Raw genomic sequence first — 114,725 nt, forward strand, 5'->3', positions numbered from 1 at the left:
TGGCACAAGGCCGGTATACGTAACACGCGTCCTGACGACTGACCTTGCGTCATGTCGACGGTTGCACGATGTTGAATCGGACGGCACTGAACCCTATCGTTGAACGAGACGGTTTCTTTCGTGAGCAGGAGGGCAGTCGCATGAGTGTGAAGATGGGCACTGCAATGGATGGCGCCCCCCAGGGGCGTGCCTCACTCCCCTTCGGGAATATCGAGTGCCTTGCGCTCGCGCCGTTCCTCGTTGCCGCGCCGCGCGCGCTGCCGCTGGCGCGAAAGCACAGTGATGATCTGGCCGGTGGTGGCGTCGGCGGGAATTTCGTTGCGGATCACGTTCGCCACCATCGGCAGCCCCTTGCGCTGGCGGCGCAGCGCCTGCGCGATCGCCTGGCGGCACGCTGGCCCGTGGCAATCCCATTCGTCGCGCAATTTTCCGCAGTACCGGCAGGTGTCCATGTGGTCCAGTTTACCCAAAATCCATCGACGGTTTCAGGGCGCGATCATGGTATGCCGCGCTTGCGCCAGCCCGGCGGTATGATCGGCAGCGGACGGGGTTAGGCACCGCAGTTGGACATTTCATCGCGGGAGCGGCAGATGGCGGCGATCGGCGTAGTCCTCTTCGACATGGAAGGCGTGCTGTCCCACTACGATCGCGACGCGCGCGTGGCGAGCCTCGCGGCCGCCACTGGCGCGCCGCCTGCAACCGTGCGCCACGCGATCTGGGGCTCGGGCCTCGAAGCGCGCGCCGACGCCGGTGAGATCGACCCCGACGCGTATCTGCAAGCGCTCGGCGCCATGCTCGGCTGCGAGGTGGCCCGCGACGTGTGGCTCGCTTCGCGGCGCGCCTCGATCACGCCGAACGAGGCGGCGCTCGCACTGGCGCAGCGCGTGGCCGCGCGATGCCGCATCGCTGTGCTGACCAACAACTGTTCGCTCGTCACGCATCACCTCGATTATCTGAATCCGCCGGTCGCGCAGCTTTTCGGCTCGCAAATCTATTCGTCGGCAACGTTCGGCGCGGTCAAGCCGGCTGCGCAGACCTATCTTGGCTGCGTGGCGCAGATCGGCGCCCAGCCACAGGAAACGCTTTTCATCGACGACAGCGAAGTGAACGTGACGGGCGCGCTCGACGCGGGTCTGCAGGCGTGTCACTTCGTCGAAACCGATTCGCTCGCGCGTGACCTCACGCGGCTCGGGCTGATCGACGTTTGATGGCCAATCTACGGGAGCATGCCATGAAGATACGACGTCACTGGAACCTGGTTGCGACGCTGTGGCTGTGTGCGTTCGCGCCGCTTGCTTCGGCGCAAGTCCTGGGCGCGCCCGCGGCGCCAGGACCTGCGCCTGGCGCGCCGGTCGTGTACGTGACGGATTTCGAACTCGACGCGGCCAACGTCAAACAGGATTCGAACCCTGTGGAGAATGCGCGCGAGCACGTGGGCGGGCTATTGCCACGACCGCTGCTGCGTCACCGCGACCCGCAGCAGCGGGCCGATCAGGACGTGGCAAAAATGGCCAATGCACTGGTGAACGACCTGCGCGCGAAGGGTCTCGACGCGCGCCGCCTGCCCAGTGGCGCGCCGCTGCCCGCGCAGGGCTGGCTCGTGCGGGGCGTATTCCTGAGCGTGGACGAAGGCAACAGCTTGCGGCGCGCGGTGGTGGGCTTCGGCTCGGGCGCAAGCCAGATCGAACTGGCGGTAGCGGTGGACAACCTCGCCACCCAGGCGCCGCAGCCGCTTTATCAGGTGATCGACAGCGAGTCGAGCCACGCGAAGCCGGGCGCCGGCGCGGCCATTGCGCTCAATCCGTATGTGGCGGCGGCCAAATTCGTGCTGGCGCGCGCCGATGACCGCAAGAACGTGGACCGGGCGGCGGCCGAAGTGGCCGACTCGGTCGCCGCACGCGTGAAAGCGGCGCCGCAATGACGCCGCTCGCGCACGACTTGCCTCAGCCGCGCGGCGGAATGTTGAGCCCGCGCTCGACTGCTGGCCGCGCGATGAACGCCGCGAGCACGCGTGCGACGTTTTTAAAATCGGCGTAACCCACGAGGTCGCCCGCCTCGTAGAAGCCAACAAGGTTGCGCACCCAACCAAATGTGGCAATGTCGGCGATGGTGTACTCGTCGCCCATGATCCACTTGCGGCCCTCGAGGCGCTGGTCGAGCACGGCGAGCAGGCGCCGCGATTCGGCGACGTAGCGGTCGCGCGGACGCTTGTCCTCGTATTCCTTGCCCGCGAATTTGTGGAAGAAGCCCACCTGGCCGAACATCGGGCCAATGCCGCCCATCTGGAACATGACCCACTGGATCGTTTCGTAGCGCGCCGCGCCTTCGCGGGCGAGGAAACGGCCGCACTTGTCGGCGAGATAAATGAGGATCGCGCCCGACTCGAAGAGCGCGAGCGGCTCGCCGCCCGGCCCGTTCGGATCGAGGATCGCGGGAATCTTGTTATTGGGGCTCAGCGAGAGGAATTCCGGCGACATCTGGTCGTTCGCGTCGAAGCGCACGAGATGCGGCTCGTAGGGCAGGCCGCTTTCCTCCAGCATGATCGAGACCTTGACGCCATTGGGCGTGGGCAGCGAATAGAGCTGAATGCGCTCGGGATGAAGCGCTGGCCACTTGCGCGTGATGGGAAATGCGGAAAGGTCGTTCATGCGAGGTCCTTGCAGTCCTGAAAGCCCATCGGCGCCGGGGCGCGAGCCGTGTTAGACGCGCCAGGGGCCGATGGAGGGAGTGGAGTCAGGCCGCCAAGTGTAGTGGAAACGGCGCGTGCCGTCTTTTCGCCGCAAGGCGCGGATTACACGCTGCCTTCACGCTCGACCACAAGAATGCGCGCCTCGCCGCGCGGGTGCGCGACATGCTCGCAGCCCACGCCCGCGAAGAACACGTCGCCGGCCTCGAGCACCGCGACGTGCTCCGCGCCGCCTTCGCGGTAATGCATGTCGACCACGCCGTCGAGCACGGCGAACACCTCCTCGCCGTCGTTGACGTGCCATTTGTACGGCTGGTCGGTCCAGTGCAGGCGCACAGTGGTGCCGCTCATGTTGGCGATGTCGAGCGCCCCCCAGGGGCGGCTGGCGGTGAAGGTTTTCGAACGGATGACTTTCATGGCTGGACGGGGATGGGCGCGATCATGCGGCGCCGCGAAGCGGCGCTCAAGGATTCGCAGGCAGGGATTGCGCAAGGCTCAACAGATTGATCGGCGCGACGCGAATCAAGCCGCCGCGCGGGCTGTCGATATCGGCGATGAGCGTGAGCGACAGCGTCACCGTAATGGGCAGCACGAGCAGCAACACGCGCCGGCCGACCTGGCCGGACGCGCCGTAACCCTGCATCAGGTTGCTGAAGATGGCGATCACGATCATCAGCGCCCAGGCGGCGACGGGAATGCGATTGACCCACGCGGCCTGCGTATAGCCCTGTGAGTTGATGACGTCGTTCATGCCGCTGACCACGAGCGCCATCACCGGATTCGGCTGCGCCTTCGCGGCATCGCGCACGATCGCCCAGAGTTGCGTCTGGAGCTCGCCGGTGTTGCGGTTGACCTGATCGAGTGCGGCAGCGTCGTGCACGACATAGAACTGGATGCGCGCCTGAAGGTAGCGCGCGAGCAGCGCCTTGGTCTGGGCAGCCGCCTCGCCGCCAAGCAGCTCGGCGCGCAGGTACTCCGTGCCGATCGCATTGGCTTCGTCTTCCTCCAGGTTCTTGCGCTGGTCGTAGCGGCTCACGGCCATCGAGAGCGTGAAGCCGATCAGCAGCGCGAGCAGCGTGAGTGTCGCGCCCTGCACGATCTTGTAGTTCTCGCGCGCTTCCTCGGCGAGCGGGAAGCATCGGTGCAGCACTTTTGAGCCGAGCCCGGCGGCGAGCGGCAGGACCAGGATCAGCACGATGAAGAGCAGCGCAGGGCGCTGGAGGATGAGCGGCGTCATGAAGTCTCCGCGAGAGCGTGAGAGGGACGAAGGCGCTGCAATGCAAATCGGCGTCGGCCGCGCGAGGCGGGACGACGCCGATTCTACGACAGATCCGCGCGCCGGCGCGGGCCGCTGTCAGCGCTTCAGCGCGCCGCGCCTTGCGGCCACAGCGTGCGGCCCCAGAACGTCAGCGAGCGGTCCCACGCGAGCTGCGCCCAGACCGGGTCGTACTGGGTGATGGCGATGCGGGTCGGGCCCACGGCGGTCTCGTTCGCGAACGCGTGGTGGGCGAGATAGCGATGGAATTCGACGTCGACGTTGGCGTTCTTGAGCTTCGTTTCGAGCTCCGCCACGGTTTCGATGTTGAACGCCTGGTCCTGGGTCGCGAAGTGGCCGAGGATAGGCGCGGTGATCTTGCTCGCATCGATGTAGTCGAGCGGCGGGAAGCCATACCACACCACGGCGGCCGAAAGCCCCGGGACCATGGTGGCCGCGAGCAGCGTGAGCGCGCCTCCCATGCAGTAGCCCGTCACGCCCACGCGGTCCGTGAGCGTTTTCAGGTAAGTGACCGCGCCGTACACGTCCTGCGAGGCCGCGTCCGCGAAGTCGAGGCCCGTCATCAGATGGTGGGCTTCTTCCTGCTCGACCGTGCTCTTGCCGCGATAGAGGTCCGGCACGAGCGCGAGGTAACCCGCCTGCGCGAGCCGGTCGGCCACGCCGCGGATCTGGTCGTTCAAACCCCACCACTCCTGGATTACGACGATGGCGGGCGCGCCTTCGGCTTTCTCCGGCTTGGCGAGATAACCCTGGAGCGACTGGCCGTCAGGGCGGGTAAAGGAAATCATGGAACCGGCGGACTGTTTCATTTGGGGCAACCTTTGGTGAGTCGGTTGAACGAAAGACGCAAGCATAGCGCTTGCGTACGGGATTGGTGTGTATGCACCCGCGGGCTCATTCGCCGATCAGATGCAGCACGATGTCGCGCGTGTGCGCCGCGCGCCGATGCTCGAACACATAGATGCCCTGCCACGTGCCCAGCACGGGATTGCCGTGCTCGACCGGAATCGAGGGCTGCGTGTGCGTGAGCGCCGTGCGCAAGTGCGCGGGCATGTCGTCGGGGCCTTCGGTGTCGTGCTCGTAACGCGCTGGATCTTCGGGTGCGAGCTGCTCGAAAAAGCGTTCGAGATCGCGGCGCACCGAGGGATCGGCGTTTTCCTGGATCACGAGCGAGGCCGACGTGTGGCGGCAAAAGAGGGTGAGCAAGCCGGTGGCGATGCGCTGTTCGCGCACGAACGCGCGCACTTCATGGCTGATTTCGACGAGCCCGCGCGTACGCGTGTTCACCGGCAGATGATGGATGGCCTGGCGCATGATGGTGTTCTCCTTGCGGGCCTCGGCGCGTGGCTCACGGGCCGCCGCGGCAATGTCAACTCTCAAGCATAGCGCAGGCGCGCCTCGCGCGCAGACCGCGTCCGCGGCCGGCGCGCGATGCTGGTACGATGTCGGCCTTGCCGGGCGCTGCCTCGGCCGACCGCACACGAAGGAGAAAACCGCTTGAACCTCACCCGCTACGCGAAAGCCCGCCACGCCACCAAGGCGTTCGATCCCGCCCGCAAGATTCCCGCCGCTGTCATCGCGGAACTCAAGGAGCTGATCCGCTTCAGCCCCTCGTCGGTGAACTCGCAGCCGTGGCACTTCGTGCTGGCGGAAAGCGACGCTGCGCGCGCGCGTATCGCCCGCGGCATGGAAGGTTTCGCATACAACGAACCGAAGGTCACGCGCGCCTCGCACGTCGTGGTGCTGTGCGTGCGCACCGACATGGACGAAGCCCACCTCGCCGAAGTGCTCGCGCAGGAAGAGGCGGACGGCCGCTTCGCCAATGCCGAAGCGAAGGCCGGTCAGGAAAAGACGCGCTCGTTCTACGTGAACCTGCATCGCGAGCGCAACGACCTGCCCGCGTGGATGGAGAAGCAGGCGTATCTCGCGCTCGGCACGCTGCTGATCGGCGCATCGACGCTCGAGATCGACGCCTGCCCGATGGAAGGCTTCGACGCGAAGGCGCTCGACGAAGAGCTGGGACTGCGCGAGCAGGGCCTCACCGCGCTCGTGGTGATCGGTCTCGGCTACCGCAGCGCCGACGACTTCAACGCGAAGCTGCCGAAGTCGCGTTTGTCTGCGGCTTCGGTATTTACCGATCTGGGTTGATTCGCGAACGATTTCGCCGCGCGCGCAACAGGCGCGGCGATTGACGCGGGAGCCGCATCAGGAGCATTCGTCCATGCAGGGTATCAAACGCCGCATCGTCTACGTCGCGTTGTTCGAAGGCATCGCGATCCTGATTACCGGCTCCAGTTTCGCCTCGCTCTCGGGCAGCGGCATGAATCGCGCGGGCGCAGCGGCGGTGTTTTCGTCGCTGATCGCAGTCGGCTGGAACTTCGTCTTCAACGTGCTGTTCGAGCGCTGGGAAGCGCGCCAGACGAAACGCGGCCGCAGTGTCGCGCGCCGCATTGCGCATGCGGTCGGCTTCGAGGGCGGGCTCATCGTGTTTCTCGTGCCGATGATCGCGCTCACGCTGCAAGTCTCGCTGATCGAGGCGTTCGCGATGGATATCGGGCTCTCGGTGTTCTTCCTCGTCTACAACTACGTCTACAACCTGATCTTCGACGCCGTGTTCGGGCTGCCGGCCTCCGCCATGCCTGTGACAGCCGCTTCGGACACGGAACCGCGCACGTAGCGCGGGCTCTTTCGCGCAGGGGTGAGATCACGGACTGAGATCAGGGGCTCTGAACGGCGCCCTGCGTACGGTTCGCCTCCACGTTTGCTGGACCACTCGCGCTCGCAGCCGGCGCTGCAGCGCCGGAGGCCGGCGTCGCCGCGCGCGCCGGATGCTGCGCATCGTGCAACTCGCCGGACCAGCCGCCGCCCAGATCGCCGATCAGCGATGCCGTATCGAGCAGCCGCTGCTGCTGCACGTTGAGCGCGCTCTGCTGATTGGTCACCTGGGTGGCGAGCGCCGTGGCGACCGTCGTGTAGTCCACGGTTCCCGCCTCGTATTCGTTTTGCGTGATCTGCGCGCCGTGTATGGCGTCGCGTACGGCGGCGTCGAGCACTTCGGCCTGCTGCGCAAGGATGCGCAGGCCCGAGAGATCGTTTTCCACCCCCTGGAACGCCGTCAGCACCGTGCCGCGATAGTTCGCCACCGCCGCGTCATAGCTCGCGCGCGCCGCCGCCACCTGGCCGCTGCGCTGGCCGCCGTCGAAGATCGTCTGGGTCGCGCTCGCGCCAAGCGACCACACGTAGTTGCTTATGTGCAGCAGGCCCGAAAGCGGCGACTGCGTGAAGCCGTCGAGCGCGGTGAGCGAGATCGACGGATAGTACGCGGCCACCGCCACGCCGATCGCCGCGTTGGCCGACGCCATCTGGCGCTCGGCGGTCGCAATGTCGGGCCGGCGCTGCAGCAGCGTGGAGGGCACGCCGGCCGGAATGGCGGGTAGCGCGGGAAGCTGCGTGCTGTGCGGTATATCGACCTCTTCGGGGTTGCGGCCCACTAGCACCGCAATGGCGTGCTCGTATTGCGCGCGCGCCACGCCCAGCGCGATCAGGCTTGCGCGAGCGGATTCGAGTTGCGTGCGCGCGGACACGAGGTCGGACGGCGGGACGGTGCCCGCCTGGTCCTGGTTGGCCACCACACGCAGGAAGTCCGTGTATGCCTGCACGGTATGCGTGAGCAGGTCGATATCGGCGTCGGTGATACGCAGATTGATTACGGCGTTCGCCAGCGCAATTTGTTCGGACAGCGTAGCGTTGGCCAGCGTGGCTTCGCTCGCCTGCGCCGTGGCCGACTGTTCCTCGATCTGGCGCCGCACCTGGCCCCAGAGGTCGATGTCCCAGCTCGCGTTGGCTTCGAGCGTGCCGCCGTTGACGATGCGCGCGCCGCTCGGCGTGGAGGTGATGCTGCTCACGCTGCTGAGCGTGCCCGTGGAGGAGCGCTCGCGCGCAAGCGAGCCGGTAATGCCGATGGTCGGAAAGAGGCTCGCACGCGCCACGCGCACTTCGGCAAGCGCTTCCTGGTAGTTCGCGTAGCTTTGCCGCACGGTCTGGTTCGATACCACGACGAGCGGCTCCAGCTCATCGAGCAGCGGGTCCTGGAAGGCGGTCCACCAGTCGCCCTTGGGGCCCTGCGCGGCTTCGGGCTCGGCCTGGGTCCAGCCGGGCAGCGCTTTCCAGGTGGCGGGCACGGCAACCTCGGGCCGGTGGTAGTCCGGCCCGACCATGCAGCCCGCGAGCAGCAGCGCGGCGCTGAGAGGCGCGAGCGGCAGTGCGCGCGTGGCCGCGCAACGGGCGGCGGAGGTCAGCATTCGCATGAGCGATGGATTCGATGGGGCAAGGCAAGTCTTCATCATGATGCGCTCTCATCGGCCTGGCGATTCCACGGCAGGCGCGCGGCCCAGCGCGCAAGGCGTGCGCGCAGGCGGTCGAGGAACAGGTAAATCACCGGCGTGGTGTACAGGGTAAAGACCTGGCTCAGGATCAGGCCGCCCATGACCGTCACGCCGAGCGGCTGGCGCAGCGAAGCACCCTGGCCGATGCCGATCGCGAGCGGCGCCGCGCCGAGCACGGCGGCGAAGGTCGTCATCATGATCGGGCGCAGCCGCACCACGGCGGCTTCGTGAATCGCTTTGCGCGCTTCCATGCCTTCGTTGCGCTGCAACTGGATGGCGACGTCGACCATCATGATGCCGTTTTTCTTCACGATGCCAATGAGCAGGATGATGCCGATCATCGCGATCACCGAGAACGGCGTGCCGAAGATCAGCATGGCGAGGATCGCGCCAATACCGGCCGAAGGCAGCGTGGAGAGGATCGTGAGCGGGTGGATGGTGTTTTCGTACAGCACGCCCAGCACGATATACACCACGGCGAGCGCGGCCAGAATGAGCAGCGGCACGACGCCCATGGACTGCGCGTAGGCCTGCGCCGCGCCCGCGAACGCGCCGTGAATGGAGGCGGGCATGCCGATATTGCGCTCGGCCTGCTCGATGATGTTGCTGGCCTCGGAAAGCGAGCCGCCCTGGGGCAGGTTGAACGAGATCGTGCCCGCCACTTCGGTGCCCTGGTGATTGACCTGCGTGGCCGTATGGCGCGTTTTCCAGTCCATGAGCGCCATGAGCGGCACCATGGTTTCGGCGGCCGTGCTGTCCGCGCTGCCGCTCGAGCTGCCGCCCTTGCTGTTGGCAATCGCGTTGTTCTGCTGGTTGGCCACCGCATTGGCGTTGCGCTCGTTGGTGTTGCTGCTCGTCGAACTGGTCGTGGTCACGGCCGTGAAAGGCGTGACGCCCGAGATGACGCTCGAAGGCATCTGCGTTTGCGCAGCGCCGCTCGCGTTGCCCGCCGCCGTGCTCAGCCAGATGTCCTGGAACGACTGCGGAAACTGCCAGTATTGCGGCGCTACTTCCATCACGACGAAGTACTGGTTGATCGCGTTGTAGATGGTCGAAACGGTGCGCTGGCCGAAGGCGTCGTAGAGCACGTTGTCCACCTGGTTCGGATCGAACCCGTAGCGCTTGGCGGTCGAGCGCTGCACTGTCATGTAGGCCTCCAGACCATTTTGCTGCAGGTCCGAGTTCACATCCGTCATCTGGGCGCGGTGCTTGTTCAGCTCGTCCACGAGACGCGGCACCCAGGTGAAGAGGGCGTCGGCGTCGTCGCTCGTCAGCGTGTACTGATACTCGGCCGCGGACTGCCGCCCGCCGATCTGCAGGTCCTGCTGCGCCTGCATGAAAAGGCGTGCACCGGAAACGGCATTGAGCTTGGGGCGCAGACGGTTCACGACCTCGGTGGCCGTCAGGCGCCGCTCGGCAATCGGCTTCAGTTCGACGAACACGGTGGCCGTATTGAGCGCGCGCCCACCCGTGAAGCCCGCCACCGACTGCACGGCGGGGTCGGCCTTCACGATGGCCTGCAGCTGCGCGAGCTTCTTCTCCATCGCCGTGAACGAAATGCTCTGGTCCGCGATGATCTGCCCGATCAGAATGCCGGTGTCCTGCTCGGGGAAGAACGTGCCGGAAAGCAGCCGCGCGAGAAACACGTTGCCGACCAGCAGCGCGAACAAGACGAAGATCGTGAGCCGCGCGTGATTGAGTGCCACGTCGAGCGTGCGCGAGTAGAACTGCTTGAAACGCTCGAACTGCGCGTCGATCCACACGGCCGCCCGCGAGGGCTTGTGGTGCAGCGCTTCGCGCTTGAGCACGTAGGCGCACATGGTGGGCGTGACGGTGAGCGAGATCACGAGCGAGATGAGGATCGCGATGGAGAGTGTCATCGCGAACTCGTGAAAGAGCAGGCCCACGATGCCGGGCATCAGCAGAATGGGCAGGAACACGGCGATGAGCGAAAGGCTCATGGAGAGCACCGTGAAGCCCACTTCGCCCGCGCCTTTGAGCGCCGCTTCCTTCGGCTCCATGCCGGCCTCGACGTGGCGCACGATGTTCTCCAGCACCACCACGGCGTCGTCCACCACGAAGCCGGTGCCGATGGTGAGCGCCATGAGCGAGAGGTTGTCGATGCTGTAGCCGAGCAGATACATGGGCCCGAACGTACCCACGATGGAAAGCGGCAGCGCCACCGCCGGAATGAGCGTGGCGCGCGGCGAAAGCAGGAACACGAACACCACGCCGATCACGAGCAGCACGGCGATGAAGAGCGTGCGCTCGGTGTCGGCCACGGAGGCGCGCACCGACTCGGAGCGGTCGACCGCCACGTTCACCTTGATGGTGGCGGGCAGCGCGGCTTCGATGGAGGGCAGGCGCGCGCGAATCTGCTGTACCGTCTTCACGACGTTGCTGCCGGGCATCGGGTAGACGATCACGAGCACGGCCGACTTGCCGTTGTAGAGGCCCGCGTTGCGGATGTTTTCGTTGGAGTCGATGACCGAAGCCACGTCGCGCAGGAACACGGGCGCGCCGTTGCGATAGGCGATCACGACGTCGCGAAACGGCGCGGCGTTGCTGATCTGGTCGTTCGAGAGCACCGTGTAGCGCTGGTTGCCCTGGTCGATATGGCCTTTCGCGCTGTTGGCGTTGGCCGCGCCAATGGACGCGCGCACGTCTTCGAGCCCGATGCCGTAGCTGTTGAGCTTGCTGGGCTCCAGCTCCACGCGCACGGAGGGCAGCGCGCCGCCGCCCAGCGTGATCTGGCCCACGCCGTCCACCTGCGAGAGCTGCTGCATGATGACCGAATCGGCGGAGTCGTAGAGCTGCGCCTTGGTGAGCGTGTCCGACGTGAGCGCGAGCACCATGATCGGCGCGCTCGCGGGGTTGTACTGGCGGTAGGTCGGGTTGCTGCGCAAGGTGGTGGGCAGGTCCGCGCGCGCGGCCTGGATGGCGGCCTCCACGTCGCGCGCCGCGCCGTTGATGTCGCGGTTCAGGCCGAACACGACCACGATCAGCGACGAACCCGTGTTGCTGATCGACGTGAGCTGGCTCACGTCGGCGATGGTGCCGAGGCGCCGCTCCAGCGGCTCGGCAACGGTCGACGCCATGATGTCCGGGCTCGCGCCGGCCATGTTGGCCTGCACGACGATCACCGGATAGGCGATGTTGGGCAGCGGCGCGACCGGCAGCCGGAAAAAGGCGAGCATCCCCGAAATGAGGATCGCGATCGCGAGTAGCGACGTCGCGACCGGCCGCCGGATGAAGAGCGCCGAGAGGTTCACGGCGTGCCCTCGGGCGCGGGTGGCGCGCCGTTGCCGGAGCCGCCTTCTGCGTCACTGTCTGCGTCGGTTTCCGGTTTGCGCTTGCGCCCGAATCGCTCGGCGAGCCGGTCGAAGTACAGATAGATCACGGGCGTCGTAAAGAGCGTGAGCAACTGCGAGAGCGTGAGCCCGCCGATGATCGCAAGGCCCAGCGGACGGCGCAGCTCCGAGCCCGTGCCGCTGCCGAGCAGCATGGGCAGCGCGCCGAGCATGGCCGCGAGCGTGGTCATGAGAATGGGCCGGAAACGCAGCAGCGACGCTTCGAAAATCGCCTCGCGCGCCGGCTTGCCGTGCACGCGCTCCGCTTCGAGCGCGAAGTCCACCATCATGATGGCGTTTTTCTTGACGATGCCGATCAGGAGCACGATGCCGATAATGCCAATCACGTCCAGGTCCTTGCCCGCGATCATCAGCGCGAGCAGCGCGCCGATGCCGGCCGAGGGCAGCGTGGAGAGGATCGTGACCGGGTGCACATAGCTCTCGTAGAGCACGCCCAGCACGATATAGACAGCCACGAGCGCCGCGATCAGCAGATACACCTCGCTGGAAAGCGAATCCTCGAACGCCTGCGCCGCGCCCTGGAACGACGAGGTGATCGAGGGCGGCAGATTCACGGCGGCCTCGGCCTTGCGCACGTCGCGCACGGCGGCGGAGAGCGAGGCGCCATCGGCGAGATTGAACGAGATCGTGACCGACGGGAACTGCGCGAGGTGGCTGATCATGAGCGGCGAGCGCGTGATGCTGATCTTCGCAATGCCCTTGAGCGGCACCTGACCCTCGCTGCTCGTCTGGCTCGGCAGATACAGGTCGCCAAGCGATTCGACCGTGGGCAGCGACTCGGGCTTCGCGACCAGAATCACGCGGTACTGGTCCGACTGCTGGAAGATGGTCGAAACGATGCGCTGGCCCAGTGCGTCGTAAAGCGCATTGTCGATGGTCGCCGCCGTGATGCCGTAGCGCGCCGCGAGCTGGCGGTTCACCTGGACGTTCACGGAAAGGCCGTCCGTGTTGAGGTCGCTCGTCACGTCGCGAATCGACGTGATCTGCTTCATGCGCGCGATGAGCGCGGGCACGTACTGGTCGAACGCCTCCTGGTTCGGTCCGCGCAGCACGAAGTTGTACTGGTTGCGCGACACCGTCGTGTCGAGCGTGAGGTCCTGCTCGGGCTGCACGTAAAGGCGCACGCCCGGCACGTTCGCGACCGACTGCTGGATGCGCCGCCCGATCTCGTCGGCAGTTTCGGAGCGGTCGTCGTGCGGCTTCAGGTTGATAAGGAAGCGCCCGTTGTTGAGCGTGTTGTTGATGCCGTCGATGCCCACGTACGAGGTGAGCGAAACCACATCGGGGTCCTTGAGAATTTCCTCGGCGAGCGCGGACTGGCGCTGCACCATCGCCTGGTAGGAGATGGAGTTGTCGGCCACGCTGATGCCCTGCAGCACGCCCACGTCCTGCACCGGAAAAAGGCCCTTGGGGATGACCACATAGAGCAGGCCGGTGAGCGCGACGGTCACCGCGAAAACAACGAGCGTGAGCACCTGGTGGTCGAGCACCCAGCGCAGGCCGCGTTCGTAGGCGTTCAGCGTCTTGTTGAAGAGCCCTTCGCTGATGCGCTCGAAGCGGCTAGGGTGCCGTTCGGCCTGGGCGCGCAAAATGCGCGCGCACATCATCGGCACGACGGTGAGCGAAACCACGGCCGAAAGCACGATGGTCACCGCGAGCGTCACGGCGAACTCGCTGAACAGACGCCCGATCACGCCGCCCATGAAGAGCAGCGGAATCAGCACGGCAATGAGCGAAATGGTCAGCGAAAGAATCGTGAAGCCAATCTGGCCTGCGCCTTTTAACGCCGCCTGCAGCGGTTTGTCGCCTTCTTCCAGGTAGCGCACGATGTTCTCGATCATCACGATCGAGTCGTCCACCACGAAGCCCGTGGCGATGATGAGCGCCATGAGCGAGAGGTTGTCGATCGAGTAGCCTAGCTCGTACATGAGCGCGAGCGTGCCGATCAGCGAGACCGGCACCGAGATGCTCGGAATGATGGTGGCGGGCAGGTTGCGCAGGAACACGAAGATCACGGCCACCACGAGCGCCACGGCGAGCACGAGTTCGAAGGCCGCGTCGCTCACCGAAGCGCGGATCACGCCCACGCTGTTCGACACCACTGTGACCTGCATGCCCGCGGGCAGCGACGCTTCGAGCTGCGGCAACTGCCGCATGATCTGGTTGACGGTCGCGATCACGTTCGCGCCCGGCTGACGCTGCACGTTCAGCACGATGGCGGGTGCCTTGTTGTACCAGGCGCCGCGCTCCACGTCTTGCGCCGCCGTGGACACGCGCGCCACGTCGCGCATGAACACGGGCGAGCCGTTCTGATAGGCGACGACCGTGTCTTCGTAGTCCTTCGGGTCCGAGATCTGGTCGTTCGAATTGATCGTGTAGTTGAGCTCGGGGCCGTCGAAGTTGCCCTTCGGGTTGCTCACGTTGACGTTGGCGAGCAGCGTGCGCAGGTCGTCGAGATTCAGGCCGTAGGCGGCGAGCTTTTGGGGGTCGGCCTCCACGCGCACGGCGGGCACGTTGCCGCCCGCGGTGGTGACGAGGCCCACGCCCGGCACTTCGGAAATTTTCGTGGCAAGACGGTTGTTGGCCGCGTCCTGCAACTGCGTGAGCGACATCGACTTCGACGTGATCGCGAGCGTGAGGATGGGCTGGTCGGCCGGGTTGACCTTGGCGTAGGTCGGCGGCGCGGGCAGACCGCTCGGCAGGAAGCTGTTCGCCGCATTGATGGCCTGCTGCACGTTCTGCTCGGCAACGTCCAGGCTCAGCGAGAGGTCGAATTGCAGCGTGATGACCGAGGCCCCCTCGGAGCTGTACGAGATCATTTGCTGCAGGCCGGGGATCTCACCGAGCTGCACTTCGAGCGGCGCCGTGACGGTGGTCGCCATCACGTTCGGGCTCGCGCCCGGATAGAACGTCTGCACCTGGATGGTGGGGTAGTCCACCGCGGGCAGCGAGGAAACCGGCAGGAACTTCATCGCGACGAGGCCGATCAGCACCATCGCGATCATCAGGAGCGAAGTCGCGACCGGCCGCAGGATGAAGAGACGCGAAATATTCATCAGCGCTGGGTCCGGGGCTTAACCAGCTTGCGAGGCTGCGGCGCTCGCGTCGGAGGCGTTCGGCGCCGTGGCGCCGGGGGCGCTCGACGCTACGGGTGCGCTGCCGTGATGCGGCGCGCTCGCGCCGCTCGCCGCACCTGCGGCGCCGGCGTGCGTGGCGGGCCTCGGTCCTGCCGGCTGGATCTTCGCGCCGTCGTTGAGGCGGTCGAGGCCGTCGGTCACGACGTGCTGCCCCTGCTGCAGGCCCGATGAGATCACGGTATAGCGGCCGTCGCTCGGCCCGAGCGTGACCTTGTGGACCGACACGGTGTTGTCGGCGTTCACGAGGTACACATAGTCGCCGGGCGCGCCGGTCTGCACGGCGGGCGTGGGCACGAGCACGGCGTTCTGCAGCGTGTCGACAAGCAGCCTCACATTGACGAACTCGTTCGGAAAGAGCGCCTCGTCGTCGTTGGGTACGCTTGCGCGCAGCGTAACCGTGCCGGTGGCCGTGGCCATCTGGTTGCTGAGCGCGAAGAGCGTGCCGGTGGCGATTTTCCGCGTGTTGTCGCTGCTGTACACGCTGATCGGCAGCTTCGCGCCGGCGTTGACGCGCTCGAGCACGCTGCCAAGCGAGGTTTGCGGAATCGCGAACTGGACGGTGGTGGGCTTCATCGTCGTGATGACGGCAATGCCCGTGGAACTGGACGAGGTCACGTAGTTGCCCGGATCGACGAGCCGCAGGCCCACGCGCCCCGACACCGGCGCGGTGATGCGGCAATAGATCAGATCGAGTTCGAACAGTCTGACGTTCGCCTGATCGGCCTTGACCGCGGCCTCGTACTGCATGACGAGGAACCGCTGGTCGCTGTACGTCTGTTCAGCGATCGAGCGTTTCTCGTTCAACTGCGTGTAGCGCACGAGGTCGGCGCGCGCCTGGGCGAGCAGGGCCTGGTCCTTGGCGAGCTGCGCGATGGCTTGTTCCTTGCTGATCTCGTACTGGCGCGGGTCGATCTGCGCGAGGAACTGCCCCTTCACGACATCCTGGCCTTCCTTGTAGCCCACCTCGGTGAGGTAGCCGCTGATTTGCGGCAGAACCGTGACCGTGGCGACAGGCGTGACGGTGCCGAGCGCGTTGAGCGTCACGGGCATGGGCCCGAGCGTGGCGGCGGCCACGGTCACGACCTGCGGCGCGGCACCGTGCTCCGTCTTCTTGTTGCGCATGATGTGCACGACCACGAGCACGATCAGCAAGATCACGACAATCGCGAGAATGAGCGGGCCGAGCCGGCGGCGCTTCGGCGCCTGCGGCGGGGGGGCGGGCGGCGGGGGTGGCTGGGGCGCGGGGTGCGTCTGCGGGACGTCGCTCATGCCTGCCTCCATGAGGTCGGACCACCGCGCGAGGCGGTGTGGAGAAGCCGTATCGGCGCGTTCAACGGCTTGTCTGCCGCGAATTGCTGCCGGTGACTGTCGAGTTGCTGCATACGCATTCTCATGATTGTTATGCCGTCGAAGCCAGGCCCTGCCATGCAGCGAAGGCCAAGACTCGCAGTCTAACCAACTCGTGCGCCAATTTCGAAACGTTAGTTATTTGTAAGGTTTTCAGGCGGTTACAGCGCGCGCGTCGGGTGATCGGGGAGCACCGGTCGCGGTGTGCAATGCAACGCAGAAATGCTTGTTTGCGTGTGCGCCCATGACTGTCTAGATTGGAAGGGGTCAACGCCTTGCAAGGAGTCCGCAATGTCGAAGTTGTCGATGCCGGCGTGGTTTGCGCGGCGCGGCCGTGCGAACAGCCCGCCTGCGCCAAACGGCGGCGAGCCTGAACCGCGCGATGCCTCGCGCGAAACCGAGCACCTCGAACGCATCGCCACGTATGCACGGGCCGGTTACTTCAATATGGGCTATACGCCCGACATGTTTCCGCTAGTGGGCGATCTGCCGCCGCATTGATCTGCGGTATGCGCCCGCGTGCGCGTCAGTCACTGCGCTGCGCTTTCCTCTGCGAAGCCCGCCGTGCCGCCCAGTGTGCCGGCGGGCCGGAACTCGCTGGGCGGCACACCCAGTTCGCGGCGGAACATGTCGCTGAAGCTGCTGGGCAGATAGCCCAGCATGCGCGCCACGGCGCTCACAGGCTCGCCTTCCGCGAGGCGCGATACCGCGAGTGCGAGCTGCACCTGGCGGCGCCACTCCGCAAACCCCATGCCTAGCTCGCGCGTGAAGAGCCGCGAGAGCGTGCGCACGCTTGCGCCCACCCAAGCCGCATGTTGCTCGAAGCCGATATCGGCCGACGGGTTGTCGATTACTGCGCGGCACAGGGTGGCGAGGCGGCGGTCGGATGCGTCGGGCAGCGGAATGCGCAGCGTGGAGCGCGGCGCGTGGGCAAGCTCGATCGACGCGAGGCGATAGGCCGCGTCGAGCCAGGCGTCGTCTTCGCGCGCGCGTTCCGCGAGGCTCGTGATGAGTTCGCGCAGCAGGCCGTTGACCTCGAACACTTCGCAGCGCTCGCTCAGGTGCCGGCTGTCGCACTCGTGCAGATAGAGATTGCGCATCTCGACGGCGCTCAGCATATGAATGGCGTGCTGCGTGCCAGGCGGCAGCCACACGGCGCGCTGCGGCGGCACTACGAGCGCTTCGCGCTCCAGCTCAACCCACATCACGCCGGAGACGGCGTAGAGCACCTGCGCCCAGGTATGCGTGTGCGGCTCGATCTGCAGCCCGCGCGGGTAGTGGCGCGCGAGCGAACGGCCGCGCCCGGGCTCGTCGTCGAGTTCGGGCGGCGCGGCTTGGGGCATGGGAGTCTCCGGGTGACAGGGGAGGCGTGCTTGCCTCGTATGGCGGTCGTCACGCTAGCATGGCTCGACGTGGCGTGGAAGCAGGGCCGTGGCGCGGGCGTGATCCTCGCTTGGTCGTCATTGTCACGCTTTTGCGCACTGCGACACGCACCGGTAATATGAGACGAATTTCCGGACCGCGCGCCAGCGCCCTGTATTGCCTGCCCATGAACGCATCCGATCCCGCACTGCAAGAAGAAGACCCGCTCGGCTTCTACACCCGCGGCGCCGGCCGCGCGCGCGAATGGTGGCGCGTTTCGCCTTCCGCACGTGCGCATATGTACCGCATCGAGCACGGCCAGGGCGATGACGACAAGGTCGATATCGACACCGAAATCGACCTCGACAATCTCGAAGCGAAGCTGCTCAAGTGGCGTCGCGAGGGCTTCGTTTCCGATGCGCAGCGCGCCGATGAAGCGCGAGCCGCACAAGCGGGCAGCACGTTTTCGGCAGCCTTGCGGCAAGCCGTCGAAGCGGCGTGTGAGTCGAGAGCCGCTCAAACCCGTGCACAAGTTGAAGCGCCCACCGTACGCATCGGCACCGTTGATCTGCCGCGCGGCGAGCCGAACGCATTGGTGCCGCGCGTGAACGCGGCTTATCTTTTCACCGAACGCGGCGACGACATCGTTCAGGACATCGTAGAAAATCGCCGTGTCATGCTGATCGGCCATACGGGCTCGGGCAAGACGAGCTTCATCGAGCAGGTGGCCGCACGCGCGAATTATGGCGTGCTGCGCGCGAACATGAACGGCCAGACCACGATTGGCGACTTCGTGGGCTTCTGGACCGTGAAGGGCGGCGAGACGATCTGGGTGGACGGCGTGCTGCCCGTAGCGATGCGCGAGGGCTACTGGCTCATCATCGACGAACTCGACTTTGCCGAGCCGTCCATTCTTGCGGTGCTCACCGCCGTGCTGGAACCGAACGGCCGCCTGCTGCTCAAGGAGCGCGGCAACGAGATTGTCGAGCCGCGTCCGTCGTTTCGCCTCTTCGCCACCGCGAACGCCGCAGGCGCGATGAGCGCGTACCGCCATTTGTACCAGGGTGCGAACCTGCTCAACGAGGCGTTTCTCGACCGTTGGCGCGTGTACCTGTTCGACTATCTCTCGCTTGAAGAGGAAACCGAAGTATTGCTGCGCACGCTGCCGGTGCTCACGCGGCCGCTCGCGCAGACACTCGCTGCCGTCGCCGCCGACTGCCGCGCGGCGTTCGCCCGCGAGGATCTCGCGAGCGCGTTTTCCACGCGGCGCCTGATCGACTGGGCCGAACTCATGCTGCGCACGGGCGACGTCGAGCGCGCGGCGGGGCCGGCAATCTACGCGAAGGTGAGCGCCGACGATGCAGCGCTCATACGCAGCATCATTCGTCATCACGTGATCTTCGACGCGTGAGTGCGGAGGCGTTTGTGTCCAGCTTGCGGGACGAAACGGAAGGCTTGACGGCGGGCGCCGATCCCGAGGGCGCGCTCGGGCGTCTTGCGCGCGTGCTGACCGGCGACACGCGCGTGAGCGTGACGTTCGGCGCGGGCGAGCCGCGCGTGGAAGGCGAACGCTTCGTGCTGCCCGCGCGCCTCGTGAGCGAAGGCGCGAATGAAGCCGCAAATGAAGCGGCACTGCTCGGCGCGCTCGACTTGCTGGCGGCGCGCCATCGCTACAGCCAGGCGGCGCGTCTCGACACGCCGCAAGCCGGCGTGACGGGGCGTATTGCGCAGGCGATCGAGGACCGTCGCGTGCTCGCGCAGCTCGCGCGAACGTTCCCTGGCGCCCGACGCTACGCGCAAAGCTGGCGCGCGCAGCGCAGCGACGACATCGCGCGGCGCTGGCCAAAACTGGCATGGCGCGAGCGCCTGGCTTGGGCGATCGAGCGCACGCTGTGGGGCGAAGCGCCGGGCGTGCTGGAGCGCGACGCCGCAGCGCTCGCCGCCGCGCTGCGCGCGATCGACGCTCCGCTCGACGCGGCTCGCGCGAGCCAGTCGACGCAGGCGAGCCTGCGTGCAGCCGCGGCGATCGTGGCGGGTGTGCGTTCGCTCGCATCGCGCGGCGCGAACAACATGATGCAGACGGCGGGGCCGGCCGAAGGCCTCGACGATGAAGCGGCCGGGCTCGCGCAGGCGATGGATGAATTCGGTGCGCCAGACGAAGTCGAACCGCCGGGCGGCGCGGCGCAGCCAGAGGACGCCCGCGAGCGTGACGGCGGCGCTTCGGCGCGCGCGAGCACGGAGTCCGATTCCGCTGCCGGCGCATCGCTTTCCGAGGCGGACGCGCCGCACGCCGCCGCCGGCAATCGCGGCCCCGCGCACATGCGCCCACGCCTGTCGATCCCGTTGACCACCGAATTCGACGTCGTCACCGACCTCACGGGCCGCGGCGACGCCACCGCCTGGCGCAAGCTGCGCGCCTTGGCGCGCGCGGAAACCGGCGCGCTCAAGGCCCAGCTAGAGCGCGTGCTCAAGGCCGACGAACTCACGCACTGGAAGCGCGAGCAGGAGCGCGGCGAGATCGACCGCGCCGCGCTCGCGCGTCTCGCTGCCTCGCGCGGCTACCGCACGCCGTTTCGCGTGGCGCGCCACGCAAGCGGCCGCGACACGGTGGTCACGCTGCTGCTCGACCTGAGCGGCTCGATGGCGGGCGGCAAGATCGAACTGGCGCGCCTGTGCGCGGCGGCACTCGCCGATGCGCTCACGCAACTCGCTTTCGATTCGGAAGTGCTCGGCTACAGCTCGATCGAAGCGCCGGCAATGCGCGCGCGCTATGAGCGTGAACGCGCGGCCGGCGCCAATCTGCGGGTCTATAACCGCTTCGTCGAGCGGCTGGATCTGCGTGTGTTCAAGCGCTTCGATTCACGCGACTTGAGCGGGCTCGCGGCCATCGAGTGCGGCCACGAGAACCCCGACGGCGAAGCGCTCGCCTGGGCGGCGGCGCGGCTCGCGCAGCGCAGGGCGCGCAGGCGGCTGCTTTTCGTGCTCTCGGACGGCTATCCTTCAACGAGTGACGGCGACCCGGCGGTGTTGCGCACCGACCTGCTCGCGCGCGTGCAGGCGGTGACGGAGCAGGGCATCGAGCTGGTCGGCATCGGCATACTGGACGACGCCGTTGAGGCGTTTTATCCGAACGCCGTGGTCGTGCGCAAGCTGCACGAACTGCCGGCCACCGCGTTCGCGACGCTAAGCCGCCTGCTGGCGGGGCGGCCGCACTGAAACCGTGCAGGCGCGGGCGGCGGCGCTTTCCTTGCCGGACCGGGCGCATTGCGCTAATTTGAACAGGCAGGCGTTGCGCCTGCCTGCCCACCCATCCACTGACGAACACTGACAGGTCATGCCAGGCCGCGATTACCGACCCGTGGATTACGACCGCCTCTACTACCGGCTCGATCTGGAGCCTGGGGCGAGCGAGGCGGACATCAAGCATCACTATCGCCATCTCGCGCAGATCCTGCATCCCGACAAATGGCGGCACCCCACGGCCGCTTCGATGCGCTGGGCCGACGACCAGTTCAAGCGCGTCAAGGAGGCGCGCGAGTTGCTTGAGGCCTACTGGTCCGTGCATCACGCGCCGCCGGTGAGCCGCGCCGCGCTGAGCGTCGCGCAGGCTGAAGAGTTGCACGCGCAGATGCAGGCACTGCTGGCACAGCGCGAACGCGTGCGTGCCGAGCTGGACGGGCTGCGCGCCGAGCGCACGCGAACCCTCGACGAGATCCAGCGCATGCGCACCGAACGCGACTCGCTGCACGGCGAACTCACGGCAATGCGCGACGAAGCGGATGCTGGGCAGCCAGGCGAGCCTCAGGGTGCAGCCGAGCCTCAAGCCGTTGACGTGCAGGCGCGTTCAGGTGTGCGCGATTTCCTGTTTGCGAAACTCGACGACCCTTCGCGAGGCTGGCTGCTGACGCTCGCCGCGAGCGTGTTCGCGTGCATTGTGATCTTCGTGGTCGCGCATTGGATCGTGGGCTTGCTGCTCGCGCCCATCGCGCGCTTCGAGCTTGGCCGCTGGCTTGCCCATGTTCTGCGTTGGGCGCTCGTGGCGGGCGGCGTGGTGCTCACGTTCGGCTGGGGCTGGTCGCAGCGCACGCTGTACCGCGCGGGGCGTGCCGGGTGCGAGCACCCCGTGGCGCTGCCCGGCGACGAAACGCGCCGCCGCGTGAGCGCGGCGTTGCGTCACGAGGCGCACTACGGCGCCGAGTGGAGCATCGAATCGTACGACGCCGCGCCCGACGATACGCAATTCGCGCTGCGTGCGGTCATGCGTTTCTCGCCTGGCTCGCAAACCGGCACGCGCCGCCAGGTGGTGGCGTTCCGGTGCCGGGCGCACACGACTGGCGCCGCGCAAACGGCGCTCGCGTATGACTTCTCCGTGGCGGCTCCTACGTGGTGGCTCGTGCCGGCCGCACGCGTGGTGCGCGACCTGCGCAAGCGGCTCGACGCCGATCTCGGCGCGCCGCGCTGAAGCGGCGCGCGCCGGCCGCTTTCAATCGACGACGAAAAGCTTCGCGCCCGTGCGCGTGTACGACTGGTGCGCCTCGGCGTTGTCCCCCACTTGATAGCTCATGCCGGGCGTGAGGACGAACTTGCGCCCGTCGTCGAGCGTCGTTTCGAGTTCGCCTTCGAGGCAGAACAGAATGTGCCCCTTCTTGCACCAGTGATCCGCGAGGTAGCCGGGCGAGTATTCGACCATGCGCACGCGGATCGGGTTGGCTTCGTCGCCGAAAAAGCGCGTGCGCCAGCTGGCCATGCCCGTTTCCCCTTTGTGTTGCGTGGGCTCGACGCTGGACCAGTCGGTGGTGCCAAAGCGAAATGCGTCCATTTTCATGTGGTTTTCTCCTTGCGCGTGTCGTCTGATTGTAGCGGAGCAGGCTCACGTTTCGTCGTCGTCCGCCGCGCGCTCCCGTTCGTCAACGCGCTTCATGTTGTCGAGCAGCTTCAGCAGATAGTGCAGCGTGTGCGTCATGTCGTCGGACGAAAAATTGTCCAGCACGGCTTCGTAGTACGCCTCGATTTTCGGCGTGGCCTGCGCAACCCATAGCTTGCGTCCCGGCTCGGTCATGCAGACGAGGCGCGAGCGGCGATCGCGCGCATCCGCCTGGGTCGTCACATGACCGTCGCGTTCCATCCGGCTGATCAGGCCCGAGAGATTCTGGCGGCTCACCATCAAGTATCGCGCGAGGTCGCCCACGCTCATGCCGGGTTGAGCCTCCTTGCGCGAAAGCGCGCCGAGCACAGCCCATTGCTGCGTGGTCAAGCCCTCGGCCTCCACGGCGCGCGTACCGGTTTTATGCAACATGTTTGCGCATTGATAGAGCCGGAAGAATAGCCGGTTGGCAAGATCGAAGCGGCTCGAATTCTGAATTTTTGATGTTTTTGGCAAGGGTTTCTCCTGGTGCTTCCGCGCTTGTCTTCGATCTGGGTGTTACCTAGTATACGTCAACATATTGACGTAATTCGATGCGGGGCTCAAAGAGGGCTGGCTTCGAAGGCGTCTATGGTACTGCTCAACCGAATGGAGGATCGCGGTGCGAAAACTCGAAGGCAAGACGGTCGTGGTGACGGGTGGCGGGGGCGGCATCGGCGGGGCGACCTGCCGGCGCTTTGCCGCCGAGGGCGCGCGTGTGGCGGTGCTGGATCTGTCGTTCGAAGCGGCGCTGAAGGTAGCGGAGGAGATTCGCGAAAAAGGCGGCGAGGCGCTGGCGCTGCGTTGCGACATCACGAATCGCGAGGAAGTGGATGCGGAGCTCCAGCAAGTGCAAGCGCAGCTCGGCCCCGTGGATGTGCTCGTGAACAACGCGGGCTGGGACGTGTTCCGCCCGTTCACGAAGACCGAACCCGTGCAGTGGGAAAAGCTCATCTCCATCAATCTCACGGGTGCGCTGCACATGCATCACGCGGTGCTGCCCGCCATGGTCGAGCGCAAGCGCGGGCGCATTATCAACATCGCCTCGGACGCCGCGCGTGTCGGTTCGTCGGGCGAAGCAGTCTATGCGGCATGCAAGGGCGGTCTCGTGGCGTTTTCGAAGACCATCGCGCGTGAGCATGCGCGCCACGGCATCACCGTGAACGTGGTGTGCCCCGGTCCGACCGACACCGCGCTCTTCGCCGAATACAAGGAAGGCGCGGGCAACCCCGACAAGCTGCTCGAAGCGTTCCAGCGTTCCATTCCGCTCGGCCGCATTGGCCAGCCTGAGGATTTGCCCGGCGCGATCGTGTTCTTTGCGAGCGACGACGCGAACTACATCACGGGACAGGTGCTGAGCGTATCGGGCGGTCTGACCATGGCGGGCTGATGCCGGCGAACGCTCTCTCTATCGACTACGAATCAGCAAAGACATCGATCATGAACTACGAAGACATTCTTTACGAAGTGCGCAACGGCGCGGCATGGATCACCATCAACCGGCCCGAGAAGATGAACGCGTTTCGCGGCCGCACCTGCGACGAACTGATTCACGCGATCAACAAGGCGGGCTACGACCGAGAGATCGGTGCGATCGTCCTGGCCGGCGCGGGCGACAAGGCGTTCTGCACGGGCGGCGACCAGTCCGCGCACTCGGGGCAGTACGACGGCCGCGGCACGATCGGCCTGCCGATGGAGGAACTGCATGCCGTGATTCGCGACGTCCCCAAACCCGTGATCGCCCGCGTGCAGGGCTATGCGGTGGGCGGCGGCAACGTGCTGTGCACGATCTGCGATTTCACCATTGCTTCGGAAAAGGCCGTGTTCGGACAGGTGGGCCCGAAGGTCGGCTCGGTCGATCCTGGCTACGGCACTGCGTTCCTCGCACGCGTGGTGGGCGAGAAAAAGGCGCGTGAGATCTGGTATCTGTGCCGCCGCTATCCCGCTGCCGAAGCGCTGGCCATGGGCCTCGTGAATGCGGTCGTGCCGCACGATCAGCTCGACGCGGAAGTGCAGAAGTGGTGCGACGAGATCATGGAAAAGAGCCCCACAGCGATTGCGATCGCCAAGCGCTCGTTCAATATGGACACGGCGCATCAGGCTGGCATTGCGGGCATGGGCATGTACGCACTGAAGCTCTACTACGACACGGAAGAATCGCGCGAGGGCGTGCGTGCATTCCAGGAAAAGCGCAAGCCCGAGTTCCGCAAGTACGTCAAATAAAGGCGTCTTCATGACGATCAGGATTGCGAATCGAATTAGCTGCTTCCGGGAGACACCATGAATCCGTATATCGACGAAGACCTCGCCGCGCTGGGCGAGCACGCGCGGCGCTTCGCGCAGGGACGCGTGGCGCCCGGCTTCATCGAACGCGACGCTACGCGCGTGCTCGATCGCGGCCTCATGCGCGAAATGGGCGAAATGGGCTTCATCGCGCCGGAATTGCCCGAGCAGTATGGCGGGCAGGGCATGGGGTGCCTCGCCGCGGGTGTGATCCACGAAGAGATTGCGCGCGCCGACCTGAGCCTCTCGTACATCAACCTGCTTGCCTCGCTCAACGGGCAGATTCTCGCGAAGCACGCCGCGCCCGAAATTGCCCGCCCGTGGCTCGAGCGGCTCACGCAGGGCCGCGCGCTGCTCGCCATCGCGCTCACGGAGCCGCGCGGCGGCTCGGATGCCGCGAACCTGCGCCTGAAGATGGAGCGCGTGGGCGACCACTACGTCCTCAACGGCGAGAAAACCTCGATTTCCGCCGCCGACCAGGCCGACGCCGCCGTGGTGTTCGCGCGCACCGGCAGCGTGGAAGACGGCGCGCGCGGCGTGTCGGCCATTCTCGTGCCGATGGATCTGCCGGGCGTCACGCGCAACCGCTTCGACTGTCACGGGCAGCGCGCGATCGGACGCGGTTCGATCTTCTTCGAGAACGTGCGCGTGCCGGTGGATCATCTGCTGGGTGATGAGGGCAAGGGCTTTGTGCAGGTCATGCAGGGTTTCGACTTTTCGCGGGCGCTCATTGGCCTGCAGGTGCTCGCCGTGGCGAACGTGAGCCTCGAGGAAACCTGGGCGTACGTTGCGCAGCGCGAAGCTTTCGGTAAGCCGCTTTCTGCGTTCCAGGGCGTTTCGCATCCGCTTGCCGAATACGCAACCCAGGTGGAGGCTGCGCGCCTGTTGTGCCTGCAAACGCTGTGGCTCAAGGACCGCGGTTTGCCCCACACGGCCGAGGCCGCCATGTGCAAGTGGTGGGGCCCGAAGCTCGCCTATGACGTCGTGCACCAATGCCTGCTTTCGTTCGGGCACGGCGGCTACGACCGCGGGCCGCTCGAACAGCGTCTGCGCGACGTGCTGGGCTTCCAGATCGGCGACGGCACGGCGCAGATCATGAAGACCATCATCGCGCGCTCGAACGCGGGCCGCGACGCGGTGCCGGCATGATGCGCGCCGCCTGCGACGTTCCCTTTAACGCCACGGGAGGCAGTACATGGAGTTCGACGCGGTACTGATCGGGCCGCGCCGCGCGCGGGAGGAGGCACGGCGCTGGTGGCCCGGGCGCACCATCAACGACGAACTGGACGCCTGTGTGGCCGTATGTCCGGCGAAGATCGCGCTGACTGCCGTGCGAATCGAAGATGGGGAGACCACGCGCTTCACCTACGCGCAGATGGCGCGCATGGCGGATCGCATTGCCGTGGGTCTAGTGCGGCTTGGCGTCACGAAGGGCGACGTGGTCTCCATGCAACTGCCCAATTGCTGGCAGTTCACGCTGCTCTATCTGGCGTGCTCGCGCATCGGCGCAGTGCTCAATCCGCTCATGCCGATCTTTCGCGAGCGCGAGCTGTCGTTCATGCTCAAGCATGGCGCCAGCCGGGTGATGATCGTGCGGCAGCGCTATCGAGGCTTCGATTACGAGGCGATGCTGCACGCGCTGCAGCCTGAGTTACCGGCCTTGCAGCACGTAGTGGTTGTGGGTGCAACGGATCGAGGAGAGCCTGCACGGCACAGTTTCGAAGCGCTTCTGAGCGGCCCGCGCTGGGATGAGGCGAGCGACGCCGAAGCCATCCTCACGCGTAATCGCCCTGGCCCCGACGACGTGACGCAACTGCTTTACACCTCCGGCACGACGGGCGAGCCCAAGGGGGTGATGCACACGGCCAACACGCTGTTTTCGAACATCATGCCTTATGCGCAGGCCATGCGTCTTGGTCACGACGACGCCGTGCTGATGGCTTCGCCGATGGCGCATCAAACCGGCTTCATGTACGGCCTGATGATGCCGATCGCATTGCGGGCGAGCGCCATCCTGCAGGACGTATGGCAGCCGGAGGCAGCGCTCGCGCTGATCGCACAGGAGCGAGCGACGTTCACGATGGCTTCCACGGCGTTCCTCGGAGATCTCGCAAACGCGGCTATCACGGCGGGAACGCGTGCGCCGACGCTGCGCACGTTCTTGTGCGCGGGCGCGCCGATACCTGGTGCACTGGTCGAGCGCGCGAGCCTGGCGCTGGGGGCGAAGATCGTCTCCGCGTGGGGCATGACGGAACTCGGTGCGGTGACGCTCACCGGTCTGGACGACGACGATGAACGCGCATCCACGACCGACGGCGTGCCGCTGCCTGGCGTGGAAGTGAAGGTCGTGGACGAGAGCGACCGCGCGCTGCCGCCGAACGTAGCGGGCCGGCTTTTCGTGCGCGCATGCTCGGGTTTCGGCGGCTATCTCAAGCGCGCGCACCTGAATGCTACGGATGCCGAAGGCTGGTTCGACACCGGCGACCTCGCGATTGTCGACGAGCGCGGCTATATCCGTATCAGCGGGCGCAGCAAGGACGTGATCATTCGCGGCGGCGAGAACATTCCCGTGGTCGAGATCGAGTCGCTGCTCTACCGCCATCCGGCCGTTGCTCAAGTGGCGATCGTCGCGTACGCGGACGAGCGGCTGGGCGAGCGCGCGTGCGCCGTGGTGGTGGCGCGGCCTGGCGCGGCTGTCGATCTGCCCTCGCTCGTCGCATTCCTCAAATCGCACAAGGTCGCCGTGCAGTATTTGCCCGAACGGCTATTGCTGCTCGATGCCATGCCGACCACGCCCGCAGGCAAGGTGCAAAAGTTCCGTTTGCGCGAAATGCTGCGTGAAGCCGACGTCAGAGAAACTGCCGGAACATCCAGTAAAGACCCGCAGCCAGCGCAATGGAAGCCGGCAACGTGAGCACCCACGCAAGCACGAGATTGCGCACGGTCCCCCACTGCAGGCCCGAGCCGTTCGCGGCCATCGTGCCTGCTACGCCCGAGGCGAGCACGTGCGTGGTCGACACCGGCATTCCGTAGACGTCGGCCATGCCTATGGTGATCATGGCCACGGCCTCCGCCGAGGCGCCCTGACCATAGGTGAGATGCTGCTTGCCGATCTTCTCGCCCACCGTCACGACAATGCGCTTCCAGCCCACCATCGTGCCGAGACCGAGCGCCACGGCCACGGCCACCTTCACCCATGTTGGAATGAACTTGGTCGAGTGGTCCATCTGCTGGCGGAAGGTTTCGAGCACCCTGGCGTCAGCGGGTGACATCGGCGGCGCCTTCGCCTTCTGCATCAGCCGGATCGCTTCGCTCGCGACATACATGTTGTTGCGCACGTTGTCGACGATTGTGTCGGGCACTGTCGCCATCGAGCCGGACAGCGCCACCTGGTCGCCAATGGTGTCGGTGAGCTGGCGCAGCGCGGGCAGCGTGGCGGGCGTGAGCTTGCGTGTGCGCACGAACGCTTCGACCTCGGCGCGGGCGTTGTCGGGCGGCGCGCCGTTAGCGTAGCGGCCGAGCGTGGCGGACGCCTCACGCGCCACGACCACGAACGCCGCGGTTTCCTCGGGCGTGACAGCCTTGTTGAGCGCATAGGCCGTAGGCACGACGCCGATCAGGATCAACATGATGAGGCCCATGCCTTTCTGGCCGTCGTTTGACCCGTGGGCGAACGAAACGCCGGTGCAGGTGAGGATGAGCAGCGTGCGGATCCAGAGCGGCGGCGGCTGGTTGGACTTGGGCTCGGCATACAGCGCGGGCACGCGCACGAGCAGCTTGAGCACGAGGAGCAGCAGCGCGGCCAGGACAAAGCCGGCCACGGGCGAGAACAGCAGCGCCTTGCCTACGCCCAGCGCCTGGTCCCAGTCCACGCCGCTCGTGCCGGACGGCCCGCTGATGAACTGGTTCATGATACCCACGCCGATGATCGAGCCCACGAGCGTATGCGAACTGGATGAAGGCAGCCCGAAATACCACGTGCCGAGATTCCAGACGATGGCAGCGATCAGGAGTGCGAACACCATGGCGAAGCCCGCACCGCTGCCCACCTGAAGGATGAGCTCCACCGGCAGCAGTTGCAGGATGCCGAACGCGACGGCGCCGCTCGAAACGAGCACGCCGATGAAATTCCACGCGCCCGACCAGACCACGGCGAGATGCGGGTCGAGTGAGTTCGTATAGATGACGGTGGCGACGGCGTTGGCGGTGTCGTGAAAGCCGTTCACGAATTCGAAGCCGAGCGCGATGATGAGCGCGAGCCCGAGCAGGACGAAGGGCAGCGCCGAACTCTCGCGAACGGCGCGCAAATCGACGACGAGATGATCGATGACATAGATCGCTCCGGCCGCGATGATGGCGAGAAATACGGCGACGCCGATGCCGCGGCGGCGTGCGCTTGGCGCGCGGGAGGGGGACAAGGGTATGTCCGGCATGAAAGCGATGCTCTGGTCAATCCGCTTCGGGAAGCGCCTCGACGCAGCGTATGCGTGTTAGCAAACGCGCGTGGCGCGATGCCGCGCCGGCACGCCAGAACGGCGATTCGGACGAGACGGTGCAGTGTCGCACAATTGACAAAGATCAGACACGGACGTGGCGTCGCACCTGCAGGCACGGGACGCCCCCGTGAGTGTTTTTGTGACTTTTCACAATCACGTTATCCGCTTTCCCAGTTCTCCAGGCGCGGGCAAGTCCGTAGCATGGGCATGAAACGCGGCACCCTGCAAACAAGCCGCGATCCGAATTCATGGAGACGAACGTGTCGAAAGCCCCCTGGCTCGCCAGCTACGGCGAGATTCCCGCTACTATCAATCCCGATCTGCATCCGTCGCTCGCGCACATGTTCGACGAAGCGATGCGCGAACACGCGCACCGGCCGGCATTGCGCGCGGGAGATGCCACGCTCAGCTACGCCGACGTCGATCGTCTCTCGCGCAATTTCGCGGCGTACTTGCAGCGCGCGGGCGTGAAGAAGGGCGACCGCGTCGCCGTGATGTTGCCAAACCTGCTCGCTTTCCCCATTGCGCTGATCGGCATCGTGCGTGCCGGAGCGGTGCAGGTGAATGTGAATCCGCTCTATACGCCGCGCGAGCTTCAGCATCAGCTCGTGGATTCCGGCGCGCAAACGCTCGTGGTGTTCGACGGCGCGCTGCCGACTTTCGAGGCAATCAAGGCGAATACGGCCGTGCAAACCGTGTTGAGCGTGGCCGCAAGCGATTGCGCGGGCAGCGAGCGCGAACCGCAGCCCGGCTCGTTCGCCGCGGCGCTCGAGCAAGGTGCAACCTTGCCGTTCGAAGCCCCCACGCTGTGCGGCGACGACGCGCTCTTCCTGCAATACACGGGTGGCACGACCGGGCTTTCCAAGGGCGCGCTGCTCACGCATCGCAACCTGGTCGCCAATGTCGAGCAGTTCAAGACCTTCATGCCGGGCTTCATGAACCCAGGCGAAGAAGTCGTCGTGACGGCGCTGCCGCTTTATCACATCTTCGCGCTGACGGTGAATCTCATCGTCTACTTCTCGATTGGCGCGCAGAACTGGCTCGTTGCGAATGCGCGCAATCTCGACGGCCTGATCGACGTGTTCAAGGCCGCGCGGCCCACGAGCTTCATGGGCGTGAATACGCTCTATGCGGGGCTCGTTGCGCATCCGCGCATTGGCGAGGTCGATTTTTCGCGGCTGCGGCTCGCGGGCGGCGGCGGCGCGGCGGTCATTTCCACCGTGTCCGAGCGCTGGCAGGCGATTACCGGCGGGTTCATCCGCGAAGGCTATGGGCTTTCGGAGACGAGCCCCGTGGTGTCGTTCAACCCAGGGAGCGTCGACCGCTTCACGGGCACGACGGGGCTGCCGGTGCCGTCCACCGACGTCAAGCTGATGAACGACGTCGTCGAGGCAGCGCCGGGAGAGCCTGGCGAGATTTGCGCGAAAGGCCCCCAGGTGATGCAGGGCTACTGGAACCAGCCCGAGGCTACGCGCGCTGCATTCACCGACGACGGCTACTTTCGCACCGGCGACGTGGGCGTGTTCGACGCGCAAGGCTTCCTGCGCATCGTCGATCGCTCGAAGGACATGATCCTCGTCTCGGGCTTCAACGTGTATCCGAATGAAATCGAGGCGGTCGTGACCGCAATGCCGGACGTGGCGGAATGCGCGTGCGTAGGCGTGGCCGACGAGCGAAGCGGCGAGGCCGTACGTGTGTTCGTGGTGCCCGCGCGTGAAGCGGTGCTGAGCGAGGAAGCGGTGATCGCGCATTGCCGCGCGCAACTCGCGGCGTACAAGGTGCCGCGCGTGGTGAGCTTCGTGGAGGCGCTGCCGAAGTCGACGGTAGGGAAGATCTTGCGGCGGGAGTTGCGCGACGCGGCGGCGTGAAACGTGTGAAAGCGAAAAGAGCGCGCCGCGACAATCAGCGCTCCGCGCTCTTCGCCTTTTTCACACCCAATCGTCCCTTCCTTTCCTTCTTTTTTCCGTCGCGCTCCGAACCCTGCGTCGCTGAACGCAGCTTGAGCGCGATATCGAGCCTGGCAATCCATTGCGCGTCGTCGAGCTTCGCGCCCAGCAGCGTTTCAATGCGCTCAAGCCGGTAATCGAGCGTATTCGGATGCACACCTAACGTTTCAGCCGTCTGCCTGCGGCGCTGGCCGCTTGCGAACCACGCTTCGAGCGTGGCGAGCAGGTCCGCTTCCGTCGCCAGTTGCTCGGCGAGCGAAACGAGGTAGCGCAGAACGTTGGCGCTGCTGCGCACACTCTCCTCGATGGCGATAGACGAAAAACGGTGCACGCGAAGGACGTTGCCGAATTCGTCGCCAATGTCGTTGTCGTCATTCGCGCTGCTGCCGCGCGGCGCGAAGTCCACGGCCTTCAGCGCTTCTTCCACCGAGGCCGCCCAGCCGCGCGCCCCTTCATTCATGAGCCCGATGCCGATGCTGCGCACGCGCGGCTCGGCACGAGAGAGCGCGGCCGCGTGCTCGGCCGCGCGCTGATCGTTGCGCGTCATCGAATCGCCGCGCACGCACGGCAGCCAGAACACCAGCCGCTCGCGATGCCACACGCGCACGAGCGCGTCGGGCTTCAGTTCGAAGTGACGCGCGGCGCTGAGCGCGAAACGATCGAGCGCATCCTCGCGCACCGAGGGTGCGTGGTCGCGCAAGTCCAGATCGACGGCGAGCGCAATGCGAGGCAGCGTGGCGTCGAGACCGAGTGCCTCGACGGTCTCGCGAAAGCGCGCGGCGTCGTCCGGGGCATGGAACACGAGGTCGTAGAGCTGCTGCAGCAGCGAGCCGCGCCAGCGCGCCTGCTGATGCTGCTCGTCGAGATAGGCTTCGGCAATGTGCTCGGCCATTGCATCGAAGTAATCGAGCAGATAAGGCGAAATATCGAACAGCAACTCGTGCGCGAGCGCCGGGTCCGCTTCGGCAAGCTCCGTGCAGGTGCGCCAAAGCTCGCGCGCGCCGAGACGAAACGCGCGCAGCAGCGAGCGCAGCGGCACATTCTGGTGCACGCGGCGGCGCGCGAACGCCGCAGTCTGGTCCATGACTTCGGCGGAGGGCTGCGTGCCGTCGAGCAGGCACTGGAACCATAGGCCCGCGGAAAACGCGATCGAGGAGAAGATATCCTTGCGCGCCGCCGCTGAGAGCGTGCTATAGCCTTCGAGCGAGAGCAGCGTGTCGTAGGTGCGCTGAACGGCCTTGGGCTGGGTTTTGGCGAGCGTGCGCAGCTTGCTGCGCAGGCGTGGGCTAATGGCGGGAACGAGAGGCGGCACGGTGAGTTCGCGAGATTCGCGCGGATTCGTTTAGGCGATACCCGCGAGTGTACTCAGCGCCGTGCCGCTGCGTCGAGGGGCTTGAGAGGGAACCGGGAGCCATCCGAACGGCCCCCGCTAACCGATCAGAACAACAGCGCGATACCCGCCATGCCGACGAACTGCGAGCGCGTGGACGAGGGCGTGGCGTTCTGCGAGTCGCCCACGGCCGGGCTCGCGTTGACGATGTTGCCCGCGCCGTTCGCGCCGAGCGTCTGGCCGCCCGCGTGCTGGTAGGCCTGCAGGGCGTAGAGCGTGGTGCGCTTCGAGAGGTGGTATGCCTCCTTGAGCGAGTATTGCTGGTAGCGCGCCGCGCTCGTGATGCCGTTGGCCTGCGAAGCGAGCGTGTAAGCGAAGCCGCCGCCCACGTCGAAGGCCGGCGTGAAGCGATACACCGCGAGCGCCGCCCAGGTGTTGAAGATGGCCGTGTCGTGGAAGATCGACTTGCCGCCCGCGATGTACTGAACGTTCGAATACGAGGCGCCGACGATCAGGTTGCCGATCGTGTAGTTGCCGGCCGCCGCGATGTGCTGGACCGCGCTTGCGGAGACATAGCCCGTGTTCAGTGAGGACTTGCCGAAGCTGCCGGTGGACGAGCTGTCGAAGCCGCTCGTCAGCTGCGCGTTGTCCATGCGCAGGATGGCTGCCGCGAGGCTCAACGGGCCGGCGGAATAGCGCAGCGCGGCGCTCCACGTCTGACCCTTGCCGGTGCTGCCCGCAATGCCGCCGAGCGCGTACATGGCGCTTGCCTGCACGCCGTAAAAGGTCGGCGAGGTGTAGGTGGCCGAATTGTTGATGCGCACGGTCGTGTCGAGACCGTCGATGTCGCCGGGGTGCGCGCCGGTCGCGCCGGTGAGCCAGGCGCTACCCGTGAGCGGGCCGACGAACAGGTAATACGGCGTGTACTGGCGGCCGGCCGTGAACGTGCCCAGATTCTGGTTTTGCAGGCCGACGTAGGCCTGGCGATTGAAGATCAGTCCGCTCGACGAAAGGGCGCCGCTGTTGAGGTCGAAGCCGTTTTGCAGGTCGAAGATCGCGAACGTGCCGCCGCCGAGATCCTCCTTGCCCTGCAAGCCGAACTTCGACGCATACAGGTTGCCCTGGCGCAGATAGACGTTCGAGTGACCGTTCTGGTTGTTGACGTAAGTGATGGCGTCGTCGACGGCGCCGTAGAGTGTGACGCTGCTTTGCGAAAATGCGGGGCTCGCCACAAGGGCTGCGCCAGTCGCGACAAGCGTACCAAGACCAAGGCCTGCTTTCTTCATCGTCGTGTGTCTCCGGTGAGATTTGGACTGCTTATTGTTTTCTTTGCTACGCCGCCCGATTTTCAGGTCGATGCGGCGTGCGTACTGCTGCGGGAAGTGACTAAATCGACTGCGTGTACATCAATCTTGCAGTTCGTGCGCCCCCTTTGCGGCAAGCGCACGCTGGCGCGCTTGCGCCGCGAGGCGCACAGCGGCGTTGGGCGCGCCGTAGCCGTCGTAGCCGCCGCGCCGCTCCACGATCTCCAGGAAGAAGCGCTGGTCGAGCGTTTCCGTGTAGGCGTGCAGGAACTCGCCGCCGCGTTCGTCGCGGTCGTAGAGCAGGTTGTGCTCGCGCAGCGCGTCGAGAAACTCGGGGTCGAGGGCGTGGCGCGCGTCGAGATCGTCGTAGTAATTTGCCGGCACGCGCAGGAGCGGCACGCCGGCCGCCTCGAACTCGGTCACCGCGCGGAAGATGTCGCCCGTGTTGAACGCCACATGGTTCAGGCCCGTGCCGTGGTAGGCGCGCACGGTTTCCGCCGCGGCCGTGTGCTGGTCCACCGAGGCGTTGAGCACGACGCGCAGCCCGCGGTCGCGGCTCATGAGCGCGCGGCTGCGCACGAGCCCATACGGATCGGGCAGCAGCACGGCGGGCGTAGCTTCGAGCCCGAACACGGACTTCAGGAACAACACCCAGGAGTCGAACGAGCCGGCCGGCAGCGAAAGGCTCACATGATCGATGCCCGAGATCGGGCCTACCTCGACCGGGCCATCGATATCGGTGAGCGCGAAATCGGCTTCGAAGAGCGTGGGCTGACCCGGCTCCTCGTTAACGAAATAGTTAAGACTGCCGTCCGGCCCCTGGACGGCGGGCACCACGCGCTCGTTCGGACCCACGCGGCCCGAGAACGGCTGGTAGCCGAAACCCGCGGCGCGTTCGAGCGCCTGGCGTGCATCGTCCACGCGAAACGCCGATGCGCACAGCGAGAGCCCATGACGCTGGAAAAAGGCGTCGGCGAACGAGTCGGGTTCGGCGTTCAGCACGATGGCGGCCGAGCCGTGCTGATAGAGCGTCACATCCTTCGAGCGATGCTGGCCCGCGCGGCGGAAATGCAGCGTTTCGAGCCAGTTCGCCACGTGCGCGCGCGCCGTGTCGTCCACGGCGAATTCGAGGAACTGCCACTGCGCGTGCGCGGGCGCGGCGCTCGGATGGTAGAGCGCGCTCGCTTCGACATGCTCCGCTTGCAGCGTCTCGCGCGTGAGCGATTCGAGCAGCAGCAGCGAGCGATGACCGTCGGCGGCCGTGGCGGCGGGCGGCGCACCGCGAAAGCCGTCGTTGAAGATTTCGAGCGAGAGCGGGCCCGTATAGCCGCTTTTCACCACCTGCGCCGTGAAATCCGCAAGCGCGAAGTCGCCCTGGCCCGGGAAGCAACGATAGTGCCGGCTCCATTCGAGCACGTCCATCTGCATTCTCGGCGCATCGGCGATCTGCACGAAGCCGATACGTTCGCCCGGAATCGCGGCGATACCGTCGGGCGTGTCGTCGAGAGAAAGCGTGTGGAAGCTGTCCAGCGCGAGCGTGAGGTTCGCGTGATTCACCGTGTTGACGAGCCGCCACGCGTGGCCATAGGTGCGCACGTGGCGCCCCCACGCGAGCGCTTCATAGCAGATCGTCACGCCCGCCTCACCGGCGGCTTGCGCGAGCGCGCCGAGTTGCTCGGCGGCGAGGCCGTCGTCGCAGATCGTTTCGGGCGAGACGTTGCTGCACACCAGCAAACGATCGGTGCCCAGTTGGTGCATCACGTCGAACTTGCGCTTCACGCGTTCGATGTTGCGTGCAAGGCGTTCGGGCGCGACGCCCTCGAAATCGCGGAACGGCTGGTACAGCACGATATCGAGGCCGAGATCGCCAGCCATGCGGCGCACGTCGGCGGGTGAGCCTTCGAAATAGAGCAGATCGTTTTCGAAGATCTCGACGGCATCGAAACCCGCGGCGCGGATGGCGGCGAGCTTTTCGGCGAGCGTGCCGCTGATCGACACCGTGGCGATCGAGCGGCGCAGCGCGCGAGAGGGGGTGTGGAGCGGCTTGGACATGGGCATGGCGAACGGGCTGACTGCAACTGCGGTGTTGAACAAGGGTCCGGCGCGGCGGCGCGGGGCGGGCGTTTAACTCACTGGCGCACCGCAGGCACACTTGCCGCTGGAGTGTCCGAAGGATACGCCAAACTAACTAGTTAGTACAAATTCTGGCAAACCCCAGGTGACCGCTGGACCGCTTCGCGGCACACTTGCGACCATGCGGTGAAGCATGCGTCGGTTCCTCAGTATGCGCCGCGCCGGTCGTCAAGTTGTTCTGGAGTGTGTGTAATGGGAATGCCTTCGGTACTGGTCCTGAACGGGCCGAACCTGAATCTGCTGGGAACGCGGGAGCCCGCGATCTACGGCGCTGAAACGTTAGATGACGTTGCCAACCTGTGCCGCGACGCGGCGGGGCGTCTTGGGATCGAGATCGATTTTCGCCAGTCGAATGCCGAGCATCAGTTGATCGACTGGATTCATGAAGCGCGTACGCGCGTAGACGGCATTGTGATCAATCCGGCGGCTTATACGCATACGTCGGTGGCGATCGCGGATGCGCTTTCCGCGATCGCCAAGCCCGTGATCGAGGTCCACATTTCGAACGTGCACAAGCGCGAGGCGTTCCGGCACCATTCCTTCGTTTCGCCGATCGCAGAGGCGATCATCGTCGGCTGTGGCACGCAGGGGTATGTGCTCGCGCTGGAGCGCATGGCCGCGCTGCTCGCGAAAAAGGTGGCGAAATGAGCGCGCAGAACTCAGGCAAAACGAACGCGCTGGGCGCGCGTGCAACCGCCCATTCATTTCTCTGCGGGCTGATCGGCTCCGGCATTAGCGGCTCGCTCACGCCCGCAATGCAGGAGCAGGAAGGCCGCGAACTCGGCTTCAACTATGTGTACCGGCGCATCGACCTCGAAGCGCTGAAGCTCACGCCCGCGGCGCTCCCCGAGTTGTTGCTCGCCGCCGAGCGCATGGGTTTCGACGGCCTGAACATCACGTATCCGTGCAAGCAGGCCGTGATCGAACTGCTCGACGAACTCTCCGACGACGCCCGCGCGCTTGGCGCTGTGAACACGGTGTTGTTCCGCGACGGCAAGCGCATCGGCCACAACACTGACTGGTCGGGTTTCGCGCGCGCGTTCCAGCGCGGCCTGCCCGATGTCTCGCTCGAAGCGGTGGTGCAACTGGGCGCAGGCGGCGCGGGCGCGGCGGTCGCGCACGCAGCGCTGCAGATGGGCGCTCAGGCGCTCACGCTGTTCGACGTGGATGCATCGCGCGCCGAATCGCTCGCCAGCGAACTGCAGGCGCGCTTCCCGGCGGCCCGCGTAAGCGCGGGCGGCGACTTGCGCGACGTGCTCCAGCACGCCACGGGCCTCATCCACGCCACGCCCACCGGCATGGCGAAGCTGCCCGGCATGCCGTTGCCCGCGGAATATCTGCACGAGCGGCTGTGGGTGGCCGACATCGTCTATTTCCCGATCCGCACGGCGTTGCTCGAAGCGGCTGAGGCGCGCGGCTGCCGCACGCTCAGCGGCGGCGGCATGGCGGTGTACCAGGCAGTGGATGCGTTCCGGCTGTTCACGGGCGTCGAGCCCGACGCGGAACGCATGTATGCGCATCTGCAATCCATGCTGGCGGCCAACGCCGGCGCATAACAAACAGTTTGGAGAGAGACATGGCACCACCCGTATCCACGGGGCGCGGCGATGCGCCGGCCCTTTCCGCAGCAACGCCCGCGGAGGGCGCGATGCGCCGCTCGAAGGCGCGCTATCGCATCCTGGGCCTGCTGGCCGTCGGCACGATGATCAATTACCTCGATCGCACCGTGCTCGGCATCGCGGCGCCACAGCTCACAAAGGAGCTGGGCATCAACGCGGCGCTCATGGGCGTCGTGTTCTCGGCGTTCTCCTGGAGCTATGTCGTCGCGCAGATTCCCGGCGGCGTGTTCCTCGACCGCTTCGGCAGCAAGTTCACCTACTGGCTTTCGATGACGCTCTGGTCGATGTGCACGCTCGCACAGGGCTTCATCAGCGGCGTGGGCGCGCTGTTCGCGTGCCGTCTGGGTTTGGGCGCCGCCGAGTCGCCGTGCTTCCCGACCAACAGCCGCGTGGTCGCCACGTGGTTCCCGCAAAGCGAGCGCGCGTTCGCCACCGGCACCTATACAGTGGGCGAGTATGTCGGCCTTGCGTTCTTTAGCCCGTTCCTCTTCGCGCTGATGGGCGCTTACGGCTGGCGCTCGCTGTTCTACGTGGTGGGCGCCGTGGGGATCGCGTTCGGTGCCGTGTGGTGGTTCCTGTATCGCGAGCCGCACGAACACCCCGCAGCCAACCGCGCCGAACTCGATTACATCGAGGCGGGCGGCGGTCTCGCTCGCCACGAGCGCAAGGCCGACGCGCAACCCGCAGGCGAGAAAAAGCAGGGCTTCGACTGGCGCATGGCCGGCCAGCTGGTGCGCCGCCGCCAGCTTGCGGGCATCTGCCTCGGGCAGTTCGCGGGCAACTCCACGCTCGTGTTCTTCCTCACGTGGTTCCCGACCTACCTCGCCACCGAACGCCACATGGGCTGGCTCAAGATCGGCTTCTTCGCGATCATGCCGTTCATTGCCGCCTCCATTGGCGTGATGTTCGGCGGCACGTTCTCGGACTGGATGCTGCGCCGCGGCATCTCGGCCAACGTGGCGCGCAAGCTGCCGATCATCGCCGGACTGCTGCTCGCCTCGACCATCATTCTCGCGAACTTCGTGGACAGCAACGTGGCCGTGATCGCGATCCTTTCGGTGGCGTTCTTCGCGCAGGGCATGGCCGCGCTCGGCTGGACGCTCGTTTCGGATATCGCGCCGGCTGGCATGCTCGGACTCACGGGCGGCATCTTCAACCTGGCCGCCAATCTCGCGGGCATCATCACGCCGCTGGTGGTCGGGCTGATCGTCGGCGCAACGGGCTCGTTCGTCTGGGCGCTCGTGTTCATCGGCGTGATCGCGCTGATCGGCGCGGCCTCGTATATCTTCATCGTGGGCGATATCAAGCGCATCGAGTTGTAAGGCGCGCAAGCCGCGTCCGGGCGGCTTCGAGCTGGATTGCGGGGCGCGGCGCCTGAGAAAGGGCCGCGCCCCGCATGCTAGAATCGCCCGCATTCCTTCCCTGCTGCGGGCCACAAAAACATGGCAAGACCGGCGGCTTCGGCCGAACGCAACGATGCTCAATCCGAAAGCCGGCGCAAGTACGATCCCGAGCAGACCAAGCGCAATATCCTCGAAGTCGCGACCGCCGAGTTCTCGGCGATGGGTCTCGCCGGTGCGCGAGTCGACGCGATTGCCGAGCGCACCAACACCACCAAGCGCATGCTGTACTACTACTTCGGCAGCAAGGAAGGGTTGTACGAAGCGGTGCTCGACAAGGTCTACGGCGACATCCGCGCGCTCGAGCTGGACCTGCATATCGACGAACTGGACCCTACCGAAGGCCTGCGGCGGCTTGTCGAATTCACTTTCGACTATCACGACCGGCACCGCGACTTCGTGCGCCTCGTGACGATCGAGAACATTCACGGCGCGAAGTACATCGAGCGCCTGAAGACCTTCCGCAGCCGCAACGCCAGCGCGATCCGCACGATCGAAGACCTGCTCGCGCGCGGCGTGGCAAGCGGTGCGTTCCGCGACGACATCGATCCGATCGACCTGCACTTGCTCATCAGCTCGATGTGCTTTCACCGCGTGGGCAACCGCCACACGTTCGGCGCGGCGTTCGGGCGCGATCCGTCGCATCCGCGCCTGCGCGCGCGCCATCGCGAGATGGTCGTCGACGCCACGCTGCGCTTCGTGAAGAAGTAAGCCGGACCTGGGGACGCGGCCGCCCTGGCCGCTTCGCGCTTGCCCGCCGATGCACGACGCATGGATCAAGCAAGGGTCAAACATGGGTCAAGGCGCGCCCGCATCCTCGTAGAGCGCCGCGCAGTGCTGCCAAAACGCTCCGGCGAGCGCTGCAAATTCATCTCCAAAAGCCCGGTGAGCCCCGTCCTGCGTGGCTGTCAGCTAACCTTCCTTATCACAAAAAAGTACGCAAACGCATTACACTACGGCGGTCAAGGCCGCCGCGCGCGGTCTCGCCGTGCGCCGCCGCGCCCCGCCTCGCCGGCAGGGGCGGTGCGCCGGTCCACGCCACCGGAGAGCCCCAAGCGCAATGAGCACCGCCATGCCCCGTTCCGGCCAAGCCGGCCTGCCTCGACAGACTCAAGGTCGTTACACCCTCGGCACGCGCATCGTCCTCAGCTTCGGCTTGCTGTTCGTGCTGATGCTCGCCACGGCCGCCATCTCCTGGGACCGGCTGCGCGCCATCGACAGCGAGGCGATGAGCCTCACGCACGATTCGGTGCCGGGCCTGTTCTACGCGACCTCCATGCGCGCGGCGGCCAATCAGACCTACAGCCTCGTGGAGCGTGCGGCCTTCGTCGACGCCGATGCGGACAGCGTTGCGCGCGATGTCGCCGCGTTGCCCACGGCGATGGCGCAGGTCGAGGAGAATGCGCGGCAATACGAGCGCTCGCTCTTTCGCGCCGACGACCGCGAGCGCTTCCAGCGCTTTCGCGACGCCTACGCGCGCTATCTGCCGATGGCGAAAGCGGTGGCCAGCCAGTTGCCCGCGTCGCGCCCGGCAGCGCAGGCCGCGTTCATGCAGATCGGCCCGGTATGGCAGGAGGTGCTCGCCACGGCCAACGCGCTGGTCGACGAAAACCGTCAGCAGGCCGACGAGTCCGCTCAGACCATTCGCAGTTCGGTCACGGGTACGGAAATCACACTCGCCACGGCACTCGCTGTCGTGCTGCTCGCCGCGCTCGCTACGGGCTACGCGCTGTACCGCGCGATCACCGTGCCGATGGCGCGCCTCGTGGAAGTGCACGACTCCATGCGCACCGGCAACCTCTCGCAGCGTCTCGCGTTGAACCGCGGCGACGAATTCGGCGTGCTGGAAGACGGCTTCAACCGCATGAGCGACGAACTGGCGAGCCTCGTGGCCCAGGCGCAGAAGTCGTCGCTGCAGGTTACGACCTCGGTGGCCGAAGTGGCCGCGACCTCGAAGGAACAGCAGGCCACGGCGAGCGAGACGGCCGCCACCACGACCGAGATCGGCGCCACTTCGCGTGAGATTTTCGCCACGGCGCGCGACCTCGTGCGCACCATGAGCGAGGTGGCGACGGTGGCTGAGCAGTCGGCGGGGCTCGCCAGCACGAGCCAGAGCGGCCTCACGCATATGGAAGACACCATGCGCAGCGTGATGGAAGCGGCGGGCTCGGTGAACGCCAAGCTCGCCATCCTCAACGAAAAGGCCGTGAGCATCAATCAGGTCGTGGCGACGATCACGAAGGTGGCCGACCAGACCAACCTGCTTTCGCTGAACGCGGCGATCGAAGCGGAGAAGGCGGGCGAATACGGGCGCGGCTTCTCGGTGGTCGCCACCGAAATCCGCCGCCTCGCCGACCAGACGGCCGTGGCCACTTACGACATCGAGCAGACCGTGAAGGAGATCCAGTCGGCCGTCTCGGCGGGCGTGATGGGCATGGACAAGTTCGCTGAAGAAGTGCGGCGCGGCATGCACGACGTACAGGCCGTGGGCGCGCAGCTTTCGCAGATCATCGGTGCCGTGCAGACGCTCGCGCCGCGCTTCCAGGTCGTGAACGACGGCATGCAGGCGCAGGCCACGAGCGCCGAGCAGATCACCCAGGCGCTCACGCAGCTTTCCGAAGCGGCCCAGCAGACGGCGGAGTCGCTGCGCCAGTCGTCGCAGGCCATCGACAATCTCACGCTCGTCGCCAACGAACTGCGCACCGGCGTGTCGCGGTTCAGGATCGAGGCGTGACGCGGGAGCCGCGATGCTCTTCCTGGTGTTCGAACTGGACGGCGAGCGCTACGCGCTCGATGCCCGCGAGATCGCGCACGTGCTGCCGCTCGCTCCCGTGCGCGCGTTTCCGGGCACGCCCGCGTATATCGCCGGCGTGATCGACTACGAGGGCGCGCCCGTGCCCGTGGTCGATCTGCCGATGCTCGCGCTCGGGCGGCCCGCGCGCGCGCTCATGTCCACGCGGCTCGTGCTCGTGTATGACCGCGAGGACGACGCTGGCGCGGCCGCCTCTCAGGTGCCGCCGCGCCGCCTCGCGCTGCTGCTCGAAAGCGCGACGCGCACGCAGTCGATCGCGCCCGAGCGCTTCGCCGAAGGCGGCATCGCCACGCCCGAAGCGCGGTGGCTTGGGCCCGTGGCGCGCGACGAGCGCGGTTTTGTCCAGTGGGTGAAAGTTGCCCAACTGCTCGACGCGCGCGTGCGTGCGCTGCTCTTTCCCGACCCGCCTTCGTGGCAAGGCGCGGCATGAGACAGGTCGACCCGCGCTTCGCCGCCTGGTTGCTCGAAGAAACCGGCATCGACGCCGAATCGCTGGGCGCCAACGCGCTCGCGCGCGCGGTGGGCGCACGGGCGGCGGTGACGCTCGAGGTTCAGGCGGACCTGCATCCGGCCGAGACGCGCAGGGAGTGGATGAGCGGCGCCGTGCTGCCTGAATGGGCGCGCGAAGCGTACTGGCAGCGACTCACGACCACGCCGGCCGAGCGCCAGGCGCTGATCGACGCGCTCGTGGTGCCCGAGACCTGGTTTTTTCGCGAGCGCGAGGCCTTCGCCGCGCTCGCGCGCCTCGGTGCGAAGCGGCTGGCCGCGCAGCCGGGCGAAGTGCTGCGCGTGCTGAGCGCGCCGTGCTCGAGCGGCGAGGAGCCTTACTCGGCGGCGATGGCGCTGCTCGACGCGGGGCTCGCGCACGAGCAGTTCGCCATCGACGCGATCGACATCAGTGCGCAGTCCATCGCGGCGGCCGCGCGCGGGGTGTACGGCCGCAATGCGTTTCGCGGCGACGGCCTCGCGTTTCGCGAGCGCTACTTCGAAGCGACGCCCGACGGTTGGCGTATCGCCGCAACAGTGCGGCGCGCCGTGACGTTCGAGCGCGCGAACCTGTTCGAATGGCTCGCCCCGCACCCGGTGCGTTACGACTTCATTTTCTGCCGCAACGTGCTGATCTATTTCGACCGCGCCTCGCAGGACCGCGCCATCGACCTGCTGCGCGCGCGCCTCACGGCGGGCGGCATGATCTTCGTGGGACCGGCGGAAACCGGGCTGATGATGCGGCATGAAATGGTGTCCGCCTATATTCCGCTCGCGTTCGGTTTTCGCACGCCCGAACCCGGCGCGACGACGGATCATCATCCGGCGAGCCCGGCGGCAGCGGTGCCGCCCGCGCTCACGCCGCTGCCGGTGATCGCGGCTACGGCAGCGGCGCCCGCATTCGGCAGCGCGCCGGTGTTCACGCCGCTCGACGCGCCCGTGGCCGCAGCGGCACACCGTGCAAGGCCTGCGCCGGCGCGGCACGCGCTGCGGCCCTTGCACGGCGCGCCGGCTCCGCGCGCCGCCGCTGTGGTGCGCGCACCGGCTGCGGGCGCGGAGTGTGTGGGCGCCACGCCCGAAGCCGCGCTCGCCGACGCGCGGCGCTTAGCCGATGCCGGTGCGCTCGACGAGGCCGAACGCCTCGCCGCGCAAGCGGCCAAGGCGCTGGCGCAAAATGCGGATACCTGGTACCTGCTCGGCCTGATCGCCGATGCGCAGGGCCGTGCTGCCGAGGCGCTCGCGCACTATCGCAAGGCCATCTATCTGGAGCCTTCGCACTACGAAGCGCTCACGCATCTGGCTGCGCTGCTCGAAGTGCAGGGCGACGGCGAGGGTGCCCGCCGCCTGATGCGCCGCGCGAAGCGCGTGGCGCAGGAGATGGCACAGCGCGGCGCGGCGGATGCAGGAGGTACGCATGCCTGAGCGCGACTTCACGGAGGACCTGGTGCTCGCAGCGCAACCGCTTGACCCATGCTGGAAAACCATCGGCACGCTCGGCGACAACTCGTGCCCGCGGCTTCAGACGTGTGTGCGCTGCCTGAATTGCCCGGTTTTCGAAGAGGCGGCGGCGCGCATGCTCGACCGGCCCGCGCCGCTTGCGTCATCTGCGCCAGCGCCCGAACGCGTGCCGGAGTCTGCCGGCCCGCAAACGCGCCACGAAGGCTCGCTCGTATTTCGCGTGGGCGGCGAGTGGCTCGCGCTGCCCGCTACCGCGCTGCGCCACGTGGACGAAGCGCGCGCCATCCACACGTTGCCGCACCGTCGCAGCGCTGCCGTGCTGGGCGTGGTGAACGTGCGCGGCGTGCTCACGCTCGCGGTATCGCTGGCGGCGCTTCTGCGTATCGAAGTTGCGATGCCACAAGCCGCTACGGCAGGCGCGCAACGGCGCGCCGCCACGCCGCGCCTGCTCGTGACCGAATGGGCGGGTGCGACGACGGCGTTTCCCGTCGACGCCGTGGAGGGCGTCACGAGCTTCGGCGCCGATGCGCTGCTGCCCGCGCCCGCCACGCTTGCGCAGTCGGCTGGGCGGCATGTGCGCGGCGTGACGCACTGGCGCGGGCGTTCGGTGGGCGTGCTCGACGCCGACGTGCTATTCGATGCGCTTGCAAGGAGTTTGCGATGAGCGACGACGAACTGAGCCGCCGCTCGCTGCTCGACCTCTTCCAGGAGGAGGCGGCGGCGCAGACGCGCACGCTTTCCGCGGGCCTGCTCGCGCTCGAGTCCGCTCCCGAGGATGCCTCTACGCTCGAAGCGTGCATGCGCGCCACGCACTCGCTCAAGGGCGCGGCGCGCATTGTCGGACTGCCGGAGGCGGTCGAGGTGGCGAGCGCGATGGAGGATTGCTTCGTGGCGGCGCAGCGCGGCGAATTGCGCATCGACGCGGCGCGCATCGACGCGCTGCTCGTTGGCATCGACTTGCTGAGCGCGGCGGGCGACGTTGCGGCGGCGCCGATTACGCACGATGCGGTTGCGGCGTTCGTGGCGCGCCTGCAGGGTGTAGTGCAGCCCGGCGCGGCGAACGCTGACGCCAACGCGAGCGTGCGAGTGCCGGAAGCCGACGACCTCGCTGCGCTTGCGGCATCGCTGCGCCTGCCCGAGCCGGAGCACGAATCCGAACCGGAACCTGAGGCCGTGTTATCCGGCGAAGTCGAATCCGCGCCATTGGCGCGGCCCGCGCAGCCCCGTTCAACCGACGCCGAGCGCATGCTGCGCGTGCGCGCCGGCACGCTCGACCGCTTGCTCGGTTTCGCAGGCGAATCGCTGGTGGAGTCGCGCCGCATGCGGCCGTTCGCCGAAGGTCTCTTGCGCACGCGCCGCGCGCAGGGCGACGTGCTCGCGGCGCTGGGGCAGTTCCAGGAACGCCACGCCGATGCGCTCGACGCCGACGCACGCGCCGCGCTCGCCGGCATACGCGATGTGCTGGCGTCGCTGGATCATCAGCTATCCGAACGATTCGACGACATCGACCGCATTGACCGGCGCGGCACTCAACTCGCGCAGCGCCTCTACGACGAGGCCCTGCAATGCCGCATGCGGCCGTTCGGCGACACGGCGCACACGTATCCGCGCGTGGTGCGCGACCTTGCTCGCTCGCTCGGCAAGCGCGTGCGCTTCGCGATTGTCGGCGAGTCGACGCAAGTGGACCGGGACATCCTCGAAATGCTCGACGCGCCGCTCGGCCACCTGCTGCGCAACGCGCTCGATCACGGTATCGAGGACCCCGAAACAAGGCGGCGCGCCGGCAAGCCCGAAGAGGCAAGTCTCACGCTCGAAGCGCGCCATAGCGCGGGCAAACTGCTGATCGCCGTGGCCGACGACGGCGCGGGTATCGACCTGAACGCACTGCGCACGAGCATCGTCGCGCGCTCGCTCGCGCAGCCCCAGGCCGTTGCCGCGATGTCCGACGCCGAACTGTTCGACTTCCTGCTGCTGCCGGGCTTCTCGATGCGCGACACCGTGACCGACGTGTCGGGCCGCGGCGTCGGCCTCGACGCCGTGCAGAATTTCGCGAAGGCCGTGCGCGGCACCGTGCGCATCGAGAGCGCGGCGGGGCAGGGCACGCGCTTCGTGCTGCAGTTGCCGCTCACGCTCTCGGTGGTGCGCAGCCTGATCGTCGAGGTCGCGGGCGAAGCCTATGCATTTCCGCTCGCGCACGTGCGCCGCGCGCTCAGCGTGCCGCGCAGCACGATCGAAATGCTCGAAGGGCAGCAGCACATTGCCTTCGAAGGGCGGCCGGTGGGACTCGTCACCGCGCGCCAATTGCTCGGGGCAGGCGCCGAACCCGCGGCCACGGAAGACCTGAACGTGGTGCTGGTGGGCAGCGAGGCGGGCCTCTATGGCGTGGCCGTGGACCGCTTCGCGGGCGAGCGCACGCTCGCCGTGCAGCCGCTCGATGCGCGTCTGGGCAAGGTGCGCAACGTCTCGGCGGCGGCGTTGCTCGACGACGGCGAGGTCGCGCTGATCGTCGACGTGGAGGACATCGTGACGTCGGTTGCGCGACTCGTGCGCGACGGTCAGCTCGCCGGCGTGGCGCGCGGCGCAGCCCTTGACGGTGCGCGCGCACGCAAGCGTATTCTCGTTGTCGAGGACTCCTTGACGGTGCGCGAGCTGGAGCGCAAGCTGCTCGAAAAGCGCGGCTATGACGTGACCGTGGCGGTGGACGGCATGGACGGCTGGAACACCTTGCGCAATGCGCACTTCGACCTGGTGATCACCGACGTCGACATGCCGCGCATGGACGGCATCGAACTCGTCATGATGATCAAGGGCGACGCGATGCATCGCAACGTGCCGGTGATGATCGTCTCGTACAAGGATCGTGAAGACGACAGGCGGCGCGGCCTCGACGCGGGCGCCGACTATTATCTGACCAAGGGCAGCTTCCACGACGAAGCGCTGCTCGACGCCGTAAGCGACCTGATCGGGGAGTCGACAGGATGAAAATCGGTATCGCCAACGACATGCCGCTCGCCGTCGAGGCGCTGCGTCAGGCCATCGCGACGCGGCACGGCCATCGCGTGCTGTGGGTCGCCGCGAACGGCGAGGAAGCCGTGCAGTTCTGCGCGGCGCAAGTGCCCGACGTGATCCTCATGGATCTCGTGATGCCGAAGATCGACGGCGTGGAGGCCACGCGGCAGATCATGGCGCGCTCGCCGTGCCCCATTCTGATCGTGACGAGCAGCGTGGGCGCGAACGCCTGGCGCGTGTACGAGGCGATGGGCGCGGGCGCGCTCGATGCCGTGGACACCCCCACGCTCGCCGGGCCCGACACGCGCCGCACGATGGACCTGTTGCTCGCGAAGATCGAGCAGATCGGGCGCGTATCCGGCGCGCCCGATTTCACCGCGCGCGCGCCGGCCGCAACTGCGCCAGGCATGCCGAAGGCGCCGCTCGTCGCGATCGGCGCCTCGGCGGGCGGACCCAGCGCGCTCGCCGCCGTGCTTGGCGCGCTGCCTGCCGGTTTCGGCGCGGGCATCGTGATCGTGCAGCACGTGGACCAGTCGTTCGCGGCGGGCATGGCCGCCTGGCTCGACGACCAGACACCGCTCACGGTGCGCATTGCGCTCGAAGGCGAGCAGCCCGCGCCCGGATGCGTGCTGCTCGCCGCGACCAACGATCATCTGCGCATGACAGCGAGCGGTAAGCTGGCTTACACTCGCGAGCCGGCCGAGACACCGTACCGCCCCTCTGTCGATACCTTCTTTCACAGCCTCGTCGAGTGCTGGACGGGCGAGGCGATCGGCGTGCTGCTCACCGGCATGGGGCGCGACGGCGCCATTGGCCTGAAGGCGATGCGCGCGAAGGGCTGGCACACGATCGCCCAGGACCAGGCGACGAGCGCCGTGTACGGCATGCCGAAGGCGGCGGCGGCGCTTTCCGCCGCGCGCGCGATCCTGCCGCTCGACGCCATTGCCCCCGAGCTTGCGAGCCGGGTGAAATCACCGCATCAATCTGCCGGCTAGACGCCAGCCATCACGAGACGCGACCGACATCATGACCGAGAAGTCCACTCTTCCAATCAGCGCAAACGTTGCCGACAGCACGGGCCTCGAGACGGGCGGCACGGATGCCGCCCTCGACCCCGGCAGCGCCGACGACGCCTCGCTCGCCGTTGCGCTGGACGCCGTGCGCAGCGCGCTGGAGCAAACGCTGCCCGCCGCCGACATGCCGATGATGGTGCTGCTGGTGGACGACCAGGCGATCGTGGCCGAGGCCGTGCGCCGGGCGCTCGCGAGCGAACGCGAGATCGACTTCCACTATTGCGCGCATCCCGACCAGGCCGTGCGCATGGCGGAGGAAGTGCGCCCGACCGTGATCCTGCAGGACCTCGTGATGCCGGGCACCGACGGGCTCACGCTCGTGCGGGCTTATCGCGCGAACGACGCGACGCGCGACGTGCCGATCATCGTGCTCTCCACCAAGGAAGAGCCCGCCATCAAGAGCGCGGCGTTCGCCTCGGGCGCGAACGATTACCTCGTGAAGCTGCCGGACAGCGTCGAGCTGATCGCCCGCGTGAAATATCATTCGCGATCCTACGTAAACATGCTCCAGCGCGACGAGGCCTATCGCGCGCTGCGCCGCTCGCAGCAGGAACTGCTCCGCGCGAACCTCGAACTGCGCCGCCTCACGCATTCGGATGGCCTCACCGGCCTCTCGAACCGGCGCTATCTGGACGAATTCCTGAGCGCCGAGTGGAAACGCGCGGAGCGCGAGCGCACCGAAGTGTCGCTGCTCATGATCGATGTGGACTACTTCAAGCCGTATAACGACACCTACGGCCACGTGGCGGGCGACAACGTGCTGCGCTCGGTGGCGACGACGATCCGCCGCGAGATCCGGCAGCCGCGCGACCTCGTGGCGCGCTTTGGCGGCGAGGAGTTCGCAGTCGTCCTGCCGGGCACGGGCAGTGCGGGCGCGCGGCTGCTCGCCGAGAAAATGCGCCGCGACGTGGCGGGACTCGCACTGCCGCACGTGGGCTCCGCCGTGAGCGAGCACCTCACGATCAGCATTGGCGTGGCCACGCTCACGCCCGCGCCGGGCCTCGCGGAAACGGCGCTGATCGAGGAGGCCGACGCCGCGCTCTATCGGGCCAAGCGCGACGGGCGCAATCGTGTGGCGTTTTCCACGCAGGTGTCGGGGCGCTCGTAAAGCCTGAAGGTTTACCGCGGCGTCCAGTCGTACATCAGGATTTTCGCGCGCGCGTCGTCCTCCACGAGCACGACGTAATCGCCGTTATCGCGCTGCGCCGCGCTCATGCCCATATAAATGTCCACCCATCCGCTCGTGCTGCCCACGTTGGCGCCGGGCGTCATCGAGCCGGCGAGCTGGCCGCTGCGCGCGTCGTACACGTCGATCTTCTGCGTGTAAAGCTCCGCGATGAACACGTAGTTTCCGGCCACGGCAATGCCCACCGTGGTCACCTGCGGACTGCTGCTCGTGTTCCAGGGCAACGACGCCTGCCATGTGAGCGTGGGCGAACCGCTCGACCAGTTGTCGTAACGTGCGAGCACAGGCCCCGCTTCCTTCCAGTGCGACGCGTCCCACGGAATATTCGCCGTGAATCCGGTGATGTACATCGTGTCGGTTTCGGCCACGTAGACAATACGCGCAATGCGGTTGAACGGCGCCGGCATTGCGAACATCTTCGACGATGCATAGGTGTACTGGGGATTGCCCTGCGCGTCGAGACCTTGCATCGGCATCTCGCGAATGCCCGAAAGCGGCGTGGCGAGCCATACATTGCCGGGCGTGTCCACCCACCAGTAGCCGTTGCCGACGGTTGCGCCCGTGGAGGGGTTCGAAGCGATCTCGCTCGCGTCCACATGGCCGTCGCCGTTCGCGTCGCGCCACATCCATTCGCCGTAGGCCGGTTGACCGGTGGGCCAGGTGCCCGGCATCGGATTCTGGGCGAGCAGGCCCGAGGGAATCGCGACTTCGCCATCGGTCGCGCTCGAGAAGCGGTAGATGTCCAGGTAGTGCGCGTACTGGTCGAGCGTGTAGAGGAAGCGCCGGCCGTTGAAGCGGCGCACCATCGGCGAGCCGCGCACGCCGCGCGTGGAATGGAGCGCGGGATCGTCCGGATACGCGAAGCGGTTGAGCGTGAAGCCCGCATAGGTCCATTGCTTGCCGGGCGCCTGGCGGTAGTCGAGCGTGAAGCGTTTGGAGCCGGTGAAGACGTTCGCGGCGTTGGTGGGGTCGAAGGCCGCGGCATCGACGAAGGTCAGGCCATCGAGGCGCCAGCCCAGCGTGCGTGTGCCCATTGCGTAGCTTTCCAGCACCGCGCCCTGGCCGACGAGCGCGGTGCCGTACGGCCGCGGCCCCTGGCCGTTCTGCGCGACATACAGATTGCCCGCCTGGTCGTAGCCGATGCTGGCGATGCCGTTGAAACGCCAGTCGCCGGGCGTGCCCGCCACGACATGGAAGATGCCCTGGCGCGTGCCCAGCGAGCCGGCTGCCGTCATCTGGCCGTTCGACGCGCGCGCGTAGAGCAGGATCTGCTGCGAGGGGCCGTTGTCGGCAATCGAGAGCTGGCCGGATGGCGCGAAGGCGAGGTCGGTGGGCACAGTGCCGGCGGGCAGCACGGGCGCGTCGTTGAGCGCGGTGCCGTCCTTGCGGTAGTGGCCAATGCTCGGGCCGCTCGCGGCCTGCAAGCCCTGGATCAGCCACAGCGTGCCGTCGCTCGCGAGCGCAATGCGCCCCGGCGCGGGCACGGTGAACGAGCGCAGTTGACGCATGGTCTGCGCGTCGTAGACCACGATGCGGTTGTCGGCGGTATCGGCAACGTACAGCTCGGTATCGGTGGCTGCGAGGCCGCGCACGGCGCCGTCGCCAGTGCTCGGCGCAGCGAGCACGCGCAAAAAGCTGTTCTTCGTCGCGTTCGCGCTGTTGCCAATGCCGCTCGCGAACGGCGCGCCTAGCGTCACGTCCGCGCGCAGGCGGCGCGTCACGCCGAACCACGTCTGGTTGGCGGGCGGATAGTCCGCGCCCACGAGGCCGTTGCTCTCGTTGCCGATCGACATCGCGGCATACACATAGGTGCTGTTCGCCGCGATGGCGTCGCCGCCCGCATTGCCCCAGCCGTGCGTATTGCCAGCCACCGCGAGCTTGTCGCCGCCGCGGTAGACGCCGATCTCGCTGCCGCTTTCGTCCCACGGCGCGTTCGCGTAGACGGTGCCGTCGGGCGCGACGGCAATGGCCTCCACGTCTTGCTGCATCCACTTGCCGTCGCCAAAACCGAAGCTGTTGCCGATCCAGGACGTGGTGTAGTTGAGCGTGCTTTGCGCAATGGCAGGGTGAGTGGCGAGACCTTGCAGCGCGAGCGACAAGGCAATGAGGCGAGCAGCATTTTTCACTTGAATTCCCGTAAATCACGAACCTGCCGCAGGGTGTGCGGCCATTGGGCGTGATGCTCGCACGCGCTTTTAAGGAAATAATTCAAATATTATTCAATGCGGGTAATGTGGCGTTTTTTTATGCGTATGCGATGCAAGAGCGGCAGCGCAGCGCAAAATCGCTCGAGCGCCGTGCGAACGCAAAAGGGGGAATTTCGCCGCCCGCAGGAATAATCGGCGCCGCCGCGTGTTAGTCCCCGCATCGCCACCCAATCAGCATCGCATCACGATCATGAAGTTCCGCGGGCCGCTCGACGAGCCGCCGATTTCCGAAGCCGATATCCAGGCCTATAGCGACGGCACGCTCGCCGGCGCGCGGGCGGCGCATGTGCGGCGCTACCTTGCGGGCAAACCCGGCGAATGGCATCGCATCCTGTTCTACCGGCGCCTGAACGCGCAGATTCGCGACGCATACCCGGCGCAGGCCGCGCAGACGGCGCAGCCGCGCACCGCTACGGCCCGAGGCGGGCGGGTGTTGCGCTACGCTATCGCTCTCGCGGCGGCCCTGGCGCTGGCGAGCGCCGCCTTGGCGTGGGTCGCCGTGACTGAGCCGTCGCAGCAAGTCTTGAACAACGCCGCGGTCATGGCGTTGATGGAGGCCGAAAACGGGCAGCCGGAGGCGCTGGAAGCAGGCGCGGCGCGTGCGCCGTTCGATTTCGGCGCGGCAGGCCTGCACTTCCTGGGCGGCGGCGAAGTGCGGGTTGGCCCGTTCGCGAACGCGCAGCGCTATGTCTACGAGAACAGCCAGGGCGAGCGCGTGGTGCTGCTCGCGAGCCGCGCCTGGCTGGCGGGCGCGGCGCCCCAGTGGAGCGCGCACCGCGCGGGTCCGCTGAGGCTGTTGATGTGGCGCGAGCATGGCACGCGCTGGGTGCTCGCGGGCAACGCGCAAACGCGCGGCCTGATGCGCGCGGCGGACCTCGCGACGCTCGCCACGCCGCCGGCGCGCGAGGGCGAAGGATCGTGAAGCCACCCGGCGATGCAAACCGCGCAATGACCCTTGCAGCAATCCAGGATGAAACATGGACATCCGTGACGAGCTGATAGAACACGTGCCGCGCCTGCGACGCTACGCGCGCGCGCTGATCAACAACCGCGAGCTTGCCGACGACCTCGTGCAGGACACGCTGGAGCGCGCGATCGCCCGCACGGAGCTGTTTCGCTCGGGCACCGACCTGCGCGCCTGGCTTTTCACGATCATGCACAACATCTTCGTGAACCAGGTGCGCAAGTCGGCAGCGCGCGGCGCGCATGTTTCCGTCGACGACGAAAGCGTGCCCGAAACCGACTACGCCGTGCCCGCCACGCAGACGGGCGCGCTCGAAGTGCGCGATCTGGATTTCGCGCTGCAGCGCTTGCCGGTGGAGCAGCGCGAAGTGGTGCTTTTGGTAGGACTGGAGGAAATGAGCTACGCCGACGTCGCATTGGCGCTGGACATACCGATCGGTACGGTCATGTCGCGTCTGTCGAGGGGACGTGAGCGCCTGCGCGCGCTCATGGCCGGTTCCGTCCCGCGTGCGAATCTGAAGGTGGTGCGATGAGCGAACAACAAAATCCAGTCACGCAAGACGAGATCCACGCCTACGTGGACGGCACGCTTTCCGAGGCGCGCCGCGCCGACGTGGAGCGCGAACTCGAGCGCAATCCCGAGCTTGCCGCGCGCGCGAGCGACTTCTTCGCGCTCAACAACCTGCTGCACGAGCGTTACGACCGCGTGCTCAACGAGCCGCTGCCCGCGCGCCTGCGCGTGGCCGCGCCCGAGCCCGAGCCGCAGGTGCAAACGGTGCAAACGGTGCAAAACACGCGGCCGGCGTCGAACTGGCCGCGCTTCGCGGGCCTCGCGGCGACGCTCGTGCTGGGCGTGGCAATCGGCTGGGGCATGCACTACGGCACGAGCGGCACGGGCGCCACAGGCGGACCCGCAGGCGTGGCGGGCGGCGGCGAGCTGCACGCGGTGAGCGCGGACGGCTCCATGCGCTTCGCACGGCAGGCGGCGCTCGCACACGTGGTCTACATGCCGACGGTGGTGCGGCCCGACGCAATGGACGACAGCCAGGAGCAGGACTTCGTGAAGTGGCTCGCCAACCGGCTCGGCACGAATGTGCGCGCGCCGATGCTGTCGAAGAGCGGCTTCGAGCTTTCGGGCGGGCGCTTGTTGCCCGCCGACGACGGCGGCCAGGTTGCGCAGTTCATGTATCACAACGCGCAAGGCGAGCGCGTGACGCTGTGTATCTCGCACCGCAAGACGAGCGCCAACACCACGGCGTTCAAGCTGTATCAGGATGGACCGGTGAACGTGTTCTATTGGGTGGACGGCGACTTCGGGTACGCGCTTTCCGGCGGTATCGACCGCAAGGCGCTTTTGCAGCTCGCGCACGACGTTTATGCGCAGTTGACGCCGAGTTGAGCACCGCCGGGCGCGGGCACGGCGGCTTGTCAGGCCGCCGTGCCGCGCTTGTTTGTTCCAGGCCTGTCAGCTGAACTTCACCTGAGCTTTACCTGAGCTTCACCGCAACAAAGCTGCGCGCGTTGTTGCGCTGAATCAGCAGCGACACGCTCTTCGTCGCCTTGGCTTCGAGCGCGGCGGCTTCCTCCTGCGATTCGACTAGCGTGTCGTCGAGCGACAGCACGACGTCGCCGGCCCGCACGCCCGCCGTCGCGGCGGGGCCGGTGGAAGCGTCCACCATCAAACCGAGCGGCAGGCCGGTTGAGCGCTTTTCCTCTTCGCTCAGCGCGTGCGCGACGAGGCCGATGCGGTCCGCGGCGTGGCGCGGGGCCTGTGCGGCGACGGGTTGGGCGAGCGGGGCGCCCGTGTCCGTCATCACCGTCTTCATGGCGTGCACATTGGCCGGCGGCGCCTTGCTTGCCGCATCCCCGGCGGCGGGCGCGACTGGCGCGTCGGTCTTTTCCGCTGCCTGTTCGGCGTCGGCTGCCTGTGCCGCTGCTGCCCCTGTTGCGCCTGCTGCGCCTGCCGCAGCAGCAGGCGCATCCTCCGCCTTGGCCTCGTACGCGGTGTTCGAGAACCCGGCCACCGCCGGGCGCCGGTTGCGGATCACCTTGAGCGCAGCCGGCGTGGCGGGCGGCACCGCTGCGAGCGCGGCGGCGAGCGTCGCGGCCCGGTCGACGGGTTTGGTGCCGACCTGCATGATCACGTCGCCGGCCCGGATACCCGCTTTGCCCATGGGCGAGGCGGGGTCGACGGAATCGACGAGCGCGCCGCCCGCGTGCGGCAAGCCGAGCGCCGCCGCGAGCCCGGGGCTCACGTCTTCGACCTGCATGCCGAACGTGCGGATCGTGCCGCCGTTGCCCGCGTTTGCCCCGTTGGCTCCATTCGCCGCGTTCGCCGCATTGGCGCCGCCGGCGTTCGCCGCCTTGCTCACCTGCAACTGGGCGCGGAACTGGTTGGCGGCGTCGATCGGAATCGCGAAGGTCAGGCCGCCGTAGCGGCCGGTGTCGGCGTAGATCTGCACGTCGATGCCGATCACCTCGCCCGCGCGATTGAAGATCGGCCCGCCGGAGTTGTCGGGGTTGACCGCCACGTCGGTCTGGAGGAACGGGAACGACTTGCCGTCGGGCAGCGTGCGCGAAGTCGCGCTGAGGATGCCCGTCGTCACGGTGTTCTGGTAACTGTCCGGCGAGCCGATCGAGAGCACCGGCTCACCGGCGTGCACCTTCGCCGTTTCGGCGAGCTTCACGAACGGCAGACCGTGCGCGTCGATCTGTAGCACGGCAACGTCGCTTTGCGGGTCGACGCCGACCACCTCCGCCTTGAACTCGCGCTTGTCCGTGAGCCGCACGGTCACCTGCCCGGCGCTGTCGACGACATGCGCCGTGGTGAGCACGACGCCATCGGGGCTGACGATGAACCCGGAGCCCATGCCTGTCATCACGCGCGGCCCGCTGGCGTCCGCGTCGGACGCCGGCTTCGGCGCGCGCCTGAAGAAGGCGAAGAAAGGATCGTCGGCGTCGATGGCCTCCTGCTCGGGCTGCGCGGACGGGTCGTCGGCGCTGCGCGCGATCACGTGCACGACGGCGGGACCGTAGCGCTCGGCGAGCGAGAAGAAGTCGGGTGTGGCGGCCGCCGGCTGCGCGGCTGCCTTGTCGCTGGCGGCCTTGTCGTTAGCCGCCTTGTCGTTTGCGGCCTTATCGGCGGCTGCTTTACTGGCGGGCGGCTTGGTGGAGGCCGCAGGCGGCGTGGCCGCGTTAGCATCAAAACAGAAAGCGCTGGCAAGCGCCAGGGCAAGCGCTGCCGCGGAGCGCGAATTGCGGGCGAAGTTCAGGCGGAGCACAGCACACCTCCCAGTGGTCATCGTGCTGGCGGGCGGCACGCGAACGCGGATAGCAAACGAATGCCGACGCACATAGTGTAGTCACGCCACAAGACAATTGGGGGGCAGGGTTTGTCCTGTAGCGCACGAAAGTCTGCACGACGGCGTGCCGGTGCATGCCCGGCGCATCGAATATGGCGCGTTGCCGACACTGCGGCTGGCCAGGACGCTTGGGGGGGCGGTAGAGGGCGGCGGCGAAAAAGGCGCGCGCGATGCCCCGCTCGTCCTGAGCGGGGCGTTCGACTGCGGCAGGGGCGACTAGCGGGAGGCGGCAGTCGCTTTCAGCTACCCGAATACAGGTTGCAGAAGCTCACCGGCCCGACGCACGCCGCGTGCGGCGCGCCGGAGTCGCTCGTGCCTTGCATGGGCGCGCCCATGCCGCTGGGTGCCTGTTGTTGCTGTTGTGCCTTCGCATGCGCGACTTGTTGCGCGAATACGGGGCTCACATCGGGATACGAGGTATCGGTCACGAATTGCGAGCCGTTGGCCTGCGCTTCGATCAGCTGTTGGCGCACCTGGGCGCGCGTGAGTCCTTGCGCGGAAGCGGTGGAGACGGCGCCGATGCAAGCAGTCGCGACGAGGAAGGCAAAAAACGGGCGGCGATTAATCATTTCGAACTCCTGATGAAATTGCGTGGTACTGCGACCGGCTGGAGCACGGTCGCATCAACGGAGACTGCAATGGGTATACCGCGGCGGGTGGGCTGCTATTCCCGTGGAGTTGTAACGGCGGCGTGTTTTTTACGTGAGCTGTACCTGGAGCCAGTGCGGCAGACCCGCACCGATCAGGCTCACGCCAACGAGCGCAAGCGCGCCGGCCAGGAGAAGAACCAGCGGACTGACGCGCGTTCTGAGCAGCACGCAAAGCGATACGACGGCAATCGCCTTCGCGGGAAGGCCGCCGTTCAGCGATTTGAGCAGCACCCAGCCCGCCGCGAGCATCATGCCGGCCGCGATGGGACGCAGGCCGCGCTCGAGCGCGAGCTGCCACGCCGCGCCCTGATAGCGGCCCCAGATATGCGTGACGCCGTAGATCAGAAAGCCCGTTGGCAGCAGGAGCGCGGCGGTCGCCACGAGCGCGCCCCAGAAACCGGCAACCTGCCAGCCGATCAGCGTGACGAGCAGCGAGCCCGGGCCCGGTGCCATGCGTGAAATCGCGAAGTCGGCGGCGAATTGCGAGTGCGTCATCCAGGGATGCACTTGCACGACCTGGCGCTGAATCTCCGCGACGATCGCCTGGCCGCCGCCGATCGTCACGAGCGAAAGTGGCGCGAAAATGGCAGCCAGCTGACCGAGCAGGCGTGCATTCATCGCGCACCCCGGCGGATCGCCACATATTCGTAGAGCACGCTAACCGTGCCGCCGATGACGACCACCCACACCAGCGACAAACGCAGAATGCCGATTGCAAGGAAAGTCGCCGCCATGAGCAGCAGCGGAAGGATTTGCCGCCGCACGCGTCGCGCGGTCACGACGCCCATCGACAGCGACAATCCTGTGGCCGCAGCCGCGGCGCCGGCGATCAGAATCTGCGTGAGCGGATGGAAGATGAGCGCGCCGACCACGCTGCCAATCACGATGATCAGGCACGCGGGCGGCACGACGATACCGGTGACGGCCACGGCGGCCCCGCGCCAGCCCAGCAGCCGATGCCCGATCCAGATCGCCATGTTCTTGACGTTGATGCCGGGCAGCGCCTGCGAGATGGCGAGCCCGTTGAGGAAGTCCTCTTCGCTGATCCAGTGGCGATCCTGAACGAATTCGCGCAGCAGCCAGCCGCTCAAACCGCCACCAAAGCTCGTCAAGCCAATGCGGCTGAATATCAGAAAGAGTCCGAACAGCGTGGGGCGCGGCGGGGCGTTGGGTGTGGAAGCAGTCACGGGAATGGTGGAATGGGCGGCGCAGCAACGGTCGCCGAAATTATAGCGCCAGCGACACGCGTGACGCGGGAGCGGTTAGCGGCGCGCTGTCACGCAAAATTCAGCGCAAGGTCAGGGCCGCTATGATGGTTGGACTCGCAGCGACACGATCGCTGTGTCGCGCTGTCCGCCGCGTGGCTCCTGGCGTGACGTGAACAAAACGCCTTGTCGCCATTGCTCATGCCCAGGAAAAAGACCAACGTTTGGCTCAAGGGTCTCGAACTGCTCACCCGCATGAGCACAACGCGACCGAAGAAAAAGGCCACCGCACGTAAAACGGCGCCCGCGAAGGCCGCGAAGCCCACGCACGTAGCGAAGCCGGGAACCAAATCGGCGAAACTCACCGGCAACGCGCACGTGGCGCATGCGCAACCGGCGGGCACGGGCGGCAGGTGGTTGCGTTCCTGGCATTCCGCGCCGCCCAGGGCCGGGCATCTCATCAACCATCTCGCGTATGCGCTCTATCTGCCCGCCGGCGTGGCCAGGGCCATGCCGCTCGTGGTCATGCTGCACGGCTGCAAGCAAACGGCGGAATCGTTCGCCGCGGGCACGCGCGTTTGCCGGCTGGCGGATCGGTCAGGCTTTGCCGTGCTGCTTCCCGAGCAGGCGAAAACGGCGCATGCACAGCGCTGCTGGCACTGGCACGGCGATCATGCGCAGTCGGAGGCGCCAGCGGTCGCATCGCTTGTCGACGCGATCGTGCGCGAGCACGGATTCGATCGCGAACGCGTCTACCTGGCGGGCATCTCGGCGGGGGCGGGGCTCGCGTCCGTGCTCGCCATGCGCTATCCGTGGCGTTTCGCAGCCGTTGGCCTGCACTCCGGGCCGGTATTCGGCGCGGCCACCTCCACAATGAGCGCGATGAGCGTCATGCGTCACGCGAGCCGCGAAGAACCGGTGCATCTCGTCGATGCCGCGCTCGACGTCGCCGTGCATCCGGGCATGCCCGCCTTCATCGTGCAAGGCGAAATCGACGCGGTCGTGGCGAGGCGCAACGCGATGCAACTTGGCATGCAGTTCGCGCGAGTCAACCGGCTGCTCGACGCGCAGAGCGAATTGCGCGTTGGCGAAATACGCAGCTATAGCCGCGACGCGGTGGCGTACACCGACTATGTCAAGTCGGGCAGGCTCGTCGTACGGGTATGCGTTGTTCGAGGGCTCGGGCACGCATGGAGCGGCGGCGACCCGAGCGAGCCGTTTCATTCGGATCGAGGCCCCGACGCGATGTCGATGATGTGGCAGTTCTTCCGGCGGCAGCGCCGAAGCGCTGCAAGTGGAATGGCGTGAACGGGGCGTTCAGATCACAAAAAAGCCGTGCGTACCGTCTCTTCCGAGTTGAGCGACGAGACCATACTCCCATTCCAGGTAGGCGTTCATCGCGTCACGCGCGTTGCCAGGCAGATATTGTTGATACCGCTCGGGCGAGGGGGCGGCGCATGGCGGCTTTATCAGATCATACGTAATCCTTATCATGCGGCGACACGATCTGCCCGCTTGGCAGCGATGCGAATGCACGCAAACGACATCGAGGCCAAACGGTAATCCCGAATCGGCGGCCGCGCTGATTTGCTAACGCCAAAACATTCTTTGGCTGCGCGCGTTTCGCGCACTAGCATGAAGTGCCGCGGACGCTCGTGTCCGCGCCTGCTTTCACGGGAACCTACATGCGATACAAGGGATACAACGTCGAACCGTCCGCGCATGCGCTGCCAAGCGGACTCTATGCGGCGAACCTGACCATCGAGAACAGGTCGCCGGCGCTTGAAACGTCGTTTTCTTTCGAAGCGCTCGATTATTTTTTCGAGCCCGATCACGCCATCGCGTATGCCTCACGCTGGGCGCGCCTGTGGATCGATCAGCGCGGGCTGCGGGCGGCGGGGTGATGCGCCGCGTAGGATCAGAATGCCGGCAGCGCTTGCGTGAGCGTGGAGACGAAGCGCGCCGTGCGCGCATCGCGCGGGCGCGAGAAGAGTTCGCTGGACGGTCCGGCTTCGACGATCGCGCCATCCTTGAGGAAGACCGCGTCGTGCGCGACGGAAGCCGCGAGCCGCAGGTCATGCGTTGCCATCAGCATGGTCGTACCCTCCAACGCGAGCTGCCTGAGCACCTCCACGACTTCGGCGGAAAGCTCGGGGTCGAGCGCCGAGGTCGGCTCGTCGCATAGCAATACCTGCGGTGAGGGGGCGAGCGCGCGTGCAATGGCCACGCGCTGCTGCTGCCCGCCCGACAGCGTGGACGGCCACGCGTCGGCCTTCTGGGCGATTCCGACCTTCGCGAGGAGCGTGGCCGCGCGCTCGCGGGCGCGATCCTTGTCCCACTTCAGGACCGTCAGCAGTCCTTCCATCACGTTCTCGATGACGCTCAGGTGCGGAAATAGCTGGAAGTTCTGGAATACCATGCCGGTATGTCTTCGAACCGACGCGATTTCGCCGTGAGACAGCCGGCGGCGCGGGCCGAACTCCACGCGGGCGTCGCCCACGTTCAACGCGCCCGAGTCGGGGACTTCCAGCAAGTTGATGCAGCGAAGGAGCGTGCTCTTGCCGCTGCCCGAAGGTCCGATCAGCGCGGTGACGCTGCCGGGTTTGAGCGTCAGGTCGATGGCTGCGAGAACCCGATGCTCGCCGAACGACTTGTGGATTTGCTCGATACGGATCATCAGCGCCCCACCGAAAACAAGGCGTGGCGGCCGTAGCGCGCTTCGAGCCGGCCCTGCGCCTGCGAGAGCACGGAACTGAACACCAGGTAGATCAACGCGGCCTCGGTATAGAGAATCAGGGGTTCGTAAGTCACGGCCGCGATGCGCTGGGCAGCCTGGAAGATTTCCGGCACGGTCAGCACCGCCGCGAGCGAGGTGTCCTTCACGAGCGAAATGAACGAGTTCGAGAGGGCGGGCAATGCCACGCGGATCGCCTGCGGGAGGATGGCGCGGCGCAACGCCTGCGCGCGCGTCATGTTCATCGAATAGGCCGCTTCCCACTGCCCGCGCGGAATGGATTCGATCACGCCGCGAATGACTTCCGCGTTATAGGCGCCGACATTGAGCGAAAAGCCGATGATCGCCGCCGTCAACGGATCGAACACGATGCCCACATTGGGCAGTCCGTAGAAAATGACGAACAGCTGCACGAGTAGCGGCGAGCCGCGAAATAGCCAGATATAGAAGCGCACGGCAGCGACCGCCCAGCGCTGTCCGAACAGGCGTACGAGCGCCGCGCAGAACGCAAGCGCCATGCCGATTGCAAAGGAAGCCAGCGTGAGCGGGACGGTAAACACCAGTCCCGCGTAGAGCAGTGGCCACAACGATTGCGCCATCAGATGCAGCCATGCAGGCATCGTTCAGTCCGCCTTATTGCGAAATGTCTTTGCCGAAGTACTTCCGGGAGATTTTGGCGTAGGTGCCGTCGGCCTTGATGTCCGCGAGCGCCTTGTCGACTGCCGCGACCAGCTCGGGGTTGCCCTTGCGGAGCAGCACGCCGGACTGGTCGTCGGCGGAGGAGGTGTCGGTGGCTGCGATCCTGAGTTTGGCGTCGGGCTTGTGCTTCTGGAAGTCGAGGAACGAGAGCGAGTCGTTTACGGTGGCGTCCACGCGGCCCGAGGTCAGCAGATCGATCGATTCGTTGAAGCCTTGCACCGGCACGACATCGGCGCCGTGCGATGCCGCGAGCTTGCCGAAGTTGCTGGTCAGCGTATTGGCCGACTTCTTGCCTTTGAGGTCGTCGAAGGAGTGGATGTTCGTATTGTCCGAGCGCACGATCAGCACCGCATGCGTCGAGATATACGGCGTCGAAAAATCGTACTTGACCTTGCGCGCGTCCGTGATCGAAACCTCGTTGATCACCGCGTCATAGCGGTTGACGTCGAGGCCGGCGATCAGGCCGTCCCACTTGCCCTCGACGAATTGTGGCTTCACGCCGAGCCGCTGTGCGATGGCCGTTGCAATGTCGACGTCGAAGCCCGTCAGCTTGCCTGTTTCGTCGTGGTAAGTGAACGGTGCGTACGTGCCTTCGGTGCCGACGCGAAACACCCCGGACGTCTCGACTTGTGCGAGGTCATCGGCGGCGAGGGCGGGTACGGCGGCAACGGCCGACAGGAGCGCGGCAACGAGAACGGAGCGGATGGCTTTCATGATCGAAGAGGAATAGTTAAAGGTTCAGTAGCGTGGTCATCGAAGAGCGGACCGATTCTACGAGGTGCGCGCGTGGCTGCAAAACAGCCACATTCGCTATGCATATGCTGTAGCGGAATATAACGACGGATGGGTCGCAGCGGCGGATGAAGCGGCAGTGCTGGCGTACGCGATCTGACTATTCGTGCGGCAACGCAGCGACCGCGTCTTCCGGCGTTTGAACGGTGCCCGGTTCACTGGCGCGCGCCGCGAGTTCGCGCTTCACGCGTTCGATATCGCGAAAGCGCGCCGCGGGATGCTCGTCGGGCAACCGCGCGCCGGCGCCGAACAGCTTTTCGCGCAGCGTGCCCGGCGCGTAGTCGCGTGGGTACACGCCGCGCCGCTGCAACTCGGGTACGAGCAGGTTCACGATGTCCTCGAACGTCTCGTGCGCGACCGCGTAGGCCAGGTTGAAGCCGTCTACGCCCGTGGCCTCGACCCACTCCTGAAGAATGTCCGCTATCGTCGCGGCGGAGCCCACGAACACGGGCCCCATTCCGCCGATGCCGCCCCACCTCGCCAGCGCCTCGATCGTCCACGTTTTGTCGCCGCCTGAGAGATGATCGACGGCGGAGTGAATGGCGTTCGTCTGCACGCGCTTCACGGTGTCGGTAGGCAGGTACTGGCCGAAGTCGATGCCGGTCCAGCCCGACATGAACACGAGCGAGCCGTCATAGGAGACATGGCGCTGGTACTCCTCGAAGCGCGCCAATGCCTTTGCGTCAGTCTCGTCGACGATCACGGTGACGAGGTTGTAGATCAACAGCTTGTGCGCGTCGCGACCGGCGAGCGCTGCCTGGCGGCGTACATCCGCGACGTAGTCGCGCAGCTGGGCCTGCGAGAGCGCGGCGACGAACACACATTCCGCATGCTGCGCCGCGAACGTCTTGCCTGGACCGGATGCGCCCGCCTGGAACAGCACCGGCGTGCGCTGCGGCGAAGGCTCGCAAAGATGATAGCCTGGCACTTCGAAGTATTTGCCCTTGTGACCGATCTCGTGCACTTTCTCCGGATGCGTGAACACGCGCCGTTCGCGGTCGCGCACCACGGCGTCATCTTCCCAGCTGCCCTCGAACAGCTTGTAGAGTACTTCTACGTATTCGGTCGCGACTTCGTAGCGGTCGTGGTGGTCGCGCAGGCCGCCTTGCCCGATGTTCTTCGCGCCGCTCTCGAGATACGACGTCACGATGTTCCAGGCGAGGCGCCCTTGCGTGTGGTGATCGGCGGTCGAGAGGCGGCGCGCAAACGTGTACGGGTGCTCGAAGCTCGTGGAGGCGGTGATGCCGATGCCCAGGTGCGACGTGACCATCGCAATGGGCGCGGCAAGCTGCAAGGGATCGTTCACCGGGATCTGGGCCGCCTGATGAAGCGCGTGGTAGTTGCTGCCCTGGTAGACGTCGTAGTAGCCAATCACGTCCGCGATGAAGATCGCGTCGAACACCCCCCGCTCGAGGATCTTCGCGAGATCGGTCCAGTAGGCGAGGTCCTTGTATTGCCAGGAGCGGTCGCGCGGATGCGTCCAGAGGCCCGGCGACTGATGCGCCACGCAGTTCATTTCAAAGGCATTGAAACGGATGGTTTTGCTCATGATGGTCATTGGCTCCCGCGTTTCGGTCCGTTGCCGATTTGCCAGACAAAGGGCGGCTCAGTGCCGTTGATGGTCCAGTCGCCCACGATCTTCGCTTTGTAGACGAGCGGATTGTGCGACGACACGGCGCGTGCATTGCGCCAGTGCCGGTCCAGCGCGTGGTCTGCGCGGATGGCCGAGGCGCCGAGCGCGTCGAACAGATGCGTCGCGGCGCGCAGCGCGAACTCGGAGGCGACGAGCTGGCTCTGCGCCGAGGCGATTTCGGCCTGCACGTTAGCCGCGCGCTCGGCTTCGTCGTCGCCGCCAAAGCGTGCCTCGTACGCGCGCTGCACCGCCTGCGCGGCCTGCAAGGTCACGGCCCGTGCGCCATAGGCCCACGAGGCGATCTCGCCCACCACCTGCTGGATCTGCGCGTCGTCGCTCGCGCGCCCGGCGTTGCCGTGGCTGTAGATGCGTTTGCGGCTGCGCACGAGCGCGGCGGCGTCGCGTTGCGCAGCTTGCGCAATGCCCGCGAGCGTGGCGACATGAAACAGCTGATAGAAGGCGGTCTGATACTTGAAACGGCGGCCGAAGTCGATGACATGGCGCGCGTGCACCTCGGCGTTCCGGAACACGGTGGTGCCGCTGCCGGTCGTCGTCTGGCCGAAGCCGTCCCAGTCGTCTTCACGAATCACGCCGGGCTGGTGCACATTCACCGCGACGATGACGTCGCTGCCGTCGTCGTCACGCTGCGCGAAGACGTCGATCCAGTCCGCGTAGAGGCTGCCGGTGCTGTAATACTTCGCGCCGTTCAGCACGAACCCGCCATCGCGGCGGCTCACCTTCGTGTTGATCTGGCCGAGCGCGACATCGCCGGCTTCGGTCCACGCATTGCCAACCAGCTGCCCGCCCGCGAAACGATCGAGCCAGGCGCGCTGGTCCTCGTCCGCCGGCGCATTCAACCTGTCTTCGACAAAGGCGAAGTGGCCGCGCAGCGCCTGCGGCAAATTCGAATCGGCCGCCGCCAGTTCGATGATCAGGCGGAACAGTTGCTCGATCGAGGCGCCTGCGCCGCCGTGACGAGCGGGAACGCGTACGGCGCCGAAGCCCGCTTTCTTGAGCAGGGCGACCGCTTCATGCGGCAGGCGGCGTGTGCGATCGCGCTCGGCGGCATCATCGGCGATTTCCGCGAAGGCGGGGAGGAAACGGGCGGCGAGGGCGTCGTAGTCGGCGCCGCTGGAGAGTGTGTCGTCGGATCGCGATGAACTCATGCTTTCGTTCTCGAATGAGGAGTAGCAACACGGCGCGAGGCAAGGGCCGCGTAGCCGTGTGGGGCAGCACGCGCCGCCGTTGGCACGGGACGAAGAGGATGAGTATAGGAAGGCGTGTGACGCCACTCCAATAACCGATTGTCGAATCGATATCGGTTTGCCGGATTTGCGTGGAGGCACGCCGCGCGATGACAGCGATTGCGCTGCCATCGCGGAAGTGCTGCGCGGCAGCTGTTATGTAGTTTCCCTTATCAATCGGGGGCGCATGAATATGAGCATCGCTTCGTTTGGCTGACTGCCGCGCCTCGCTAGGATGAGTGCCAATGCCAACCTTCGATGCGCGAACGCGTACGCTGCGATGTCCGCTCCGATTCTGACTGCTCATGCGATCACCAGGCGCTTTGGCGCAACCGTTGCGCTATCGCGGCTCGACTTTTCCATCCGCGCGGGCGAGGTCGTCGCGCTGATGGGCGCGAACGGTGCGGGCAAATCGACGTTCGTGAAGATCCTGAGCGGCGTGAACCTGCCCGACGAAGGCTCGCTCACGCTAGGCGGGAAATCTTACGCGCCCGCTTCACCGCAGGCGGCGAAGCGCCTGGGCGTCGCCACGGTGCATCAGAGCATTGCCGACGCGGTAGTGCCCGCGCTGTCGGTTGCCGACAATCTGTTGCTCGACGCGCTGTGTGACGGCCACGCGCACTGGTGGACGCCGCGGTCCGCGCGCCGGGAACGCGCGCGCGCATTGGCCGCGCGCGTGGCGCTCGAAGCCGATCTCGACGCGCCGCTCGGCTCGCTCTCGCTTGCCGGGCAGCAACGCGTCGTGATCGCACGTGCACTGGCGTCGCGCCCGCGCCTGCTGATCCTCGACGAGCCGACGGCCAGCCTTTCTGCAAGCGAGGCGCAGCGGCTTTACGTGCTCGTCGAAGGCCTGCGGGCCGAGGGCGTAGCCGTGTTGCTCGTCTCGCACCGGCTGGGCGACCTCCGAAGGCTCGCTTCACGCGTTTCGATCCTGCGCGATGGCCGCATTGTCGGTGAGCAGCACGCGCCGGTGGATTACGACGCTGCGCTCGAAGCGATGATCGGCCGGCCGCTGGCGGCGGCGCGAACCTTGCCTCACACGCGGCTGGCCGGTGCGCAATCGGTGCAGCCCGCGCTGCGGTTGCGCGGTCTGCGTCTCGCGCCGGGTTGCGATGCATTCGATCTCGAGGTGGCGCAGGGCGAGATCGTCGCGATTGTTGGCCCGGTCGGGGCGGGCAAGTCGCGGCTCGCGCAGGTGATTTTCGGCGCGCTGCGAGCGGCAGCGGGCCAGATGGAACTCTACGGGCGCCCTTGGGCGCCGCGCACGCCCGCAGAGGCGATTCGCGCAGGCGTATTTCTCGCGGGTGAAGACCGGTGGCGCACATCGCTCTTTCCCGACACGGTTGCGTTCGCATCGATCGCCGGCACGATCAGCTTCCCGTTCTTGTCGCGCTGGCGGCGCGGCGGCGCCTTGCCGCACGAACGCGAGCACGCCGAGGCGCGCACCGCGATCGAGGCGTTCGGCATTCGCTGCGCGGGACCGGACGACCGCGTCTCACGGCTGTCGGGCGGCAACCAGCAGAAGGTGCTGCTTGCGCGCTGGCACGCCGAGCCCGCGAGGCTGCTCCTGCTCGACGAGCCGTTTCAGGGCGTCGATGCGGGAGCTAGAGCCGATATCGCTGCCACATTGCGTCATCGCGCGGCCGGTCGCGCGACGCTCGTTTTCGTCAGCGACCTCGAAGAGGCGCACGAAGTCGCCGACCGCATCGTCTCGTTCGATCGCGGCGCGATCGATCATCAGGACTCCACAGTCTCCCACCTCGCCCACTGAATCATGAGATCCGTCACGCCGACACTCGCCGCCGAAGACTCTCCCGCCCGTCACGAGACTGCACGGCATCGCCGCGGCCTTTTCGTCGCGCTCGAACGCGCCGGGCTGCTGATCGTGCTCGCTGCGCTCGTGGTGATCTTCACGGTACGTGAACCGGCGTTTCTGAATATCGCCAACCTGTTCAGCATCCTGCAGGCCGTATCGATTGTTGCGTTGCTCGGCATCGGTGTGACGATCACGCTCGCCGCTGGCGGCTTCGATCTTTCGGTGGGGAGCGTCGCCGCCTCCGCGCAGATGGCCGCGAGCTACGTGCTCGTGGTGTGGCACGGCAGCAGCTGGGAGGCCGTGCTCGCGTGTCTCGCGCTTGGCGTCGTGGCGGGGCTGTTCAACGGCGTGCTCATCACGCGCCTGCATGTGCCGGACCAGCTTGCGACGCTCGGCACGCTCTTCCTGCTCGCCGGCCTGCAACTGATTCCGACAGGCGGCCGTTCTCTAGCCACAGGCACGATCCTGCCGGACGGCACCGAAGCAAGCGGCATGTTTCCGGCTGCATTTCTCGCGCTCGGACGCGCACGCTTCTTCGAGGTGGTGCCTGTTCCCGTGCTCGTGCTGCTCGTGCTGACCGTGCTCGTTTCGGCCGTCATGGGCTCGACGCGATGGGGTCGCGTGATCTATGCCATCGGCGGCAACGAGAACGCGGCGCGACTGGCGGGCGCGCCCACGGACCGTTACCGGATGGGCGCGTATGTCGCTTCGGCGACGATCGCGGCACTCGGCGGACTGCTCATTGCCGCGCGTGTTGGTCGCGGCGACGTGAGCGCTGGGCATTCGTTGCTGCTCGACGCGGTGGCGGCGGCACTCGTGGGCTACGCAGTGTGGGGCGCGAAGCGGCCCAACGTGCCGGGCACGGTCGTCGGCGCCGTGTTCGTTGGCGTGCTGCTCAACGGTCTCACGATGCTCAATGCGCCTTACTACCTCCAGGACTTCATCAAAGGCGCATTGCTGGTCGTGGCGCTGGCATTTACGTTCAGCGTCGGCCGCAGGACGCAAGGCCGCGACTGACGCCATCCGAAGGCCGGCAGATTTCATTTTCTGGTTTGCGAGTCACACAACCTGATCGAGCGGAGCGCAACATGGCAGAGACACTGGCAGACATCGCGGCACAGGGTGCCACACCCGCAACCGAAGCCGCACATATCATCGCCACGGACAGCGAGGCGATAGCGGTTGCAAAGGAACTGGCCGCACGGCTGGCCGAGGGCGCCGCGCTGCGCGATAGCGAGCGGCGTTTGCCGCATGAAGAAGTCGAGTGGTTTTCGCGCTCGGGCCTGTGGGGCATCACGGTGCCGAAGGCATACGGCGGCGCTGGCGTTTCTTTCGTTACCCTAACGGAAGTGGTCAAACTCATTGCCGCCGCGGACGCGTCGCTCGGGCAACTGCCGCAGAACCACTTCGGTCTCGTCGACGTGATCGCGCTAACGGGCACCGAGGAGCAAAAGCGTGGTCTGTTCGGCCAGGTGCTCGCCGGCAAGCGCTTCGGCAACGGTTTCTCGGAGAAGGGCACGAAGCATGTGCTCGACCTGAAAACACGGGTGCGCCGTGACGGGGACCACTACGTGGTCGACGGCACCAAGTTCTATTCGACGGGCGCGCTATTTGCCCATTTCGTGCCCGTGCTCGGACTCGACGAGGACCGCAGGGGATGGCTCGCCTATATTCCGCGAGGCACGCAAGGGCTTAGCGTGGTTGACGACTGGTCCGGTTTTGGCCAGCGCACCACCGCGAGCGGCACCGTCACGCTCGAAAGCGTACGCGTGCCGGCCAGTCTCGTGTTGCCCGCGCATCGCGTTTCCGAGCAGCCCACGCTCAATGGTCCGCTCTCGCAGATCATCCAGGCCGCGATCGATGCGGGCATTGCCCGCGCCGCGATCGACGACACGCTCGCGTTCGTGCGTGCGCGCACCCGGCCGTGGGTTGACAGCGGTGTCGAGCGCGCGAGCGACGATCCGCTGACGATCCGTGAGGTCGGGCATCTGCACATCCAGTTGCATGCCGCGGAGGCCTTGCTCGAACGCGCCGCGCGCGTCCTCGACGAACTCGCGGCACAGGGTGCGACGACGGAAGAGGATGTGGCGCGCGCCTCGGTCGCCGTGGGAGAGGCGAAGGTGCTGACGACGGAAATCGCCCTGCTAGCAGGGGAGAAGCTGTTCGAACTGGCCGGCACCCAGGCGACGCTCAGTGTCCACAATCTCGACCGCCACTGGCGCAATGCGCGCACACACACGCTGCATGACCCGGTGCGCTGGAAGTATCACCTCGTCGGGAATTACTACCTCAACGGCGTGAAGCCGGCGCGTCACGCCTGGAATTGATCCAGACACACACACAACGGGAACGTCATGAAGACATCGATTCACCAGCTCATTCGCAACGGCGCATCGCGCCGCCGTTCTTCGGCGCGCCGCGCGCTTGGCGCATTCGCGCTGTGCGCTGCGAGCCTTGTTGGCTCGCTCGCTGCGCACGCCGAGGCGCTGAAGGGCGCGCCGGCGCCGTTCGACAAAGGCGGCGTCAAGGTCGCTTTGGTTAACTATATTTCCGAGGGCGACTTCTTCCAGGCCTACGAAGCGGGCGCACAGAAGCAGGCGAAGGCGCTCGGCATCGATCTGCGCATTTACGAAGGGCGTCAGGACGCGGCGCAGCAGCGCGATCAGATCCAGCAGGCCATCAATCTCGGCGTGTCCGCCATCATCGTCAATCACGGCTTGCCCGAGTCGTTGGGCGACGTCGTTCAACAGGCGCTCGACAAGGGCATCAAGGTCATTGCGTTCGACGTCAATCTCGCGAACCCCAAGGTCCCGCAGATCGAGCAAAGCGACGGCGATCTCGCATCGCTGTTGCTTGCGCAGGCCGTGAAGGATAACGGCAAGGCGTTTTCCGCCGGCTACGTCTACGTGGCGGGGTTCGCACCGCTCGATCGCCGCGACGCGGTGTGGCAATCGTTCAAGCGCGAGCATCCGGGGGTTCAGGAAAAAGCGCGCTGGGGCACCGTGGACAATCCGATTGCGCAGTCCGTGGCGAATCAGGCGGCGGCCGCCTATCGCGCCCATCCGGATATCCGCGTGGTGATCGCGCCTTATGACGAGTTCGCGCGCGGCGCCAATCTCGCGGCCAACGAGGCGAATCTCGGCGACAAGCTGCGGATCTACAGTGCGGACATCTCGACCGCCGACATCGAGGCGATTCGCGCGCCCAACAGCGCGTGGGTGGCCACGGCCGCGACGAATCCCGCTGTCGTGGGCGCGGTGTCGGTGCGCGCCGCGGCAATCGCCGTGGCCGGGCAGCCGCTCGCCCATCAGATCGTCGTGAAGCCCACGCTCGTTACGCGCGACGATCTCGTGAAGAACGATATCCGCACGGTCGCCGAACTGGGGACGAAGTTTCCGGCATTCCGCACGAGCAACGCGGCGACCGCTGCGTGGATTCCCGTGGAGCAGTGATTTGCCGCTGACCGGCTGACGGTGTCGCGCCGAAGGTTCGCGATGCACAAGCCGTCTGCGATCACCGCTGAACTGGCGTAATTGCATGTGAAGCGTATGCCCATTTGGATAGCATTTTTAATTGGTTGGACGCGCGCCGCCTTGCCCGCATAGTGAATTCCTGATGTCTAAAGGCGGCAGCTTCTCCCAAAGGGCCTGATGTGCCGCCAACATTACATGGAGGCACTGATGACAGTGGCATTGCAGGAAAAGCCGTTGCACGCGGATCTCGAAGCCGCGCTTGGCGCCGCGCGGGCGGCCGGTTTGCCGTATGCGGGCAGCGTGACTGCGCAGCAGGCGTGGGCGCTCCATCAGGCGGGCGAGGCGGTGCTCGTGGATGTGCGCACCGGCGAGGAGCGCAAGTTCGTCGGCCACGTGCCCGACACCTTGCACGTGGCCTGGGCGACCGGCACGAGCCTGACGCGCAATCCGCGCTTCGTGCGCGAGCTGGAGGCGAAGACCGGCAAGGCCGCCGCGGTCTTGCTGCTGTGCCGCAGCGGCAACCGCTCGGCGCAGGCTGCCGAAGCCGCCGCCAAAGCGGGCTTTGCGCACGTCTTCAACGTAGCCGAAGGCTTCGAAGGCGAACTGGACGATGCGGGGCATCGCGGCTTGCATAACGGCTGGCGTTTTCATGGCCTGCCGTGGGTGCAGGACTAGACAGAGGGAAAGCAGCCCTTGTTGCCCACCCGCTCGCCGGATCATTGATGCGAACAACGAAGAGAGAACTGGCGTGACCGTATTTCATGTGGCTGAAATCGTCGACGCGCTGCAGGGCGTGCGGCAACAATGGCGCGAACTGCAGCGGCGGGCACTGGAGCCCGGTGGCCGCGACCTGCCGGCGCGCGAGGCGCTGGCCGAAGTCGTCGAGACGCTCAAGGGCGTGCTGTTTCCCATGCGGCTCGGGCCGCCGGATCTGCGCCAGGAGAGCGAAAACTTCTATGTCGGCCACGCGCTCGACGCGGCGCTGCATGCGTTGCTTGCGCAGGCGCGGCTCGAACTGCGCTACAAGGCGCGGCACGCGGAAGCCGCCCCGGAGGAAATCGACGCGCGCGCGCTGGCCGCGGTGCGCGCGTTCGCGCAGCGCCTGCCCGCCATCCGCTCGCTGCTCGACACCGACGTGCTCGCCGCCTTCAACGGCGATCCCGCCGCAGGCAGCGTGGACGAAGTGCTGCTCTGCTACCCGGGCGTGCTTGCCATCACGCATCACCGGCTTGCGCATGAGCTGTACCGCCTCGGTTTGCCGCTGCTCGCGCGCATTATCTCGGAGCTCGCGCACGCGGCCACGGGCATCGACATCCACCCAGGCGCGCAGATCGGCAGCGCGTTCTTCATCGATCACGGTACGGGTGTGGTGATCGGCGAAACTGCGGTCATCGGCGAGCGTGTGCGTGTCTATCAGGCGGTGACGCTCGGCGCGAAGCGCTTTCCGCGCGATGCGCACGGCAACCTCGAAAAGGGCTTGGCACGCCATCCCATTGTCGAGGACGACGTCGTCATCTACGCGGGCGCGACGATACTCGGGCGCGTCACCCTCGGGCGCGCCGCGGTGATCGGCGGCAACGTCTGGCTGACCGAGAGCGTGCCGCCAGGTGCGCACGTCACGCAGGCCATCTCGCGCCACGAAACACGCGCGCCGGCGGCGGTCGCAACGGCAGAGCCCGGCGCAGCCGCGCCGGTTGCGCTTGCGGCGGGCGCCTCGCGATGAGCGCCATCGTTCATGACTTCGGGGCCTCGGTACGGCGCCTGCGCGAAGCGCATGCGTGGTCGCAGGAGCGGCTCGCCGAGCATGCGGGATTGAACCGGACCTACGTCGGCGAAATCGAGCGTGGCGCGGCCATCGCATCCATCGTCACGGCGGAGAAACTCGCTCGCGCGCTAGGCGTGGATATCGGCGACCTGCTTGCCGGCGGCGCGGTTCATGCCGCTGTGCTGCCGGGCATTCCACTGTCTCCCTGATTGCATGTCTTTTCGGACGGGCACTCGCGCCTGGAATGGCGTCGCATGCTTCGCGCAGCGCCGCGCCATTGCGCTTGATGCCGCCTGTGTCCGCCTGATGTCTATAGCCGGTTGAACCGGAGAATGGCTCTCCTCATAATCGGCCGTCTTCATAAGCAAAGCAGTTTTCGTTATAAGTAACCGGAGCCTTCATTCATGTCCACGACTCTGAGCGGCCAGACCGCGCTTGGCGATAATGCCGCGCGGCAACTGGCGAATGCCACCAAGACCGTCCCGCAGCTTTCCACGATCACGCCGCGCTGGCTCACGCACCTGCTGCAATGGGTGCCTGTCGAAGCCGGCATTTACCGTCTGAATCGCGTTAAGGACCCCGAAGCAGTGCGGGCTGCCTGTACCGCGCGCGAGGACGAAGGCACGCTGCCCACGACTTTTGTGCCGTACGAGGAGCAGCCGCGCGAGTACTTCCTCAACGCGGTGAGCACGGTGCTCGACGTTCACACGCGGATCTCCGATCTCTATAGCAGCCCGCACGACCAGATCAAGGAGCAGCTGCGCCTCACGATCGAGACGATCAAGGAACTGCAGGAAAGCCAGCTCATCAACAATCCCGACTACGGCCTGCTGGCAAATGTGGAGGAAGACCAGCGCATTTTCCCGCTGACCGGCGCGCCGACGCCCGATGACCTCGACGAACTGCTCACGAAAGTGTGGAAGGAACCCGCGTTCTTCCTCACGCATCCGCTGGCGATTGCCGCGTTCGGCCGCGAATGCACGCGGCGCGGCGTGCCGCCGCCGACGGTCAGCCTGTTCGGCTCGCAGTTCCTCACGTGGCGCGGCATTCCGCTGATTCCGTCCGACAAGGTGCCGGTCGCCGACGGCAAGACGAAGATCCTGCTGCTGCGTGTAGGCGACAAGCGCCAGGGCGTGGTGGGCCTTTATCAGCCGGGTGTGGCGGGTGAGCAGGGACCGGGGCTTTCGGTGCGCTTCATGGGGATCAACAATCAGGCGATCGCGTCGTACCTGATCTCGCTGTATTGCTCATTGGCCGTCCACTCGCCGGACGCGCTGGCTGTCCTCGATGACGTGGAGATCGGCAAGTACCATGACTATCCAGACACCTACCGCTAATCCCGCGGCATTGCCGCAAGCGGCAGGGCGCGCGCCGCTGCCGGGTGGTCTGCCGGACCCCGCTACGCTCGCGCGGCTCGCCAACGAGTTCTTCAACTCGCTGCCGGGCAGCGCGGGCGCGCCCGAAGTCGCGGCGGGCAGCGGCGCGGTTGGCGGCGTGCCGTCGGCGTTGCCCGCGGCCGCGCCGATACTCGCCTCGGTCAGCAATCCGGCGCCCGCGGGCTCGCCGCTCGCGGGACCGGCCGGCACAGGCACGGGTGTGCCGGGTTTCTCGCCGCCGCAGGGCAAGGTGCCGGGCGCGAATCTCGCGCCTTCCGCACCGACTCACGTGCTCTCGCTCGGCAACCGCGCACCGGCGCTCGCACCGCATGCGGCGGCGGCAAACGGCCTGCCGGACAATGCTGTCTCGATCGCGCCCGCGCTGGAGCCGCGCGTGGGCGGCGCGCTGCTCGGCGTGCCGCAGGCGTATGCGCCGGAGGAGCCGGTTCCGGTCGCAGTTGCGCCCAGCGAGCGCTCGCCGTTCTATTTCACGCAAGCGGACACGCACGGCTGGCGCCGGGAGGGGCAGGAGATCGAGGTGCCTTCGCGAGGCCTTGCCGCACCAGAGACATTCGGACTGCCAGGCGAAGACGCGCTGCGTGAACTGCTCGCGCTCAATCGACGGGACACCAATGGCCAGGATGGGCCTGCGCGATATTTCCTCGACGCAAGCGAGGACGTCGCGCCCGGCACACGCACTGGCAGCGCCGCACAGGGCGACCTGCTGCGCGGCGCGCATCCGCCCTTCGACGTCAACGCCGTACGCCGCGACTTCCCGATCCTGCAGGAGCGGGTGAACGGCAAACAGCTGATCTGGTTCGACAACGCCGCCACGACGCACAAGCCTCAGGCCGTGATCGATCGTCTCGCGTACTTCTATGCGCACGAGAACTCGAACATTCACCGCGCCGCGCATGCTCTGGCCGCGCGCGCGACCGACGCCTACGAGCATGCCCGCAAAACGGTGCAGCGCTTCATCGGCGCTGCGTCGCCCGAGGAGATCGTGTTCGTGCGCGGCACGACCGAGGCGATCAATCTGATCGCCAAGAGCTGGGGCGTGCAGAACGTCGGCGAAGGCGACGAGATCATCGTCTCGCACCTGGAGCATCACGCGAATATCGTGCCGTGGCAGCAGCTCGCGGCGCTCAAGGGGGCGAAGCTGCGCGTGATTCCCGTCGACGATTCGGGCCAGGTGTTGCTCGACGAGTATCGCAAGCTGCTCAACGACCGCACGAAGATCGTTGCGGTGACGCAGGTCTCGAACGCGCTCGGGACCGTGGTGCCGGTGCGGGAGATCGTGGAACTCGCACATCGCGCGGGCGCGAGAGCGCTCGTCGACGGCGCCCAGTCGATCTCGCACATGCGCGTGGACGTGCAGGCGCTCGACGCCGACTTCTTCGTGTTTTCCGGCCACAAGATTTACGGTCCGACCGGCATTGGCGTCGTGTACGGCAAACGCGAGGTGCTTGAAGCCATGCCGCCGTGGCAAGGCGGCGGCAACATGATTCAGGACGTCACGTTCGAAAAGACGGTGTTTCATGGTGCACCCGCGCGCTTCGAAGCGGGCACGGGCAATATCGCGGATGCAGTGGGTCTCGGCGCGGCGCTCGACTACGTGAGCCGTATCGGCATCGAGAATATCGCCCGGTATGAGCACGACTTGCTTGCGTACGCAACGAGCGTGCTCGCGCCGGTGCCGGGCGTGCGTCTCGTCGGTACGGCGCGCGACAAGGCGAGCGTGCTCTCGTTCGTGCTGAAGGGGTATACGACCGAGGAGGTGGGGCAGGCGTTGAGCCGGGAAGGCATTGCCGTACGCGCCGGGCACCACTGTGCGCAGCCGATCTTGCGGCGTTTCGGTCTCGAAGCGAGCGTGCGGCCTTCGCTTGCGTTCTACAACACCTGTGACGAGGTCGATGCGCTGGTGTCTGTCGTGCGTGCTCTGGCGCCACGTCAATAACAAAACGCGGGGCGCATGCGCCCCGCGTTTTCTCTTTGTTGCGCGGCTTGACCGGTGCTCGCGCAACCATCGCCTCCATCCCCTTCATCCCCTTCATCGCCGCGCTATCGAACCGCGAGTCGCGTCACCGCGATATCCATAGGCGCGTTCGCGAGATATCCATCTGCCAATTCGTTATTGGAGCGCCGCTCGCGCGCTTTCTATACTGGGCTTTCCATCAGCACTCGCATGTGGCGAGTGCCAATCTCATCGAGAACACCCCGGAGAAAGCCGCCCATGAGCCTGCGCCCCTTGCACGATCGCGTGATCGTCAAACGACTCGACCAGGAAACCCGCACCGCGTCGGGCATCGTCATTCCCGATAGCGCCGCGGAAAAGCCCGATCAGGGCGAGGTGCTCGCCGTGGGTCCGGGCCGTCGCGACAACGACGGCCGCCGCATTGCGCCGGACCTGAACGTGGGCGACCGCGTGCTGTTCGGCAAGTACGCGGGGCAAACCGTGAAAGTCGATGGGAACGAGCTGCTCGTACTGCGCGAAGAAGACATCGTCGCAGTCGTGAATCAATAACGGAACCTGAGAGACCATCACTATGGCAACCAAAGACATCGTATTCGGCGACCTCGCCCGCACCAAACTCATTGAAGGCGTGAACCTGCTCGCCGACGCCGTAAAGGTCACGCTCGGCCCGAAGGGGCGTAACGTCGTGCTGGAACGCAGCTTCGGCGCACCCGTCGTGACCAAGGACGGCGTGTCGGTCGCGAAGGAAATCGAGCTGGCCGACAAGCTGCAGAACATCGGCGCGCAGATCGTCAAGGAAGTCGCCTCGAAAACCAGCGACGCGGCTGGCGACGGCACCACGACGGCCACGGTGCTGGCTCAAGCCATCGTGCGCGAGGGCCAGAAGTACGTGGCCGCCGGGCTCAACCCGCTCGATTTGAAGCGCGGCATCGACAAGGCCGTGCTGGCGGCCGTGGAGGAGCTGAAGAAGATCAGCAAGCCCACGACCACGAGCAAGGAGATCGCACAGGTCGCGACCATCTCGGCCAATGGCGAGGAGTCGATCGGCCAGCGCATTGCCGAGGCGATCGACCGGGTGGGCAAGGAAGGCGTGATCACGGTGGAAGACGGCAAGTCGCTCGCCGACGAACTCGACGTCGTGGAAGGCCTGCAGTTCGACCGCGGCTATCTCTCGCCGTACTTCATCAACAATCCCGACAAGCAGATCGCGGAACTCGAAAACCCGTTCATTCTGCTGCACGACAAGAAGATCTCGAACATTCGCGACTTGCTGCCGGTGCTCGAACAGGTCGCGAAAGCGGGCCGGCCGCTCTTGCTCATTGCCGAGGACATCGAGGGCGAAGCGCTCGCCACGCTCGTCGTCAACAACATTCGCGGCGTACTCAAGACGGTTGCCGTGAAGGCCCCCGGCTTTGGCGACCGCCGCAAGGCACTGCTCGAAGATATCGCGATTCTCACCGGTGGCCAGGTGATCGCGGAGGAAACGGGCCTCACGCTGGAGAAGGCCACGCTGCAGGAGCTGGGACAGGCCAAGCGCATCGAGGTGGGCAAGGAGAGCACGACCGTGATCGACGGCGCGGGCGAAGCGGCCGGCATCGAAGCGCGCGTGAAGCAGATTCGCGCGCAGATCGAGGAAGCCACGTCCGACTACGATCGCGAGAAGCTCCAGGAGCGCGTGGCGAAGCTCGCGGGCGGCGTGGCGGTGATCAAGGTGGGCGGCGCGACCGAGATCGAAGTGAAGGAAAAGAAGGACCGCGTGGACGACGCGCTGCACGCCACGCGCGCGGCCGTGGAAGAGGGCATCGTGCCGGGCGGCGGCGTCGCGCTGATCCGTGTGCGCCAGGCGATTCTCGACGTGAAGGGCAACAACGCCGACCAGACAGCGGGCGTGAAAATCGTGCTGCGCGCGCTGGAGGAGCCGCTGCGCCAGATCGTCACGAATGCGGGCGAAGAGGCGAGCGTCGTGGCGGCGCGTGTCGCGGAAGGCTCCGGCAACTTCGGCTACGACGCAGCCACAGGCGAATACGGCGACCTCGTCGAGAAGGGCGTGCTCGACCCGACCAAGGTCACGCGCACGGCGCTGCAAAACGCGGCTTCGGTGGCGGGCCTTTTGCTCACGACCGACGCGACCGTGCACGAAGCGCCCAAAGCCGGAGCTGCGACGGCGCCGGCCGGCGGTCCTGGCGGTGCGGACTTGGGTTTCTGAAGCGCGCTGCACGCGCCATGCGCCCGGACCGCTGCACATGGCGGCGGTTCGTGGCGCAGGCGCGTTCAGGCCGAGCGCCAGCGCGCGTCGGCCACGACGAGCTTCTTCGGAATGAGCTTGAGACCGGAGAAGGTGTCGGCGATCTGCTGCTGGTAGGCGAGCGTGGCGGCATCGATGGGCTGCACGCCATATCCCGCACGCTTGAGCGCGACTTCGAGCGTCGGCGCATCGAGCCCCACGAGAGGTGAAAGCTGCGTGGCCACGGCGGGCACATTGTCGCGCGCCCACGTGTCCACCGCGCCGATCTCGTCGAGCAGCGCGTGGATGATCGGCGCGTGCGCATTCGCGAAGCCGCGGCTCGCAATGTAGTACTGCGTATTGCGCACGAGGCTCTCACCGTTTGCGATCGAGCGCGCGTTCGCCTGGCGTTCGATGGCCGCGAGGTACGGGTCCCAGATCACCCATGCATCGACGCTGCGGCTCGTGAATGCGGCGCGCGCATCGGCGGGCGCGAGATAGATTGGCTGAATCTCTTCGTACTTCAGGTTGGCCTTCTCGAGCGCTTTGACGAGCAGATAATGCACGTTCGAGCCCTTGTTCAGCGCCACGCGCTTGCCGCGCAGGTCGGCGCTCGTACGGATCGGCGAGTCCTGGTGCACGACGATAGCCTCGCCCTGCGCAGCGGGCGGTTCGCTCGCGATATAGACAAAGTCCACGCCACCGGCCTGCGCGAAAATGGGCGGCGTTTCCCCAACCGTGCCGACATCCACCGCGCCCGCGGCCAGCCCTTCCAGCAACTGCGGGCCGCCCGGGAACTCCAGCCACTGCACCGAGAATCCGAGCGGCGCCAGCCGCTTTTCGAGGGTGCCGCGTGCCTTTAGCACGACGAAGTTGCCGTACTTCTGAAACCCGATGCGCAGCACCCTGGCGTCTTGTGCGCGCGCCGCGCCGCTTTGCAGCGCCAGCGCGGCCGCGCCCGCAAGGCCCGTTACGCCCGTTACACCGCGCAGGGCGGCGCCGGTCGCGGCGAGCGACGCGAGCTTGATCAGTGCCCGTCGCGGGCGGTTTGCAGCGGGGTCGTCATGCTTGTCGATCGACATGTCTCTTGTGCCTTAATGGAAATACGCTGAAACGGCCGCGCGTGCGCGGCAAAGCGCCTCTCACCTTAGTCCGTTTCGTCGCCGGCACAACCAAGATATTGTCAGATGCTTATCTCTGAGCCGCTCACGATATCTCGATTGCACACATCATTCGTCGGTTTTATTCGTTATCAACGCGCCCCTGCACGACTACGATGCTTGCATGAAAGCCTCAAGAACGAATTGTGAGCAGCTCACGAAGGCGAGTGCGAGATGAACGAAACTGGCATTGCATCCGGCCAGCCGGAACAGAGCGACCTGCCGGCGCTGCGCGGTGAGGACGCCTACTGGCGAATCCGCCGCGATGTGCTGTCGTGCCGCTTCATGCCTGGCGCGACTCTCACGGAAAGCCAGTTGATGGAGCACTACGGGATCGGCAAAAGCACGTGCCGCGTCGCGCTCGTGCGGCTCGTTCACGAAGGGTTCATTCGCGCCATGCCGCGCCAGGGCTACCGCGTCGCGCCGATCACGTTGCGCGACGTCGAAGAGGTCTTCGCCCTGCGCGTGCAACTGGAGCCGCTCGCGGCGCGCCTTGCATGCGGGCGTGTCGACGTCGCGCTGCTGCGCAAGCTGGAAGCGGCTTGCCGCGTGCCTTACCCCGAGCGTGAGCTCTCCGATCAGATCGACGACTTTCTCGACGCGAACCGCGAGTTCCATCTCGCGATCGCCCAGGCAAGCGGCAACGTACGCCTGCACCACACGCTAGCCAACCTGATGGACGAGATGTCGCGCCTCGTCGCGCTCGGCTTCGGCGTGCAGGGCACCAAGCCGGAAATCCGTCACGACCATAATTCGATGATCGACGCATTCGAGACCAACGACGCACGGCGCGCGGAAACGATCGCCCGCCGGCACATCGAAACGTTCCGCGACATGACGATGGAGAAGGTCTACGCGAGTTTGTCCAGCTCGGGCGCGTCGCTGCCCGTGTATACCGTTGCGGAGTTGAGACGGTGACGACAGCGGCCATTTCGGTGCGGGGCATCGGTAAATATTTCGGATCACTAAGCGTGCTGGACGATATCCGGTTCGACGTCGGGCAGGGCGAGATCGTGGCGCTGCTCGGCGCCTCGGGCTGCGGCAAGAGCACGCTGCTCAATATCGTCGCGGGCCTGGCCGGGGCCGATTCGGGCGAACTGTGGCTGCACGGCGAGCGCGTCGCGCCTGGCAATGGGCGGCAGTCGCTTTCGTACATGTTTCAGGAAGACCGGCTGCTGCCGTGGTGCACGGTGCGAGCCAACGCGGAGTTCGCGCTCGAATCGGCCCGCCCGCGCCTTGCGGCCCGTGAGCGGCGCGAGCGTGCGGCGGCCGTGCTCGACATGGTGGGTCTCGCTGCGTTTGCCGAACACCACCCGCATCAACTATCGGGCGGCATGCGCAGTCGCGTGGCGCTCGCGCGCAGCCTTGTGAGCGAGCCGGGCATCTTGCTGATGGACGAGCCTTTCTCGAAGCTCGACCCGCAAACGCGCGCGCAGATGCACGCCGAGGTGCTGCGGCTGCGCGCGCTGCGCCCGACCACGATCCTCTTCGTCACGCACGACGTGGAGGAGGCCATCGTACTCGCCGACCGCGTGATCGTGCTGGCGCCGCGCCCCGGCCGCGTGCGCGAGATCGTGCCCGTCAATCTGCCGCGCCCGCGAAGCGCGACCGACGCCGAAGTCGCGGAAGCGATCCGCCGTCTTCGCCTGCTGGTATGAGCCTGATGCCATCCACTACTGCACGCCGCCAGGGCCCTTCGATGCCTGCCTTGCTGTCCCGTTCCTTCGTTTCGCTCGCCGCGCAGCGCGTGGCGCTCGTGGCCCTGCTCGTGGGGGTCTGGTGGATGGCGGCGCGGCGCATGCCTGCCTTCGTGATGCCAGGCCCCGGGCAGGTCGCGCACGCGCTCGTTGCGTTGCTGCACTCGCCCTCGTTTTTCCGCGATCTCGGCGCGACGCTCTACCGCGTGCTGGCGGGCTTCGCGCTCGCGGCCGCGGTGGGTGCGCCGCTCGGCGTGGCCCTTGGCGCAAGCCCGCGCGCGGCGCGTTTTTTCGAGCCGTTGCTGGCGATCGTGAACACAGTCTCGTCGGCGATCTGGGCTGTGTTCGCGATCATCTGGTTCGGCATTTCGAACGCAACGACGATATTCGTCGTCTTCATGACCGCCATGCCGCTGGTCCTGACCAACGTATGGCAGGGCGCGCTGACCGTCGACACGCAGCACGTCGAACTCGCGCGAAGCCTGCGTTTTTCGCCCGCGCAGATCATGCGCAAGATCTACTTGCCGACCATCCTGCCGCACTTTTTCGCGGGCGCGCGGCTCGCATTCGGCTTCGGCTGGCGCGTCTCGCTCGTGGCGGAGACGATCGGCGCGTCGGACGGCATCGGCTACAGGCTGCGCCAGGCCGCCGATCTCGTGCAAACGGATCAGGTGTTCGCCTGGACCGTGACGCTCGTCGTGCTGATGCTGCTGCTCGAGGCGGGCGTGCTCAAGCCGATCGAACGCCGCCTCTTTCGCTGGAAGCGCGCGGCCTGAATCCACTGACTACGGGGAATGACACCATGCAAATGACACGACACATCAAGCGGGCAGCCGTTGCGGCGCTGGTCGCCGCCGCTTCGGCTTGCGCCGCGCAAACGGCGCTGGCCGACACCGTTCGGATCGGTTACTGGACGAGTGGCGTGAGCCTTGGCTTTGGGGCGGTGCTCGAGGCGAAGCCCTTCCTGCAGCAGCGCGGGCTCGACGTGCAGTTCGTGCGCTTCGCCGACGTCAATGCGCCGAACCGGGCGCTCGCGGCCGGCGCAATCGACTTCGCCTTCGCCGCGCCGGCTTCCGCCGTGTTCAGCTCCGCTTCGCAGGGCGCGCCGCTGCGCATCGTGCTGGCGACCCAGCCCGCCGACGTCGCTTTCGTTGCGCCCGAAGACTCGCCTATCCGCTCGCTTGCCGAGCTGCGCGGCAAAAAGGTTGGCATGTCGCCGCCGGGAAGTTCGGTCGCTTCGATCGCAACCGCCGTACTGCAAGGCAACTACGGCATTCGCAGCGCCGACTTTTCGATCGTGCCAGGCAACGAAGGGCGCCTCGCCCAGTTTCTCGTGCAGAAGCAGGTCGATGCGGCGGCGGTGCGCACGATCACCGTGGCGCAGTTGAAGGACCTGAAGGTGCGCCAGCTCGGCACGTTCGGCGACGAATGGAAGAAGCTCACGAAAAGCGACGCCGTGCCGTATATCGGCGTGAGCGCGGTGCGCGCGGACTGGCTCGCCCAGCATCCGGCCGACGCGGCGAAGCTGATTGCCGGCTTGCGCGCCGCGCTGCAATGGGGCGCCGCACACCACAGCGACGTTTCGGCGATCCTGCAAAAGAGCGCGAACCTTCCTGCGGCCGACGCCGATGCCTACGCGGCGCGCTGGTCTGAAATCAACCGCGTGAGTTTCGAGCCGGGCGACATCGAGACCTTGCAGCACGAGCACAAGATCTTTGTCGACGGCGGCGTGATTCAAGGCGAATTGCCCGCCGGTCTGTTCGACACCGCGCCTTACATCGCCTCGCGATCCATTCAGTAACCCTCATCTATTTTTTTCGGCATTCATTCGGAGTCCAGATATGGCAGTTTCCCTTCCTTCCACCATGAAGGCGCTCGTGCTGCGCGCGCACGGCGACCTCGACCAGCTCGAGGTCGTGAGCGACAAGCCCGTGCCGCGGGCCGAGCCGGGCGGCGTGGTGATCCGCGTGCGCGCTTCGTCGTTCAACTATCACGACGTTTTCACGGTGAAGGGCATGCCGGGCATCAAGGTGCCGCTGCCGGTCGTGATCGGCCTCGACATGGCGGGTGAGATCGTCGCCGTCGGCGAGGGCGTGGAAGGCTGGAAGATTGGCGAGCGCGTGCTTGTGAACCCGCTCAACCGCGAGAAAGGGCTGATGGGCGAGATGCTCGACGGCGGCATGGCCGAATATTGCGCCGTTTCCGCCGCGCAATTGATCCCGCTGCCCGACGCGGTGAGCTTCGAGGCGGCCTCCGCGCTGCCGGTTGCGTATGGCACGGCGCATCGCATGCTGATCACGCACCAGACCGTGAAGGCCGGCGACCGCGTGCTGATTCTCGGCGCGAGCGGCGGCGTGGGGACGGCTTCGCTGCTGCTCGCGAAGCAACTCGGCGCCGAAGTGATCGCCTGCGCGGGCAGCGACGAAAAGGCCGCGCAACTGAAGGCGCTCGGCGCCGACCACGTCGTCAATTACCGCACGGCCGACTTTTCGAAATGGGCGATCGCGCAGTACGGCAAACCGCAGCGGCGCAGCCAGGAAGGCGGCGTGGACGTGCTCGTGAATTTCACGGGCGGCGAAACCTGGGTGCCTTCGCTCAAGTGCGTCAAGCGCGGCGGAACGGTGCTCGTATGCGGCGCGACGGCGGGTCACGACCCGAAGGAAGACCTGCGCTACATCTGGAGTTTCGAACTGAAGGTGATCGGCTCGAACAGTTTCTACGACGACAACCTGCGTGCGCTGCTCGCTCAGATCGCGCGCGGCGAGCTTACGCCCGCCATCGACCGCGTGCTGCCCCTCGAAGAGGCCGCTCAGGGCTTGCGCCTGATCCGCGACCGCGAGGTGCTGGGCAAGATCGTCGTCACACCGTAATCGGGGCAAGGAGAGAATACGCATGAATCAGGCAGCAAACCCAACGGCATTGCCGACAGCCGAAGACGTAGAGGCGCGTTTGCGCCGTGGTCCTTATCACGAATGGCTCGGGCTGAAGGTCGTCGCGGTTGCCGACGGCGAGATCGAACTCACTGCGGCGTGGCGCGAGGAATGGGTCGTGAACCCCGAGAAGCGCTACACGCATGGCGGCATCCTGGCCGCGCTGGTCGACCTCGCCGCCGACTGGGCGCTCGTTTCGAAAACGGGGCGCGGCGTGCCGACGATCGACCTGCGCGTCGATTACCACCGCGCGGCGCTGCCGGGCAACCTGCGCGTGAAGGGCAAGGTGATCCGCTTCGGCGCGCAGATCGCGACGGCCGAAGCGCAGGTGTTCGACGCGGACGGCAAACTCGTCGCGAGCGGCCGAGGCGCCTATTCCACCGCCGGCGCAGCCGCACCCGCGCCGCAGCCGGCACGCCCGTGATGCTGAGCCTCGATCACCTCGTCATCAACACGCGCTACGACACCGACGCGGCGCAAGCGCTGTTCGGCGCACTGGGCTTTACGCTCACGCCGCGCGGGTTCCACACGCTCGGTTCGATCAATCACGCGATCGTGTTCGAAGGGCACTATCTCGAACTGATCGGCCTGCCCGCCGACGGCTCGGCCACGCGGCCGGAGATCGCCGCAAGCCCGCTTGGCGCGGATGGCCTCGTCTTGCGCAGCGACGATCCACAACGCACCTTCGACGATCTGCGCGCTGCCGGTTTCGACGCAACGCCGCCGCAGCACTTCTCGCGGCCGGTGGCGGGGCTCGGCGATGCGCGCTTCGTGACCGTGCGCCTTGGGTCCGGCCAACTGCCGGGCGGGCGTGTGTACTTCTGCCAGCACCTCACGCCCGAGTTCGTGTTCCGCGAAGCGTGGCGCACTCATGCCAACGGCGCGTATGCGCTCGCGGCGCTGCATCTCGTGGACGCGGAGCGCGAGGACTATGCGCGTCTTGGCGAGCCGGGCCCGGGCTTCGAGCTGGTCTTTCACAGTCGCGCCCGGTTTGACGCGCATTTCGGCGCGCTGGCCGGGCATGTTACGGCGCGCGCGCCGCGCTACGGCGCGGTCACGATTCGGACTCCAAAGTGGCGCGAGATCGGTACGTACGCGCAGCACGCGCAATTGCCGTATGAAGTGGAAGCCACGCGTAGCCTTGTCGCGTTGCCTCGGTTCGATACCTTGCTGGAGTTCGTGCCATGAGCTTGCCGCGCAACCTCGGCGATCTGATCGACCGCAGCGGCGACGCCGCAGCGCTCGCGCTCATCGAACTCGACGACGCGCTGACACCGGTGCGCTACCGTTTCGGGGAACTCGACGCGCTGGCGGACCGCGTCGCGGCAGCGCTCGCCACGCGCCACGCACGCGGCGAGCGCATCGCCGTGCTCGCCGCGAACTCGGCGCACTATGTTGCGACGGTGCTGGGCATCATGCGGGCGGGTCTCGTCGCGGTGCCTGTGAATTTCCGCTTCCCTCGCGCGCTCATCGCCGACGTGATAGCGGACAGCGGCGCGCGCCTCGTGTTCTGCGACGCGAAACGCGTGGCGGACTTGCCGCCGGGTCTCGCGGGCGTCGTGTTCGATGCGCGCGTGCCGTTGCTTGCAAGCGAATTGCCCGATCACGTCACGCCGTTTTCGGCCTTCGTGGCGAACCTGCGCGCGACGCGTTTCGAGCCAGTCGAGCCGCTGCCGGGCGAAGCCGCGCTCATGCTCTATACGTCGGGCTCGACGGGGCGGCCCAAAGGCGTTGTACTGTCGCACGAGAGCCACCTGTGGGTCGTACACACGCGCCTGCTGTCGCAGCCGCTCGCAGGTGAGCGCGTGCTGATCGCCGCGCCGCTCTTTCACATGAATGCCCTTGCGCTGGCGTTCCTCACATTGGCTGCGCGCGCAACGACCGTGATGTTGCCGCAATTCGAGGCCGGCAACTATATTCGCGCCGTGGCCGCCTGGCGCTGCACGTGGCTCACCGCCGTGCCGCCGATGATCGCCATGATGCTGCAACAGCGCGAACTGCTTGCGCAAAGCGATCTTTCCTCCGTGCGCTACGTGCGGATGGGCTCGGCGCCCGTCAGCGCCACGCTGTTGCAACAGATCCACGCACTGCTGCCGAACGCGCGCGTCATCAACGCGTACGGCACCACGGAGGGCGGCCCGGTCGTATTCGGCCCGCATCCGCAGGGCTTGCCGACGCCGCCGCTTTCGGTCGGCGCCGCGCATGCGCTCGTCAAGCTGCGTCTCGTCGACGAAAACGGCGCACAGGCGGAAGAGGGCGAGTTGCATTTGCGCAGCCCGGCGCTGATGACCGGCTATCACAACCGCCCGGACGTGCGCGCGCCGCTCACACAGGACGGTTACTACCGCACCGGCGACGTCTTCCGCCGCGACGCGCAGGGTTTCTACACGTTCGTCGGCCGCCGCGACGATATGTTCGTCTGCGGCGGCGAGAACATCTATCCGGGCGAAGTCGAGCGCCTGCTCGAACGTCATCCGAATGTCGCGCAGGCGTGCGTCGTGCCGGTGGCCGACGAGATCAAGGGCGCAAAGCCGGTGGCGTTCGTCGTCCTGAAAGCCGGCGCGCAGGCTGACGAAGCCACGCTCAAGCATTACGCGCTGGAGCACGCGCCCGCTTTTCAGCATCCGCGCCGGGTGTGGTTTGTCGACATGCTCCCGATCGCTTCGACAAACAAGATCGACCGCGCCGCACTCAAAGGCGAGGCCGCGCGCCGCGTGGCCGCGACCGCGCCCACCCACGGAGACCACTCATTCCATGAAACCCCGTAACAGACTGGCCGCCTGGCTCGCCGCGGCCTGCGCGCCGCTTTTCGCGCTTGCGGCAAGCGATGCCCATGCGCTCGATGCCGTCACGGTCGGCCTCGCGATTCCGCCCGCCGTGCACGACGGCGCGCCTTATGCCGCCGCCGACAAGCTCGGCCTCTTCAAGAGCGAAGGGCTCGACGTGAAGCTCGTCGTGTTCCAGGGCGCAGGGGCGCTGATTCCGCAGGTGGCGAGCAAGCGCATCACGTTCGGCTACCCGACCTCTGAGCCGCTCCTGTCGAGCTATCTGAACGGCGGCACGCCGCCGCCCGTGCGCTACTTTTACAACGGCGTGCCCGCGAACACGATGGAGTTTGCCGTGCTCGCCTCGTCGCCGGTGAAAAGACTGGCCGATCTGGATGGCAAGAAGATCGGCGTCGGCGCGCTCACGTGGGGCACGATTCCGGGTGGCCGCGCCGCGTTGCGCGAGGCAGGGCTCACGCCTGGTAAGAATGTGGACTACGTGCCCGTGGGCTCGCTCGGCTCAGGGTTTCAGGCACTGAAAACGGGCGCCGTCGACGCGCTCAATTTCAACAGCAGCTGGGACGACATGCTGGAACTTTCGGGCACACCGATCCGCCGCATCCGCTATCCGGCCGTGTTCGACGAAACGGCCGGCAACGGCTTCATTGCCCATCGCGATACGTTTGCCGAGCGGCCGGACCTGATCGTGCGCTTCGGCCGCGCCTATACGGAAGCGCAAATCGTCTGCGATGCGAATCCGGCGTTCTGCGTGAAGGCCTTCTGGGAGGCGCACCCCGAGTCGAAGCCGCCAGGCGACGAAGCGCACAACCTGCGCGTGGCGGAGGAACTGCTCAAGCGGCGTCTCTCCCGCGTGCTGCGAACTGCAGACGGCAAACCGCGCCAGCCCGGCGCATACGACTTGCCCGCCGTGCGCGCGAATCTGGCCGAGATGCAGCGGGTGGGCGAGTTCCCGAAGGGCGAGGTGCCGCTCGATCAACTGTTCTCGAACCAGTTCGTGGCCGACTTCAGCCACTTCGACGAGGCCGCGCTGCGCGAACGCGCGCGGCAGCAGCCGTGAGCGCGCGCATCGAGGTGACGCCGCGCGTGGCGCTGATCGATGTCGCGCGGCGCATCGTGCTCAAGGGCTTCGCGCCGCATGCGCAGGTCGAGTTGACCGCGCGGCTCGACATGCCGGACGGCAGCGCATGGCGCAGCACGAACCGCTTCGCGACCGACGCCGACGGCAACGCCGATCTCGGCGAGGTCGCGCCCACGGCGGGCGACTATGCGCACAGCGGCGTGCAGCCGATGGGCGTGGTCTGGTCGATGCGCTGCGAGAGCGAGCCGACGCGTGCCGAAAGCATCGAGCCGCTGACGGTCGAACTCGTTGCGCGCCAAACGGAAGGGGCGGACACCACAGCCACGGCGCAGTTCGTGCAACAGTACGTGGCCGATGGCGTCGTGCGCCGCGAGATTCGCGAAGCGGGCGTGGTCGGCACGCTGTTCACGCCCGCGACGCCTGGGCCGCATCCAGCCGTGGTCGTGCTCAATGGCTCGGGCGGCGGCATCAACGAGCCGCGCGCGGCGCTTTACGCGGCGCACGGTTACGCGGCGCTCGCGCTCGGCTATTTCAACGCGCCGGGACTGCCGCCCACCATTTCGCACACGCCGCTGGAATACTTCGCGGCGGCGCTCGACTGGCTGCGCGAGAGCGTGCACCCGCAAAACGATTTTGTGGCCGTGGCAGGACAGTCGCGCGGCGGGGAACTCGCGTTGCTGCTCGCGGCGACGTGGCCCGAGCGGGTTTCGGCCGTGATCGGCTATGTGCCGAGCGCCGTGCTGCACGGCACGCTGCGCGCGGGCGCGCCCGGCGAACCGCCGGATTCGGTCGCGTGGACGCTTGGCGGCCGCCCGCTCGCGCATGTGTGGGAGCGCAATACTCACGCCGACTGGACCGCGTTCCGCCACGCGAGTGCGCCGGGCGAACCGGTGCGTCAGGCGCCGGCCTTCGAGTCGGCGCTCGGCGACGCCGAGGCCGTGGCCCGCGCGCGTATTCCCGTCGAGCGCATTGCCGGACCGGTCTTGCTGATTTCAGGCACCGACGACGGCTTCTGGCCATCGTCGCGCTACGCCGAAATGATCGCCGCCGATCTCGCGGCGCGCGGCTTCCCGCACCGCGTCGAACATTTGCGCTACGAGGGCGCGGGCCACTCGATCCTGTTTCCGCATGTGCCGGCCACGCAGATCGCACGCGTGCATCCGGTCGCGCGCGTGCCGATCACGGCAGGCGGCACGGCCGCCGCGAATGCGCGCGCAAACGAGGCTTCGTGGTCGCGCGTGCTGCAGTTCCTCGGCGCAGCGAGGCGCGCGCCATGAGCACGAGCGCCTTTCATGCCGAGCGGGTCTCGGTGAGCTACCGCACGCGTACCGGCACGATCGACGCGTTGCTCGACGTGGACCTGCGTATCGAGGCGGGCGAGTTCGTCGCGCTGCTGGGGCCGTCCGGCTGCGGCAAGTCCACCTTGCTCAAGGTGGCGGCGGCGCTGATTGCGCCGACCTCGGGGCGTGCGCGCCTCGGCGGCGCGGCGCTGACGAAGCCGGGCCGCCAGGTCGGCGTAGCGTTCCAGAAGCCGAACCTGCTGCCGTGGCGCAACGTACTCGACAACGTGCTGTTGCCCGCGCGCACGCTCGGCCTGCCGATGGAGCACGCACAGGCGCGCGCACGGGAACTGCTTGAACTCGTGGGACTGGATGCTTTCGCGCGCAACTATCCAGCCGAGCTTTCCGGCGGCATGCAGCAGCGCGTGGGCATTGCGCGCATGCTGCTGCATGACCCCGAACTGCTGCTGATGGACGAGCCCTTCGCCGCCCTCGACGCGCTCACGCGCGAGCGGCTCACGCTCGAACTCCAACGTATCTGGCTCGCGCAGCGCAAGTCGGTGCTGTTCATTACGCACAGCATTCCCGAGGCGGTCTTTCTCGCGGATCGCGTCGTCGTCATGTCGGCGCGGCCGGGCCGCATCGTCGACGAACTGGTGGTGCCGATCGCGCGAGCGCGTGACGCGCACACCCTCAGTTCCACGGCATTCGTCGATGCGTGCGCGTATTTGCGGAGGCACTTCCAATGAATCAACGAAAGCGCAAAGGCATGCCCGCGGCGCTGTATCCGCTCGCGAGCCTCGCGGCAGCGATCGCCTGCTGGCAGGCCGTGGTCGCATGGTGGTCGATACCGGACTATGTGCTGCCCGCGCCCGCCGAAGTGGGCCGGGCACTCGCGGCGGGCTTCGCGGACGGCACGTTGTGGCCGCATATTGCCGCGACCCTCGGCGAGACACTGCTTGGCTACGCAATCGGCAGCGTGCTCGCCGTCGCGACCGGTGCCGTGCTCGCGGAGTCGCGTACGTTCGAGCGTTTCGTGTTCCCGCTGCTCGCTGGCCTGCAGGCCATGCCGAAGGTCGCGCTCGGGCCGATCATTCTCGTCTGGTGCGGCTATGGCAGCGCCTCGAAGGTCGTGCTCGTCGTGCTCGTGTGCTTCTTCCCGCTGTTCGTGAACACGGTCAATGGCCTCAAGCGCGCCGACCCGGATCTGCTCGACGCGTGCCGGGCATTCTCGGCCTCGCGTGCGTTTCTGTTCTTGCACGTGAAGTTGCCTTGCGCCGCGCCCGAAATCTTCAGCGGCCTGCAGATCGGCGTGTCGCTGGCGCTGATCGGCGCGGTGGTCGGCGAGTTTCTCTCTTCGCAGCGCGGGCTCGGCTATCTGATCAGCTCGGCCTCGGTCAATATGAGCGTTGCGACGATGTTTGCGGGCGTCGTGCTGCTCGCCGTTATTGGCGTGGGCGGCGCGCAGGCCGTGCGCGCGGTGCAGCGCCGAGTGGTGTTCTGGGAGCGCAGTGACGGCGATACCAGTCGCGTGGGCGGCTGAGGGGGGGCGCGTATCGGGTCGCTCAAGCCGTACGCCGCTCATCATCCAGCCAGCTTTCTGAAGATGTCGCCTGCGTTGAACCGGTCAGAAGTGCCCCATTCAAGCGTATGCTTGCCATTAAACGACGGCATTCAACCCCGATGGAGACACGCATGGCGGCACTTCAGATCGACGATGTCCCGGCCGCGATCCGGCAGGCCAAGCGCACGTTGCGCGCGCAACTGCCGAACTATCGCGAAGTGTTCGAGGAGGTCGCGCAGGCCATAGGCGAAGAGGCGCGGAGCATCGCGCGACTGCGCGAGGCGGGCGAGTCCGTGATTCCGGAGATCGCCTTCGCCGACATCGCGGCGCAGCGCGTGAGCGCCGAGACGATCGCGCGCGTGAAAGCGCGCGGCGCCTGCGTGATCCGCCGCGTATTCGAGCCGGAGCAGGCCGCGCGCTGGGATGCCGAAATCGCGGAGTACGTGGCGCGCAACGATCTCGACGCGCTCGCAACCCAACGCGCGGCGCAGCGCAATGCCCTCCCGCCGCAAGCGAGCCGCCCGCTGATCTACGGCTTGTACTGGTCGCGCCCGCAAGTGCAGGCGCGCGAGTCCGCCGAACTCACCGCCGCGCGCGTCTTTCTCAACCGTCTGTGGCGCCACGAGAGCGAAGGGCGCGTGCATTTCGATCCCGATGTCGTGCCCGCCTACGCCGACCGCCTGCGGCGCCGGCCGCCCGGAGCGGCGGCGCCCGGCCTCGCCGCGCATTGCGACGGCGGCGCGGTCGAGCGCTGGGTCGACGAGAGCTTCCGCCAGGTGTATCGCCACGTGTTCTCGGGCGACTGGCGGCGCTACGACCCGTTCGACGGCGCTTACCGCACGCACGCGAGCGAGATTCCTTCGCGCATCGCTTCTTCGATGTTCCGCACCTTCCAGGGCTGGACCGCGCTCACGCCGCAGGGCCCCGGCGACGGCACGCTGCAGATCGTGCCGATCGCCAACGCCATGGCGTACGTGCTCCTGCGCGCGCTGCAGGACGACGTGGCCGAAGACGACCTGTGCGGCGCGCAACCGGGCCGCGGGCTGCCGATCAGTTCCGAATGGCACGCGCCGCTCGTCGACGCGCTGACATCGATTCCGCAGATGCAAGCCGGCGACACCGTGTTCTGGCACTGCGACGTGATTCACTCGGTGGAAGACGAGCACCGCGGCACGGGATACAGCAACGTGATGTACATCCCGGCCACGCCGGGTTGCGCGAAGAACGACGCCTATTTGCAGCGCCAGTTGCCGAGCTTCCTCGAAGGCCGCAGCCCGCCCGATTTTCCCCCTGAGCACATCGAAGCCGATCTGGCGGACCGGGCGGGCGTGGCCGATCTCACCGCGCTCGGCCGCACCCAGCTAGGTCTGCCCGGCGCCGCCTAGCACAGGCAGATGACGCGCGCGTGTCGGTGCATCGATTCGCGCGCTTGCCTGCAAAAGCACGCCTATGGCATGCTGTGCGCCGATCAACCGGCCATGACGACCATGGATTTCGCTTCGTCCGTCGCAACGTATGGCGCCGACCTGTCGGGTCTCGTTTGCGGTTTTCGCTTCACGCCGGGGCAACCCGGGCAGTCCGTCACGTGCGACGATGTACTCGACGCGCTGCGGCGCACGCACGAAAGCGGCGAGCCGCAAGCCGCGCACGACGACTCGTTCTACTGGCTGCACTTCAATCTCGCCCACGCCGCGGCACAACCGTGGATGCGCGCGCATCTCGACCTGCCCGACGCCTTCTTCGAAATGCTCGTGGAAGGCTCGCACTCCACGCGCATCGAACACGTGGACAACGGGCTCTTCGCCGTGGTCAACGACGTGATGTTCGATTTCGAACTCACGCCCTCGCAGATCGCGACCCTCTGGTCATACACGCACGAACGCATACTCGTCACGGCGCGGCTGAAGCCGCTGCGCTCCATCGACCGTCTGCGCGGCTACGTGCGCAACGGCGAGACGTTCCGCTCGCCGGCCGAGTTGCTCATCCACTTGATGCGCGATCAGGCCGACCTGATGGTGGAGATCGTGCGCCGCACGAGCGTCGATGTCGATCGCGCCGAGGACCAGTTTCTTGCCTCGCGCCGCTCGGCGAGCCGTCATGAACTCGCGGCCATGCGGCGCATCCTGGTGCGCCTGCAACGTATGCTCGCGCCGGAGCCTGGCTCGATTTTCCGTCTGCTCGCGCGCCCGCCGCGCTGGCTCCAGCTAGCCGACATGCAGGACCTGCGCGAGGCGACCGAGGAGTTTTCGCTCGTGCTGGGCGACATGGCCGGACTGGTGGAGCGCATCAAGCTCCTGCAGGAAGAAATTGCCGCGCGGCTCGAAGAGCAGAACAACCGCACGCTTTTCACGCTCACGCTCGTGACCGTGCTCGCGCTGCCGATCAACATCGTCGCGGGCTTTTTCGGCATGAACGTAGGCGGCATTCCGCTTGCGGAAAACCGCCACGGCTTCTGGCTCATGGTGGTGCTGGTCGCGACCTTCACGGCGCTGCTGGGATGGTGGGTGTTCCGCCGGCGCGGGGACACCTGAGGCACGCGTTGCCTATGAGGCACCGCAGGCTCGCGGGGCCGCCGCCGGGCCCTCACGCGCGCGCTATATACTAGGCGCTCGAATTTCCTGTTTGAGCGCCTGCCATGACCGTTCCCTCGTCGACGCCCGAGGCCGTGCCCCCCGTAAGCGATGCCGCGTATGCCGGGGTGCGGGAGCCGGACGCCGACCCGCGCGAGCCGTTGCGCTCGCACGATCATGCGGTTTTGCCCGGCGCCGGGCACGCAACGGCGGACCCGTTGGTCGATGGCCTGTTGCGCCTCGTCGCGGCGCATTTCGGGGTGGCGGCAGCCTGCGTGGTGCCCGGCGAGGCGCCCGCCGTGCACGGGCGCGGCGCCGGCGTGGACGAGACGGTCTACGAAGCACTGCGCACACTTGCGCATCCGACCAGCGAAAGCGGCGCACGGGAGCCGCTCATCGTGCCCGATATTTCCGCTGACCCCGCCTGGTGCTCTGTGCTTGCGCACGCAAGCAAGCCGCTTCGGTTCGTGGCCGCATGGCCCTTGTACGGCGCGCAGGGCGAGCACGTCGGCAGCCTCTGCCTGATCGACCCCGCCCCGCGTGAGCTGGACGCCGCCGCTCGCGCGAGCCTCGGCGACTTTGCGCACGTGGCGGCCGCATTGGCCGCGCGGCCAGCGCGCGCCACGAGCCGCGACATCGACGTTCCCGCCACAGACGAACCCGCGCTGTATGCCGAACTCGAGGCATTGCGCGAGCAGGAACGCCTGCTCGCGCACGCCATCGACGGCAGCGGCACAGGTATCTGGGACCGCGACGTGGTGACGGGCGAGATCCGCTATTCGGAGGGCTGGAAGGCAATACTCGGCTACGCCGGGCACGAGTTGACGAGTCGTATCGAAGACAGCTATCTGCGGCTGCATCCCGAAGACGCCGAGTACGTGAAGGCAGCGATGCAGGCGCACTTCGAAGGCCGCACGCCGACCTATGAGGTCGAGCACCGCATTCGCTGCAAGGACGGCCGCTACAAGTGGATCTGCAGCCGCGGCAAGGTCATGAGCCGCGACGCGAACGGACGTGCGCTGCGCATGATCGGCACGACCACGGACATCACCTCGATGCGCGAGATGGCCGAGCGTTTGCGCGAGAGCGCGGCGCTCATCACGAATCTCACGAACGAGGTGCCGGGCCTCGTGTTCCAGCGCCGCCAGACGTCCGGCGGCCACGCGTTGTTCTCCTATGCGAGTGCGGGCATCGCGGAAATCTTCGAACTCACGCCCGCGCAGGCCGCGCACGACACGGCGTGCATCGACGCGCTGATTCATCCCGACGATCTCGACGCATGGCGCGCCTCGTTCGAGCAGTCGGCGGCGAACCTCACGCCGTGGCATCTGGAGTTTCGCGTGCTGCTGCCGCAGCAGGGCTTGCGCTGGCGCCAGGGCGATGCGAGGCCGCAGCGGCTCGCCAACGGCACGACGGTCTGGCATGGCTTCATCACGGAAGCGACCGAGCGCAAGCGTATCGAAGCCGAACTGCAGGAATTCGCGAGCACCGACGGCCTCACGCGTCTGGCCAACCGCCGTCACTTCATGGCCCGCGTCGAGGCGCAGCTTGCGCAGGCGCGGCGCGGCGGCGCCAGTGCGGCCGTGATGATGTGCGACCTCGACCACTTCAAGTCGATCAACGACCGCTGGGGCCACGCGATCGGCGACGACGTGCTGCGCCATTTCGCCGAGATCCTGCGCACGCAGTTGCGCGTGGGCGACCTGGCCGGCCGTATCGGCGGCGAGGAGTTTGCGATCCTGCTCGCGGCCACCGACCTCGAAGGCGCGCATAGCGTCGCGCAGCGCATACAGGAGCGCTTCGCCGCGCAACCGCTCGCGGTGGTGGGCGAGGTCGTGGCGCTTACCGTGAGCATCGGCATCACGCTCATGAACGCCGCCGACATGAGCGCCGAAGCCACGCTCACGCGCAGCGACTTCGCACTCTACCGCGCGAAAAAAGGCGGACGTAATCGCATCGAATGCGCATAACGCGCGGCCACGTTAGCTGACGTTCGCGTGCGCCGGGCACCGCGCACGCGCGCAGCGCGCGCGTTGGTGTATGTTGGCGCCATACCGTAGCCGCCTTCCATGACGGCCCAGGTGCGGAGGACGCTTTGCCCGAAGTCTCGCCCAACCCCGGCGCAGTCCGCGCGCGAGTGTCGCGTTTGCTCGTGCTGCTGCTCGTGGCGCTGATTCCGATCGTGCTGTGTGTGGCGCTCGGACGCTACGAGGCCGAGCGTATTGCGCGGCGCGAGGCGACGCTCGCTTCCACGTTCATCGTTGGGCAGGTCGTCTCGATCGTCGAGACAGCGCAGAGCGCGGCCCACACGCTCGCGCCGCGCGCGGCCGAGGCATGCGAGACGCTCTCGCCGGACCTCACGCTCAAGGCCGCCGCCGTGCCTTATGTGCGCACACTCAACATCCTGTATGGCGGCCGCTTCACCTGCTCGTCTGCACTCGCGCAACACTCGATTCCCGCCAACGGCGTGCTCAACGGCTATGTGCCGCCCTCGAACGGCGAATGGCTCAGGATCGTCAACGACACGCCGATGGTGCGCAACCGCCCCTCGCTGCTGGTTGGCGTAGCGGGCGAAGCGGGGCGCGCGGTCGTGGCCGTGGTGGATGTGCAGTATCTGCTGGACCTGCTGCATGGCGCCGCGCCGCTCACGGTATTTCGCCAGGCCGAGTTGAGCGTGGGCGAGGGCACCGTGTTGCGCGAAGCCATGGCGCTCGTGAACGTGCGCGGCGCGCCGTTGCTGGCCGACGTGCAAAAGCGCATGTCGGGCACCACGATCGACCTGAAGATCTATGGGCGGCCCGAGCGCATCAACGAAGCGTGGGGCGCTCTGCTGCTGCGCTATCTGCCATGGGCGGCCGCGCTCTCCGCGCTGCTCGTATGGCTCGTGCGGCGTTTGCAGCAAAACGGGCGGTCGCGCCGCGATCAACTGCTGAGGGGCATGCGCGCGAACGAATTCCACGTCGAATACCAGCCGCTCTACGGCGTGGCGACGCAGCGGTGCGAGGGCGTGGAGGCGTTGCTGCGCTGGGTGCGGCCAGGCCAGGGTGCGACGCGCCCGGACGAGTTCATCCAGGCGGCTGAAGAAGAGCACGTGATCGTGCCGCTCACGCAGCATCTGCTGAAGCTCATCGCGCGCGACGTCGCGGCGTGGGACATCGCGCCGGGCTTTCACCTCGGGGTCAATTTCGCGCCCGAGCATTTGTCGGGCGAGCAGCTCGTGAGCGACGTGCGGCGGCTGCGCACGGCGGTGGCGCAGCGCGGCGCGGCGATCACGGTGGAAATTACCGAACGCACGCTGGTGTGCAATACCGAGCAGGCGCGCAACAGCCTCTTGACCTTGCGGCACGAGGGCGTCAACGTCGCTATCGACGACTTTGGCACCGGGTATTGCTCGCTCTCGTATCTCGAGAAATTTCCATTCGATATCCTGAAGATCGATCGGGGCTTCGTGCTCACGATCGATCCGGAAGGCAAGAAGGCGGCGGTGCTCGACGCCATCATCGACCTTGCGCATAGCCTCGGGGCGCGGCTCGTGGCGGAAGGCGTGGAAACCCAGGTGCAACGCGACTATCTGTGCACGCGCGGCGTCACATACATACAGGGCTTTTTCTACGCGAAGCCCATGCGCTCGGAGGCGTTCATGCGCTGGTATCGCGCGAACGGGGCGCATATGGCGCCCGATCCGCACATGACGGCGGGTGTTTAGGGCTCAGGCGCGGTGTACGCGGGCGCGCATTCCCGCTGGGGTGATTTGCTTAGCGCGAAACATCGGTTCTGGGAGCCCGTGTATGCCGGTAGCATCGACGGTTCGATGGCTGCGCCGTGTGGGTGCATGCCCAAAGCCAACACGGATTAGCCGAACATGACTCGCCCCACGCATCCTGCAACCTGGTCACGCCGCCATTTTCTCGCCACGCTGGGCGCGACGCTCGCCGGCGCGGCGCTGCCCGCCACCGCATTCGCGAAATATCAGCCCGACCAGTTCCGCATCGGCTACCAGAAGGCCGCGAGCACGCTCGTGCTGCTCAAGGCGAACGGCACGCTGGAAACGCGCCTCGCGCCGCTCGGCATCAAGGTGTCATGGACCGAGTTCCCGGCCGGCCCGCAATTGCTCGAAGGCCTGAACGTGGGCGCGATCGACTTTGGTTACGTGGGCGAAGCGCCACCCGTGTTTGCTCAGGCCGCGGGCGCGGATTTCGTCTACACGGCGTACGAACTGCCCACGCCGCACGCAGAGGGCGTGGTCGTGGCGAAGCAGTCGCCGATCCAGGACGTGGCTGGGCTGAAGGGCAAGAAAATCGGCCTGAATCGCGGCTCGGACGTGCATTGGTTTCTCGTCGCGCTGCTGCAAAAGCACGGCCTTTCCATCGCCGACGTGCAACCCGTATTCCTCGCACCCGCCGACGCGCGCGCGGCGCTGCAAAGCGGCGCCATCGACGCCTGGGCGATCTGGGACCCGTTCCTCGCCGCCGTCGAAGCGCAGGATGGCGCGCGCCTCGTCGCCGATGCCAGCGGCGTGGCGAGCCATCACCAGTTCTTCTTGAGCCAGCGCGAATTCGCGCAGAACCGCAAGGACGCCCTCGCGATCGCGCTGGACGAACTCGGCAAGACGGGGCAGTGGGTGCGCGCCAACACGGCGGCGGCCGCCGCGAAGCTCTCGCCGATCCAGGGGCTGGATGCGGCGACGATCCAGACCGGCCTCACGCACTACGCGCATGAGTACCGGCCTATCGACGCCGCCGTGATCGCGCAGCAGCAGAAGATCGCGGACACGTTCTACGAGCTGAAGATCATTCCGCGCCGCGTGGTGACGAAGGACGCCGTGCTCGCGTAACGCCTGCGGGCACGGTCGCCTTCCGGGAGCGCTTGGCGCTAAGTGCTTAGTGCGACGACCAGCCCTTGTAGCTGCCCACGTTGTCGCGCGTGACGAGCTGAGGCGTCATTTCGATCATCGGGTTGGCGGGCTTCTTGCCGTTCATGATGTCGTAGCCCACCTGCACGGCCGTTTGCGCCATCTTGTACGGGTCCTGGCTTGCCGAAGCCTGCACGAGCGTGTCGGTCTTGAGCGCCGTTTCGATATCGGGCGCGCCATCCACCGAGGTGATCACGATGTTGGTGCGGTGCAGTTGCTTCGCGGCGAGGTCGCTGCCAATGGCCTGCGGATCGTTGATGGCGAACACGCCGTCAAGTTTCGGGAAGCGCGTGAGATAGCCCTGCATCACATTCATGCCGCCTTCGCGCGAGCCTTTGGCGTCCTGGTCGTCGGAGAGGATCTTGATGCCCGGCGCCTTGGCGAGCACCTGCTTGCAGCCGTTCACGCGGTCGATCACGGCCGAGACCTGCGGGCCGTTCTGGATGATCACATTACCCTTGCCGTTGAGCTTCTTTTCGAGGTATTCGCACGAAATCGCTCCGGCCTTCACGTTGTCTGTTTGTACGGTGGCGTTGGCGCCCGCGGCGCTCACGTCCACCGCCATCACCACGATGCCGGCCGCCTGGGCCTTCTTCACCGCCGGTTCGATCGCCTTCGGATCGGTCGCGTTCAGCAGGATCATGTCCACGTGCGCCGAAATGAAGTTGTCGATTTGCGTGAACTGCTTGTTGAGGTCGTAGTCGGCGGAAACGGCCGTGACCTTGGCGCTCGGGTTGATCTCCTTGGCCTTCGCCTGCGCACCCTGCACGATCGTCACGAAGTAGGGATTGCCGAGCGAACCCACGGTAATGCCGATCGACTTGAGCTGCTTGTCGGCGGCATGTGCGCCCTGCAGTGCGAAGCCAAATGTGAGGGCGGCAGCGGCGAGAACGGCTTTTTTCTTGAACATGAGGTTGTCTCCTGAGGGGGGCCTGCTTGGGTCCTGTTTGAGTGCTTTCCCGGCGAGCGCAGCAGGACCGCCTGCGCTCGCGCCTGTTTCTGTCCGTTGACGGATTCAGTGGCTCACGTGCGGGCCGAGCCACGCTGGCGGTAGCGGTCCAGCGCCACGGCGCCGACGATCACGAGGCCCTTGATGATGTACTGCCAGATGTCCGAGACGCCGAGCAGCACGAGCCCATTGGTCAGGACTGCGATGATGAGCGCGCCGATCAGCGTGCCGATGATCGAGCCTACGCCGCCCACGAAGCTCGTGCCGCCCAGGATGACCGCGGCGATCGCATCGAGTTCATAGGACTGGCCCAGTTGCAGGCCGTTGGCCGCGTAGAGCCGGGCGGCGGACATCACCGCGCCAAGACCCGCGAGCAGACCCGAGATGGCATAGACGAACATCTCGATGCCCCACACCTTGATGCCGGAGAGGCGCGCCGCTTCCGGGTTGCCGCCCACCGAGTAGATGCGCAGGCCGAGCACCGTGCGGCGTAGTACGAACCACGAGCCGGCCACCACGACGAGCGCGATGATCACGAGCCAGGGCACGCCGAGCACCGTGCCGTTGCCGATGAATGCGAACGAGAGCTGCGGGTTGAAGATCGTCGTGTCGTGGCCCATGAGGCGCGCAATGCCGCGCACCGCCGTGAGCGAGCCGAGCGTGACGATGAACGGCGGCAGGCGCAGGAGCGAGATGAGCGCGCCGTTGATGAGGCCGAAGCCGAGCCCCACCGCGAGCGCCATGGGCACGCCGAGCCAGCCCCAGCCCGCGATGTTCGAGCCGATCATCGCGGCCATGGCCGCGGCGGCCAGCACGGAACCCACCGAGAGGTCGATGCCGCCCGTGAGAATCACGAAGGTCATGCCGGCGGCCAGCACGATGTTGATCGACGCCTGCTGCGTGACGATCGAAAGATTCTCCAGCGTGAAGAAGCCATCGGTCAGCACACCGAAGCCGATACACAGCAGCACCAGCACCGGCAGCATGCCAGCCGTGCGCACGAGCGACTTCATGCGCTGGCGGTGGCCGTCGACCGCGACGCTGCGTGCGGGTTGAGCGCCTTGTGCGGGCTGCGTGGGCGAGGCCGCGACACCGTGCCGGGGAAGAATGCTTTTCATGTCGTACTCCTGAGGGACGTTTCTTGCGTATGCGGTGAAGGTCAAGCGGCTTCGCCGAGCGGTTGCTGCGAGCCGGTGGCGAGTTCTATGATCGCTTGCTGGGTGATCGGCTTACCCGTATAGCCGCCAAGCTCCCCGGCGAATTCGCCTTCACGCATGACGAGCACGCGATCGGCCACGCCGATGATCTCGGGCAGTTCGCTCGAAATCACGATGATGCCCACGCCGGTTTTGGCGAGGTCGTTGATGATGCGGTAGATCTCGGACTTCGCGCCAATATCAACGCCGCGCGTGGGCTCGTCGAGAATCAGCACGCGCGGCTTCGTTTCCAGCAGCCGCGACAGCAGCACCTTCTGCTGGTTGCCGCCCGAGAGCGCGCCCACGTTCACGCGCGAGTTCGGCACGCGAATGGAGAGCGAGCGGATGGCTTCCTTCGCGCGCTCGCCGCCGCGCGCGAGGTCGAGCACGCCCATGCGCGCGTCGCGCCCGGCCACGGCCACGTTGATGTTGTCGCGCACGCTCATGTCGAGAAAGAGGCCTTGATGCTTGCGGTCCTCGGTCAGATACACGAGGCCCGCGTTGATCGCATCGCGCGGCGTGTGTACATGGAGCGTCTTGCCGTCGATGGCGATCTCGCCACGCACGCGCGGCTCCGCGCCGAAGATCAGGCGTGCAAGCTCGGTGCGGCCCGCGCCGACGAGGCCGGCAATGCCCAGCACTTCGCCCGCGTGCAGGTCGAGGCTGCAGCCGCGCACGCGCTTGTCGTCGGCCACGTCGCGCACGGTGAGCACGGCCTTGCCCGGATCGTAGGGGGCATGCGCCTTTTTGTAGAAGCCCGAAATATCGCGGCCCACCATCATGCTCACGAGGCTTTCCGCGTTGAGCGCGTCGCGCATGAGCGTGCCCACGTAGGTGCCGTCGCGCAGCACGGACACGCGGTCCGACAGTTCGTAGATCTCAGCCATGCGGTGGCTGATGTAGATGATCGCCAGCCCTTCGTCGCGAAGCTGGTTGATCAGCTTGAAGAGACGTTCCGTTTCGCGCGACGACAGCGGCGTGGTGGGCTCGTCCATCACGATGATGCGGGCGTCGCTATGCACGGCGCGCGCGATCTCCACGAGCTGGCGCTCGGCGATGGAAAGCGAGCCGACCAGCGTGGTGGGCCCGAAGCTCGCGCCGAGGCGCTTGAGCACATCTTCGCAACCACGCTCCATGGCGCGGCGGTCGACGGTGCCGAAGCGGCGGCCGCCTTTGCGCAGCTCGCGGCCGGCATGAATGTTCTCCGCGACCGAGAGATTGGGCGCGAGGCTCAGCTCCTGATAGATCACCGCCACGCCCAGTTCGCGCGAGGCGTGCGGCCCATCGATCACGACCGGTTTGCCTTCGATGAGAATCTCGCCGCCGGGGTCGGCCTGATAGGCGCCGGAGAGAATCTTCATCAACGTGGACTTGCCTGCGCCGTTCTCGCCCATGAGCGAGTGGACCTCGCCGGGAAAGACGGTGAGGCGCACGTTGTCGAGCGCGCGTACGCCCGGAAACGTTTTGCTGATGCCCCGCATTTCCAGCAGCGGCGGCGTGGACTCAGAGGGCGACATGGCTCTCCTCCTGCGCTTGTGCGTAAGTTTGTGCGCCGGCGCCCATGAGGATGCCCGCGCGCGGCGAAAAGTTGAAAAACATGGGCAGCGTGGCCGCGCCGAGCGCGCCCGCATCGGGTCCGAAGGTGCCGCGCACGAGGGCGGGTGTGCCGCGCGCCTCAGGCGCGGTGGCCGCCACCGCGAGGCGCAGGCGCTGCATGAGCGTGTCGATGAGGCCCGCGTCCACGTCGGCGTCGAGCACTACGGCGGGCACGTCGAGCACGCAGAAGGCGGAACGCAGTGCGGGGGCGAGCGCATCGATGCAGTCGTCGAGCCATTCCTGCACGCCGGGGTGGCCGCGCGCGATGCAGGCTTCGAGATCGGCGCGGCTGTCGATCGTCTCGCCGCAATACTGCAGGTGACGCCGCAGCGCGATGAGCGAAGCGCGCGAAAGCAGGATGTCCCACTGGCCCGCCGGCTTGTGCGCGGAGGGCAGGCGGCTTGGCGGCACGGGCATCACCGCGAAGTCGCCCGCGTTGCCGGTGAGGCCGCGCACGCAGTCGCCGTCGATGGCGATGCCGCCGCCAATCGCCGGGCCGAGGAACAGATAGAGGAAGTCGTCGCGCTGGCGCCCGCAGCCGTAGAAAATCTCGGCGATGGCGGCTGCATTGCCGTCGTTTTCGCTGAACACGGGCAGCGCCGTGGCGCGTGCGAGTTCGCCCGCGAAGTCCACGTCGTTCCACACGCGGAAGGTGTCGGTGGGCAGGCCCAGCTCGCGCAGCCAGCTGCCGAGGTTGTACGGCTGCGCCACGCCAATGCCGGCCAGGCGGCTGCGCTCCTCGGTCGTCAGTAACCCTAATAGTTCGGCGATGTCTCGCTGCACGATTTCTTGCGCGACCGAGGGTTGCGGCAGCAGCATGTCGCGCGAGCGGCGCTCGATCATCTGACCCGCGAAATCGACGAGGACGGTTTCGATGTTGGTCCGGTCGAGCCGCACGCCGATCGCGAACGCGCCACGCGGCGAGAGGCGCAGGAGCGAGGCGGGCTGGCCGCGCTGACCGTCGCGGCGGCCGCTCACCTCGATCAGGCCATTGGCCGTGAGCGACGTGATGATGGTGCCGACCGCCGTGCTCGTGAGATTCGCGAGACGCGCGAGATCGGCCTTCGACGCCTCGCCCGCGCGACGCAGCGCCTGCAGCAGCAGGCGTTCGTTGAAGCGGCGGACGTTGGCGGAATTGCTGCCCTGACCGACATGCGGACTTCTCACTTGTCTCCTCCTGTCGACCCGGAGTTAGTGTTTCAGCACTGACTCCGGTCCCATGCAAAGCTCCCATGCAAAGCTGAAGGGAGTGTCGGCGTTCGGGGTATCCGTCGCCGACTAAATAAATCAAGTTGATTTATTTAATGCCAGAAATCGGGGGCTGTCAGCCTGGGGAAATCCCGTTAAGGGTAATGGGGTGCGATGCGGCGCGCGGGCGCGATGCGCGGCCGTCCGATGCAAAAGCTTAGGAGACTTTGGGAAGGAAGGGGAAGAAGCGGGGAACGAGCAGTTGGCGTGCCCGCGCGCGTTCGTTTAGCTGAGCGGCGCGCGGGCAGCGGTGAGGAGGGACAGGCGCGAGCGCTACGAGGACTGAGCTTCACCCGCATCGCGACAGCCAAACCACCGGCGCAAAGCACGCGGCGCCTTCGTGCTTTCTGCGCTATCGGCCACCTCACGCCACCAGCGCTCGCCGCGATGCGGCTGCGCCAGATCGAACCGTTCGCCCATGCGCGGCGTGGAGAGCGTCACGCCGCGCGCAAGCGCGAGGCCGGTTACGCGCTCGAACGGGTCCTGCCAGCGATGCATCGCCAGATCGAATGTGCCGTTATGAATCGGCACGAGCCAGTCGCCGCGCAAATCCACGTGCGCCTGCACCGTTTCCTCGGGCTGCATGTGGACGTACGGCCAGTGCGGGTCGTACGCCCCCGTCTCGATGAACGTCGCGTCGAACGGGCCTAGCCGCTCCCCAATCGTGCGAAAGCCGTCGAAGTAGCCGGTGTCGCCGCTGAAGAACACGCGCAGGTTGGCGTCGGCGATCACCCATGAAGCCCACAGCGTGCTGTTGCCGTCGAACAGGCTGCGCCCCGAGAAGTGCTGCGCCGGCGTAGCGGTGAATTCAATGCCCTCGACGCTCGCGCCTTGCCACCAGTCGAACTGGCGCACCTTCGCACCGTCGATTCCCCAATCGATGAGCCGGTCGCCCACGCCAAGCGGCGTGAGAAAGACGCCCGTCGTCGCGGCGAGCGCGAGTACGGTTTCGCGGTCGAGGTGGTCGTAGTGGTCGTGCGAGAGGATCACGCCGCGCAACGGCGGCAGGTCGGCCAGCGCGATGGGCGGCGCGTGAAAGCGCTTCGGCCCGAGGTTCTGAAACGGCGAGGCGCGCTCGGCGAACACGGGGTCGGTGAGCCAGTAGTGGCCGCGCAGCTTGAAGAGCAGCGTGGAATGGCCAAGCCGGTAGACGCTGCGGTCGGGCGCGGCGGCGAGTTGCTCGCGCGTGAGCGTGTGCACGGGCAGCGCGCCGGCGGGCATGGTGCCGCCCGGCTTATGAAAGATCATGTTCCACATGATCTTCAGCGTCTTGCCAAGGCCCTCGGCCGGACGCGGACGCACGTTGCGAAAGCGCTCGCCGTCATGTTGCGGCGAAGTGTGCGAGAGCTCGCGGCCGCGTTGTGCGGCACTCAGGCCCAAGGTACGGCTCAGCGATGCGAAAGGCGAGGTCATGGCGGCGGCTGCCTCTGGGAGCGTGAAGTAGACTACACAGTGTAGTTTAAACTGGCGAAAAGTAAACTATGTGGTGTAAGATTTTGAAATGGATTGCACCCCAGCCACCCCTCAGCGCCTGACCGACCGCAAGCGCGCCGCCATTGTCGCGGCGGCCATCGACGAATTCCTGACCTCGGGCTTCGACGCCACGAGCATGGACCGTATTGCCGCGCGCGCGAGCGTCTCGAAGCGCACGGTCTACAACCATTTCCCAAGCAAGGAGGCGCTGTTCGCGTCGATCCTGTGCCAGCTCTGGGACGCGAGCGCGACCGCCGACGCGCCGGCCTATCGCGCGGGCGAGCCGCTGCGCGCGCAGCTCATCGAATTGCTGATGCGCAAGCTGCGGCTCCTGAACGACGAGGCGTTTTTCAAGCTCGCGCGCGTGGCGATCGCCGCGGGCATCCACTCGCCCGAACGCGCGCGCGACATGGTGGCCCGCATTGGCGAGCGCGAAGAGGACCTCACGATCTGGGTGCGCGCCGCCGCCGCCGATGGCCGCCTGAAGGCGGCCGACCCGGCGTTCGCCGCGCAGCAACTGCAAGGCGTCGTGAAGGCATTCGCCTTCTGGCCGCAGGTCGCGATGGGCCAGCCGCCGCTCGACGAGGCGCAGCAGCGCCAGGTTGCCGAATCGTCCGCCGATCTCTTCCTCGCGCGCTACGCGTGAGCGCCTGCAGGCGCGCACGGCCCCGACGCCCGCCGGTTCTTCTGGCATAGACTCTTGCCTTTCAGGTTCGCAGGCTGACCGGGAGGACACCTTCATGCCATTCATGCTGCTCATCGCCGAACCGCGAGGCCAGCGCGATACGCGCGCGCAATCCGAAGGCGAGGCGCTCTACGCGCGCATGGTCGCGTTCGCGGATCAACTCGCCGTCGAGGGCAAGCTGATCGACGCGCACGCGCTTACCGCCGACGCGAACGGCGCCCGCGTGCAGGTGCGCGAAGGCCGTACGAGCATCGTCGACGGTCCGTTCGCCGAAGCTAAGGAGATGATCGGCGGCTTTTTTCTCGTCGATTGCGCCACGCGCGACGAGGCGCTCGCCATCGCGCAGCGCTGTCCCGCGGCGCAATGGGCGAGCATTGAAGTGCGTGAAACCGGGCCGTGCTTCCGCTGAAGCGGCGTCTTCCCAGGTAGTTTCCCCTGGCACGTAATAAATTTCGCTGTCCGTTGTCGATTTCCGTGGGCGCCGCGCGTCGTGTTCATGAGCGCCCCCACGGGGGCCTTCGACCATTCCCGAACGTCACATTCAGGAGAAGACAATGCGATTCATGATCATGGTGCGCGCCAACGCGTTGACCGAAGCGGGCGAGCCGCCCGACGACGTGGAAATATTCGCCGAGATGGCCCGCTATCACGAAGAACTGGCGAAGGCGGGCGTGCTGCTCGACGCCTCGGGCCTGCAACCAAGCTCTCGCGGCTTTCGCGTGCACTACACGAACGGCAAACCCACGATCGTCGATGGCCCGTTCGCCGAGACGAAGGAGCTGATTGCCGGCTATACGCTGATCCAGGTGCGCTCGCGCGACGAAGCGATCGAATGGGCGCGCCGCTTCCCGTCTCCCTTCGGCCGCGCTGAATGTGAGGTCGAAGTGCGGCAGCTCTACGAACTCGACGAATTTCCGGCGTGCGAGGGCGTGGAGAGTTTTCGCCAGCTGCAGCAACAACGTAAGTCATCCTGAGCATTTTCATCGATCACTGCGAGAACACACTCATGCATAAGCACATCTTCGTCAATCTGGGCGTGCGCGATCTCAAGCGCTCGATGGACTTCTTCGGCCAGCTCGGCTTCACGTTCGACCCGAAATTCACCAACGACCAGGCCGCCTGCATGGTGCTGGGCGAAAACATCTACGCCATGCTGCTCACCACCGGCTTCATGCGCAATTTCACCGACAAGGCGCTCGTCGACGCCCGCGAAAGCACCGAGGTGCTGACGTGCCTCTCGTGCGTGTCGCGTGAGGAAGTGGACACGCTCGTGGACAAGGCGCTTGCGGCGGGCGGCACGTCGAAGCGTCCGCCGATGGAAAACGGCACCGACATGTACGGCCGCAGTTTCGAAGACCCCGACGGTCATATCTGGGAGCTGATGTATATGTCGCCGGCCGCGATTGAAAAGGGCGCGCACGGTTCGTGACCGGGCGAGGCGACAAGCGGGACGCATTCGCCGCCACGCGCCGCGCGGTCGAGGCCGTGTGGCGCATCGAGTCGGCGAAGGTGATCGCCCACGCCGCGCGCATTGTGCGCGACGTGGGCGTGGCCGAGGAAATCGCGCAGGACGCGTTCGTCGCCGCGCTCGAAAGCTGGCCTGCGAGCGGCATTCCCGAGAACCCCGGAGCGTGGCTCATGACCGCCGCGAAACATCGCGCGCTCGACCGGCTGCGTCGCGCGGCTTCGCATGCCCGCGCGCACGAGGCGATGGGCGCGGATCTCGAAGCGCTCGAAGCGCACTTCGCACCCGACTTCGTCGAAGCGCTCGACGCCGCGCGCGAGGACGAAATCGGCGACGATCTGCTGCGGCTCGTGTTCGTAGCGTGCCATCCGGTGCTGTCGAAGGAGGGGCGCGCCGCGCTCACGCTGCGCTTGCTCGGCGGCCTCACCACGGCGGAGATCGCGCGCGCGTTTCTCGTGCCGGAGGTGACCGTCGCGCAGCGCATCGTGCGGGCCAAGCGCACGCTCGCGGCCGCGAAGGTCCCGTTCGAAGTGCCGCGGCTTGCCGACCTCGAACCGCGGCTTGCTTCGGTGTTCGAAGTGATTTACCTGATCTTCAACGAAGGCTATGCGGCCACGGCAGGCGCGGACTGGACACGGCCCGCGCTGTGCGAAGAAGCGCTGCGGCTTGGCCGCATGCTGGCGGAACTCGTTCCGCTCGAGGGCGAGGCGCACGGTCTCGTTGCGCTGATGGAACTGCAGGCTTCGCGCTTGCCCGCGCGCGTGGACCGCGCAGGGCGCGCCGTGCTGCTCGCCGATCAGGACCGCGGCCGGTGGGACGCGCTATTGATCCGGCGCGGACTCGCCGCGATTGCGCGCGGTGCGGCTTGCGCGGCTGCGCCGGGCCCCTACGCCCTGCAGGCTGCGCTGGCGGCGTGCCATGCGCGCGCGCCGAGTGCGGCGGCGACCGACTGGGCGCAAATCGTTTCGATCTATGACGCGCTTTTGCAACTCGACGCCTCGCCCGTCGTGCGCCTGAATCGCGCGGTGGCGGTGGGCATGGCGCAAGGGCCGCAGGCGGCGCTCGACCTTGTCGATGCGCTGTGCGCAGAGCCCGCGCTGCGCCACTATCCGTGGCTGCCGGCCACGCGCGGCGACTTGCTCGACAAGCTCGGGCGCCGTGCGGAGGCGCGCACGGAATTCGAGCGCGCGGCCGCGCTCACGCAAAACGCGCGCGACCGCGAAGTGCTGCTGGCAAGGGCGCTGGCGTGCGCGCCGCGCAGATAGAACACGAGCCGCTGAGCGGCAATTCCCTGCTCGTCTGAAATTTCGGGGCACAACGCTTGCTACCTGTGCGCGCGGACCCACTCTCTGCGCGCGGCCGGCCGCGCAAGCTTGCAATGATTTCAAAAACGACGATTCTGGCGGTTTCGTGCTCGGCCTTGCTGGGCACGGCATGTGTGCATCTCGGCCCGACGCGCTTGCGCGCGGATCAGGTCGACTACGCAAGAGCGTTAGGTGATGCAAAAAAGCGCGAAATTCTCGCGGCGGTGGTTGGATTGCGTTACGGCGATGCGCCCGCCTTCCTCACGGTGAGTTCGATCATCGCGGCGTATCAATTCGACTCGACGGCGGGCGCGACCGGCAATATCGGCTCGGGCTCGGAACCGAACTATGCGCTGGCGACCGGCAGCGTCTCCTGGTCGAATCGCCCGACCTTCACATTCTCGCCGACCACGGGCGAAGCGTTCGCGTCCGCCTACATCCGTCCGCTTGCGCCGGAACTGATCATGCCGCTCGCCGAAGGCGGCATGCCGGTCGATCTCCTGTTGCGCATCAGCGCGCAATCGATCGGCGGGCTGCAGAACGGTAGCGCGCTGGGTGGAGACGGCAGCGCGGGCTCGGCCGGGTTCTTCCAGTTGCTGCAGGCACTGCGTCGCCTGCAACTGGCCGGCGAGCTGAACGTGGAGTCGCGTAACGAGAACGGCAGGAACAGCGTGTTTCTCGCGCTCGGCGCGACGAACAGCGCGCAGTCGCCGCAGGTTTCGGCGGACCTTGCGCGCGTGCGCGAACTGCTCCATCTCGCGGCCGACACGCGCACCTACGAGATTGTCTACGGCCCCTCGGCGCAGGGCGGCAACCGCATTCCGATGGTCACGCGCTCGGTGCTCGGCATCCTCACGAATATCGGCGCGCAGGTTCAGGTGCCGGACGCCCAGGTGCAGAGCGGCGCGACGAAGCCGACCGTTGGACTGATCGGCGGCGAAACGCGTCCGATCATCGTCGTGCATCAGGGGCCGAAGGCGCCGGCGGATGCCTATGTGGCGATCGACTACGACGGCACGGCGTACTGGGTCGAGCGCGCCGACTTCGATTCGAAATATGCGTTCACGGTGCTGCAAAACCTCATGGCGCTCGCGGAAGCCGATACGAGCAGCAAGGCGCCGGTCGTGACGATTCCCGCGAACTAGGCCAAGGCCGCCCCGTCATGCGAAGCGCTTGCGCGCGAACATCGCGAGGTCGATGCGGCTTTCGCCTTGCGTGATCCGCTCGGCGAGCGCCTCGCCGATCGCGCTGGCGAACTTGAAGCCGTGCCCGGAAAAGCCGGTCGCGACGTGCACGTTCGGGCAGGTGGGCACCCGGTCGATGATGAAATGCTCGTCCGGCGTCATGTCGTATTCGCATGCGCGGCCCACGCGCAGCTTGCCCGCGCCAGGTAAATAGCGTTCCAGAAAGGCCTGGAGATCGCCGAGATCAGACGGCTGCGCACCGAATGGCGCGAGCGGGGCGTCGGCCGCCACGGGCTCGCCGCCATCGTGCCGGCCCAGTTTCAGGCCGCTGCCGTCGAGATCGGGGAAGCCGTAATAGGCCCCCACTTCAGAGGCGACGGAAAAGCCCGGAAAACGCTCCGGCGCAAAGAGGCCGGGCTCGCCCTCGAACCACGCAAAGCTCTTGCGCACGCGCGTAACCGGAACCTCGAGGCCCAGCGGGGCGAGCAAGCCGCGAGTCGATTTGCCGGCGCATACGATCAGGTCGCGCGCGGTGAACTTCTCGTTCTTGTCGGTCCAGACGTTGACGCTCTCGCGCCCATGGCACTCGATGCGTGCAACACGCGTATTCGTGCCGAGCGTTGCGCCGAGCGCGGTCGCGAGCTGGCGGTAAGCGCTGATCGCGCGCTCGCAATACAGCACGCCCGCGCCGGGTTCGAAGCTCGCGATCTGCTCCGGCCTGAGGCGCCATGCTGGCCAGCGCCGGCTGGCCGTGGCTGCGTCGAGCGTTTCGAGCGCAATGTCGTAGCGGGCCGCGCTCGCCTGCACCTCGCGCAGAAACGCGTCGCCGGGCGAGCCGATATTGACGACGCCCGTGCGCACGAACAGGGCCGTTTGCGCGTGCTGCTCGAGGTCTTCCCAAAGCTGCTGGGCGCGCAAGGCGAGCGGCACGTAGGCGGCGCCTTCGCCGTAGGCGTGGCGGATGAGGCGTGTGGCGCCGTGATGCGCGCCCTGATCGTGAGGCGGATCGCCGGCGTCGAGCAGCAGCACCTTGTTGCCGAGGCGGCTCAGATAGTAGCCGGCGGCCATCCCCATCGAGCCTGCGCCAACGATGATCGTGTCGAAATGTCGATTGCTTACGTTTGTGTCCTGCATGTGTGCCCTGTGCGCGCCAAGGCGCGCGAACGTCTGCGCGCGCGGCCCCGCACATCGGGACCGCGCGCACGTAAAGGGCATTTATTGTCGGCGCTTCGCCCGCACCTGTCGAGCGAGGCCGCGCGCGCCGGATCAGACCCGCTCGTGCGGCGGCAAACTGAGCAGGGCGTCGCGTTCGAGCCGGTCGAGCAGGTCGACGATGCGCTTGCGCTGGGTCGCAACGAGATCGTAGGTTTCGGCCACGGCTCGCAGGCGCTTGCGCCAGTAGGCGTAGTCGAAGCCGCCCACCGCAGCGTCGCCGTGGTGGGTGTAGTACTGGACCATGCGCTCGACGTGGTCGAGCTGCGTGTCTGCCAGCGCTGCGGGCAGTAGCCCCGTGATCTTCGGAGGCACGTGTTTGGCCAGGATGCTCATTTTCTTTTTGGGTTCTCTCAGGTCGCCATGGTGGCTGCACGGCCCGAATCGGTGCGTTCCTGGCATATGAAATGCCGCGCACGGCTTGCCTCTCCCCCGGCAGGCATTGCCATGCGGAACGCAGGAATCCGGTCCATCAGACGGGCCAGCCGCCGCAGGAGCAGGCAGACGTGTCTCGCTGTAGCGCAAATGTAGCGCGCTTGGCGGGGGCTGCTTGACCTTGCGTCTCAATTTTCGGCGCGGTGGCGTTTTCGCCACACCGCATTCAGGCCCGCGCGCGCCGCCTGCGCGGCCCCGTGGACATGCGCGTGACCAGCTCCGGCGGCGGCCCGAGCACCATGGGCGGCTGCTGCTCCGGTTCTGCGATCAGCCGGATCAGGCTGCGGATCGACAGTTCGGCCACGGCCTCGGTCTGGATCGCGACCGTGGTGAGCGCAGGGCGCATCTGATGGGCGAGCTGAATGTCGGTGATGCCGATCACGGACACATCATCGGGCACGGCGCGCCCCATGCTGACGAGCGCCTGAATCGCGCCGATCGCGAGCAGGTCGTTGGTCGCGAAGATCGCGCTCACATTCGGGTGCTGCGCCAGCAATGCGTGGCAGGCCGCGTAGCCGGAGTCGATCGAGTCGCGCACCTGCATCTGCGCCACGCTTGCGGGATTCACGCCGCCTTCGCGCAAGGCCGTTCGGAATCCTTCCGAACGCGCGTCCTGCAAGCCGCCGCAGCCGTCGCCGATCAGCATGGCGATATTCCGGTGTCCCAACTCAAGCAGATGCTGCGCGGCGAGCGCACCGGCGCGCGCGAAGTCCACGGCCACGCACGGCAGCACGGGCGGATTTTCGGGGTGCTCCCACATCGCCAGCAGAATAGGGCCGTTGTGCATGGCCGAAATGCACAGCTCGTTCATGGCGATGTCGGTGTTCATCACGAGCACGCCATCCGCGAAGGTGCCCGCAATCTGGTTCAGGTAGGCACGGCCGATTTGCGCGTCGTCGTCGGTGTTGCAGACCATGAGGAAGTGACCCGCCTTGCGCGCGGCGCGCTCGGCCGCGAGCACGAACTCGGGGTAGAACGGGTTGGAGATGTTCGAGAGCATGAGCGCGAGCGTGGAGGAGCGGCCCTGCGCCAGCGCGCGCGCATTGAGGTTGGGCCGGTAGCCCAGTTCGGCAATGGCCTGCAGCACGCGCTCGGCTGTCTCGGGACGGACCTTCTCGCGGTTGCGCAGCACGTTCGAGACGGTCGCCGCGGTAACGCGAGCGCGGCGCGCGACTTCTGACAAGGTGACCATGGAGGACCTTTCCCACATTCAGGGAAGATGATTCAAATGTTGCAATGCTGCGGCCGGGTTTGCTACTTTTCTCCCACAACATCAACGGAGACAACGAATGCGCGAGTATGCCGGATTCGAATTTAAGCGGTTAAATGCCCGCTGTGCAAGGGCTGCGTGCTGTTTTCAGCAGAAAAATTTAAGCGCTTAAATTTCGAGGCGAGAACATGGCGACGATACAGCTCTCGGGCGTCGGCAAACGCTACGGCGATCATCCTCCGGTGGTCCGGCGCGTCGATCTCGACATCGGGCATCACGAGTTTTGTGTGTTCCTTGGGCCTTCCGGCTGCGGCAAGTCCACGCTGCTGCGCATGATCGCGGGTCTCGAGGAATTGAGCGAAGGCGAATTGCGCATCGGCTCGCGCGTGGTGACGGACGTGCCCGCCGCCGAGCGCGGCGTGGCGATGGTGTTTCAGAGCTACGCGCTCTTTCCGCACATGACGGTGTTCGACAACATCGCGTTTGGCCTGAAGATCGCGAAGGTGCCGAAGGCCGAGATCGAGCGCCGCGTGCGCGACGCCGCGCGCAGCCTGCAACTGGAGGCGCTGCTCGACCGGCATCCCAAGGCGCTGTCCGGCGGGCAGCGGCAGCGCGTTGCGATTGGCCGCGCGATCGTGCGCGAGCCCGGCGTGTTCCTGTTCGACGAGCCGCTTTCCAACCTCGATGCCGCATTGCGCAGCCACACGCGTGTGGAGATCGCGCGCCTGCACCAGCGTTTCACAGACGCGAGCGTGGTGTATGTCACGCACGACCAGGTCGAGGCGATGACGCTTGCCGACCGCATCGTGCTGCTGCACGCGGGCGCCGACATGGAGCGCCACGGCAGCGTGGCGCAAAGCGGCGCGCCGCTCGATCTCTATCACCATCCGAAGTCGCGCTTCGTGGCCGGGTTCATCGGCTCGCCGCGCATGAACTTCATCGATGCGACCGTCGAAACGGTGGACGAGGAGGGCGTGCGCATCGCGCTCAACGGTGGAGAGACACTGCTCGCCTGCGTGGACGGCCGCGCATTGCAGCGCGGCCAGCCCGTCACGCTGGGCGTGCGTCCCGAACATCTGCGGCTGACCGGCGACGATCAATCGATTGCGTGCGCAACGGTCATTGCGGAGCGCCTGGGCGAACATAGCTATCTGCACGGAGATCATGCGGCGGGCACACTGATCGCCAAAGCACCGGGCGACTCGCTCATTGGCGTGGGCGAGCGCATCCGCGTACACGTGCCGCCGCAAGCGTGCCATCTGTTCGACGCAGAAGGCGTTGCACTACCCCAGCTTGCGATAGCGCACGCGCCGGCGCTGGCCTGATTTCGTTATACCCCGCCGGCAGAGCGGGTTACCAGGTCTGGCGGCGCGAGTGCCGTCAGTCGACAAAGGCAGTCCAACAGCAAGTTGGATGGATCGACCCAGGAGACAACAGATGTTTTCTAATCGCTTGAAAACGTTCGGTTCGCTGGCCCGCGCCTCGGCGGCCGTTGCGATCGTTGCGGCGACCGCGTTCACGAGCATGGCCGCCAATGCCGGGACGCTAACCGTCAACGTCTCGGCGCGCGCGAACCAGCGCTCGACATGGCAAGACGCCTTCGACAAGTTCCAGAAGGCCAACCCCGACGTGACACTCAAGGTGTCCTATATAACGGAGGAGGCCTACAAGGTCCAGATGGGCGGCTGGCTCGCGACCGATCCGCCCGACGTGGTGTCGTGGCACGACGGCGAGCGCATGGCCTATTACGCCGAGCGCGGCCTGCTGGAAGACCTGTCGCCGGACTGGGCCAAGAACGGCTGGAACGAGCAGTACGCGTCGGTGAAGAGCGCGTCCACGTGGAACGGCAAGCAGTACGCCGCGCCGCTCGGCTATGACGCCTATGGCTTCTTCTACCGCAAGGACCTGTTCGCCAAGGCTGGCATCAAGTCAGAGCCGAAGACCTTCGACGAATTGCTGGAAAGCTGCAAGAAGCTCAACGCCATTGGCGTGCAGCCCATTGCCGTAGCCGCGCGCGATAGCTGGACGCTGGCGGCCTGGTTCGACTATCTGGACCTGCGCATCAACGGCAACGAGTTCCATCAGCAGTTGATGGCCGGTCAGATTCCCTATACCGACCCGCGCGTGAAGAAGGTGTACACCACGTGGAAGACGATGATGGACAACCATTGCTTCATGGAGAACGCGCTTTCATACGACGTGGATTCGATCGCGCCGGTGCTCGTGAACGGCAAGGCGGCGATGATGCTGATGGGCACGTTCTTCTCGGCCAGCTTCCCGGCGAACATGAAGCAGGACGTGGGCTTCTTCCGCTTCCCGATCATCGACGCCAATGTGCCGACGGCCGAAGACGGTCCCGTGAACGTGCTGCTGATTCCTGCGAAGGCTAAAAACAAGGCCGACGCGCGCCGGTTGCTGGCCTTCATGGAAACGCCCGCGATCAACGCCGAACTCGCGCACGGCTGGGGCCAGTTGCCTTCGAACAACAAGGCCGCGGAGCCTGACGATCCCATCTCCAAGGTGGGCTTCCAGACGCTCGCGAGCACGCGCGGCGGCATTGCGCAGTTCTACGACCGCGACATGCAAAAGGAAATGGCCGACGAAGGCATGAAGGCCATGCAGCAGTTCTATAGCGACCCGTCGCAGCTCGACACGCTGCTTGCGCGCCTCGAAACGACGCGCCAGCGCATTTACCACAAGTAAAGCCGTGGTGCGGCCGGCCCCGCTGGCCGCACCTTCTGCAATCTCCGGCGAGACTTCACCATGTCCGATACCCTGGCGCGCCCCATTGGGGCGGCGCGGCCACGTCGCGTCTCTACTGTGCGGCGGCAACAGAATCGCGCCGCGCTGTTCTTCCTGCTGCCGGGCTGCGCGCTCTTTACGCTGTGCGTGATCTACCCGATTTTCAGCAGCATTACGCTGAGCTTCTATAACTGGGACGGCATGACCGCGAAGACGTTTGTCGGCCTTGCCAACTACGTCGAGCTGTTCCAGACCGATACGTTCTATACCGCGCTCAAGAACAACCTGCTGTGGCTCGCGCTGTTCCTGCTCGCGCCGCCGCTCGGTCTCGTGTTCGCGCTGTATCTGAACCAGCACGTGCGCGGCATACGCGCGGTGAAGTCGCTGTTCTTCGCGCCGTTCGTGCTCTCGGGCGTGGTGGTGGGCCTCGTGTTCTCGTGGTTCTACGACCCGACCTTCGGTCTCCTGAAGATGATCGTCGGGCACGGCATACCTGTGCTCGGCGACCCGAAGCTCGTGACGTTCGGCATCATCTTTGCCGCGCTGTGGCCGCAAACGCCGTTCTGCATGATTCTGTATCTCACAGGTCTCACGGGCATCAACCCGGAGATCGTGGAAGCCGCGCGCATGGAAGGCGCGAAAGGCTGGCGGCTCTTCTGGCACGTGGTGCTCCCGCAGCTTCGCCCGGCCACCTTCATGGCCATCGTGCTCACGGTGATCGGCGCGCTGCGCAGCTTCGACCTCATCGCGGTGATGAGCGGCGGCGGCCCGTTCGACAGCTCCACCGTGCTCGCGTACTTCATGTACGACCAGGCGATCAAGTATTACCGCGAAGGCTACTCGGCGTCGATTGCCGTCGTGCTGTTCGCCATCATGCTCGTTTATATCGTGTTCCATTTGCGCCGCATGCTGCGCGAAGAACGCTGATT

Annotated in this window: 102 protein-coding genes; 66 read left to right on the forward strand and 36 right to left on the reverse strand. The window is 66.6% G+C overall.

Going from position 1 to position 114,725, the window contains the following annotated elements; all coding sequences use genetic code 11:
- Positions 1-191: 191 nt before the first annotated feature.
- Positions 192-452: a hypothetical protein gene (locus tag U5A52_RS29590; RefSeq protein WP_158762800.1), complete on the reverse strand. Its 261-nt coding sequence runs from the start codon at positions 450-452 to the stop codon at positions 192-194.
- A gap of 138 nt (positions 453-590) precedes the next feature.
- On the opposite strand from U5A52_RS29590, the gene U5A52_RS29595 reads away from it, so the two are divergent.
- Both U5A52_RS29595 and U5A52_RS29600 read left to right on the forward strand, forming a co-directional pair.
- Entirely contained in the window at positions 591-1,208 is a 618-nt protein-coding gene (locus tag U5A52_RS29595) for an HAD family phosphatase (protein ID WP_321937240.1), read from the forward strand.
- 23 nt (positions 1,209-1,231) lie between these two features.
- Positions 1,232-1,921, forward strand: a complete 690-nt coding sequence (locus tag U5A52_RS29600) for a DUF4410 domain-containing protein (protein WP_321915502.1) — start codon at positions 1,232-1,234, stop codon at positions 1,919-1,921.
- Between the two features lie 22 nt (positions 1,922-1,943).
- Here U5A52_RS29600 and U5A52_RS29605 read toward each other — a convergent pair whose 3' ends face one another.
- From U5A52_RS29605 to U5A52_RS29625, 5 genes are all read right to left on the reverse strand, one after another.
- Positions 1,944-2,648: a glutathione S-transferase N-terminal domain-containing protein gene (locus U5A52_RS29605; protein WP_321915503.1), complete on the reverse strand. Its 705-nt coding sequence runs from the start codon at positions 2,646-2,648 to the stop codon at positions 1,944-1,946.
- A gap of 143 nt (positions 2,649-2,791) precedes the next feature.
- Positions 2,792-3,103 (reverse strand): cupin, encoded by a 312-nt coding sequence (locus U5A52_RS29610; protein ID WP_158762796.1) that lies wholly within the window; start codon positions 3,101-3,103, stop codon positions 2,792-2,794.
- A gap of 46 nt (positions 3,104-3,149) precedes the next feature.
- Entirely contained in the window at positions 3,150-3,923 is a 774-nt protein-coding gene (locus U5A52_RS29615; protein WP_321937242.1) for a hypothetical protein, read from the reverse strand.
- Between the two features lie 125 nt (positions 3,924-4,048).
- Positions 4,049-4,771: a dienelactone hydrolase family protein gene (locus tag U5A52_RS29620; RefSeq protein ID WP_321915505.1), complete on the reverse strand. Its 723-nt coding sequence runs from the start codon at positions 4,769-4,771 to the stop codon at positions 4,049-4,051.
- Positions 4,772-4,856: 85 nt separating this feature from the next.
- The gene (locus U5A52_RS29625) at positions 4,857-5,276 is read right to left on the reverse strand and encodes a secondary thiamine-phosphate synthase enzyme YjbQ (protein WP_321937243.1); all 420 of its coding nucleotides are present in this window, start codon (positions 5,274-5,276) and stop codon (positions 4,857-4,859) included.
- 183 nt (positions 5,277-5,459) lie between these two features.
- Between U5A52_RS29625 and nfsB the strand changes: the two genes are divergently transcribed.
- Both nfsB and U5A52_RS29635 read left to right on the forward strand, forming a co-directional pair.
- On the forward strand, positions 5,460-6,110 hold the full coding sequence (gene nfsB / locus U5A52_RS29630; protein WP_321915507.1) for an oxygen-insensitive NAD(P)H nitroreductase: 651 nt from the start codon (positions 5,460-5,462) through the stop codon (positions 6,108-6,110).
- A gap of 73 nt (positions 6,111-6,183) precedes the next feature.
- Positions 6,184-6,639 carry a PACE efflux transporter gene (locus U5A52_RS29635; RefSeq protein WP_321937245.1) on the forward strand — a complete coding sequence of 152 codons (456 nt, stop codon included), beginning with the start codon at positions 6,184-6,186 and terminating at the stop codon, positions 6,637-6,639.
- A 40-nt stretch (positions 6,640-6,679) separates the two neighbouring features.
- Here the strand turns inward: U5A52_RS29635 and U5A52_RS29640 are convergent, their stop codons facing one another.
- Genes U5A52_RS29640 through U5A52_RS29655 form a run of 4 tightly spaced genes read right to left on the reverse strand, consistent with a single transcriptional unit; the run spans position 6,680 to position 16,124 of the window.
- Positions 6,680-8,269: an efflux transporter outer membrane subunit gene (locus tag U5A52_RS29640; protein ID WP_415774073.1), complete on the reverse strand. Its 1,590-nt coding sequence runs from the start codon at positions 8,267-8,269 to the stop codon at positions 6,680-6,682.
- Between the two features lie 35 nt (positions 8,270-8,304).
- Positions 8,305-11,619 (reverse strand): efflux RND transporter permease subunit, encoded by a 3,315-nt coding sequence (locus U5A52_RS29645; protein WP_321915509.1) that lies wholly within the window; start codon positions 11,617-11,619, stop codon positions 8,305-8,307.
- Positions 11,616-14,774, reverse strand: coding sequence for an efflux RND transporter permease subunit (locus tag U5A52_RS29650; RefSeq protein ID WP_321937247.1), 3,159 nt, complete (start codon positions 14,772-14,774; stop codon positions 11,616-11,618). Before U5A52_RS29650 ends, U5A52_RS29645 begins: the two co-directional genes overlap by 4 nt.
- Positions 14,775-14,792: 18 nt before the next feature.
- Complete coding sequence (locus tag U5A52_RS29655) at positions 14,793-16,124, reverse strand: efflux RND transporter periplasmic adaptor subunit (protein ID WP_321937248.1); 1,332 nt, start codon at positions 16,122-16,124, stop codon at positions 14,793-14,795.
- A 369-nt stretch (positions 16,125-16,493) separates the two neighbouring features.
- On the opposite strand from U5A52_RS29655, the gene U5A52_RS29660 reads away from it, so the two are divergent.
- Positions 16,494-16,703, forward strand: coding sequence for a hypothetical protein (locus U5A52_RS29660; RefSeq protein ID WP_321915512.1), 210 nt, complete (start codon positions 16,494-16,496; stop codon positions 16,701-16,703).
- Between the two features lie 29 nt (positions 16,704-16,732).
- Here the strand turns inward: U5A52_RS29660 and U5A52_RS29665 are convergent, their stop codons facing one another.
- The gene (locus U5A52_RS29665) at positions 16,733-17,545 is read right to left on the reverse strand and encodes a helix-turn-helix transcriptional regulator (RefSeq protein WP_321937250.1); all 813 of its coding nucleotides are present in this window, start codon (positions 17,543-17,545) and stop codon (positions 16,733-16,735) included.
- A gap of 206 nt (positions 17,546-17,751) precedes the next feature.
- On the opposite strand from U5A52_RS29665, the gene U5A52_RS29670 reads away from it, so the two are divergent.
- The 3 genes from U5A52_RS29670 (at position 17,752) to U5A52_RS29680 (ending at position 22,026) form a co-directional block, all read left to right on the forward strand.
- The gene (locus U5A52_RS29670; protein WP_321937252.1) at positions 17,752-18,975 is read left to right on the forward strand and encodes an AAA family ATPase; all 1,224 of its coding nucleotides are present in this window, start codon (positions 17,752-17,754) and stop codon (positions 18,973-18,975) included.
- 14 nt (positions 18,976-18,989) lie between these two features.
- Positions 18,990-20,780, forward strand: a complete 1,791-nt coding sequence (locus U5A52_RS29675) for a cobaltochelatase CobT-related protein (protein ID WP_321937254.1) — start codon at positions 18,990-18,992, stop codon at positions 20,778-20,780.
- A gap of 118 nt (positions 20,781-20,898) precedes the next feature.
- Positions 20,899-22,026 (forward strand): J domain-containing protein, encoded by a 1,128-nt coding sequence (locus U5A52_RS29680; RefSeq protein WP_321937256.1) that lies wholly within the window; start codon positions 20,899-20,901, stop codon positions 22,024-22,026.
- Between the two features lie 21 nt (positions 22,027-22,047).
- Here the strand turns inward: U5A52_RS29680 and U5A52_RS29685 are convergent, their stop codons facing one another.
- On the reverse strand, positions 22,048-22,389 hold the full coding sequence (locus tag U5A52_RS29685) for a DHCW motif cupin fold protein (RefSeq protein ID WP_321937257.1): 342 nt from the start codon (positions 22,387-22,389) through the stop codon (positions 22,048-22,050).
- Positions 22,390-22,434: 45 nt separating this feature from the next.
- A complete protein-coding gene (locus tag U5A52_RS29690) occupies positions 22,435-22,860 on the reverse strand; it encodes a MarR family transcriptional regulator (protein ID WP_321937259.1) in 426 nt (141 codons plus the stop codon).
- 229 nt (positions 22,861-23,089) lie between these two features.
- On the opposite strand from U5A52_RS29690, the gene badH reads away from it, so the two are divergent.
- The 4 genes from badH to aliA are packed head-to-tail and all read left to right on the forward strand — an operon-like array spanning position 23,090 to position 27,664.
- Positions 23,090-23,857 carry a 2-hydroxycyclohexanecarboxyl-CoA dehydrogenase gene (badH, locus tag U5A52_RS29695; RefSeq protein ID WP_321937260.1) on the forward strand — a complete coding sequence of 256 codons (768 nt, stop codon included), beginning with the start codon at positions 23,090-23,092 and terminating at the stop codon, positions 23,855-23,857.
- Between the two features lie 50 nt (positions 23,858-23,907).
- Positions 23,908-24,690: a 2-ketocyclohexanecarboxyl-CoA hydrolase gene (gene badI / locus U5A52_RS29700; protein WP_321915519.1), complete on the forward strand. Its 783-nt coding sequence runs from the start codon at positions 23,908-23,910 to the stop codon at positions 24,688-24,690.
- A gap of 57 nt (positions 24,691-24,747) precedes the next feature.
- Positions 24,748-25,899 carry a cyclohexanecarboxyl-CoA dehydrogenase gene (gene aliB / locus U5A52_RS29705; RefSeq protein ID WP_321937261.1) on the forward strand — a complete coding sequence of 384 codons (1,152 nt, stop codon included), beginning with the start codon at positions 24,748-24,750 and terminating at the stop codon, positions 25,897-25,899.
- 46 nt (positions 25,900-25,945) lie between these two features.
- The gene (aliA, locus tag U5A52_RS29710; RefSeq protein ID WP_321937263.1) at positions 25,946-27,664 is read left to right on the forward strand and encodes a cyclohexanecarboxylate-CoA ligase; all 1,719 of its coding nucleotides are present in this window, start codon (positions 25,946-25,948) and stop codon (positions 27,662-27,664) included.
- On the opposite strand, the gene U5A52_RS29715 is transcribed toward aliA, so the two are convergent.
- Positions 27,600-29,183 (reverse strand): inorganic phosphate transporter, encoded by a 1,584-nt coding sequence (locus U5A52_RS29715; RefSeq protein WP_321915522.1) that lies wholly within the window; start codon positions 29,181-29,183, stop codon positions 27,600-27,602. The genes aliA and U5A52_RS29715 overlap by 65 nt on opposite strands.
- Before the next feature lie 323 nt (positions 29,184-29,506).
- Here U5A52_RS29715 and U5A52_RS29720 point away from each other — a divergent pair, with 323 nt between their 5' ends.
- Positions 29,507-31,114: an AMP-binding protein gene (locus tag U5A52_RS29720; protein WP_321937264.1), complete on the forward strand. Its 1,608-nt coding sequence runs from the start codon at positions 29,507-29,509 to the stop codon at positions 31,112-31,114.
- A gap of 34 nt (positions 31,115-31,148) precedes the next feature.
- Here U5A52_RS29720 and U5A52_RS29725 read toward each other — a convergent pair whose 3' ends face one another.
- From U5A52_RS29725 to U5A52_RS29735, 3 genes are all read right to left on the reverse strand, one after another.
- Positions 31,149-32,504: a PucR family transcriptional regulator gene (locus U5A52_RS29725; RefSeq protein ID WP_321937265.1), complete on the reverse strand. Its 1,356-nt coding sequence runs from the start codon at positions 32,502-32,504 to the stop codon at positions 31,149-31,151.
- Positions 32,505-32,629: 125 nt separating this feature from the next.
- Positions 32,630-33,808, reverse strand: a complete 1,179-nt coding sequence (locus U5A52_RS29730) for a porin (RefSeq protein WP_321937266.1) — start codon at positions 33,806-33,808, stop codon at positions 32,630-32,632.
- Between the two features lie 120 nt (positions 33,809-33,928).
- Positions 33,929-35,845, reverse strand: coding sequence for a bifunctional sugar phosphate isomerase/epimerase/4-hydroxyphenylpyruvate dioxygenase family protein (locus tag U5A52_RS29735; protein ID WP_321937359.1), 1,917 nt, complete (start codon positions 35,843-35,845; stop codon positions 33,929-33,931).
- 306 nt (positions 35,846-36,151) lie between these two features.
- Between U5A52_RS29735 and aroQ the strand changes: the two genes are divergently transcribed.
- The 11 genes from aroQ (at position 36,152) to U5A52_RS29790 (ending at position 48,924) form a co-directional block, all read left to right on the forward strand.
- Positions 36,152-36,607, forward strand: coding sequence for a type II 3-dehydroquinate dehydratase (aroQ, locus tag U5A52_RS29740; RefSeq protein WP_321937268.1), 456 nt, complete (start codon positions 36,152-36,154; stop codon positions 36,605-36,607).
- Entirely contained in the window at positions 36,604-37,515 is a 912-nt protein-coding gene (locus tag U5A52_RS29745) for a shikimate dehydrogenase (protein ID WP_321937270.1), read from the forward strand. The genes aroQ and U5A52_RS29745 overlap by 4 nt, the downstream gene beginning before the upstream one ends.
- Before the next feature lie 92 nt (positions 37,516-37,607).
- Positions 37,608-38,900: an MFS transporter gene (locus U5A52_RS29750; RefSeq protein WP_321915607.1), complete on the forward strand. Its 1,293-nt coding sequence runs from the start codon at positions 37,608-37,610 to the stop codon at positions 38,898-38,900.
- A 120-nt stretch (positions 38,901-39,020) separates the two neighbouring features.
- Positions 39,021-39,689 (forward strand): TetR/AcrR family transcriptional regulator, encoded by a 669-nt coding sequence (locus tag U5A52_RS29755; RefSeq protein ID WP_233888670.1) that lies wholly within the window; start codon positions 39,021-39,023, stop codon positions 39,687-39,689.
- A 349-nt stretch (positions 39,690-40,038) separates the two neighbouring features.
- Entirely contained in the window at positions 40,039-41,712 is a 1,674-nt protein-coding gene (locus U5A52_RS29760) for a methyl-accepting chemotaxis protein (RefSeq protein WP_321915529.1), read from the forward strand.
- 13 nt (positions 41,713-41,725) lie between these two features.
- A complete protein-coding gene (locus U5A52_RS29765; protein ID WP_321937273.1) occupies positions 41,726-42,220 on the forward strand; it encodes a chemotaxis protein CheW in 495 nt (164 codons plus the stop codon).
- Positions 42,217-43,698: a CheR family methyltransferase gene (locus U5A52_RS29770; RefSeq protein WP_321937274.1), complete on the forward strand. Its 1,482-nt coding sequence runs from the start codon at positions 42,217-42,219 to the stop codon at positions 43,696-43,698. Before U5A52_RS29765 ends, U5A52_RS29770 begins: the two co-directional genes overlap by 4 nt.
- On the forward strand, positions 43,691-44,398 hold the full coding sequence (locus tag U5A52_RS29775; protein WP_321937276.1) for a chemotaxis protein CheW: 708 nt from the start codon (positions 43,691-43,693) through the stop codon (positions 44,396-44,398). Before U5A52_RS29770 ends, U5A52_RS29775 begins: the two co-directional genes overlap by 8 nt.
- Positions 44,395-46,716, forward strand: a complete 2,322-nt coding sequence (locus U5A52_RS29780) for a hybrid sensor histidine kinase/response regulator (RefSeq protein ID WP_321937278.1) — start codon at positions 44,395-44,397, stop codon at positions 46,714-46,716. The genes U5A52_RS29775 and U5A52_RS29780 overlap by 4 nt, the downstream gene beginning before the upstream one ends.
- On the forward strand, positions 46,713-47,738 hold the full coding sequence (locus U5A52_RS29785) for a chemotaxis response regulator protein-glutamate methylesterase (RefSeq protein WP_321937279.1): 1,026 nt from the start codon (positions 46,713-46,715) through the stop codon (positions 47,736-47,738). Before U5A52_RS29780 ends, U5A52_RS29785 begins: the two co-directional genes overlap by 4 nt.
- 202 nt (positions 47,739-47,940) lie before the next feature.
- A complete protein-coding gene (locus U5A52_RS29790) occupies positions 47,941-48,924 on the forward strand; it encodes a diguanylate cyclase (protein WP_321915608.1) in 984 nt (327 codons plus the stop codon).
- Between the two features lie 11 nt (positions 48,925-48,935).
- Here U5A52_RS29790 and U5A52_RS29795 read toward each other — a convergent pair whose 3' ends face one another.
- Positions 48,936-51,128 carry a hypothetical protein gene (locus tag U5A52_RS29795; RefSeq protein WP_321937281.1) on the reverse strand — a complete coding sequence of 731 codons (2,193 nt, stop codon included), beginning with the start codon at positions 51,126-51,128 and terminating at the stop codon, positions 48,936-48,938.
- Positions 51,129-51,354: 226 nt separating this feature from the next.
- Here U5A52_RS29795 and U5A52_RS29800 point away from each other — a divergent pair, with 226 nt between their 5' ends.
- The 3 genes from U5A52_RS29800 to U5A52_RS29810 are packed head-to-tail and all read left to right on the forward strand — an operon-like array spanning position 51,355 to position 53,571.
- Positions 51,355-52,131, forward strand: a complete 777-nt coding sequence (locus U5A52_RS29800) for a transcriptional regulator (RefSeq protein WP_321915536.1) — start codon at positions 51,355-51,357, stop codon at positions 52,129-52,131.
- A 55-nt stretch (positions 52,132-52,186) separates the two neighbouring features.
- Complete coding sequence (locus U5A52_RS29805; protein ID WP_321915537.1) at positions 52,187-52,705, forward strand: sigma-70 family RNA polymerase sigma factor; 519 nt, start codon at positions 52,187-52,189, stop codon at positions 52,703-52,705.
- Positions 52,702-53,571: an anti-sigma factor gene (locus U5A52_RS29810; RefSeq protein ID WP_321937283.1), complete on the forward strand. Its 870-nt coding sequence runs from the start codon at positions 52,702-52,704 to the stop codon at positions 53,569-53,571. The genes U5A52_RS29805 and U5A52_RS29810 overlap by 4 nt, the downstream gene beginning before the upstream one ends.
- An 88-nt stretch (positions 53,572-53,659) precedes the next feature.
- Here U5A52_RS29810 and U5A52_RS29815 read toward each other — a convergent pair whose 3' ends face one another.
- From U5A52_RS29815 to U5A52_RS29830, 4 genes are all read right to left on the reverse strand, one after another.
- Entirely contained in the window at positions 53,660-55,453 is a 1,794-nt protein-coding gene (locus tag U5A52_RS29815; RefSeq protein ID WP_321937284.1) for a trypsin-like peptidase domain-containing protein, read from the reverse strand.
- A 320-nt stretch (positions 55,454-55,773) separates the two neighbouring features.
- Complete coding sequence (locus tag U5A52_RS29820) at positions 55,774-56,100, reverse strand: DUF4148 domain-containing protein (RefSeq protein WP_415765459.1); 327 nt, start codon at positions 56,098-56,100, stop codon at positions 55,774-55,776.
- Positions 56,101-56,232: 132 nt separating this feature from the next.
- Entirely contained in the window at positions 56,233-56,802 is a 570-nt protein-coding gene (locus U5A52_RS29825) for a chromate transporter (RefSeq protein ID WP_158762757.1), read from the reverse strand.
- A complete protein-coding gene (locus tag U5A52_RS29830) occupies positions 56,799-57,371 on the reverse strand; it encodes a chromate transporter (RefSeq protein ID WP_321915541.1) in 573 nt (190 codons plus the stop codon). Before U5A52_RS29830 ends, U5A52_RS29825 begins: the two co-directional genes overlap by 4 nt.
- Positions 57,372-57,590: 219 nt before the next feature.
- On the opposite strand from U5A52_RS29830, the gene U5A52_RS29835 reads away from it, so the two are divergent.
- On the forward strand, positions 57,591-58,697 hold the full coding sequence (locus U5A52_RS29835) for a PHB depolymerase family esterase (RefSeq protein ID WP_321937286.1): 1,107 nt from the start codon (positions 57,591-57,593) through the stop codon (positions 58,695-58,697).
- A gap of 377 nt (positions 58,698-59,074) precedes the next feature.
- Positions 59,075-59,293, forward strand: a complete 219-nt coding sequence (locus U5A52_RS29840) for a hypothetical protein (protein WP_321915543.1) — start codon at positions 59,075-59,077, stop codon at positions 59,291-59,293.
- Between the two features lie 14 nt (positions 59,294-59,307).
- On the opposite strand, the gene U5A52_RS29845 is transcribed toward U5A52_RS29840, so the two are convergent.
- The 5 genes from U5A52_RS29845 to U5A52_RS29865 all read right to left on the reverse strand — a co-directional run bounded on the left by U5A52_RS29845 (position 59,308) and on the right by U5A52_RS29865 (position 64,413).
- Entirely contained in the window at positions 59,308-60,066 is a 759-nt protein-coding gene (locus tag U5A52_RS29845; RefSeq protein ID WP_321915544.1) for an amino acid ABC transporter ATP-binding protein, read from the reverse strand.
- Positions 60,066-60,743, reverse strand: a complete 678-nt coding sequence (locus tag U5A52_RS29850) for an amino acid ABC transporter permease (RefSeq protein ID WP_321915545.1) — start codon at positions 60,741-60,743, stop codon at positions 60,066-60,068. The genes U5A52_RS29845 and U5A52_RS29850 overlap by 1 nt, the downstream gene beginning before the upstream one ends.
- 13 nt (positions 60,744-60,756) lie before the next feature.
- Complete coding sequence (locus U5A52_RS29855) at positions 60,757-61,536, reverse strand: amino acid ABC transporter substrate-binding protein (protein ID WP_321937287.1); 780 nt, start codon at positions 61,534-61,536, stop codon at positions 60,757-60,759.
- A 178-nt stretch (positions 61,537-61,714) separates the two neighbouring features.
- Complete coding sequence (locus U5A52_RS29860; protein WP_321915547.1) at positions 61,715-63,163, reverse strand: LLM class flavin-dependent oxidoreductase; 1,449 nt, start codon at positions 63,161-63,163, stop codon at positions 61,715-61,717.
- Positions 63,164-63,168: 5 nt separating this feature from the next.
- Positions 63,169-64,413 carry an acyl-CoA dehydrogenase family protein gene (locus U5A52_RS29865; protein WP_321937289.1) on the reverse strand — a complete coding sequence of 415 codons (1,245 nt, stop codon included), beginning with the start codon at positions 64,411-64,413 and terminating at the stop codon, positions 63,169-63,171.
- A 358-nt stretch (positions 64,414-64,771) separates the two neighbouring features.
- Here U5A52_RS29865 and U5A52_RS29870 point away from each other — a divergent pair, with 358 nt between their 5' ends.
- The 11 genes from U5A52_RS29870 to groL all read left to right on the forward strand — a co-directional run bounded on the left by U5A52_RS29870 (position 64,772) and on the right by groL (position 77,102).
- A complete protein-coding gene (locus U5A52_RS29870) occupies positions 64,772-66,262 on the forward strand; it encodes a sugar ABC transporter ATP-binding protein (protein WP_321937291.1) in 1,491 nt (496 codons plus the stop codon).
- 3 nt (positions 66,263-66,265) lie between these two features.
- Positions 66,266-67,324, forward strand: a complete 1,059-nt coding sequence (locus U5A52_RS29875) for an ABC transporter permease (protein WP_321937293.1) — start codon at positions 66,266-66,268, stop codon at positions 67,322-67,324.
- 71 nt (positions 67,325-67,395) lie between these two features.
- A complete protein-coding gene (locus U5A52_RS29880; protein WP_321937294.1) occupies positions 67,396-68,634 on the forward strand; it encodes an SfnB family sulfur acquisition oxidoreductase in 1,239 nt (412 codons plus the stop codon).
- Positions 68,635-68,661: 27 nt separating this feature from the next.
- Complete coding sequence (locus tag U5A52_RS29885) at positions 68,662-69,759, forward strand: substrate-binding domain-containing protein (protein ID WP_321937296.1); 1,098 nt, start codon at positions 68,662-68,664, stop codon at positions 69,757-69,759.
- 228 nt (positions 69,760-69,987) lie between these two features.
- Positions 69,988-70,455 (forward strand): rhodanese-like domain-containing protein, encoded by a 468-nt coding sequence (locus U5A52_RS29890; protein WP_321915553.1) that lies wholly within the window; start codon positions 69,988-69,990, stop codon positions 70,453-70,455.
- A gap of 73 nt (positions 70,456-70,528) precedes the next feature.
- Complete coding sequence (gene epsC, locus U5A52_RS29895; protein WP_321937298.1) at positions 70,529-71,503, forward strand: serine O-acetyltransferase EpsC; 975 nt, start codon at positions 70,529-70,531, stop codon at positions 71,501-71,503.
- Positions 71,500-71,754: a helix-turn-helix transcriptional regulator gene (locus tag U5A52_RS29900; protein ID WP_321915555.1), complete on the forward strand. Its 255-nt coding sequence runs from the start codon at positions 71,500-71,502 to the stop codon at positions 71,752-71,754. Before epsC ends, U5A52_RS29900 begins: the two co-directional genes overlap by 4 nt.
- A gap of 195 nt (positions 71,755-71,949) precedes the next feature.
- Positions 71,950-72,882, forward strand: a complete 933-nt coding sequence (locus U5A52_RS29905) for a family 2A encapsulin nanocompartment shell protein (RefSeq protein WP_110382762.1) — start codon at positions 71,950-71,952, stop codon at positions 72,880-72,882.
- Complete coding sequence (locus U5A52_RS29910; RefSeq protein ID WP_321937300.1) at positions 72,857-74,878, forward strand: family 2A encapsulin nanocompartment cargo protein cysteine desulfurase; 2,022 nt, start codon at positions 72,857-72,859, stop codon at positions 74,876-74,878. The genes U5A52_RS29905 and U5A52_RS29910 overlap by 26 nt, the downstream gene beginning before the upstream one ends.
- A gap of 276 nt (positions 74,879-75,154) precedes the next feature.
- On the forward strand, positions 75,155-75,445 hold the full coding sequence (groES, locus tag U5A52_RS29915) for a co-chaperone GroES (RefSeq protein WP_199124958.1): 291 nt from the start codon (positions 75,155-75,157) through the stop codon (positions 75,443-75,445).
- Between the two features lie 22 nt (positions 75,446-75,467).
- Positions 75,468-77,102 carry a chaperonin GroEL gene (gene groL, locus U5A52_RS29920; protein ID WP_321915557.1) on the forward strand — a complete coding sequence of 545 codons (1,635 nt, stop codon included), beginning with the start codon at positions 75,468-75,470 and terminating at the stop codon, positions 77,100-77,102.
- Between the two features lie 65 nt (positions 77,103-77,167).
- Here the strand turns inward: groL and U5A52_RS29925 are convergent, their stop codons facing one another.
- The gene (locus U5A52_RS29925; RefSeq protein WP_321937302.1) at positions 77,168-78,202 is read right to left on the reverse strand and encodes a sulfonate ABC transporter substrate-binding protein; all 1,035 of its coding nucleotides are present in this window, start codon (positions 78,200-78,202) and stop codon (positions 77,168-77,170) included.
- 252 nt (positions 78,203-78,454) lie between these two features.
- On the opposite strand from U5A52_RS29925, the gene U5A52_RS29930 reads away from it, so the two are divergent.
- The 17 genes from U5A52_RS29930 (at position 78,455) to U5A52_RS30010 (ending at position 97,019) form a co-directional block, all read left to right on the forward strand.
- Complete coding sequence (locus tag U5A52_RS29930; protein ID WP_321937304.1) at positions 78,455-79,198, forward strand: GntR family transcriptional regulator; 744 nt, start codon at positions 78,455-78,457, stop codon at positions 79,196-79,198.
- 53 nt (positions 79,199-79,251) lie between these two features.
- Positions 79,252-79,938: an ABC transporter ATP-binding protein gene (locus tag U5A52_RS29935; protein WP_321937306.1), complete on the forward strand. Its 687-nt coding sequence runs from the start codon at positions 79,252-79,254 to the stop codon at positions 79,936-79,938.
- Between the two features lie 41 nt (positions 79,939-79,979).
- Positions 79,980-80,753, forward strand: coding sequence for an ABC transporter permease (locus tag U5A52_RS29940; RefSeq protein ID WP_415765457.1), 774 nt, complete (start codon positions 79,980-79,982; stop codon positions 80,751-80,753).
- 26 nt (positions 80,754-80,779) lie between these two features.
- On the forward strand, positions 80,780-81,778 hold the full coding sequence (locus U5A52_RS29945; protein ID WP_321937310.1) for an ABC transporter substrate-binding protein: 999 nt from the start codon (positions 80,780-80,782) through the stop codon (positions 81,776-81,778).
- 64 nt (positions 81,779-81,842) lie between these two features.
- Positions 81,843-82,847: a zinc-binding dehydrogenase gene (locus U5A52_RS29950; protein ID WP_321937360.1), complete on the forward strand. Its 1,005-nt coding sequence runs from the start codon at positions 81,843-81,845 to the stop codon at positions 82,845-82,847.
- A gap of 22 nt (positions 82,848-82,869) precedes the next feature.
- A complete protein-coding gene (locus tag U5A52_RS29955) occupies positions 82,870-83,331 on the forward strand; it encodes a PaaI family thioesterase (RefSeq protein WP_321937312.1) in 462 nt (153 codons plus the stop codon).
- Positions 83,331-84,095 carry a VOC family protein gene (locus tag U5A52_RS29960; protein WP_321937314.1) on the forward strand — a complete coding sequence of 255 codons (765 nt, stop codon included), beginning with the start codon at positions 83,331-83,333 and terminating at the stop codon, positions 84,093-84,095. The genes U5A52_RS29955 and U5A52_RS29960 overlap by 1 nt, the downstream gene beginning before the upstream one ends.
- Complete coding sequence (locus U5A52_RS29965) at positions 84,092-85,675, forward strand: class I adenylate-forming enzyme family protein (protein ID WP_321937315.1); 1,584 nt, start codon at positions 84,092-84,094, stop codon at positions 85,673-85,675. Before U5A52_RS29960 ends, U5A52_RS29965 begins: the two co-directional genes overlap by 4 nt.
- The gene (locus U5A52_RS29970) at positions 85,662-86,750 is read left to right on the forward strand and encodes an ABC transporter substrate-binding protein (protein WP_321937316.1); all 1,089 of its coding nucleotides are present in this window, start codon (positions 85,662-85,664) and stop codon (positions 86,748-86,750) included. Before U5A52_RS29965 ends, U5A52_RS29970 begins: the two co-directional genes overlap by 14 nt.
- On the forward strand, positions 86,747-88,048 hold the full coding sequence (locus U5A52_RS29975; RefSeq protein WP_321937318.1) for an acyl-CoA thioesterase/bile acid-CoA:amino acid N-acyltransferase family protein: 1,302 nt from the start codon (positions 86,747-86,749) through the stop codon (positions 88,046-88,048). The genes U5A52_RS29970 and U5A52_RS29975 overlap by 4 nt, the downstream gene beginning before the upstream one ends.
- Positions 88,045-88,800: an ABC transporter ATP-binding protein gene (locus U5A52_RS29980; RefSeq protein ID WP_321937319.1), complete on the forward strand. Its 756-nt coding sequence runs from the start codon at positions 88,045-88,047 to the stop codon at positions 88,798-88,800. The genes U5A52_RS29975 and U5A52_RS29980 overlap by 4 nt, the downstream gene beginning before the upstream one ends.
- Entirely contained in the window at positions 88,797-89,594 is a 798-nt protein-coding gene (locus tag U5A52_RS29985; protein ID WP_321915569.1) for an ABC transporter permease, read from the forward strand. Before U5A52_RS29980 ends, U5A52_RS29985 begins: the two co-directional genes overlap by 4 nt.
- A gap of 152 nt (positions 89,595-89,746) precedes the next feature.
- Positions 89,747-91,000, forward strand: a complete 1,254-nt coding sequence (locus tag U5A52_RS29990) for a YbiU family protein (RefSeq protein ID WP_321937321.1) — start codon at positions 89,747-89,749, stop codon at positions 90,998-91,000.
- Positions 91,001-91,093: 93 nt separating this feature from the next.
- Positions 91,094-92,146: a transporter gene (locus tag U5A52_RS29995; protein ID WP_415774074.1), complete on the forward strand. Its 1,053-nt coding sequence runs from the start codon at positions 91,094-91,096 to the stop codon at positions 92,144-92,146.
- Between the two features lie 104 nt (positions 92,147-92,250).
- A complete protein-coding gene (locus U5A52_RS30000; protein ID WP_321937323.1) occupies positions 92,251-94,155 on the forward strand; it encodes a diguanylate cyclase in 1,905 nt (634 codons plus the stop codon).
- 125 nt (positions 94,156-94,280) lie between these two features.
- The gene (locus U5A52_RS30005; RefSeq protein ID WP_321937325.1) at positions 94,281-95,891 is read left to right on the forward strand and encodes an EAL domain-containing protein; all 1,611 of its coding nucleotides are present in this window, start codon (positions 94,281-94,283) and stop codon (positions 95,889-95,891) included.
- A 156-nt stretch (positions 95,892-96,047) separates the two neighbouring features.
- Positions 96,048-97,019 (forward strand): sulfonate ABC transporter substrate-binding protein, encoded by a 972-nt coding sequence (locus tag U5A52_RS30010; protein WP_321937327.1) that lies wholly within the window; start codon positions 96,048-96,050, stop codon positions 97,017-97,019.
- A 46-nt stretch (positions 97,020-97,065) separates the two neighbouring features.
- Here U5A52_RS30010 and U5A52_RS30015 read toward each other — a convergent pair whose 3' ends face one another.
- From U5A52_RS30015 to U5A52_RS30035, 5 genes are all read right to left on the reverse strand, one after another.
- Complete coding sequence (locus tag U5A52_RS30015; protein WP_321915574.1) at positions 97,066-98,007, reverse strand: ABC transporter substrate-binding protein; 942 nt, start codon at positions 98,005-98,007, stop codon at positions 97,066-97,068.
- A gap of 113 nt (positions 98,008-98,120) precedes the next feature.
- Positions 98,121-99,164 (reverse strand): ABC transporter permease subunit, encoded by a 1,044-nt coding sequence (locus U5A52_RS30020; protein WP_321915575.1) that lies wholly within the window; start codon positions 99,162-99,164, stop codon positions 98,121-98,123.
- Between the two features lie 41 nt (positions 99,165-99,205).
- Positions 99,206-100,759, reverse strand: a complete 1,554-nt coding sequence (locus U5A52_RS30025; RefSeq protein ID WP_321915576.1) for a sugar ABC transporter ATP-binding protein — start codon at positions 100,757-100,759, stop codon at positions 99,206-99,208.
- Complete coding sequence (locus U5A52_RS30030; RefSeq protein WP_158762746.1) at positions 100,746-102,005, reverse strand: ROK family transcriptional regulator; 1,260 nt, start codon at positions 102,003-102,005, stop codon at positions 100,746-100,748. The genes U5A52_RS30025 and U5A52_RS30030 overlap by 14 nt, the downstream gene beginning before the upstream one ends.
- 354 nt (positions 102,006-102,359) lie before the next feature.
- Positions 102,360-103,499 carry an MBL fold metallo-hydrolase gene (locus U5A52_RS30035; RefSeq protein WP_321937329.1) on the reverse strand — a complete coding sequence of 380 codons (1,140 nt, stop codon included), beginning with the start codon at positions 103,497-103,499 and terminating at the stop codon, positions 102,360-102,362.
- Positions 103,500-103,587: 88 nt separating this feature from the next.
- On the opposite strand from U5A52_RS30035, the gene U5A52_RS30040 reads away from it, so the two are divergent.
- The 6 genes from U5A52_RS30040 (at position 103,588) to U5A52_RS30065 (ending at position 108,158) form a co-directional block, all read left to right on the forward strand.
- On the forward strand, positions 103,588-104,205 hold the full coding sequence (locus U5A52_RS30040; protein WP_321915578.1) for a TetR/AcrR family transcriptional regulator: 618 nt from the start codon (positions 103,588-103,590) through the stop codon (positions 104,203-104,205).
- Positions 104,206-104,299: 94 nt separating this feature from the next.
- Positions 104,300-104,653, forward strand: a complete 354-nt coding sequence (locus U5A52_RS30045; protein WP_321915579.1) for a YciI family protein — start codon at positions 104,300-104,302, stop codon at positions 104,651-104,653.
- Positions 104,654-104,798: 145 nt separating this feature from the next.
- Positions 104,799-105,218, forward strand: coding sequence for a YciI family protein (locus U5A52_RS30050; protein WP_321915580.1), 420 nt, complete (start codon positions 104,799-104,801; stop codon positions 105,216-105,218).
- Between the two features lie 32 nt (positions 105,219-105,250).
- Entirely contained in the window at positions 105,251-105,673 is a 423-nt protein-coding gene (locus tag U5A52_RS30055; RefSeq protein WP_321915581.1) for a VOC family protein, read from the forward strand.
- On the forward strand, positions 105,670-106,974 hold the full coding sequence (locus tag U5A52_RS30060) for an RNA polymerase sigma factor (protein ID WP_321937331.1): 1,305 nt from the start codon (positions 105,670-105,672) through the stop codon (positions 106,972-106,974). Before U5A52_RS30055 ends, U5A52_RS30060 begins: the two co-directional genes overlap by 4 nt.
- 113 nt (positions 106,975-107,087) lie before the next feature.
- Positions 107,088-108,158: a hypothetical protein gene (locus U5A52_RS30065; RefSeq protein WP_321915583.1), complete on the forward strand. Its 1,071-nt coding sequence runs from the start codon at positions 107,088-107,090 to the stop codon at positions 108,156-108,158.
- Between the two features lie 15 nt (positions 108,159-108,173).
- On the opposite strand, the gene solA is transcribed toward U5A52_RS30065, so the two are convergent.
- From solA to U5A52_RS30080, 3 genes are all read right to left on the reverse strand, one after another.
- Positions 108,174-109,331 carry an N-methyl-L-tryptophan oxidase gene (gene solA, locus U5A52_RS30070; protein WP_321937333.1) on the reverse strand — a complete coding sequence of 386 codons (1,158 nt, stop codon included), beginning with the start codon at positions 109,329-109,331 and terminating at the stop codon, positions 108,174-108,176.
- Between the two features lie 132 nt (positions 109,332-109,463).
- Positions 109,464-109,745, reverse strand: coding sequence for a hypothetical protein (locus tag U5A52_RS30075; RefSeq protein ID WP_321937336.1), 282 nt, complete (start codon positions 109,743-109,745; stop codon positions 109,464-109,466).
- 265 nt (positions 109,746-110,010) lie between these two features.
- The gene (locus tag U5A52_RS30080) at positions 110,011-111,036 is read right to left on the reverse strand and encodes a LacI family DNA-binding transcriptional regulator (RefSeq protein WP_321937337.1); all 1,026 of its coding nucleotides are present in this window, start codon (positions 111,034-111,036) and stop codon (positions 110,011-110,013) included.
- Between the two features lie 206 nt (positions 111,037-111,242).
- Here U5A52_RS30080 and U5A52_RS30085 point away from each other — a divergent pair, with 206 nt between their 5' ends.
- The 3 genes from U5A52_RS30085 (at position 111,243) to U5A52_RS30095 (ending at position 114,723) form a co-directional block, all read left to right on the forward strand.
- Entirely contained in the window at positions 111,243-112,379 is a 1,137-nt protein-coding gene (locus U5A52_RS30085) for a sn-glycerol-3-phosphate ABC transporter ATP-binding protein UgpC (protein WP_321937339.1), read from the forward strand.
- Positions 112,380-112,491: 112 nt separating this feature from the next.
- Entirely contained in the window at positions 112,492-113,757 is a 1,266-nt protein-coding gene (locus U5A52_RS30090) for an ABC transporter substrate-binding protein (protein WP_321915588.1), read from the forward strand.
- Positions 113,758-113,817: 60 nt separating this feature from the next.
- Positions 113,818-114,723: a sugar ABC transporter permease gene (locus U5A52_RS30095; protein WP_321937341.1), complete on the forward strand. Its 906-nt coding sequence runs from the start codon at positions 113,818-113,820 to the stop codon at positions 114,721-114,723.
- Positions 114,724-114,725: the final 2 nt, after the last annotated feature.

This window comes from Paraburkholderia sp. J8-2 (assembly GCF_905220195.1).
Lineage (GTDB): Bacteria > Pseudomonadota > Gammaproteobacteria > Burkholderiales > Burkholderiaceae > Paraburkholderia.

Coding starts and splice junctions, on each gene's coding strand:
- U5A52_RS29590 (WP_158762800.1), bottom strand. CDS start 452: ATGGACACCTGCCGGTACTGCGGAAAATTGCGCGACGAATGGGATTGC.
- U5A52_RS29595 (WP_321937240.1), top strand. CDS start 591: ATGGCGGCGATCGGCGTAGTCCTCTTCGACATGGAAGGCGTGCTGTCC.
- U5A52_RS29600 (WP_321915502.1), top strand. CDS start 1,232: ATGAAGATACGACGTCACTGGAACCTGGTTGCGACGCTGTGGCTGTGT.
- U5A52_RS29605 (WP_321915503.1), bottom strand. CDS start 2,648: ATGAACGACCTTTCCGCATTTCCCATCACGCGCAAGTGGCCAGCGCTT.
- U5A52_RS29610 (WP_158762796.1), bottom strand. CDS start 3,103: ATGAAAGTCATCCGTTCGAAAACCTTCACCGCCAGCCGCCCCTGGGGG.
- U5A52_RS29615 (WP_321937242.1), bottom strand. CDS start 3,923: ATGACGCCGCTCATCCTCCAGCGCCCTGCGCTGCTCTTCATCGTGCTG.
- U5A52_RS29620 (WP_321915505.1), bottom strand. CDS start 4,771: ATGAAACAGTCCGCCGGTTCCATGATTTCCTTTACCCGCCCTGACGGC.
- U5A52_RS29625 (WP_321937243.1), bottom strand. CDS start 5,276: ATGCGCCAGGCCATCCATCATCTGCCGGTGAACACGCGTACGCGCGGG.
- U5A52_RS29635 (WP_321937245.1), top strand. CDS start 6,184: ATGCAGGGTATCAAACGCCGCATCGTCTACGTCGCGTTGTTCGAAGGC.
- U5A52_RS29640 (WP_415774073.1), bottom strand. CDS start 8,269: ATGCGAATGCTGACCTCCGCCGCCCGTTGCGCGGCCACGCGCGCACTG.
- U5A52_RS29650 (WP_321937247.1), bottom strand. CDS start 14,774: ATGAATATTTCGCGTCTCTTCATCCTGCGGCCGGTCGCGACTTCGCTC.
- U5A52_RS29655 (WP_321937248.1), bottom strand. CDS start 16,124: ATGAGCGACGTCCCGCAGACGCACCCCGCGCCCCAGCCACCCCCGCCG.
- U5A52_RS29660 (WP_321915512.1), top strand. CDS start 16,494: ATGTCGAAGTTGTCGATGCCGGCGTGGTTTGCGCGGCGCGGCCGTGCG.
- U5A52_RS29665 (WP_321937250.1), bottom strand. CDS start 17,545: ATGCCCCAAGCCGCGCCGCCCGAACTCGACGACGAGCCCGGGCGCGGC.
- U5A52_RS29670 (WP_321937252.1), top strand. CDS start 17,752: ATGAACGCATCCGATCCCGCACTGCAAGAAGAAGACCCGCTCGGCTTC.
- U5A52_RS29680 (WP_321937256.1), top strand. CDS start 20,899: ATGCCAGGCCGCGATTACCGACCCGTGGATTACGACCGCCTCTACTAC.
- U5A52_RS29685 (WP_321937257.1), bottom strand. CDS start 22,389: ATGAAAATGGACGCATTTCGCTTTGGCACCACCGACTGGTCCAGCGTC.
- U5A52_RS29690 (WP_321937259.1), bottom strand. CDS start 22,860: ATGTTGCATAAAACCGGTACGCGCGCCGTGGAGGCCGAGGGCTTGACC.
- badI (WP_321915519.1), top strand. CDS start 23,908: ATGAACTACGAAGACATTCTTTACGAAGTGCGCAACGGCGCGGCATGG.
- aliB (WP_321937261.1), top strand. CDS start 24,748: ATGAATCCGTATATCGACGAAGACCTCGCCGCGCTGGGCGAGCACGCG.
- aliA (WP_321937263.1), top strand. CDS start 25,946: ATGGAGTTCGACGCGGTACTGATCGGGCCGCGCCGCGCGCGGGAGGAG.
- U5A52_RS29715 (WP_321915522.1), bottom strand. CDS start 29,183: ATGCCGGACATACCCTTGTCCCCCTCCCGCGCGCCAAGCGCACGCCGC.
- U5A52_RS29730 (WP_321937266.1), bottom strand. CDS start 33,808: ATGAAGAAAGCAGGCCTTGGTCTTGGTACGCTTGTCGCGACTGGCGCA.
- aroQ (WP_321937268.1), top strand. CDS start 36,152: ATGGGAATGCCTTCGGTACTGGTCCTGAACGGGCCGAACCTGAATCTG.
- U5A52_RS29745 (WP_321937270.1), top strand. CDS start 36,604: ATGAGCGCGCAGAACTCAGGCAAAACGAACGCGCTGGGCGCGCGTGCA.
- U5A52_RS29750 (WP_321915607.1), top strand. CDS start 37,608: ATGCGCCGCTCGAAGGCGCGCTATCGCATCCTGGGCCTGCTGGCCGTC.
- U5A52_RS29755 (WP_233888670.1), top strand. CDS start 39,021: ATGGCAAGACCGGCGGCTTCGGCCGAACGCAACGATGCTCAATCCGAA.
- U5A52_RS29760 (WP_321915529.1), top strand. CDS start 40,039: ATGAGCACCGCCATGCCCCGTTCCGGCCAAGCCGGCCTGCCTCGACAG.
- U5A52_RS29765 (WP_321937273.1), top strand. CDS start 41,726: ATGCTCTTCCTGGTGTTCGAACTGGACGGCGAGCGCTACGCGCTCGAT.
- U5A52_RS29770 (WP_321937274.1), top strand. CDS start 42,217: ATGAGACAGGTCGACCCGCGCTTCGCCGCCTGGTTGCTCGAAGAAACC.
- U5A52_RS29775 (WP_321937276.1), top strand. CDS start 43,691: ATGCCTGAGCGCGACTTCACGGAGGACCTGGTGCTCGCAGCGCAACCG.
- U5A52_RS29780 (WP_321937278.1), top strand. CDS start 44,395: ATGAGCGACGACGAACTGAGCCGCCGCTCGCTGCTCGACCTCTTCCAG.
- U5A52_RS29785 (WP_321937279.1), top strand. CDS start 46,713: ATGAAAATCGGTATCGCCAACGACATGCCGCTCGCCGTCGAGGCGCTG.
- U5A52_RS29790 (WP_321915608.1), top strand. CDS start 47,941: ATGCCGATGATGGTGCTGCTGGTGGACGACCAGGCGATCGTGGCCGAG.
- U5A52_RS29805 (WP_321915537.1), top strand. CDS start 52,187: ATGGACATCCGTGACGAGCTGATAGAACACGTGCCGCGCCTGCGACGC.
- U5A52_RS29810 (WP_321937283.1), top strand. CDS start 52,702: ATGAGCGAACAACAAAATCCAGTCACGCAAGACGAGATCCACGCCTAC.
- U5A52_RS29825 (WP_158762757.1), bottom strand. CDS start 56,802: ATGAATGCACGCCTGCTCGGTCAGCTGGCTGCCATTTTCGCGCCACTT.
- U5A52_RS29835 (WP_321937286.1), top strand. CDS start 57,591: ATGCCCAGGAAAAAGACCAACGTTTGGCTCAAGGGTCTCGAACTGCTC.
- U5A52_RS29840 (WP_321915543.1), top strand. CDS start 59,075: ATGCGATACAAGGGATACAACGTCGAACCGTCCGCGCATGCGCTGCCA.
- U5A52_RS29845 (WP_321915544.1), bottom strand. CDS start 60,066: ATGATCCGTATCGAGCAAATCCACAAGTCGTTCGGCGAGCATCGGGTT.
- U5A52_RS29850 (WP_321915545.1), bottom strand. CDS start 60,743: ATGCCTGCATGGCTGCATCTGATGGCGCAATCGTTGTGGCCACTGCTC.
- U5A52_RS29855 (WP_321937287.1), bottom strand. CDS start 61,536: ATGAAAGCCATCCGCTCCGTTCTCGTTGCCGCGCTCCTGTCGGCCGTT.
- U5A52_RS29860 (WP_321915547.1), bottom strand. CDS start 63,163: ATGAGCAAAACCATCCGTTTCAATGCCTTTGAAATGAACTGCGTGGCG.
- U5A52_RS29865 (WP_321937289.1), bottom strand. CDS start 64,413: ATGAGTTCATCGCGATCCGACGACACACTCTCCAGCGGCGCCGACTAC.
- U5A52_RS29870 (WP_321937291.1), top strand. CDS start 64,772: ATGTCCGCTCCGATTCTGACTGCTCATGCGATCACCAGGCGCTTTGGC.
- U5A52_RS29875 (WP_321937293.1), top strand. CDS start 66,266: ATGAGATCCGTCACGCCGACACTCGCCGCCGAAGACTCTCCCGCCCGT.
- U5A52_RS29880 (WP_321937294.1), top strand. CDS start 67,396: ATGGCAGAGACACTGGCAGACATCGCGGCACAGGGTGCCACACCCGCA.
- U5A52_RS29885 (WP_321937296.1), top strand. CDS start 68,662: ATGAAGACATCGATTCACCAGCTCATTCGCAACGGCGCATCGCGCCGC.
- U5A52_RS29890 (WP_321915553.1), top strand. CDS start 69,988: ATGACAGTGGCATTGCAGGAAAAGCCGTTGCACGCGGATCTCGAAGCC.
- U5A52_RS29900 (WP_321915555.1), top strand. CDS start 71,500: ATGAGCGCCATCGTTCATGACTTCGGGGCCTCGGTACGGCGCCTGCGC.
- U5A52_RS29905 (WP_110382762.1), top strand. CDS start 71,950: ATGTCCACGACTCTGAGCGGCCAGACCGCGCTTGGCGATAATGCCGCG.
- U5A52_RS29910 (WP_321937300.1), top strand. CDS start 72,857: ATGACTATCCAGACACCTACCGCTAATCCCGCGGCATTGCCGCAAGCG.
- groES (WP_199124958.1), top strand. CDS start 75,155: ATGAGCCTGCGCCCCTTGCACGATCGCGTGATCGTCAAACGACTCGAC.
- groL (WP_321915557.1), top strand. CDS start 75,468: ATGGCAACCAAAGACATCGTATTCGGCGACCTCGCCCGCACCAAACTC.
- U5A52_RS29925 (WP_321937302.1), bottom strand. CDS start 78,202: ATGTCGATCGACAAGCATGACGACCCCGCTGCAAACCGCCCGCGACGG.
- U5A52_RS29930 (WP_321937304.1), top strand. CDS start 78,455: ATGAACGAAACTGGCATTGCATCCGGCCAGCCGGAACAGAGCGACCTG.
- U5A52_RS29940 (WP_415765457.1), top strand. CDS start 79,980: ATGCCTGCCTTGCTGTCCCGTTCCTTCGTTTCGCTCGCCGCGCAGCGC.
- U5A52_RS29945 (WP_321937310.1), top strand. CDS start 80,780: ATGCAAATGACACGACACATCAAGCGGGCAGCCGTTGCGGCGCTGGTC.
- U5A52_RS29950 (WP_321937360.1), top strand. CDS start 81,843: ATGAAGGCGCTCGTGCTGCGCGCGCACGGCGACCTCGACCAGCTCGAG.
- U5A52_RS29955 (WP_321937312.1), top strand. CDS start 82,870: ATGAATCAGGCAGCAAACCCAACGGCATTGCCGACAGCCGAAGACGTA.
- U5A52_RS29960 (WP_321937314.1), top strand. CDS start 83,331: ATGCTGAGCCTCGATCACCTCGTCATCAACACGCGCTACGACACCGAC.
- U5A52_RS29965 (WP_321937315.1), top strand. CDS start 84,092: ATGAGCTTGCCGCGCAACCTCGGCGATCTGATCGACCGCAGCGGCGAC.
- U5A52_RS29970 (WP_321937316.1), top strand. CDS start 85,662: ATGAAACCCCGTAACAGACTGGCCGCCTGGCTCGCCGCGGCCTGCGCG.
- U5A52_RS29980 (WP_321937319.1), top strand. CDS start 88,045: ATGAGCACGAGCGCCTTTCATGCCGAGCGGGTCTCGGTGAGCTACCGC.
- U5A52_RS29985 (WP_321915569.1), top strand. CDS start 88,797: ATGAATCAACGAAAGCGCAAAGGCATGCCCGCGGCGCTGTATCCGCTC.
- U5A52_RS29990 (WP_321937321.1), top strand. CDS start 89,747: ATGGCGGCACTTCAGATCGACGATGTCCCGGCCGCGATCCGGCAGGCC.
- U5A52_RS29995 (WP_415774074.1), top strand. CDS start 91,094: ATGACGACCATGGATTTCGCTTCGTCCGTCGCAACGTATGGCGCCGAC.
- U5A52_RS30000 (WP_321937323.1), top strand. CDS start 92,251: ATGACCGTTCCCTCGTCGACGCCCGAGGCCGTGCCCCCCGTAAGCGAT.
- U5A52_RS30010 (WP_321937327.1), top strand. CDS start 96,048: ATGACTCGCCCCACGCATCCTGCAACCTGGTCACGCCGCCATTTTCTC.
- U5A52_RS30015 (WP_321915574.1), bottom strand. CDS start 98,007: ATGTTCAAGAAAAAAGCCGTTCTCGCCGCTGCCGCCCTCACATTTGGC.
- U5A52_RS30020 (WP_321915575.1), bottom strand. CDS start 99,164: ATGAAAAGCATTCTTCCCCGGCACGGTGTCGCGGCCTCGCCCACGCAG.
- U5A52_RS30025 (WP_321915576.1), bottom strand. CDS start 100,759: ATGTCGCCCTCTGAGTCCACGCCGCCGCTGCTGGAAATGCGGGGCATC.
- U5A52_RS30035 (WP_321937329.1), bottom strand. CDS start 103,499: ATGACCTCGCCTTTCGCATCGCTGAGCCGTACCTTGGGCCTGAGTGCC.
- U5A52_RS30040 (WP_321915578.1), top strand. CDS start 103,588: ATGGATTGCACCCCAGCCACCCCTCAGCGCCTGACCGACCGCAAGCGC.
- U5A52_RS30045 (WP_321915579.1), top strand. CDS start 104,300: ATGCCATTCATGCTGCTCATCGCCGAACCGCGAGGCCAGCGCGATACG.
- U5A52_RS30050 (WP_321915580.1), top strand. CDS start 104,799: ATGCGATTCATGATCATGGTGCGCGCCAACGCGTTGACCGAAGCGGGC.
- U5A52_RS30055 (WP_321915581.1), top strand. CDS start 105,251: ATGCATAAGCACATCTTCGTCAATCTGGGCGTGCGCGATCTCAAGCGC.
- U5A52_RS30065 (WP_321915583.1), top strand. CDS start 107,088: ATGATTTCAAAAACGACGATTCTGGCGGTTTCGTGCTCGGCCTTGCTG.
- solA (WP_321937333.1), bottom strand. CDS start 109,331: ATGCAGGACACAAACGTAAGCAATCGACATTTCGACACGATCATCGTT.
- U5A52_RS30075 (WP_321937336.1), bottom strand. CDS start 109,745: ATGAGCATCCTGGCCAAACACGTGCCTCCGAAGATCACGGGGCTACTG.
- U5A52_RS30080 (WP_321937337.1), bottom strand. CDS start 111,036: ATGGTCACCTTGTCAGAAGTCGCGCGCCGCGCTCGCGTTACCGCGGCG.
- U5A52_RS30085 (WP_321937339.1), top strand. CDS start 111,243: ATGGCGACGATACAGCTCTCGGGCGTCGGCAAACGCTACGGCGATCAT.
- U5A52_RS30090 (WP_321915588.1), top strand. CDS start 112,492: ATGTTTTCTAATCGCTTGAAAACGTTCGGTTCGCTGGCCCGCGCCTCG.
- U5A52_RS30095 (WP_321937341.1), top strand. CDS start 113,818: ATGTCCGATACCCTGGCGCGCCCCATTGGGGCGGCGCGGCCACGTCGC.